Source organism: Mesorhizobium sp. B2-3-6, from assembly GCF_006442305.1.
Taxonomy (GTDB): domain Bacteria; phylum Pseudomonadota; class Alphaproteobacteria; order Rhizobiales; family Rhizobiaceae; genus Mesorhizobium.
Genome location: NZ_VFVW01000002.1, coordinates 284,528 through 396,334 on the forward strand (window position 1 = coordinate 284,528; position 111,807 = coordinate 396,334).

Consider the following 111,807-nt stretch of genomic DNA (forward strand, 5'->3'; position numbering starts at 1 on the left):
TGGGGCTGATCCGCGCCAGCTACCAGGTGTTCAAGGGCGAAGGCGAACTCGTTCTCTATTGCGAGCATCTGCAGACGGTGAAGTACCGCAACCCTGCCGATTTCCTCGGCAAGACGGAGAAGTAGAAATGCCGGCAGCAGCCGAATTGCCGCTTGCCGGTCTCGTCGTCGTCGACATGAGCCAGTTCCTGTCCGGGCCCTACTGCTCGCTCAGGCTGCTGGATCTCGGCGCCCGCGTCATCAAGATCGAGCGTCCGGACGGCGGCGACCTGTCGCGCCGGCTCTATCTCAGCGACACCGAGATCGGCGGTGATTCCACCATCTTCCATGCCATCAACCGGGCCAAGGAAAGCCTCGCCATCGACCTGAAGGACGAGGCGGATCTCAAGGCGCTGCGCGGCCTGCTGGCGAAGGCCGACGTGCTGATCCAGAATTTCAGGCCGGGTGTCATCGAACGGCTCGGCCTCGACTACGAGGCGGTCCGCAAGATCAACCCGCGCCTGGTCTATGCCTCGATCAGCGGCTATGGCGAGGACGGCCCATGGGTCAAGCGGCCCGGCCAGGACCTCCTGGCGCAGGCGCGCTCCGGGGTGATGTGGCTGAACGGCGACGAGGACCAGGGGCCGGTGCCGTTCGGGCTTGCTATCGGCGACATGCTGGCGGGCGCGGCATGCGCGCAAGGCATACTGGCCGCCCTTGTGCGGCGCGGCATCACCGGCCAGGGCAGCCATATCGAAACCAGCCTGCTGGAAGCGCTGGTCGACTTCCAGTTCGAGGTACTGACCACGCATCTCAATGACGGCCGCCGTTTGCCGCGCCGCTCCAGCTTCCGCAGCGCGCATGCCTATCTGTCGGCACCTTACGGCGTCTATCCCGCCAAGGACGGCTATCTCGCCATCGCCATGACGCCAATCCCGAAACTCGCCGACCTGCTGTCGCTGGAGGAACTGGCGCCCTACCGCGACAAGCCGGCATCCTGGTTCACCGCGCGCGACGACATCAAGGCGATCGTCGCGCAGCGGATCGCGACCAGGACGGTCGACGAGTGGCTTGATGTTCTCGAACCCGCCGACATCTGGTGCGCCAAGGTGCTGACCTGGCCGGAAATGCTGGCAAGTGGGGGCTTCCAGTCGCTCGACATGCTGCAGACGGTGACGCGCGAGGACGATGTCTCGATCCTTACCACCAGTTCGCCGCTCAGGGTCGACGGCATCAGGGCCAAGGTCGACCGGGCAGCACCGCGCATCGGCGAGCATAGCGCCGCGATCCGCGAGGAGTTCGGCCTGTGACCACGCGCTTCCTAAAGCCCACGCTCAGGGGCATGACCTGGAACCATCCGCGCGGCTATGATCCGATGGTCGCCTGCTCGTCGCTGTGGAAGCAGAAAACCGGCATTGCCGTCGAATGGGACAAGCGTTCGCTGCAGGACTTCGAGTCCTTCCCGGTCGAGGAACTGGCGCGCGCCTATGATCTGATCGTCATCGACCATCCGCATGTCGGCCAGATCACCGCCGAACGCTGCCTGGAGCCGCTCGATGTCGCCGGCCGCGAGGCGGAGCGCGCGGCACTTTCCTCCGGCAGCGTCGGCCAGTCCTATCCGAGTTACACATGGCAGGGACGGCAGTGGGCGTTTCCCATCGATGCCGCGACGCAGGTCCAGGCATGGCGGCCCGATGCGCTTGGCGCACCGCCATCGCGATGGAGCGAAGTGCTCGATCTCGCCCGGCAGGCACGCGTGCTGCTGCCGTTGCGGCCACCGCATTCGATGATGGTGTTCTTCACGCTCGCAGGCAATCTCGGGCATGCTTGCGCGACCGACCCATCCAACGATCTCATCGACGGCGAGGCCGGCAGCGAAGTCTTCGAGACAATGCGCGAGATTGCCGCGCTGGTCGACCCGGCCTGCTTCGAGATGGATCCGATCGCCGTTTCGGAGCGGATGGCGCAGGCCGGATCCCCGATCGTCTGCGCACCGCTGATCTACGGCTATGTTTCCTACGCGATGGCCGGGTTTCGCCCACATCGCCTGGCATTTGGCGACATCCCTGTTGTCGGATCCAGCGGCCCGATTGGCACGGCGCTTGGCGGCACAGGCATAGCGGTGTCGGCCTTCTCGAAGGCGAAAGAGGCGGCAACCGATTTCGCCTACTGGCTCGCCAGCGGCGAGATCCAGCGTGGCCCCTATGCCGCGGCCGGCGGACAGCCCGGCCATGCCGCGGCCTGGGAGGATCAGGCCGTCAATGCGGCGACCGGCAATTTCTATCGCGATACGCGCGCGACCCTGGAGGGCGCATGGGTGCGGCCTCGCCATGATGGTTACATGGCGTTCCAGCAGGCCGCGTCCGACCGCGTCAATTCCGGCATGACCTCAGGGCATCGTTCCAGCCAGGTCATTGCCGATCTCAATCGCCTGTTTCGGCAGAGCGCCCCGGCGCAGGCGACCGGCACTGCCGGTGGAGGAGCCTGAAGAAATCGAACGGAGGAGACAAATGAAAACCCTGATCCGCGGCCTTGTGGCCGCAACCGCCTTCGCCTCACTCGCAACGACAGCTTTTGCCGAAGACGTACAAGGCGTCATCAGCGGGCTGCCCGATGAACTCAAGGCGCAATATGACGGCGCACCGCAGAAGGTGCTGCCATCGGCCTGGGACAATTTCAACCCGCCGTCCAAGCCATGGAAATGGTGCCATTCGGAATCCTACCAGGGCAACCCCTGGCGGGTCACCGTCACCAAGGAGCTGAAGCGCCTGGTCGACGGGCTGATCGCCGACGGCACCGTCTCCAGCTTCGAAGTGTCGGATTCCAACAACGACGCCAGCCAGCAGATCAACCAGATCCGCGCCTTCATCGACAAGAAGTGCTCGATCATCACCTCGATCCCGGGCTCGGCAACAGCGCTCGACGACGCCATCGATGCGGCCGCCAAGGCAGGCATCCCGTTCATCACCGCCGCCGGTTCGGTGACCAGCCCGAACGCGATCAATGTCGATTCCAACTATGCGCGCTGGGGCTATGACATGATGACCGCGATCGGCAAGGCCAAGCCTGATGGCGCCAGCATCCTTCTGGTCGAAGGCATCGCCGGCCACCCGATCGTGGTTCAGGAGCGCCAGGGCGCCGACAAGGCGCTGGCGGAAAACCCCAAGCTGAAGATCTCGCGCACGGTCAACGGCAATTGGACGGCCAATGTCACCAAGACGGTGGTGCTGCAGGCGATCGCCACCAACCCGGCGCCGATCGATGCGGTGTGGACGACAGGCAGCGAAAGCCGCGTCGTCGCGGAGGCGTTCGCCGAAGCCGGCCGGCCGGCGCCGCTGATCACCGGTTCGATCACCGGCGATGCCCTGGGCTACTGGAAGGCCAATCCCGACAAGTACCGCTTCGAGGGCCATGCCGTGCTGCCGCACTGGACCGCCGAAACGCTGTTTCGCGTCGGCGAACGCATGCTCGACGGCCAGAAGCCGAAGCTGAACACGCTGCTCATTCCGATTCCGCCGGTCCACAATGCCGATCTCGGCGCCTGGTACAAGGACTGCATGACGACGGATGCCGTATCGATCTTCCCGGTGCCGCCCAAGGATCCGATGCCGGAAGAATGGCTCGACGCCTATTTCTCCAACCCGGCGCCGACCAAGGGATGGGACTATTCGAAGGTGCCAGACGCCTGCGCGAAGTGACGCCTGGGCCAGATAAGACCTCGACAAGCCGGCTCCTTTCGGAGGGCCGGCTTGCCAGCTTCGAAACGCGACATGCTTGAAATCAGAAACATATCCAAACGCTATGGCGAGACGGTCGCGCTTGCGGACGCCTCGATCGCGTTCCGGGCAGGAACCATCCACACCATCCTGGGCGAGAATGGTTCGGGCAAGAGCACCATGGTCAAGCTGCTGTCCGGCATCGTTCAGCCCGACAGCGGCACGGTCCTCCTGCAAGGCAGGCCGTTTTCGGGCGGAACCCCCTCGGCCTTCCAGGCGCAAGGCTTCGCCACGGTCTTCCAGGAAGTGCTGATCGCGCCGGACCGCAGCGTGACCGACAATATCCTGCTTGGCCTGGACGGCCTGGTCCGGCGCGCGGTTCCCCGCAACGAGCGGCGCGACAGGGCAGCCGCCGCCCTCAAACGTTTCGCCGTCACCAACGTGCCGCTCGACATGCCCGCCGGGCAGTTGCCGCTCGCAGCACAGCAACTCGTCGTTCTTGCTCGTGCGGTCGTGCGCGATCCAAAGATCCTGATCCTCGACGAAGTGACCGCAGCACTCGACTTCGCCGACCGCGAGTCCGTTTTTTCGCTGATGCGCACGCTTGCCGGCGAAGGCTGCCTGATCCTGTTCATCACCCACCGCATGGATGAGGTGACGTCGCTTTCGGATCGCATCTCGATCCTGCGCGGCGGCAGCGTGGTGCGCACCGAGGAGCGCGGCGCTTCGACGCCGGCGGAGCTTCTCAAGGCGATGGCGCCACGCACCGCCGCGGAGCTGGCGCATGGCTGATCGCGCCGCCCTCACTATCCGCGACCTCGTCATCGCACCGGACGCCAGCCCGATCATGCAGGCGGTCGCCGCCGGCGAGATCGTTGGGCTCGCCGGCCTGGATGGCCACGGCCAGGAGCTTTTCCTCGAGATGCTCGCCGGCCTAGTCGCGCCGCTTGGCGGTTCGATAACCCTCGATCTGCCCGGCGCATCCCGCGCCATCACCGGCTTCCGCAAGGCCGTATCGAGCGGCATCGCCTATCTTCCGCGCGGGCGTGCCAACGGCATTTTCCCGACGCAATCGGTGCTCGACAATTTCGCCGTCTCGACGCTGTCTCGCGATACCCGCCTCGGCCTGATCAGCCCGGCGGCGCGCAAGGCGCGCTACGAGGCCTATCGCGAAAGGCTGTCGATATCGGCGCCTCGGCCCGACGCGCCGATCACCACCCTGTCCGGTGGCAACCAGCAGAAGGTGCTGTTGGCGCGGGCCCTCGCGCTGGACCCCGCAATGTTGCTTCTCAACGATCCGACGCGCGGCGTCGACGTGGCGACCCGGCATGTTCTCTACGACGTCTTTCGCGGGCTGGCTTCCGACGGCATGGGGCTCGTCATCCTGTCCAGCGAGATCGAGGAGATCCTTCTTCTCTGCCATCGCGTGCTGGTGTTCCGCGAAAATGAAGTCGCGGCGGAAATCGCCGGCCAGGCGATGACCACCGGGAACGTGATCGCAGCCATGTTCGGACGCGCAGCATGAGACCCTTCGCACGCATCCTGTCCCTCGGCCGAAGCGTCGGCTTCGCCGCCGTGCTGCTGATCGTCCTGCTGGCGGTCAATCTGATGCTGAGCCCGGCACGGTTCCAGCCGGGCTCCTGGGGTGCGCTGGTTGGGCTGGCGGCGCCGCTGATCGGCGCGGCCATCGCCTCGACCCCGGTGATCCTCGCCGGGCGCGGCGGCATCGATATTTCGGTCGGGCCGCTGATGGGCTTCGTCAACGCCATCGTGATCCAGGTGCTTTTCCTGCGCGCCGGAATATCCTCGCCGCTGGCGCTTGTTCCGGCGGCGCTGCTCATCGGTGCGCTGGTCGGGGCGGCGAACGGTTTCCTGGCGACCATCGTGCGCATCCAACCGATCGTGGCCACGCTCGGCACCTATCTGATCCTGACGGGGGTGACGCTGACCATCCTGCCGGCGCCGATCGGCCCGGCGCCGGCCTGGCTGAAATCCCTGGCAGGCCCGTTCTCGCTTCTGCCGCTGGCCTTGATGTTCCTTTTCTGGTGGCTGGTGCGGCGCAGCCCCTATTACGACCAGCTGATGGCGGTCGGCAGCGACGATCGCGCCGCCTATACCGCCGGCGTCGACGTCACGCTCGTGCGCTTCATCGCCTATGTCATGACCGGCATCCTTGGCGGCTGCGCCGGGCTGATGCTGACTGCGCTGATCGGTTCGGCCGATCCCAATATCGGCCCGACCTACACGCTGATCGCCATTGCGGCTGTAGCTCTTGGCGGTGTCAGTCTTACCGGCGGCCGTGGTGGCGTCGCGGGTGCCGCGATCGGCGCTGTCGACATCTTCCTGCTGCAGAGCGTGCTGACGACGTTCAACGTCTCGACCTTCGTGCTGCAGATCGCCTACGGCGCCGTACTGGTGCTGGCGGTGATGCTGACCGCGCTGCAGGAACGCTTTGCCATCGGGAGGCGCTGACATGGCTGGCCGAAATCTATTCGCGACAACCAATGCCCGTGTCATTGGCGCCTTCTGTGTTGCCGCCCTTCTGCATCTTGCCGGCACCATCCTCATTCCGGGTTACTCCAGCCCGTTTGCGGTGCGCGCCATGCTGGTGCTTGCTTCGCTGCTCGCCGTCGCCTCGATCGGGCAGACGCTGGTCGTCATCATGGGCGGCATCGACCTGTCGATCCCCTTCGTCATCGGCTTTGCCAATGTCGTGGCCGCGCAACTCTACGGCGATGGCTGGAATTTTGTCCTCGTCTGCGGCCTCGTAGGCGTGCTGGCGATCCTTATCGGTGGCGTGAACGGGCTGATCGCGCGCAGCCTCGACATCCAGCCGCTCATCGTCACGCTCGGCATCGGCATGGTCGTGCAAGGGCTTGTGCTTTTGTGGACTGCCGGCTTCCCTTCAGGCTCCGCGCCGCAAGCGGTTTCGAGCTTCGTGTCGATCGGCGGATCGGCCGGGCCACTGCCGGTTCCATGGCTGGTGCCCTGTCTCGTCGTGCTGGTGGCGCTCGTCGTCCTGGTGCTGGAGCGGACGCCCTATGGGCGCCGGCTCTACGCACTCGGCAGCAATCCGGGTGCCGCGCCGCTGGCGCTGATCGACCCCGTCCGAATGTGGGTGATCACCTATGCGGCAAGCGCCTTCTTCGCCGCGGTGGCGGGCGTGCTGCTGCTCGGCTTCACCGGCTCGGCCTATGGCGATGTCGGGCAGCCCTACCTGTTCCAGACCATCGCGGCCGTGGTCGTCGGCGGCGCCGCGCTGGTCGGCGGGCGCGGCAGCTATCTCGGCACTATCGCCGGCGTGCTGGTGCTGACCGAGATCAACACGCTGCTGATCGGGCTCGGATTCCAGCCCTCGGCGGTGCAGGCAACACTCGGCTTCATCATCGTGCTGCTGGTTTCGCTCTACGGGCGCGAACGGCACGTTTCGGCGACGATCTGAAGAAGCGGAGCCGGTCAAAGCCTCCAGAGCTTGCGGGCGTTCGCGGACAAGAGCTTGTCGCGTTCCGCAACGCTGCAGCCGGCAAGCAGCGCATGGGTCGCCGCCACCCAGGTCGACAGACCGCCACCCAGCGTGCAGACCGGCCAATCGCTGCCCCAGACAACACGATCCCATCCGAACGAACCGATCGTGTGTTCGACATAGGGCCGCAGCGTCTCGACCGTCCAACTGCCGGGATCCGCATAGGCGACGACGCCGGAAATCTTGGCCACGACGTTGGGACGCCGCGCGATTTCGCTCATGTGTTCGCGCCACGGATGCTCGCCATTGCCCTTGATGTCGGGGACGCCGCAATGGTCGAGCACGAACTGGACGTCGGGCGCCAGATCGGCGAGCGCGATCGCCTTGGGAATCTGATGCGGTAGCACGACGAGATCGAAGGTGAGCCCGGTGCCGCCAAGCCGCCGGATGCTGTCCCGGAATAGCGCGCCTTCCGAGAGTTCATCGGGCATGACGTGGAGGACGCGGCGAAAACCCTTGACGAACGGCTTTGCTCGCTGGCGCTCGAGATAGGCCGCAAAATTGGCCTCTTCCGGACGGCAGGCGGCGATCGCCCCGGCCAGCATGCTGCCGGCCTGTCTCGACAGGCCTTCGACACGTTCGGTCTCGGCCTCGATATCGGCGGGGTCGACATCGACCTCCATATGCAGCACACGCTCGACGCCGACACGTTGAGCTTCCACGCCGTACTCCTCATAGGAGAAGTCGCGGTTGAGAGCGGGCACGCCGGCAAGCCACGGGTAGCGCAAGGCCGAGCGGTCGATGAGGTGCAGGTGGGTGTCGATGATCATGGCAGGGCTCCTCCCGTATCTTTCACATCATCTCACGGAGGAATTCTTCATTCAAATAAGAATTACGCCGATGAACCGACGGCCGACCCGGCCAGACGCGACAGCTTCTCACATGTGGCCAGCAGCAGTTCGATGGTGCGGGTCATGTCCGGCGCGGACGGTGCGTTGACGACGGTAATGTAAGGAATCGAAAGCGCCGCGATGGCCTTGCCGTCGGAGCCGCGCACCGGTGCCGACAGATTGTAGACGCCGGCAGTCTGCATCGAGGCCATCATCTCATATCCCCGTTCCCTGATCTGGTCGAGACGGGCAAAGAACTCGGGCGGCTGCGCCGTATTGTCGGTGCTGCGGACATGTTCGGAGATCATCATCTGGCGCTCCTCCTGCGAACGGAAAGCGAGCAGCACATGTCCCGAACCGGTGTCGAACAGGCTGATGTGGGCGCCGACCCGGATCGAGATGCCCCAGTAGTTCGGCGCCTCCTGCTGGCCGATGACCACGGCGGAACCGCGATCAAAAACAACGAGTTGGTTGGCCTGCTGCGACGTCTCCGCCAACTCCCGCATCAACGGCGTCGCATAGGAAACCAGCCGCCGCACCGGCGCGTGCAGTTGCGCCAGACCGAACAGCTTGAGCGTCAGTGAATAGCGGTCACCGTCGAGCCGCGTGACATAACCGCGTCGCACCAGCCGGTCCAGCATGCGGTAGAACTCGTTGGGGCTGCGGTCGAGCTTCTTGGCGATTTCCGCCTGCGTCAGGCCGCCGTCGACGCCGGCCAGCAGTTCCAGGATGTCGAGCCCCTTGTCGAGCGCAGGCGCGCGATACCGCTCGTCTTCGCTATCATCCATGGGCTTTCCCTCCAGTGAAATCGATTCTTCATATACGCAGGAATGCTGCCGGCGGAAACAAATTTCGCCTTGACGTATCCATGAATGTTTTGTTTGTATATGAATGTAGCACTTCTTGTCATCAGACGAGTTGCGGTCGCCGCCAAGGCGCACCCAGGGAGGATACCAATGAACAGACTGCTTTCCGGCGTATGCGCTGGCGCATTGTTGCTTGCGTCAGGCGCAGGCGCGGCCCTTGCCGGCGACCTGCCCGGCAAGTTCGAAGGCGTTACCGTCGACGTGAAGCTGATCGGCGGCCAGCAATACGAAAAGCTCTACGAGCGCATCCCCGAATGGGAGAAGGCGACCGGCGCCAAGGTCAACATCCTGACCAAGAAGAACGGCTTCGACATCGACAAGGAGTTGAAGTCCGACATCGCCTCGGGCAGCACCAACTGGTGCGTCGGCTGGAATCATTCCTCCTTCGCGCCGCAGTATACCGGCCTTTATACCGACCTCAGCAAATTGCTGCCCAAGGAAGAGATCGATGCCTTCGTGCCATCGACGATCAAGGCGGCGACCATCGATGGCAAGCTGGAGATGCTGCCGCGCGCGCAGTTCGACGTCTCTGCCCTCTACTACCAGAAGAGCCTCTACGAGAACGCCGACAACAAGGCCAAGTTCAAGGCGAAATACGGCTATGATCTGGTGCCGCCGGACACCTGGAAGGAAGTCACCGACCAGGCCGAGTTCTTCGCCAACCCGCCCAACTTCTACGGCACGCAGTTCGCCGGCAAGGAAGAGGCGATCAACGGCCGCTTCTACGAGATGGTGGTGGCCGAGGGCGGCGAGTATCTCGACAAGGACGGCAAGCCGGTCTTCAACTCCGAAGCCGGCGTGCGTGCGCTCGACTGGTTCGTCAACCTCTACAAGGCCAAGGCCGTGCCGGCCGGAACCACCAACTATCTCTGGGACGATCTCGGCCAGGGTTTTGCCTCCGGCACCGTCGCCATCAACTTGGACTGGCCGGGCTGGGCCGGCTTCTTCAACGATCCGAAGTCGTCGAAGGTCGCCGGCAATGTCGGCGTCAAGGTCGCGCCGAAAGGCTCGTCCGGCAAGCGCACCGGCTGGTCCGGTTTCCATGGCTTCTCGGTGACCGAGAACTGCCCGAACAAGGAGGCCGCGGCATCGCTGGTGTGGTGGCTCACCAATGAGGACAGCCAGAAGCTGGAAGCCGCTGCGGGCCCGCTGCCGACCCGCACCGCGGTCTGGGACTGGGACCTGAAGCAGGCCGAAAACGATCCTTACAAGAAGGAGGTTCTCTCCGCCTTCCAGGAAGAAGCCAAGCACGCTTTCGCGGTGCCGCAGACGCCTGAATGGATCGAGATCTCGAACTCCGTCTATCCCGAATTGCAGGCGGCGATCCTCGGCGACAAGACGTCCAAGCAGGCGCTCGACGAAGCCGCCGCCAAGGCGACGCAAATTCTCGAAGACGCCGGCAAGCTGTAGAACCGCTCCCAAGGCCGCCTCCCCCATCAGGAATGGGGGAGGCGCTCGCGTCTTAAGGCGCGCACTGCCTCGGGTGTTCCCACGATGACGATGCCTGCCCCGCCCGGCTCGACAGGCGGCAATCGAATGCAACTCACAGGGTCCCAATGAAGGGCTTCAAGCCATCCGCGCCATTCCTGCTGCTGCTTCCGGCGATCATCGTGCTGGCGGCGGTCGTCGTGGTGCCGTTGCTTTTGTCGCTCTATTCCAGCTTCACGCCTTTCCGCCTGACCAAGCCCGAAACATTCTTCGTCCTTGTCGGCTTCCGCAATTATCTCTCGATCCTGGCGAACGCCGATTTCTGGTGGGCGTTCGGCCGCACGGTTCTGTTGCTGACCATCGCGCTCAATCTCGAAATGCTGCTGGGCCTCGGCCTCGCCATGCTGGTCGAAAAGGCGACGCGCGGCCAGCGCATCCTGCGCACGCTGATGATGTTTCCGATGATGTTCTCGCCGATCCTCGTCGGCTTCCAGTTCAAGTTCATGTTCAACGACAATATCGGCCTGGTGAACAACGCCCTGCAATCGCTCGGCATCACCAGGGATGCCATTCCGTGGCTGATCGAAGGCCATCTCGCCTTCATCGCCATCTCGATCGCCGAGATCTGGTCGTCGACGGCGATCTTCGCCATCCTGATCCTTGCCGGCCTGCTCGCTATGCCCAAGGAGCCGATCGAGGCGGCGCGGGTCGACGGCTGCACGCCGTGGCAGACGTTCCGCTATGTGACCTGGCCGTTCGTCATGCCTTTCGCCTACATCGCCATGACCATCCGTTCGCTCGACGTGGCGCGCGCCTATGACATCGTCAAGATCATGACCGATGGCGGGCCGGCGGGCCGCACCGAGCTTTTGTGGACGCTGGTGGCGCGCACCGCCTACAGCGACGGGCGCATGGGCATGGCCAACGCCATGGCCTATTTCTCGATCCTGTTGTCGATCGCCTTCACCGTCTACTTCTTCAACAAGCTCGCCGCGGCGCGCACGCAGATCGGTGCGGAGTGGTGATGGACGAGAATTCTTCCGCCCGCCTCAAGCGCCGGCTGCTGGGCATCGCCTATCGCATCGGCCTGTTCCTGGCGATGCTGACCATCTGCCTGCCCGGCCTGTGGATCGTGCTTTCGTCGCTGCGGCCGACTGTGGAGATCATGGCCAAGCCGCCGGTGTGGATCCCGCAGCAGATCTCGTTCGACGCCTATGTCGCGATGTTCTCAGGGATCGGCAAGGGCGGCATCCCGGTCATAGAATATTTCCGCAACTCGCTGATCATCTCGGTGACCTCGACGATGATCGCGGTGGCCATCGGCATGGCCGGCGGCTATGCCTTCGCGCGCTACCGTTTCCGCGGCAAGTCGGGCGTCTTCCTCGGCCTGATGCTGACGCGCACGGTGCCGGGTATCGCGCTCTCGCTGCCGCTGTTCTTCCTTTATGTCAGGCTCGGCATCATCGACACGCATTTCGGACTGATCCTGGCCTATGTCGCGCTCAACGTGCCGTTCACCATTTGGCTGATCGACGGCTTCTTCCGCCAGGTGCCGAAGGACCTCGCGGAAGCCGCCCAGATCGACGGCTGCACCCGCTGGCAGGCCTTCTGGCAGGTCGAGTTCCCGCTTGCCGGGCCCGGCATCGCCTCCGCCGCGATCTTTGCTTTCCTGACCTGCTGGAACGAGTTCGCGCTGGCCTCGCAGCTTACCCGCTCGGTCAGCGCCAAGACCCTGCCGGTCGGCCTGCTCGACTACACGGCCGAATTCACCATCGACTGGCGCGGCATGTGCGCGCTCGCCGTGGTGATGATCATCCCGGCGCTCACCCTCACCTACATCGTCCAGAAACACCTTGTCGGCGGCTTGACCTCCGGCGCGGTGAAAGGCTGATCCCATGGCAACGGTTTCCCTCCAAAAGCTGACCAAGCGCTACGGCAATGTCGGGATCGTGCACGGCATCGACCTCGACATCGCGGACCGCGAATTCATCGCGCTGGTCGGCCCCTCCGGCTGCGGCAAGTCGACGACGCTCAGGATGATCGCAGGGCTGGAAGAGATCAGCGCCGGCTCGATCGAGATCGGCGGCCGCGTCGTCAACGATTTGCCGCCGCGTTCGCGCAACATCTCGATGGTGTTCCAGTCCTACGCGCTTTATCCCCACATGACGGTGCGCGAGAACCTCGGCTTCTCCCTGAAGATTGCCGGGGCCGCCAAGGAGGATATGGAGCGCCGCGTCGCCGAAGCCTCGGCCATCCTCGGCCTCGACACGCTGCTCGACCGTCGCCCGTCGCAACTTTCCGGCGGCCAGCGCCAGCGCGTCGCCATGGGCCGCGCCATCGTACGCGATCCCGACGTGTTCCTGTTCGACGAGCCGCTTTCAAATCTCGACGCCAAACTGCGCACGCAGATGCGGACCGAAATCAAGAAGCTGCACGCCAAGGTGCGGTCGACGGTGATCTATGTCACCCATGACCAGGTCGAGGCGATGACGCTTGCCGACCGCATCGTCATCATGCGCGACGGCCATATCGAACAGGTCGGCACCCCAGACGAGGTGTTCCGACGGCCGGCGACGCGGTTCGTCGCGGGCTTCATCGGCTCGCCGCCGATGAACCTGCACGAGGCGACGATCGATGACGGCCAGCTGGTTTTCGCCAGCGGCGAAAAGCTGCCATTGCCTAGCCAATTCAAAGCCAATGTCGCCAGGGGTAACAAGGTGGTGTTCGGGTTGCGGCCCGACGACATCTACCCGACCGGCCATGGTATCAGTTCCGGTGGTGCCGCAGACGTCCACCAGATCGAATTGCCGATCACGGTCACCGAACCACTCGGCAACGAGACGCTGGTGTTCGTCGAATTCAATGGCGCAGACTGGGTTTCGCGCATGCTGAACCCAAGAGCTTTGAGATCGGGCGAGCGGATGGCCATGAGCCTCGACCTGTCGCAGGCGCACCTGTTTGCCGCCGACACGGGAAAGTCATTGCGGAGCTGACGACATGGCCACGATCGAAAAGATAGAACTGCGGATGGTGGACCTTGTGCCGAAGGTCAAGCGCACGGACGCGATCCAGAGTTTCGTCAGCCAGGAAACGCCTCTCGTCACGATCACCGATTCCGACGGCGCCGTCGGCACCGGCTACAGCTACACGATCGGCACCGGCGGCTCGTCTGTGATGCGGCTCTTGTCCGACCATCTGGCGCCGCGCCTGATCGGCCGCGACCCCGACATGATCGAGGCGATCTGGCACGATCTCGAATTCGCCACACACGCCACCACGATCGGCGCGATCACGGCCATCGCGATCGCGGCGATCGACACCGCGCTTTGGGACCTGCGGGCGAAGAAGCAGGGCCTGCCTCTGTGGAAGCTGGCGGGCGGCGCCAAGGACCGCTGCCCGCTCTACACGACGGAGGGCGGCTGGCTGCACATCGAGACGCAGGCGCTGGTCGATGACGCGCTGGCCGCGAAGGCCAAGGGATTTCGCGGCTCGAAGGTGAAGATCGGCAAACCGCACGGATCGGAAGATCTGGCGCGGCTGGCGGCGGTGCGCAAGGCGGTGGGCGACGGCTACGAGATCATGACCGACGCCAATCAGGGATTCTCCGTCGACGAAGCGATCCGCCGCGCAGCGAGGCTGCGTGAACTCGATCTCGCCTGGATCGAGGAGCCGCTGCCGGCCGACGACATCGATGGCCATGTGCGACTGTCGAATTCGACGCAGACGCCGATTGCCATCGGCGAGTCGCTCTATTCCATCAGGCATTTCCGCGAATACATGCAGAAAGGCGCCTGTTCGATCGTGCAAGTCGACGTCGGCCGCATTGGCGGCATCACGCCCTGGCTAAAGGTGGCGCATGCGGCGGAGGCCTTCGACATCCCGGTCTGCCCGCATTTCCTGATGGAATTGCATGTCAGCCTCACCTGCGCTGTTCAGAACGGCCGGTATGTCGAGTACATTCCGCAGCTTGACCAGTTGACCGGCAAGCGCATGCGCATCGAGGATGGGCACGCGCTGGCACCCGACGAGCCCGGCATCGGCATCGATTGGGACTGGGACGCGGTCAAGGCCATGAGCATCGCCGAATTCACCACGGCGATCACGAAATAGGGGAACGAACATGCAGCGGATGGGAATGGTTCTGGGACTGAAGCCGGAAAAGGTCGAGGAGTATGTGCGCCTCCATGCCGCCGTCTGGCCCGACGTGCTGACCATGATCTCGGCTTGCAACATCGAGAACTATTCGATCTACCTGAAGCGGCCGGAGAACCTGCTGTTTGCCTACTTCGAATACCACGGCACCGACTATGCCGCCGACATGGCCAAGATGGCGGCAGACCCGAAAACACAGGAATGGTGGGCCCTCTGCATGCCTTGCCAGGAGCCGCTGGCGACCCGCAAGGAGGGCGAATGGTGGGCTTCGATGGACGAGGTCTTCCATCATGACTGAAGGCGGTTTCGACCCTGCCTCACTCATCCAGTCCTGGCCTAAGCCTACAAAGCCCCGGCCGATCGTCACCTTCGGCGCAGGTTCGATTGTCGGCGATGCCCATTTTCCCGCCTACCGGAAGGCCGAGTTTCCGGTTGCCGGCCTCTATGATCCGGACCAGGCCAAGGCGCGGACGTTGGCCGAGAAATGGGGTGTCACCGCATTCCGCTCCGTGGAAGAAGCCGCCGGAATCAACGATGCGATCTTTGATCTCGCGACACCGCCCGGTCGGCATGCCGAGATCCTGAAGGCGCTTCCCGAGGGGGCGGTCGCACTGATCCAGAAGCCGATGGGCAACTATCTCGGCGAGGCAACCGAAATCCTCGAGATCTGCCGCGCCAGGAAGCTCAAGGCCGCGGTGAATTTCCAATTGCGTTTCGCGCCGATGATGCTGGCGCTCAAGGATGCCATCGCCAAGGGATGGCTCGGCGAGGTCGTCGACTTCGACGCCTGGCTGGCGCTGGCGACACCTTGGGAGTTGTGGGAATTCCTGCTCAAGGCGCCGCGTGTCGAGATCGCGATGCATTCGATCCACTATCTGGACCTCGTCAGACAATTGCTGGGCGACCCCAAAGGGGTGCACGCCAAGACGCTCGGCCACCCCAACCATACGGTGGCGCAGACGCGCACCAGCGCCATCCTCGACTATGGCGACACCGTGCGCTGCGCGCTGTCGATCAATCATGATCACAAGTTCGGGCGCCGGCACCAGGCCTGCGAATTCCGCATTTGCGGCACCGAGGGCGCGGCCTATCTCAAACTCGGCCTCAATCTTGACTATCCCCGCGGCGAACCGGATGTCCTGGAAATATACCCGAAAGGCGGGACGGATTGGATTGCCGTGCCACTCGCCGGCGAATGGTTCCCCGATGCCTTTGTCGGGCGCATGGCCAATGTCCAGCGCTTTGCTTGCGGGGAAGACGACGAGCTGGTCAGCTCGGTCGAGGACGCCTGGAGCACGATGGCGCTGGTGGAAGCCGCCTATAAATCGAGCGCAGCGCCGGCGACGCCACTGGCCGAAAGGCCGTAAGGCAGGACATGGAACAGATAATTTATTTCGAAGACTACGAGATCGGCTCCTCGCGGCTGACCAGCGGCCGCACCATTACCGAGACCGACTTCATCGTCCATGCCGGACACACCGGCGATTTCTTCCCACACCACATGGACGCCGAGTTCATGAAGACGACGCCGTTCGGTCAGCGCATCGCGCACGGCACGCTGGTGTTCTCGGTCGGCATCGGACTGACGGCAAGCGTCGTCAATCCCGTTGCCTTCTCCTATGGCTATGATCGGCTGCGTTTCATCAAGCCGGTGTTCATCGGCGACACGATCCGCACGCGCACCACCATCGCGGCCAAGGAGGACGATCCGAAGCGGCCGGCCGCGGGCCGGGTGATCGAACGCTGCGAGGTGATCAACCAGCGCGACGAAGTGGTGTTGGCCGCGGATCACATCTACATCGTCGAACGCAAACCCGGCTGAGGCAGCGCTACGATCCCGTGGCGCGGGCGGTGATGCGCTCCAGACCGAGCAGCAGCGCCAGGGTCGCCACCACCAGGATCATGGTGAGCGCTGCTCCCGCAAAGATGTCGCCTCGGTCGGTGAGGCTGAAGATCGACACCGGCAGCGTCACCCAACCCGGCGGATAGACCATCACGGTGGCGCCGAGTTCACCCATCGACAGTGCGAAGCTGAGCCCGAACGCCGCGACCAGATAGGGTGCGAGCAGAGGCAAGGTGACGTGCCAGAGGCGGTAGGCCGGCCGCGCGCCGAGGCTCGATGCCACCTGCTCGAAATCGGGCGAGAGTCGCGCCAGTCCGGCCGACACATTGCCGAAGGTGAAGGCTGAGATCAGCACGAAATGGGCGATCATGACGATCGCGATCGTACCGTTGAGCAGCAGCGGCGGATGGCTGAAGGCGACCAGCAGGCCAAGGCCGACGGAGACCGAAGGCACGGCGCTGGGGATGAAGAACAACAGGCCGAGCAGGCGCCGCAGCGCATGCCCCTGGACCCGCAGCGACAGCGCCGCCCAGGTGCCGCTGACCAGCGCCAGCGCGCTGGCTGCAAAACCGGTGAGAAGGCTCGCCTTGACCGCATCGCCGGCCGCGCCATGCAGGACGTCGCTGTAGTGTTCCGTCGTCAGGCTGCTCGGCAGCACCCCGTTCCACTGGCCGGCAAGGCTGGACAGGAGAATGACCGCAAGCGGCGCCAGGAACAGCACACCGAAGATCAGCGCGAAGAGGAGCCACAGAACGAGGCGACCGGAGCGGGACCAGACCAGCATGGCTAGACCCCCAGCCGGCCGGCTGCGAAACGATAGAGCCCGAACAGGCCGAGCGACAGCGCGATGTTGATCAGGGCGATGATGCAGGCGACCTGATAGGCCGATTCCTGGATCGCCTTGCCATAGATCAGCAGCGGCAGCGTGATGACCCCCTTGGCGCCGATGAACAGCACGATGCCGAACTCGTTGACGGTGAGCAGCAGGCAGAGGCTCCCGCCGGCAATGAGTGCCGGAATGGCGGCCGGCAGGATGATTTGGCGCACGATGCGGAACGACCGCGCGCCGAGCACGCTTGCCGCTTCGATCTGGCCGCGGTCCACCAGCGAGAAGGCGGCAAGCAGCGGCCGCAGGATGAACGGCGTGTAGACAGTGACCTCGGCCAGCACCACGCCCCAGCTCGAATAGAGGAAATCGACGGGCGGCGACGGCAGTGAAAAGGTCTCCATCAGCCCTGCGTTGAGCATGCCTGCGGAGCCGTAGAGAAAGGTGAAGGCGAGCGTCACCAGGAAGGTCGGCAATGCGATGAAGGTGTCGATCAGCCTGGCGATGAAGCCGCTGCCGGGGAACGGAACGAAGGCCAGGATCAGTGCCAGCACGAGACCGACGATCAGGCACCCGGCAGTCGCGGTAACCGAAATCGTCACCGTGTTGATCAGCGCGTTGAGGAAGAAGCGCGAATGCAGGACGCGGATCACTTCGGCGACATTGGCAACGCCGCTGTCGTCCAGGAAGGCCTGCCGGGCGATGAGCGCCAGCGGATAGAAGAACAGCAGGGCCAGGAGTGCGGCCGGCGGCACGATCCAGAATCTGCCAGGCTCTCTCCTGACCGCTGGCGAGGCGATAGCGACAGCCTCAGACACCGGCGTCTTCCGGAACGAGCGAGGTGTCGGTGGGCGCGAAGAACAGCGGCACCTTGGCGCCGGGTTCCGGCAGGGCCATCGGCAGTCTCGTCGCCGAGACGCGCACCGTCGTGCCGTCGACATCGAGCACGAGATGGGTGAGTTCGCCTTGCCAGTGCACCTCCAGGAGCGTGCCGACAATGCGATTGGTATGGTCGCCATCGGCCGTCAGGCTGAGGTGCTGGGGCCTGATACAAAGCAGGCTCTTGTCGCCGACCTTCTCGTCACGGCCGGTGCCCATCAGCACCGCGTCGCCATGCCTTGCCGCGGCAAAACCCTTGGAGCCGGCAGCCTCGGCAATGGTGACCGGCAGTAGATTGGCGCGGCCGAGGAACTCGGCGGTGAAGCGGTTGGGCGGACGGCGGTAGAGCTCGGTCGTCGGTCCATGCGAACAGACCGAGCCGTCGCGCATGATGGCGATCTTGTCGGCGAGGGTGAGCGCCTCTGTCTGGTCGTGAGTGACATAGAGGATCGTCAGACCCGGCAGGCTGCGGTGCAGCCTGGCGATCTCCTCGACCATATTGCGGCGGATCTGTGCGTCCAGCGCCGAAAGCGGCTCGTCAAGCAGCAGCACGCGGGGCCGCACGGCAAGAGCGCGCGCAATCGCGACACGCTGCTGCTGGCCGCCGGAAAGCTCGCGCGGATAACGTCCTGCATAGGCAGCCATGCCGACGGTACCGAGTGCATCCTTGACCCGCTCGGCGATCAGCGCCTTGTCGGCGCCCTGAGCCCTGAGGCCGAAGGCGACGTTGTCCTCGACCCGCATATGCGGAAACAGCGCGTAGTTCTGGACCACCATGCCGAGCCCACGCTCATAAGGCGGCAGATCGGTCACATCCGTCGCGCCAATGCGGATTCGTCCGCTTCTCGGCCGCACGAAGCCGGCCACCGCCCGCAAGGCGGTGGTCTTGCCGGAGCCGGACGGGCCGATCATCGCCAGGATCTCGCCGGGAGCAATATCCAGGGTCAGCGGATGCAGAACGACATGCGCGCCATAGGCGACAACGACCTTGTCGAAATGGACGTTGGAGCCGGCGCCGCGAACCTTCGCGGCGTCGATGTCCATGACACTGGTCCCAGTAAAAGCGGCGGCCGACATGGCATGGTCCTCCGGATTGGCAGGGATCAACTTCCGGTCGCTTCGTTCCACCGCTTGACGTAGTCGGGCAGCTTGGCCAGAGCGTCATCCCAGTTCGGCGACCAGATGGTCAGGCCCTTCATCGCCTCTTGCGCCTTCGCGAAATTGGCGTCGTTCGGCGTCACATCCTTGCGGGCCGGCAGGCCAAGAGCCACGGAACTGACCTTCGACTGAGCTTCCTTTGAGAGCAGGAAGTCGATCAGCTTCTTGCCGTTGTCGGCATTGGGCGCGCCGGTTACCAGGCCGATCTCATAGGGCAGCGCAAAGGTGGAGCGCACGCCGTCAGGCCCCGCCGGCCAGAACACCTTGATGTTGGGATTGTCGGCCATTTGCGACATGTTCATCTGCAAATCGCCGTTGGCGACATGCAGCTCGCCCTTGTTGACCAGCGCCGTCAGCTTGCCGGTCGAAGCGGAGGGGCCGACATTGTTGTCCTGCAATTTCCTCATGAACTCGAAACCTGCATCCTCGCCGCCGAAGGCATGGATGATCTGCAGCATGACAGCGGTGCCGTCGCCGGCCTGGCCGGGCGTCGAGTATTGGATCTTGCCCTTGAATTTCGGGTCCAGCAGATCGTCGTAGCTCTTCGGCGCTTCCGAAAGCACGGCGCTGTTGTAGATGAAGTTCATGTAGTTGTTGACCAGCGGCCGGTATTTGTCGGTGCCGCCGTCGATCTGGTCCGCCCCTTCGGGCTTGTAATCCTGCAGCAGGCCGCCGGCGGCGGCGCGCTGCACGAAGGGCGGCAATGTCACCAGCACGTCCGCTTGCGGGTTCGACTTCTCCTTGGCGACACGCTCAACGACACCGCCCGAACCAGCCTCGATATACTGCACTTTTATGCCGGTGGCCTTGGTGAAGGCGGCGAACTCGGTTTCGAACCAGCTGCCGTTGCCGTCATGCAGGCCATCGGCGGAGTAGATGGTGACGACGCCATCTGCCATCGCCGGTCCGATGAGGGCAGCCGACGCCAGCAACGCGGCGAAAGCCGCGACCATGGTTGCGTTGCGTGATTTCATGTCCAGTTCCCCTTTTTTGATTGATGGCACATTCTGCGATGCACTGTGGCGACCGCGCCGGCTGCTTCTGCTTCGATGGGTGCCGGCAGCGTCGTCGTTAAGTGCAACTCTGGGGATTGGGAATCGATAAGTAAAATCTATTTATTTTATGACAGGCAAACTTCATCTGATAGTTGTCATGGAACCGTCGCAGTCATGTCGCGAACATATTTCGGCCTGCTCAGGGCAGGCCGTCGAAGCGTTTGAGCAGGTGATGATCAGACGAATGAAACGCCAGAAGTCTGCGCCCGCAACCGCGGGTCGGACGAGCGCACGATCACCGGCCGGCCGTCGAGAATCTCAAAGCAGCGCGCGAGCGTGTCGTCCTCGAGCCGGCGCATCGCCTGATGCGTAAAGAAGGTGAGGTGCGGGAACAGGATGACGTCGTCGCGGCCGAAAAGCGCGCCCATCGGATGGCCCGACTTGGCCAGCGGCTCGACCGAATAGACGTCGAGCCCGGCGCCGCCGATGCGCTCGGAAACGATCGCCTCGACAAGGGCCGCCTCGTCGATGAGCGCGCCGCGCGAGACGTTGACGATGATGGCGGAAGGCTTGAGGCAGGCGAGTTCAGCCTTGCCGATCAGGCCGCGCGTGCTGTCGTTCAGCACGCAATGGATTGAGACGAAGTCGCAGGCGCGAAGCATTGCCTGGAGGTCGTCGGCTTTTTCGATGCCGGCGGCGCGCATCGTTTCGGCGTCGACACCGGGATCGAAGCCAAGAAGCCGCGCACGAAATCCCTGGCCGGCCATGCGCGCCATGCTGCGGCCAATTTTGCCACAACCGACGATCCCAAGCGTGGCGCCTGAAATGTCGCGTCCCAGCCAGCGCGGCTCGGGCCAGATCCAGCCATCGCGCGATACCGCCGCGGTGATGGCGGGCAGCCGCTTGGCCAGCGCGACCATCATGGCGAAAGCACCTTCGGCGACGGTTTCCTCGGCATATTCGGGCACGTTGACGACGGGGATACCGCGCCGCATGGCAGCGGGGATATCGATGGCGTCGATACCGACGCCATATTTGATGATGCCCTTCAACCTGGGCGCCGCGTCGATCACCTCCGCAGTGACTGGCGTGTAGCACATCAAGAGCAGATCGGCGTCGGCGACCGCGGCTTTGAGCTCCGCCTCGGAAATGCCGTCCGGCAGCGTCACCAGCTCGACACCCCTTGCCCGCAAGCCGGCATCGATGCCTGGGCATTCGAGCTCGCGGTCGGTGCGGACGGCCTTCACGGTCAGGCCGCCAGCACGGCGCGTTCGACGATATCGAGCGCACGGTCGAGGTCGGCTTTCGAAATCACCAGCGGCGGCGACAGCGTCAGCACGTTGCCGTGGCTGACCTTGAAGCTCAGCCCCCGTTCGAGGCAGGCATAGAAGACGCGTTCGGCAAGATCGCGCGCGGGCTGGCGCGAGGTACGGTCCTCGACAAGTTCGACGCCGACCATCAGTCCCCTGCCCCTGACATCGCCGACATGGGGCGAACGCCCCATCAGATCCTGCATGCGTCCCAGCATATGCCGGCCAAGCTCGGCCGCACGCTCGACCAGTCCTTCTTCCAGGATGATATCGATCGTCGTCAGCGCCGCGCGCGTCGTCACCGGGTTCTTCTCGTGGGTGTAGTGACCGATGGCAAAACCGCCGGTGACGTCGAGATCGCGGCGGGCGATGACAGCGGCGATCGGCAGGATGCCGCCGCCGAGCGACTTGCCGAGAACGACGATGTCCGGCGTCACGCCGTCATGCTCATGGGCGAAGAATTTTCCGGTCTTGCCAAGGCCGGTCGGGATCTCGTCGAAGATCAGCAGCGTGCCGTGCCGGTCGCAGGCCTCGCGCACCCGATTCCAGAAACCGGGCGGCGGCGGGTTGGGCGTTGCCCGCATCGGCTCGGCGACGACCGCAGCCACATCCTGTTCGCGACCGAGCACATAGGCGATCATGTTGGCGCAGGCGAGCCCGGAGGCTTCCAGGGTGCCGTGGCCGTAAGGACAGCGGTAGCCGTCCCAGGGCGCGACATGTTCGGTGCCGGTCATCATCGGGCCGGCGATATGGGAACGGAAGGTCGCTTCGCCGCCGACGCTTGCGGCACCGAAGCCAGCGCCATGAAAGGCATCCCAGAACGAAACCGTCTTGAAGCGGCCGGTCGCGGCGCGCGCGATCTTCAGCGCCACCTCGATGGCGTCGGAACCGCCTGTCGTGAACAGCACCTTGCCGAGATCGCCGGGCGCCAACTCGGCCAATTTCTCGGCCAGTTCGACAGCGGGTTCGCAGGTGAAGCGGCGCGGCGCAAAACAGAGATCGTCGAGCTGTTTCTTGATCGCGGCGACCAGCTTCGGATGGCCATAGCCGAGATGGTGCACGCTGTTGCCGTGGAAATCCATGAAACGGCGGCCGGCGGTGTCCTCGATCCAGATGCCTTCGGCCTTAGCGATCGTCGAAAGACAAGGGCTGGACAGGCTCTGGTGCATGAAGGCCGAAGCGTCGCGGTCAAGCAGCCCGCGGATGCGTGGATCGTCCTGGCCGGAATCCCAGCGGCTGCGGGCCGCCGTGGTGTTGGAATCGCCCTCGGTATGCACAAGCTCTTTGATCGCGGCCATAACCATCTCCGAAACGCGAATGAGGGAGCGTGGAACGCTCCCTCGGTTGTTCTGTCAGCCGAGCCGTCCGGTCAGGACCAGGGCAGCGAAAACGTCTTCACATTGGTATAGCTCTTCATTGCCTCGATGACGCCTTCCTTGTAGCCATTGCCACTGTCCTTGATGCCGCCGAACGGCGACATCTCGATGCGGTAGCCCGGCACTTCCCAGATGTTGACGGTGCCGACCTCAAGGCCGGTGATGTATTTCTGCATGCGCGGAAACGAGTTGGTGCAGACGCCCGAGGACAAGCCGAAGGCGGTCGAGTTGGACAGCCTGATCAGCGCCTCGTCATCGTCCGGTGCGCGCACGATCGGGATGATCGGCCCAAACGTCTCTTCCATCACCAGTTCGGATGTGTGCGGCACGCGATCGACGACGATCGGCGGCAGCAGCGCGCCTTGCCGGCCCGGATTGTAGAGGATTTCGGCGCCCTGCCCGGCGGCCATGTGGACACGAGCTTCGAAGAGTGCCGCCGCCTTCTCGTGCACGACGGTGCCGAGATCGGTCGTGCGGTCCATCGGGTCGCCGAAGCGGATCTTTCGGGCCCGCTCCAGCACCAGCGACACGAAGCGGTCGGCGACGCTTTCCTGGACAAGGATGCGCTTGACCGCCGTGCAGCGCTGGCCGGAGTTCTTCGTGGCGCCGGCGACGGCGAGATCCGCGGCCCTGGCCAGATCGTCGTCCGAGAGATCGTTGAGGACGATCAGCGGATCGTTGCCGCCGAGCTCCAGCACCTGGCGCTTGTAGCCGGCGGTGCGGGCGATCATCTTGCCGACCGGCACGCCGCCGGTAAAGGTGATCAGGTCGATATTGTCGTTGGTGATCATCTCGTTGCCAATGTCGGCCGGCCAGCCGGTCACCACCGAGAGCATTTCCGGCGGCAGGCCGGCTTCGTAGAGGATGTCGGCCAAAAGCAGCGCCGTCATCGGCGTCAGTTCGGTCGGTTTGACCACCACGCAATTGTTGGTGGCGATCGCCGGCGCCACCTTGTGCGAGACCATGTTGAGCGGATGGTTGAACGGGGTGATCGCCGAGATCGCCTTCAGCGGCTCGCGCGTGGTGAAGATCTTGCGCGCCTTGCCGTGCGGGGTGAGATCGCAGGAGAAGATCTGGCCGTCATCCTGGATGCACATCTGCGCCGACAATGTGAACACGTCATAGGCGCGGCCGACCTCATAGAGCGAATCCGCCTTGGAAATGCCGAGCTCGAGCGTGATGAGATCAGATATTTCTTCCCGGCGCGACGCCAGTTTTTCCGCCGTGCGGAACAGGATCTGCTGGCGCTCGTAGCGCGTCAACTTCGACCTGTAGCCGGCGGCGATCTCGAAGGCCTGGCGGGCATGCTCGGCGCGGCCGGCGGGCACGGTGCCGATAACGGCATTGGTATAGGGGTAGTGGACAGGAACGACGCGGTCGGCGTCGACCTTGCGACCAGCTATGCGCATCGGTTCGTGGCGGACTTTGATCGAAGTATCGAGCTTGGTCATCGGTTCCGTTCCAGCAATTCGAAGGAGAAAGTGGTGCAACGGATTGTCGACCCCCACTCCGGCCCTTCGGGCCACCTCTCCCCCGATCGACGGGGGAGAGGAAATCAGGTGAGGTCGGCGCCACCACGTTTCCGGGCTAAGCCGCCGCTAGCCCTGGCGCCTTTCCTCTCCCCCGTCGATCGGGGGAGAGGTGCCGAGCGAAGCTCGGCGGAGTGGGGGGTCGACAATCACGCTCGAGATCAAGCCTGCGCGGCCGCCATCGTCGCGTAGTAGAACGCGTCGAAGTTCCTCAGCACGGGCTCATCAGGCAAATCGGCCAGCACGCGGTTGACGATGAACGGAACCTCCTGCTCGGTCAGCCCGCCATGCGAGCGCAGCGGCTCGTTGAGGGCTGCCAGGTCGTGGCGGTGTTCCGAGGTGCCGACGGTCTTGTTCTGCGTCGAGATCAGCACGATGTCGCCGATGCGGTCGGCCGGCAGTTCGAAACGCTCGCAGGCGGTCGGGCTGTCGACAACCAGCATGATGCCGTCGATCTTCGCCAGCCGCGCCATGATGTCGGCCTGATCGGCGCCGTCAGGAAGGTAGGCGGTGGCGAACGAGCCTAGCGCGCCGTGATGCACGACATAGGGATCTGTGATCGGCAGGATGACGCGCGCGGCATCCTTGCCCAGCCATTCGTCGAGCAGGTCCTGGACATAGACGACGTCAGGCGAACCATCCTGCTTGTGCTTGGGCTTCATGCCGTGGTCGGCGGTCACCACGATTGCCGCGCCCAGCGCATCAAGCTCGGCCAGGTACTTGTCGAACATCTCGTAGAAGGCGTTGGCCTGCGGCACGCCGGGTGCGTATTTGTGCTGCACATAGTCGGTGGTGGTCAGGTACATGATGTCGGGGCGGAATTCCTTCAGCAGTTGGACGCCGGCGGCGAAGACGAATTCCGACAGTTCGGCCGAATAGACTTCCGGCACCGGCAGCCCAAAGTGCTTCGAGGCATTGTTGATGCCGTGCTCGGCCTTGGTGGTGGTGTCGGATTTTTCGGCCGAGAAGCACAGCGCGCGGCCGTCGTCGAAGGCGAGGCCCTTGCCGAGCAGCGCACGCAATTTGTCCTTGGCGGTGACCACCGCGACCTTGGCGCCGGCATCGTAGAAGGCCTGGAAGATGGTCGGCGCGCGCAGGAAACGCGGGTCGTTCATCATCACTTCCTTGCCGGTTTCGCGCTCGTAGAGGTAGTTGCCGCAAATGCCGTGCACCGACGGCGGGCGGCCTGTGGCGATCGACAGATTGTTGGGGTTGGTGAAGCTCGGAATGACAGAATGCGCAAAACGCACCGTGCCTTTCTGCTTGATCTTCTCCAGCGCCGGCATCAGCCCGGCCTTGATGGCTTTGTCGAGATAGGCCGGCTCGCAGCCGTCGAGGCAGATGGCGATGGCCGGCACACGTGGCCAGGCGTAGGTGCGGCCGTTGACCGCGACATTGATGGGAGACATCTGGTTCATCGAAATCCTCAAAAATTCTGCCGCTTCAGGCGGCGAGTTTGGCGCGCTCGGCGATTGCCGCGGCGGGAGGAGCGGCGGTGTCGACGTTCATCTCCTTCAGCGACTGCGCCGCCGCCTCTACGACGCGGCGCATGACATGTTCGTCCATCTGGCCGATGCAGCCGATACGGAAGCTATCGACGACGGTCAGCTTGCCCGGATAGATGATGAAGCCCTTGTCCTTCATCAGCTCGTAGAAGCGGTCGAAGGCGAAGTTGGCGTGGGCCGGGTTGAAGAAGGTGACGATGATCGGCGACAGCCAGCGATCCCTGAGCAAAGTCTCGAAGCCGAGCTCGCGCATGCCGGCCACCATCACGTCGCGGTTCCTGGTGTAGCGGGCGCCGCGGCCGGCAACACCGCCCTCGGCCTCGTGCTGGCGAAGCGCTTCAAGGAAGGCGGCGACGACATGGGTCGGCGGAGTGTAGCGCCACTGCCCGGTCTTGTTCATATGCGCCCACTGCGCATGGACGTCGAGCGACAGCGAATGGCTGCGGCCCTTGGCGGCTTCCAATTCGCTCTTGCGGGCGATGATGAAGCCGAAGCCCGGCACGCCCTCGATGCACTTGTTGGCGGACGAGACCATCGCCTCGTAGCGGATCTCGTTCACGTCGAGCGCGATGGCGCCGAAGGCGCTCATGGAATCGACCAGCAGCTTGCGGCCCTTGGCATGGACGGCTTCGGCAATCTCGGCGACGGGGTTGAGGATGCCGGAACTGGTCTCGCAATGGATGGCGATCACATGCGTGATGGCAGGATCGGCCTCGAGGGCGGCGGCCACCTCGTCGCCGCGCGGCGGCAGGTAGTCGCCCTTGTCGATCAGCGTATAGGCGCGGCCGAGATACTGCATGGTCTGGGCCGCGCGCAGGCCGTAGGCGCCATTGGCCAGGACCAGAACCTTGCCGTCCTTCGGCACGAACGAACCCAGCATCGCCTCGACGCAGAAGGAGCCGCTGCCTTGCATCGGCACACAGTCGAATTCGCCTTTCGCATCGCCGGTCAGCGCCAGCAGGCGGCGGCGCATGTCTGACGTCATGGCGCGGAAATCGCCGTCCCAGGATCCCCAGTCGCGCAGCATCGCCTGCTTGACCGGATAGGAGGTGGTGAGCGGCCCCGGCGTCAGCAGGTACGGCTCGCCCAGCGCCGGACCGGCCAATGGCTCCGCGGCAAATTTCGTCTCGGCGAGCATAGTGTCCTCCGCTGCTTTTTATGTGGAGACATTCTTGGCTGGAACGACGTATTTGTAAAATCGTTATTTTGTATTGATGTATAAGCTCACCCGATGATCTGGCTTGCAGTCGAATTATTGCCCGGCGGGATAATCGCGCCTCCAGCCGAGCGCAGCCTGCGTGGTATCCATGACATGTGCGTGACCGTGGGCGATCATCCCCAGATATAAGAAGAATCGTTCCTTCATGCCTTTTTGCCTGCGAGGCTTATGATAGGGTGGCGGCCGGAACTCGGATCTAGAAAGCTGAGAACATGCGCTACGTTCAATTGCGAGCCTTTCACCAGGTGGCGATATCAGGCGGGTTTTCACGTGCCGCGGAAGCGCTGTTCCTGACGCAGCCGGCAATTTCGGACCAGGTGCGCAAGCTCGAGGAAGAATATGACGTGCTGCTGTTCAACCGGAACAAGAAGCAGGTCACGCTGACCCATTCGGGCCAGAAGCTGCTCGAAATAACCCACCGCATGTTCGACACCGAGCAGCAGGCGCTCGAGCTTCTGACGGAATCGCGCGCCCTGCGCTCCGGCACGCTGCGCATCGTCGCCGACGCCGCGCATCATCTGCTTCACATCCTCGGCAGTTTTCGCGCGCGCTATCCCGGCGTCCAGGTTTCGCTACGCGCCGGCAACACCGAGACGGTAATCAGCAGCCTCTACAGCTATGATGCCGACATCGGCGTGCTGGGCGAGGTGCCGACCGGACGGGACTTCGAGGTGCTGAAACTCAATTCGACGCCGATCATCGCTTTTGCGTCGGTCGATCATCCGCTGTCGGGCAAGAAATCATTGAGCCTCAAGCAACTCGCGCAGGAATCGCTGGTCATGCGGGAGCGCGGCTCCAAGACGCGCCAGAAGCTCGAGGATCTGGCCGCGGCATCGAAGGTCGAACTCAGGCCGGTGATCGAGGCCGAAGGCCGTGAAGCCGTCCGCGAGATCGTCGCCTCGGGTGCCGGCATCGGCTTTGTCTCGGCGGCCGAATTCGGCCAGGATTCGCGGCTGGTAGCGATCGCGCTCGACGCGCCTGAGACGTTGATGGACGAAGCGCTGATCTGCCTGCGCGAACGCAGCGGCGGCAAGCTGGTGCGCGCCTTCCTCGACATGGCGCGTTCGATGTCGGCGGATTAGGCGGCGGCCCTGATCTCCTCCACATCCGCTTTCACCCGTTCCGACTTCGGATCGTAAGGGGTGCGCAAATGTGCCGTGGCCGCGTGGCGAACGCCGGCAAGATCGATCTCGAAACGGCCGCTAGCCAGAAACGCAGCGTCGACGCCCGTCTCGTTCTCGATCAGCCCGAGCGCCACCGAGCGGCCAAGCGTGTGACCGTAGGCGGCCGAGCGGACCTCGCCGACGGGCTTGCCGTCGCGCAGGATCAGCTCGCCGCCCCACAGCATCGGCTCGGCATGGTCGAGCGTGAACAGTACGATGCGTTTTGCTGGCGCTGTCGACGGCTTGGCCTCGACCAGCGCGTCACGGCCGATGAAGCCACCCGGTTTGTCCATGGCGACGGCGAAGCCAAGCCCCGCCTGCCAGGGGGTAATGTCAGGCGTCAACTCACGGCCCCAGGCGCGAAAACCCTTTTCGATGCGCAAGGCATCAAGCGCGTAGTAGCCGGCGTCCAGGAGGCCGAATTCGCCGCCAGCCTCGTGCAGCGCCTCGTAGACGCCGACGGCGAATTCCGTCAGCACGATCAGCTCCCAGCCGAGCTCGCCGACATAGGTCATGCGGTTGGCGTAGGCGGTAGCGTAGCCGATATCGATCTCGCGGATGGTGGCGAAGGGGAAGCCGGCGTTGGAAAGATCGGCCGACGACAATTTGCCCAGGAGATCGCGCGAGCGCGGCCCCATCAGCGCCAGCACCGCGTAGGACGAGGTGACGTCGGTCACGATGGCATGTGCGTCCGGTGGGATGTTCCTGGCGATCCAGTCGGCGTCGTGGACCGCTTGCGCCGAACCGGTGACGATGAGGAATTTTTGCGCACCAAGTCGCATTACGGTGAGATCGCTTTCGTACCCGCCGCGCGCGTTGAGCACGCCCGTGTAAACGGATGTACCGACCGGTACATCGACATTGCCGGCGCAGATGCGGTTGAGCAGGGCACAGGCGTCGCGGCCCTGCACGAGAAGCTTGGCGAAAGAGGTCTGGTCGAATACGGCAACAGCCTCGCGCGTCGCCTTCATTTCGCGCTTGACTGCCTCATGCCAGTTCTGGCGGCCGAAGGCATAATCGTTCCCGGCCCTCTCTCCCGGGGCCGCGAACCAGTTGGCGCGCTCCCAGCCCATCTTGGAACCGAAGCAGGCGCCCCTGGCGGCCAGCCGGTCGTAGAGCGGCGAGCGGCGGAAGGGTCGGGCGGTGTCCAGCTCGCGGTTCGGCCACGGCATGGCGTAATGCAGACCGAGCGTCTCCTTGACGCGATCATGCAGCCAGCGCGGATTGTTGTTGAAGGCGGCGAAGCGCCTGATATCGACAGGCCACAAATCCATGGTCGGCGCGCCGTTGACGATCCACTCGGCCAGCGCCTTGCCGGCACCGCCGGCGCTGGCGATGCCCATCGAGTTAAAGCCGGCGCCAACATAGAAATTCTTCAGCTCCGGCGCCTCGCCGAGGAGAAAATTGTTGTCGGGCGTGAAGCTTTCGGGACCGTTGTAGAACTTCTTGACCTCGGCTTGCGCCAGTTGCGGCACGCGCACCAGCGCGTTTTCCATCAGGATCTCGAACTGGTCCCAATCGTCCGGCAGCAGCGCGAACTCGAAATTCTCGGGGATGCCGTTCATGCCCCACGGCTTGGCATGCGGTTCGAAGCCGCCCATAACCAGCCCGCCAACCTCTTCCTTGAAATAGATGAAGCCGTCCGGATCGCGCATCACGGGCAGGTCCGGATACACACCCTCGATCCGGCCCGTGACGATATACATGTGCTCGGCCGAATGCAGCGGCACCGAGACGCCGCACATCAGCCCGACCTTACGCGCCCACTGGCCGGCGCAGTTGACGACGATCTCGGCGGCGATGTCGCCGCGGTCGGTCTCGACACCGCAGGCGACGCCGTTTCTCACCATGATGCCGGTGACCTTGACCCGCTCGAATATCCTCGCGCCGCGATTGCGCGCGCCCTTGGCGAGCGATTGCGTGAGATCGGTCGGATTGGCCTTGCCGTCGCCAGGCAGCCAGACCGCGCCGACCAGATCGTCCGTCGCCATGACCGGCCACAGATCGCCGGCTTCGCTCGGCGAGATGACGTCGATCTCAACCCCTTGCGCACGCGCCGAGGCAGCCGTGCGCTTCAGCACCGTCATGCGGTCAGCGGTGCGCGCCACCGACAGCGAGCCGCAATTCTTCCAGCCGGTCGCGAGACCGGTCTCGGCCTCCAGTTCGCCATAGAGTTGAGTGGAGTATCTGATCAGGCTGGTCATGTTGGAATGGCTGCGCAATTGCCCGACCAGGCCCGCCGCATGCCAGGTGGTGCCGCCGCTGAGCTGCCCCTGTTCGAGCAGGACGACGTCGGCCCAGCCGAGCTTCGTCAGGTGATAGGCGACGGAGCAGCCGATGATGCCGCCGCCGACGATCACGACGCGTGCCTGCGTGGGAAATTCATGAGCCATGAGCGTTCCGCCATCTTGAGGGTGGCCGGCAAGCTAACACAGGAAAGCCAAATATCAAGTCAAAAACTCACAAAATATCACATCAAGATGCGACGATCAGCTCCGGCCCTTTTTGCAAAAGGGCGTCGGCAAGCGCAGGCTGCGGCCGGGCGTCGACGACAACGCCGGCGGCGCGGTCGAAATTCGGAATCCTGAGCGGCGTCAGCTTGCCGAACTTGCTGCTGTCGAGGACGAAATAGGTCTTGCCGGCGAGCGCGATCATGCGGCCGCGCTGCTCGGCACCGGCCCTGGTGAAATCGGTCACCTCGCCATCGGGGGACAACGCGCCGCCGCCGAGAAAGGCGATGTCGACGCGAAAGCGCGCCATTGCATCGAGCGCATCGATGCCGGAAGCGGCCTCCTCGCCTGGGTCGACTTCACCGCCCAGTATGTGCACACGCATGCCGGGGACATGGCACAGATGCAGTGCAATCTTCAGGCTGGTCGTGCAGATAGTGAGATCGCGCAGGTCGTTCATGGCATGCGCGACGGCCAAGGTGGTGGTGCCGGAATCGAGGAAGACCACCATACCGCTGCTAACGAGGCCGGCCGCCGCCCTGCCGATCGCCGCCTTGCCGTGCGCATTCTCCCGGCTGCGCAGGCCCATCGCCGGCTCGCTCGGCTCGAAGCGAGCGGCGCCGCCATGCACGATGCCGAGCCGTCCCTGGTCAGAAAGCAGCTTCAGGTCGCGGCGGATGGTCTCGCGCGAGACGTCGAAAAAGCCGGCCAGTTCGGCGACGCTGACCGAGCCCTGGGCACCCAGGCGCCTCAGGATCTCGTCATGACGGCGGGGAGCAAGGGCACGTGCCGGCAGACGGCTGTCGGGGGACATGGAGGGCCTCATATCGAACGAATGATGTTGCGATATGTGGCAGTGAACCGCCCGGGAGGCAACCGCGAGGACGGCGTGGCCATGGTCGATCGATAAGGTCTGGCCTGTTCGGGTGCTGACCCGGCGTCAGCGTCCGCGCAGACTTTGCAGATTGTGCACGTGGACGTGGTCGCCGGCCGCCACGGCAGCCGTCAGGCGGCCGATCGCCTCGCCGTATTTGCGTATGGTGGAGCCGGCGGCCAGGTCGTGCAACGCCAGCTTGTGACCGGCTTGCAGCGCGGCGCCGGCCTTGAGGACAACCCCCTCGCGGGCGCCTCGCGTCGTCACTTCGGCGCCTGCCTCGACTGGTTCGACGAGGACGGCCACGTCGTCGTCAGCGTGCAGCACTATGGCTCCAGGCTTGCTCATGCGCCGGCAAGCCGGACCTGGACGCCGGTCGCGTCTTCGCGCAGCTTCAGCACGGCGCCGACATCCTTGCCGGCCATGCCAGCGTCCATCGCCTCCCTGAGCACGGCGAGCGTGGCGCCCCCGACCGGCGTCTCGACGCCGAGCGCGTCGTTCATCGCCAGGGCAAGCCGGCAATCCTTGTGGGCAAGCTTGACCATGAAGCCTGGCTCGAAGTCGCCCTTGAGCGCGCGATTGTGCATCGCCACCGCCAATTGCTGGTTCCAGGCCATCGTCGTCTTCAGCACGTTGATCATGGTGTCGAGCGTCAGGCCCGCCTTGGCGCCGGCGACCAGCGCCTCGGAGCTGGCCGTTATCAGCACGCTGGCCAGCAGGTTGTTGGTGAGCTTCATTGCCTGCCCCATGCCGAGCCCGCCGCAATGGATGAGGTCGGCCCCCATGCTCGACAGGATCGGGCGCGCGCGCTCCAGCACGGCGGCATCGCCGCCGATCATCAGCGTCGAGGTTCCGGCGATGGCGTGCTCCACCGTCTTGCCAACAGGGCTGTCGATCATGTCGACGCCGCGTTGCGCCAGCCATGCGCCGATACGCTGGGTGGTCTGCGGGTCGATCGTGCTCATGTCGATATAGAGGCTGCCGGCCCTGAGGCCATGACCGATGCCGTCGGCACCGAGCACGGCGGCCTCCACATCAGGCGCATCCGGCAGCATGGTGATGACGATTTCCGATTGCTGTGCAACCTCGCGCGGCGACGCCGCCGCCCGAGCGCCGGCCTCGACGAGTTTTTTCACCGCCACGGGATTGAGGTCGAAGACCGTCAGCGCGTGTCCCGCCTTGAGCACGTTGCGGGCCATGGGTGCGCCCATGGTTCCAAGCCCGACAAAACCGACTGACGTCATGGATCAACTTCCTTCCCTGAATTACTCTGAATGCGCGTGCCGCCCGAACTCCTCAGGACGGCACTTTCCACTGGTCGAGCTGCCATGCCGGCAGGCCACGCAGATCCTTGGCATTCTTGTCGGTGAAGCCGCTTTCGTCCGGCACCTTGCCCGTGCCCTCATAGGCTTTCTGAAGCAGCGGCGCCGCCTTGCCGAAGGCGGCCTTGACCTGGTCCCAGCTCAGCGCCTCAGGAATCATCTTGCCGGCAACCATGAACTGGGAGATTTGGCTGATTGCCGCCGCATCGCCTTCGGTCGGCCAGATCCAGCCGCGCTGGAAAAGCACCTCGTCGCCGATGACCTTGGCGCCCAGCGCAGGATCGAGCCCCCAATATTTGACAACCGACTGCGAGATCTCCCGCGGGTCGATCTTCTGGAGATCGGCAAGCGCGCGTTGCGCGGCCGTCAGGAAGGCCTGGCCGAGCGCGGCATCGTCGCCGACGATGCGGTCGCTGCAGATCCAGAAGGAACGGTGCAAATAGTAGCCGTCGGGGTAGAATTTCGACTTCTTGACGCCGGGCAGCATGTGGCCTTCGCCCTCGCCCGCGGGTCCGCTGTAGCCGGCCTCGGTATAGCCGAACGAATTCATGATCCCGGTGAGGCCGGTTTCGGCATTCGCCTTGAGGAAGGCCGGGTAGATCACCACCGACGCGTCCATGCCCTCCGGGAGGGACGCGGCAACGGCCTGGGTCGGCGTGTTGACGATGTTGATGCCGAAGGCGCGCGGGTCGGCGTCGCCCAGTTCCTGCAGCAGCATTTGCGAGAGCGCGTTGTAGGGGTCGCCGCCGACAAGCGCGCCGACGGTCTTGCCCTTGAGGTCGCCGATGTTCTTGATGGCGGAGCCCTTGCGGGTCGCCAGCACCATGCGCATGTGGCCCTCACCGACGGTGAGAATGTTGATCGGCTGCGCCTGCGAAAGCAGCCGCACGATCGGGGTGTTGCCCCACATGCCGATGTCGAGATCGCCGGAGACGAAAGCCTCCACCATCGGCAGCGCGGAAGGATAGTCGCGCCAGTCGACTGTCAGGTCGTAGCCGAGTTCGGCGGCCGCCTTCTCGAGCAGCTTTTCGTTGATCATGCGTTGCGTCAGCGGCGAGTTGCCAGCCGCGTAGGGCTGGCGGCCGATTGAGACCTTGGCCGGCTTGCGGTCCTGCGCCCGCACGATCGATGGCATGGCCAGCGCGGCAGCCGCGGCACCACTCAGGACTGCGCGTCGGTTGAATGCGGTTTCCAGAAGTTTCCTCATGACAATCCTCTCCCTGTTGTCGTTTCAGTTCATCGTTGCGCGGTAAGCCTCTTCGCGGATCAGTTCCCAGATCGATTGGCTGAGCCTGGCGAAATCGCCGGAGCGCCGCGTCTCGTCGCCGCGTGGCCTGGGCAGGTCGATGTCGATGACCTGCTTCAGGCGACCCGGATGGCTGCTTAGCACCGCGACCCGGTCGGCCAGGAACACCGCCTCGTCTATGGCGTGCGTGATGAAGACGACCGTCCGCCGCTCGGCAGCGGGGCGGTCCTGCCCCCAGATGCGCAGCAATTCGTCTTGCAGGATGACGCGGGTCTGCGCGTCCAGCGCCGCTAGCGGTTCGTCCATCAGCAGGATTTCCGGCTCGTTCGCCATCAGGCGCGCCAGTGCCACGCGCTGGCGCATGCCGCCCGATAGCTGGTGCGGGTACTTGTCCTCGGAGCCGGTCAGGCCGACCATTTCGACGGTGCGGTTGACGCGGTCGGCGCGCTGCGCGGGCGAAAGCCCTCGCCCGGCCGGCCCATAGATCAATCCGAACTCGACATTGCCGCGCACGGTGCGCCAGGGAAACAGGGCATAGTCCTGGAACATCACGCCGCGTTCGGCCCCCGGTCCTTCGATCGGCCTGCCGTTCAGGCTCATCGTACCCGACGTCGGCCTGTCGAGGCCGGCGAGCATGTTGAGAACGGTCGTCTTGCCGCATCCGGATGGGCCGACGATAGCCATGAACTCGCCGGCCTTGATGTCCAGCGACAGGCTGTCGACCGCCACCACGGAGGCAGATTCCCCGAAGGATTTGCTGACGCCGTCGAGGCGGATCTTGGCATCGCTCATGGCTGGCTCCACGGCACGGCGAAGGCGAGTGCGGCACGCAGGATGCGGTCGAGCGCGAAGGCCACGATGCCGACCGCGATCATGCAGACCACCATGCCGTTGAGGTTGATCGAATAGGCGTAGAAGACGAACATCATCTGGCCGATGCCGCCGCTGCTGCCGGACTTGGCGCCGACCGCAAGTTCGGCGGCAATGATCGCCGTCCAGGCGATGCCGAGGCCGATGCGCATGCCGACCAGAATGGATGGCAAGGCGGCCGGCAGCAGCACCACCCGCATCCGCGTCAGCGGCGCCAGCCCCATGGTCAGCGCGGCGCGCATCAGACTGGGCTCGATACGCTTCACGCCCGAGATGGTGTTGATCAGGATCGGGAAGAAGGCGGCATAGGCAACGATGGCGACAGCTGCCCCGGAGCCCGAGCCCAACCAGAGGATAACCAGGGGCAGGATGGCAAGTGCCGCTATCGGCCGGAAGGTCTCGACCAGCGGATCGAGATTGCGCTCGACGGCCGGCATGCTGCCCATGGCGATGCCAAGCGGGATCGCCAACAGGGCCGCCGCCGCGAAGCCGGCGAAGACCCGTCCGAGGCTGGTGGCGAGACCGGCCACGAGATCGCCGTCGCGCAGCATGGAAATGGCCGTTTCGGCCACCGTGCTGGGGCGTGGCGCCTGGGCGGAGCCGGACGCGAGAGCTTCCCAGACGACCAGCAGCAGCACCGGAACGATGAGGCGAAGCGCAAACCTGTTCATCGCGCCACCTCCGTCCGCGCCCACGGAGTCAAGACATCAGAGAGCCAGCGCAACCCCTTGTCCGTCAGGAAGCCGAGCAGGCCGATGGCGACGATGAAAGCCATCACCGTCGGCGTCAACAGCATGCTGCGGTAGTATTCGATGGCGTAACCGAGGCCGTTCGGCGCTCCTACCAGTTCGGCAGCGACGACGGCGGTCCACGAGGCCGCCACCGCAAGCCGCGCCGAGACCAGGATCGCCGGCAGCGCCGCCGGAACGATGACGCGCCGCATGATCGCCCGCCCGGACAGGCCCATCGTGCTGGCCGCCGCGACGAGCCGCCTGTCGACGGCGGCGGCGCCCGCGGCGGTGCCGATCAGCAGCGGGAAGAAGGCGGTATAGAACATGATGAACAGCGGCAGCCGATGGCCGATGCCGAACATGTAGAGCGCAAGCGGTATCCATGCGATGCCGGCTATCGGCCGCAGGATCTCCACCGGCAGTTCGAGCAGATCGTTCCAGAGCCGGCTGCGGCCCATCAGCAGCCCGAGCGGCACCGCCACCGCCGCGGCAGCCGCGACGCTTACCAGCAGACGGGCCAGACTGATCCCTGCATTGCCGAGCAGTTCGCCGTTGAGGGCCGTATCGCGCAGCGCAAGCGCAACCGCGACCGGCGACGGCAAGAGCAGCTTCGAAGGCACGAAGAACGAGCCGACATACCAGGCAAGGACGAACAGGCCCATCGTGCGCAAATACACGAACAGGCTGGTCAGGCGCGCAAAGCGCATTGTCCTTTGGCCGGCATCGTTCGAGGAGATAGCCGTCACAACGAGCCCCGCACGCGGGTCGGAACTTCGAGCCCTTCCCCCAAAATCTCGCCGAAGGTGAGGGTGCCGCCGGCGACATCGACGATGGTCGCCAGCAGCCGGTTCGCCGCTTCGGCGACGGTTTCGATCCCCTCCGAAACCGGGCTGGCGTCGAAATCGATCTGCTCAGGCAGCCGGCGAGCCGTCTCGCGCCGCGCCGTGATCTTGATCGTCGGCGCGAGCGCGCTCGCGGTGCTGTTGCCTGGCCCGGTTGTGAACAGCATGATCTGGGCACCGGCCGCGGCGAAGCCTGTCATCGATTCCGGCGAGAAGGACGGGCCGTCCATGAGGTAAAGGCCGCCGGCGGTGACCGGCTCGGCCATGCCGAGCACGCCGTCGATGCGGCAAGTTCCCGTCTTGGCCAGGGCGCCGAGCGACTTCTCCTCGATCGTGCTCAATCCGCCGCGTATATTCTCCTCGCCCGGATTGTTGCCGGTCAGGCTGTGGCCGGAAGCGGCGGCGAAGCCTTCCTTGCGCTCCACGGCCTGCAGGATCTGTCGTGCCACCGTTGCATCGCGAGCGCGCGCCGCGAGTATATGTTCTGCCCCCAGCCACTCGACGGTCTCACCGACAATGACGGTGCCGCCATGCGAAACCAGAAGATCGACCGCGGCCCCCACGACCGGATTGCTGACCAGACCCGACGTCGCGTCGGAATGGCCGCATTCGATGCCGACCACCAGCTGCGCGCCGGGCAAGGTCTCGCGCCGGATCCGAGAAGCCTCGCGCAGCAACGCCGCGCCGCGCCTGATGCCCTCGCCCATGACCGACAGCATGTCCTCATGCTGCTCGGCGAAGGAAACGCTGGCGACCGGCTTGCCGCAAGCCGAAATGCGGGCCGCGACCATCTCGGTCGTCGCCGAATCCACTCCGACCACCAGAACGGCGGCGGCGTTCGGATTGCGGCCGAGACCGACAAGTTGATCAAGGTGCAGGCCGAGGTCCGGCTCGATGTGTCCCCTGCCCGCGCTCGTCGCGGCCAGAAGCGCGCCTTCGAGACCCGCCGCGATTCGCTCGCTGACACGCAGCGCCAAACCATTGATGCACAGGATCAGCACATAATTGCGGATTCCGGCGCGGCCATCGACCCGCCTGTAGCCACTGAATGGCGGCAGGCCGTCGATTTTGTCGGCACCGGAGGCAGGCAGTGGCATTGGCGTTTCCAAACCGTCGCGAGCGTGGCAATCTCTTCAAATCTCAATATTTGATCAAATGTCGCCTTGGCAAGGGCAAAATTGACTTCTTTCGACCGCCGTGCGAGCAATATTTGCTCAAATCAGGGTAGGCTTGAATGCATGGCGCGTATTCCCGACGTTCAGAAGCTTCTTCGTGACGACATCGTTTCCGGAGCCATTCCATTCGGGGCAAGGCTGAGGATCGACGATCTCGCCGGTCGTTATGGCGTAAGCCATATGCCGGTCCGCGAGGCCTTGCGCGCCTTGAGCGGCACGGGATTGGTCGTGCTGGAACCCAATCGCGGCGCCAGCGTCAGAACGGTCCACATGTCGTTTGTGATCGACCTGTTCGATATCCGCAGCGCCGTCGAAACGATGCTGGCGCGGCGTGCCAGCGAGCGGCGTACCGCCGAGCATCTGTGCGATCTGAAGGCCGCGCAGGACATGCTTGAGCAAAGAGTGGCCAGCGACGACTTCCTTGCCGTCCCACATGCCAACAACATCTTTCACGGCGTCATCAACGAGGCGGCCGGCAATCCGGGCGCGCTGTCGATGGTGGATCGCAACTGGCTGCTGGTGGCGGCGATCTGGCAACGCTACGGCTATGACGAGGGGCGCTTCCATGGCGTCATCGACGATCATCGCCACATCATCCGGGCCATAGAGCGCCAGGATGCCGGCTCGGCGGCGACCTTGATGGGCGCGCATATCGAAAAGGCCAAACACGACCTCCTGGCGCGCATCGCCGTCGATCCCAAACCCGATATCGGCCGGCAATGACGGCCGGGTTCGAGGTCGCGGCGTCGACGGGCGACACGCTGGGCGAATCGCCGACATGGCTGGCGCGGGGCGGAGAGCTGTTCTGGGTCGATCTGCGGCGTCCTTGCCTGCACAGGCTGCGGCCCGAGACAGGAGCGGTGACATCGTGGCCGATGCCTGAGGTCATCGGCTCGGTGGTTCCACGAGCATCGGGCGGTGTCGTCGTGGCCTTGCGGCAAGGTCTCCACGCATTTGATCCCGCCAGCGGCGCACTGAGCCTGCTGGCGCGCGTGGAGGATGGGCCGCCCGAGCATCGGCTGAACGACATGAAGTGCGATCCCGGAGGCGGCATAATCTGCGGCAGCATGTGGGACTATGGGCTGCATGCGTCCGGGGCGCTTTACCGGATCAACGCCGCCGGAAGTTCGAGCCGGATTCGCGACGGGATCGCCGTGCCCAATGCGATCGCCTTTGCCCCGGACGGCCGCACTGTCTACTTCACGGATACACGGCAAGGCGACATAGAGCGGGCGGATTTCGACCCGGCGAGCGGACTTGTGGGGCCGTGGTCTCTGTTCGCCGACCGGCACGCGGCGCCTGGAAAGCCCGACGGCGCCACCGTCGATGCGGACGGCTTCCTGTGGAATGCGCGCTACCAGGGCGGCTCGCTGGCGCGGTTCGCGCCCGATGGCCGGCTCGACAGGCTGGTCCCTCTGCCGGTCACTCAGCCGACCTCCTGCGCCTTCGGCGGTCCAGGCCTGAAGACACTGTACGTGACGACCGCAACGCAGAAGCTGACGGAGGATCAACTGGCCAACGAGCCCCTGGCGGGTTGCCTGCTTGCGCTCGACGTCGGCGTGGCGGGACTGCCGGAGCCGGCTTTTGCCGGTTAATCTCGGCTATTGCCAGCCGAGATGGCGGCCACCCGTCGCCTGCAGGTCCGCCCCGGTGATGAAGCTGCCGGCGTCGGAGCAAAGCAGCAACGCCGCTCCCGCCATCTCGCGCGCCTCGCCGGCCCGCTGCATCGGCGCGGACCCCTTCTGGATCTCCGCCCATTTGGCCGCGTCCTCGCGGCGCCAGCGATTGCGCTCGGTAACGACAAGGCCGGGCGACAGGTTGTTGATCGTCACCCCGTGTGGCGCATAATCCTTGGCAAGGTTGAACGACAGATTGTGCTGCGCGCTCTTCAGCGCGGCATAGACGGCGAGATCGGATTCGGGCCGCGTCTGGTTGATGCTGCCGATCGTCAGCACACGGCCCCAGCCATTGTCCTTCATGCCGGGCAAGGCGGCCTGCAGCAATTCGATCGTCGCCTTGAAGTTGATCTGGATCTGGTGCTCGATCTGCTCGGCGGGTAGATCGAGGAAAGGCGTGCGGTACTGGATCGAGGCGCAGACGACAAGCACGTCGACACCACCCAACGCCTCGATCGCCGCCTGGACACAGCGAGCCGCCTCTCCGGCCCGAGCGAAATCAGCATCGATGGCGACGCCGCGCCTGCCCTTCCCGCGAATTTCACGGACAGCTTCGGCGGCCGCATCCGGCTGCCCGAATGCCACGTCGGCGTCGCGAGCGAAATGGACGGCCACATCGGCGCCCGCCTCGGCAAAAACCCGCACGATCTCACGACCGATGCTGACGCTGCCGCCGGTCACCAAGGCGCGCCGGCCAGCCATCGTGAAGCGCTCGGCAAGAGCCAGCGCATTCTGGATGTCGATCTCTTCCTTTTGCACCGTCAATAGCCCAGCCTTTCCAATTTGATCACACTTTTCTTTGGAGTGCTCTTCAAAACGCATTTTCAGGGAGAAATCCAGAACCAATTCTTCCATTTGATCAAATCAGGCAAGCTGAAAAGCAGCGTCCCTGGCGGCAGCGGCTAGACGAAGGCGTATAGCCCGTCACGCGCGCCCATCGGAATTGGACAAAGATTCTAAGATTTTCGCGACAGACCGTCGCCTTCTATGGCGTTGACCAGTGTCTCGCTGCCTTGGCGCAGATGCTGCATCAAAACGCTGACGGCCTCGCCGGCGTCGCGTCGCCGGCAAGCGGCCAGGAGGTCGCGATGCTCCGTCTGCGAGCGGGCGCGGTAGTCGAGGTTCGACAACAGGATACGGACGTAGCGGTCGGCCGCATTATGGTGCGCCTCGATCAGGCCGAGCAATCGGCGATTGCCGCAGGCGTCATAAAGCGCCAGATGAAAGGCCCGGTTCAGCACGCCCCACCTGCCGACATTGCGCTCGGCATCGATCTGATCGAGCACCTGTTCGGCCTCGTCCAGCTTGCCGCCGGGTAGGCCGGGAATGGAGAGCCGCAGTGCCTCGCACTCGAGCAGTTCGCGCACGGCATAGATCTCTCGGATCTCGTCGCCGTCCATTCTGGCGACGTGCGCACCCTTTGTCGGGTGGATGGACACGATGCCTTCGGCCTCGAGCTGACGAAGCGCGTCCCGGATCGGCATCCGGCTGAAGCCAAACTGCTCGGCCAGATCATCCTGGCGCAACGTCGTGCCGGCCTTCAGGGTCCCGCTGGCAATGGCCTCGCGCAAGACATTGGCGACCTGCTCGGCAACCGTTTGCGGCCTCTCGATCAAGCCTTCGCCAAATCCGCGCAATCCATGCTCCCATTTCACGTATCGTCAGCTTAGGGGAAAGCTTCATTCTCGGATATAGGTATCCATGTGTACGAGAAGAGTTGCAAGCCGGCGGCGATGCGCCTGCGAAGTTGCCGCGGCGAACCTTCGGAACGGGAATGGCCAAGACAGCCGAAATCGTCGAGCGGCTGCGTTATCTCGTTGCGATGGAACTGATCTTTGCGGCTACGGGGGTGAAATTGCGCGGTGTCGTCGACGGCATGGGCGACGGACCGCAGCGCACCTTCGCCGCCGTGCGCTCCCTTGTCAGCCCGCTTGACGATGACCGTGAAATGAGCACGGACATGACACGGATCGCACGGATGGTGGCGGGCCCACGCGACTGACGCGCCAAGGCGCTCGGCGAGCCCATGGCCCGCGGGCCTCCTCACGCAGAAAAGGACACGCCTCTGCGGCGCATGCCTGCCTGCACGCCGTGGACGATCAGCCGTGACAGGATTTCCATGTCGGGCGGCATTCGTGGACGCCAGATATCCAAAAGCAGGGCCACGCGAGGCTTGTCGGCGTTGTTTGTCACTTCATGAGGGAACGTGTCGTCCCACAACAGACACTCGCCGTCGGCGATCCGCCTCTCCTGATGATTGATCATCATGACCGTCGCCGGACGACCATCTGCCTGTCGAGGGATCACCAAGCCGAGATGGAACCTCATTATGCCCCTGAAAGGGCCGCGGTGGCTGGGAATGTGCTTGCCCGGAGCCAGGAAAGAGATCGCCGCCGACTTCACCTCAGGGCATTCTGCAAGCAGCCGGTCGAGGACCGGCATTCGCGCGAGGTTTTGCGGAACCGCGACATCGTAGGCCTTGAGCACGAACATACGCCAGTCGCGACCGTCATTGGCCGAGATGTCGGCCTGTTCAGGCATGATGTCGTGGAAGCGGGGCGCCTTGCCCACGGCAAGCGCTTCGTCGCGGATGGCCTGCCAGGCGGCCGTGAACTTGGTGGCGTTTGGAAATTCGCTGGCGGTATCGAGGATCGCCGGCGCGTCGATGCGCTTTTCGTAGATCCGCCGCACCAGACCGGATGCAAGATCGTAAACTTGAGACATTTCATGGCCTCGAGGACATCATGAAACGAATATCCGGCAATTAAGTTGCTGATCTTGCTAGGCGTATGCCTGTCAGCACGAATTCGTGACCGACGAACAGTCCCGCGATACCGCGCTTTGTTGCTGGCGTGCATCAGCGTTCAGGGGCGCGTTCGACCAGACGAAACCTGTAGCGATCCCGTATGAATTCATTGAAGAAGCGTCCCTTGGAAGAGGCGGCTTTGAAGGCAGCGTAGGTCTCGGGCTCCACGTCTTCGTAGTCATAGCGGTTTCCGCTCGGTACGAACCAGACCGAAAGCACCCTGGTGGCGGGATGGTACTGTGTGCTGCGGATGGCCGTAGAAGGCATTGGCGTTCTCCCGGATGGATAATCCGGGGCGCAAACGGAAGTTCCAACTGTGCCGGGCAGCCTTGGCTGGCAGGCCTTCCTATAGTGAGCAGCGCAGCCGGATCGTCCGTCCGCGCCAGAAGACGACGGAGCCGGCCCGGTTCTGCCGAGCCGGCCCCAAGGGATCAGAACGCCGGCTCGACCGCGTTGACATTGTCCTTGGTGACGACCGTCAGCGGGATCGGCAAACGGTCCTTGACCTCCTTGCCGTCCATGATCTCCGCCATGGTGTTGATCGCCAGGCGGCCGTCCTCAACCGGCGACTGCACGATGGTGGAGTACATTTCGTTGGTGCGGATCGATTCGAACGCATCCTTCTGACCATTGATGCCGACGATCGGCGGTGCCGCCTTGGACGGATTGGCCTCCTTCCAGGCGTCGATGAAGCCGCGCGCCATGGTGTCGTCATTGGCGTAGACGCCGCTGATCTCGTCGCCGAAGCGGGTGATCAGGTCGCGGCTGACCACCAGCGCCTTCTGCTGGTCGAAATCGGCATTGACCGTGTCGAGCACCTTGATGTCGGCGTTGGTTTCCTTGAGACGATCGGTGAAGCCGCCGACGCGGCCGATCGTCGTGCCGTTGCCGGCCTGGCCGGCGATGATGACGACGGAACCCTTGCCACCCAACGCCTTGCTGAGCGAGTCGGCCGCAAGCTTGCCTTCCTCGTAGACGTCGGGCCCGGTGAACGACTTGATGAACGGCTTGGCATCGTCGCTCATCGGCGAGTTGATGAGGATCGCGGGAATGTTCGCCTGTTGTGCGCGGGCCAGGCCCGGTATGTAGGCCTGCGGGTCGAGCGGCCACAGGATGATGCCGTCAACCTTGCGCGCGACGCAGGTGTTGAGCTGCTCGGTGCCCTTCTGGACGTCGAAATCCTGGCTGAGGCTCAGGATCTCGATGCCGAGCTCGCCGGCGCGCGCCTGGAGCGCCTTGTTGGCCGGCGTCGCATAGGCATGCGAATCCGCGGCCGTGACGTAGCAGACCGTCTTTGCACTGGCCCAGCCCGTCGAGGCCAATATTACCGCCATGGCGGTAATGTGGAGCATGCTTTTCTTGCCAACCATAGGTTTCCTCCCGATCATGTATTTCCTCCTTGAGTGATTGGATTGTCGCGAATGAGCGCGGGGCCTGTGCCCGGCGCCCTCCCCTTGGTAGTCACGGCCCGATCGAGCACGACGAGCAGGATCAGGATAAGCCCCGACACGACCTGCTGGACGTATGCGGGAACGGATTGGAACTCCATCGCGATGGTCAGCGAGCCGATCGTCAGCACGCCGCCAAGCGTGCCGAGCGCGGATCCCTTGCCGCCTTCGAGGCGGGTTCCGCCGACCACGACCGCGGCAATGACGGCGACCGTCAGTTCCGAGCCGAAGACGGGCGAACCGGTGTTGGTGACGAGGCTCTGGAGAACGCCTGCGAGACCGGCGAGCGTCCCGGCGAAGACGAAGCCCAGAAAAACGATGCGATCGGAAGCGATGCCGCTCTCCTTGGCTGCCGCCGGATTGGACCCCACCGCAAAGACATTTCGGCCCGGTATTGTACGCGTCAGCCAGACATGCAGCAGCACGATCAGAACGATGAACAGCGCACTGCGGATGGTGAAGATTTCGAGATGGATCTTGGCGAACGCCAGTGAAAGCATGATGTCGGTGCCGGTCACCGGCTGGCTGTTGGTGATCCAATGCGCGAGCGAGCGGAAGATCAGCATCGTCGCCAGCGTCAGCACCAGCGAGTTCACCTTCAGCCCGACGACCAGCGCGCCGTTGATGGCGCCTGCCAGCATGCCGACCAGGATACCGACAAGTGCGGCAGGCAGGATGCCGATCTCGCGCTGCAGGATGACCGACATGATCCCCGCCAGCGCGAATACCGCGCCGCCGGAGAGGTCGATCTGGCCGGCGACCAGAAGCACCGTAAGTCCAATGGCGATCAGGCCGATCGTCGCCGCCCGGTCGAGGCCGAGTCCGAGGGTCGATGCGGAGAAATAACCCGGAACCGCCAAGGCGGAAATGATCAGCGTCAGGCCGAGGATGATCACCACCCTGTGCCGCGAGGCAAGCGCCAGGAACCTCATCACGCCACCCCCCTCTTGCGCAATGCCGCGTCCATGCCGACGGCGCCGACGATCAGGATGCCGAGGACAAAACCCTGGATCGGCGTGCGCACGCCGTCGAGCACCATGACGTTGGTCAGAAGCTGCACGAAGATCAGGCCCGCGATCGCCCTCGGCACCGAGCCGAAACCGCCGATAATCGACACGCCGCCGACCACGACCGCGGTGATGGCGCTGAACTCGTAGCCGGCGCCGATCAGCGGCCGCGCGCTTTGCAAGGTCAGGCCCAGCAGGCCGCCGCTGACGCCCGAAGCCAACGCCGTGATCACGAACGCACCGGCCTTCACCGCTCGCACGGGCACCGCGCTCGCCTCGGCGGCGCTGTAATTGCCGCCCGTGGCGAGCGTCCACCTGCCCCAGAAGGAGCGCGAGAGGACGAAATGCCCTATGAGAGCGATCAGCAGGAAAATCAGCACCACGACCGGGACGCCGAAGAGCCGGCCCTTGGCGAATTCGGCCGAAGCGGGATTGTTGCCATAGACGATGACGCCGCCGACAGTGGCCTGCACGATGCCCAGCCCGATGGTGCCGATGCCGAGCGTGGCGATGATGGGATTGATACCGACATAGCCGACCAGCACGCCGTTGAGCAGGCCGATAAGGCCCGCAAGCGCCACCGCCAGGACGAAGGCAGGAACCGGCCCGATCATTGGCTGCAGCCCGAGCGAGAGGATGGCCCCGCAGGCGATGGTGGCCGGCACCGACAGGTCGGCCAAGCCGCCTGCCACAAGCACGAAAGTCATGCCGACAACGACGATGCCGACAATGGACATCGAGGTCAGGACGTTGAGCAGATTGCCTGTGGTGAAGAAGGCGGGGCTGACGAATGAGCCGTAGAGCACCACTGCAAGGATAGCGAAGCCAAGCCCCGCCTTGGACAGGACATCGGCAAGCCTGCTGCCGCGCGTGAAGCGGTCATTGCGGTTCGCCCCGCTGGTCTCCATGGCCGCATCAGTCATGCAGCCTCCCCCGTCGCCAGCGCCATGATGCGCTCCTCGCTCAGTTCGGCGCGGGCGAGCGCCTCCGATGCGCGGCCGTCGCGCATCACAACGATGCGATCGCAGACGCCGAGGATTTCGGGCAGTTCCGACGAGATCATCACCACCGCCATGCCGTCGGCGACAAGCCGGCCGATGATGCTGTGGATCTCGGCCTTGGCGCCGACGTCGACGCCGCGCGTCGGCTCGTCGAGAATGAGCACGGAGGGCTTGGCCGCGAGCCATTTGGCGATGACCGCCTTCTGCTGGTTGCCTCCCGACAACAGGTTGATGCGCCGCTCCCCGTCGGGCGGCGAAATGGAAAACTGCTTCACATAGGTCGTCGCCAGCGAACGGTCGGCGCTGCGCCTGATACGGCCGAAGCTGGTCAGACGCCGCAATATCGACAGGCTGATGTTCTCGCGGACCGACATGCCCGGAATGATGCCGTCGCCCTTGCGGTCCTCGGGGACGTAGGCGATCCCGGCTCGCACCGCCTCGGAAGGAGAGTTGATGGCGACCTTGCGCCCGTAGACGCTGACCGTTCCCTCCACCAGCCGCGACAGGCCGAAGATGGCGCGTGCTACCTCGGTGCGACCCGCCCCGACCAGTCCGGTCAAGCCCAGTATCTCCCCAGCGCGCACATCGAAGCTGACATCACTGAAATGCGCCCCGTCGCCGATGCGTTCGACACGCAGCACGGACTTGCCGATCGCGGCCGGGCTTTTCGGGAACACGTTGGCGACCTCGCGGCCAACCATCAGCCTGATCATCTCGGCCGCGGTTATGCCGTCGATCGGACGGGTCTCGATCATTGAGCCGTCGCGCAGCACGGTCACCTCGTCGGCGATCTCGAGAACCTCCTTCAGCCTATGGCTGATGTAGACGATGGCGATGCCGTCATCGCGCATCTTGCGAAGGATCCGGAACAGCGCCGCGGTTTCGTGCTCGCTCAGGCTCGATGTCGGCTCGTCCAGCACGATGATCCTGGGCTGCGCCGCATAGGCCTTGGCGATCTCGACCAGTTGCTGCTGGCTGATCGACAGGTCGCCGAGCCGCGCGCGCGGGTTGATGGCCGCGCCCAGCTCGTGGAGGACGGCGGCGGCCTTCCTGACCATTTCGCCCTTGTGCAGCCAGCTCCATTTGCCGGGCATGCGGCCGAGATAGACGTTCTCCGCGACGGTCAGGTCGGGAACAAGATTGATCTCCTGGTGCACCATGCGAATGCCGAGCGCCTGGGCGTCGGCGGGACGCCGCATGGGCACTTCGGCGCCGCCGACGAGGATCGTGCCGGCGGTCGGAGCGTAGGATCCGTTGAGCACCTTCATCAGCGTCGACTTGCCGGCGCCATTCTCGCCGACGACCGCATGGACGGTGCCGAACCGGACGGCGAAATTGACGTTCGACAGGGCCTTCACGCCGGGAAAAGTCTTGGAGATGCCTCTCATGTCCAGGGCACAATCGGCGGCGGCACTCATCTAGGCTTGGTCCTTCCTGGTAGCATGCAGGCAGCGTTATGTTAGTATAATGCACTTCCAGGCACGGTTCGGCCCACCTCGAGCCGGCCCGAAGGCCCCTTTCAGCGCATCCGCACCAGGCACTTCACCATAGGCTGAAAATCACGCAACGGGCGGCACTATTGCACTAATATAATAGTTCTGGCAAGCTGGATCTGACCGCTCCCGTCACTGGCGTCGGATCGCAACGAACCCGGCGTCGCAAGCAGGTGCATTCCGTTTGACATTCGAATAATTTTGCCATTTCAGGCGGACGAACGATGGGATTTTCCATGGATCTAGATCCTTCGACCCTCAATCGAGCCCTCCCGCTGCGCGACCAGATCTACAACAAGATCCGCAACATGATCGTCGTCGGACGGCTGAAACCGGGTGAGGTCATCAATGAGATCGCCATTGCCGAAGCGCTGGGCGTCTCGCGCACGCCCGTGCGCGAAGCGGTCAAACGCATCAGCGACGAAGGGCTCGTCAAGATCCTGGCGCAGACCGGCACCTACGTTGCTCCCATCAGCCGGGCCGACCTCGAGGAAGCCTATGTCATCCGGCGTGCATTGGAGATGGAGAGCGCCAGGCGCGCCGCCGCCAAGCTGACGCCGGCTGCCTGTGAATTGCTGGAAGACAACATGGCCGCGCATAAGCTCGCCATTGCGCGCGGCAGGTACGCCACAGCGATTCAGCTCGACGACGTCTTTCACCGCACCATTGCTGAAATATGCGGCTTGCCGATGATCTGGCGCGCCGTCGACATCTCAAAGGCGCAGATGGATCGCGGCCGCTATCTCGCCATTCCGAAGCCCGGCTATGGCGAGCAGACGATCGAGCAGCACGAGGCCATTCTGGACGCGCTGAAGCGTCACGACGCCGAGGGCGCCGCACAGGCAATGGAGCATCACCTCGAGACGTCATTTCGCAACACGCTCGAAGTCGCCGCCGAGCTTCTCGACTGACGACCTCGACTGAGCGCTGAGACGGGCGGCGCAGGTTTGAGGTCCCGAACCTGGCATCCGATCGGCTTGCCGATGCCTGGTGAGCCGTGTTCGCAGCTTGACCGTTGACAATCTATTATATTAGTATTCCGATCCATTCGGCGGCATTGTGCCGACGGGGGCTTTTTCAGAGTTTGTAATGGCGCGGTTCATCCAGCTTTCGCATGCCGACAACATCCTTCTGGCGATCGATCCGTTGATGATCGGCGACAAGGCAGGCGACATGCCCGCGAAGGCGCGCATACCGCGCGGCCACAAGATGGCGATCCGCGACATCGCTTCGGACGAGCCGGTCGTGAAATATGGGCAGACCATCGGATTCGCCCGCGGACCGATCGCCGCCGGCGATTGGGTTCACGAGCACAATGTATATCTGCGCAATTTCGAACGCGACTATCTGTTCGGCACCAACGCCAGGCAAACGCCTGTCGTCCCTGAAGCCGAGCGCGCGAGCTTCATGGGTTACCGCAGGCCGAGCGGCAAGGTCGGGACGCGCAACTTCATCGCTGTCCTGACCTCGGTAAATTGTTCGGCCAGCGTCGCCCGCTTCATCGTAGAAGAGGTCAACCGCTGCGGCATCCTGCGCGACTATCCCAATGTCGACGGCGTGATCTCGCTCGTCCATGGCACCGGCTGCGGCATTGACACCAAAGGCCCCGCTTACGACCTCTTGAAGCGCACGCAGTGGGGTTTTGCCACGAACCCCAATGTCGGCGGCGTGCTGATGGTTGGGCTCGGCTGCGAGGCGTTCCAGATTCCGCGCTGGATGCAGTCCTACAATATCGAGGAGAGCACGACCTTCCGCACGATGACGATCCAGGAGACTGGCGGCACACGCAAGACGGTCGAGGCCGGGGTCAAGGCGATCGTCGATATGCTGCCCATGGTCAACGCCGCGCAAAGGACGCCACAACCGGCCTCCGAACTGGTGCTCGCGCTGCAATGCGGCGGGTCGGACGGCTATTCCGGCATCAGCGCCAATCCGGCGCTTGGCGCCGCCGTGGACCTGCTTGTGGCGCAAGGCGGCACGGCGGTGCTGTCCGAGACGCCGGAGATCTACGGCGCCGAACATCTGCTCACCATGCGTGCGGAAAACCGCGCGGTCGGCGAGAAGCTGATCGAGCGTATCCGCTGGTGGGAGGACTACACCGCCAGGCACGACATGGAGATGAACAACAACCCGTCTCCCGGCAACAAGCTCGGCGGGTTGACGACGATCCTGGAGAAGTCGCTCGGCGCGTCCGCCAAGGGCGGGACGACCAATCTGCGCGCGGTGCTGGAATATGCCGAACCGATCAACGAACGCGGCCTCGTCTTCATGGACACGCCCGGCTACGATCCGGTTTCGGCAACCGGCCAGGTCGCCGGCGGCGCGAACATATTGTGCTTCACCACCGGGCGCGGTTCGGCCTTCGGCTGCAAGCCGACGCCCTCGATCAAGCTTGCCTCCAATTCCTTCATTTTCGAGCAGATGCGCGAGGACATGGACATCAATTGCGGGGACATCCTCGACGGCGTCACGCTGGACGACAAAGGCCAGGAGATCTTCGCAGAGATCCTGCGCGTGGCATCGGGCGCGCGTACCAAATCGGAATCGCTGGGCTACGGCGACAATGAGTTCGTGCCTTGGAACCTCGGCGCTACCATGTAGCGACATCGCCCGCCCGCAACAGGCAACCTCAATTCACTCAACCAGAAAGAACGCCCGGCATGAACAGGATCGATCTTGACGGCCAACACGCCGTGATCACTGGAGGCGCGCAAGGCCTCGGCTTCGCGATGGCCAAACGTTTCGTCGCCTCCGGCGCGACGGTCACCTTATGGGACGTCGACGAGGCGCGCCTCGAAACGGCCAAGCGCGACCTTGGCAAGGCCGCCACGACGCTGGTCGTCGACATTGCGAATTGGGAGACGGTGGACGCCGCGCGGGCGAAAACCGAGGAGAGCGCCGGCAAAATCTCCATCCTGGTCAATTCTGCCGGCATTGCCGGTCCCGCCGCCCCGCTCGACAGCTACGACATAGAGACGTGGAAGAAGATCATCGACATCAACGTCAACGGCACCTTCTACGTCAACCGCGCCGTGGTGCCCGGGATGAAGGCGCGCAATTACGGGCGGATCGTCAACATCGCTTCCGTCGCTGGCAAGGAAGGCAATCCCAACGCCGCCGCCTATTCCGCTTCGAAGGCGGCGGTCATCGGCATGACCAAATCGCTCGGCAAGGAGCTCGCGCAGTATGACATTGCGGTCAACTGCATCTCGCCGGCCACCGCGCAGACCCGAATCCTCGAACAGCTCACGCCCGAGCACATCGAATACATGCGCTCGCGCATTCCACGCGGCCGTCTGCTGGAGGTCGACGAGGCCGCCGCCATGGTCGCTTGGCTCGTCTCAAAGGAAAACAGCTTCACCACCGCCTCGACCTTCGACCTGTCGGGCGGGCGCACGACCTATTAGTCGAATACCCGCGCGCCGCGAAGCGTCTGCGCCGCGGCGCGCCGGTACACCGGCACTTGCTGCCTCACGGAGATGCGGCCGCGTCGCCTGCGAAGACTCGAGCTGCCTGGATCTGGGGGCGCACCATCAGGTAGAACGCGACGACGTGCGTGATCATCAGCAGTGGGACATAGATTACGGGGATCGCGTATGCAGCGCCCAACTGCCCCGCCAGCTCAGGAAGACCGGCTTGGCTGCCGTGATAGTAGTCGACGGCGATATCGATCGTCCCCACGAGATTGAACGCGACGACGGACAACCAGAACAGCGGACGTATCCTCGTCGTCAAAAGCGCCAGCATGGCCAACACTCCGGTTGCGAAGTCGCCATAGGCGGCGAAGGTGGCGAAATCAGCCGGCAAATCGCGCCCGACGACGCCTGGAACGATGAAGACAAGCCCGAAGAAGCGGAAGCTGTGCAGCGTGGCGATGGCACGTTGCGCCTCGACCAGGTTGACGGATCTGAGCCGGGGCAAGACATACACGCCGACGCAGAGCAGCCAAGGCACGTAGCCTAGAGCGAGATGTAACAGGAAAATGGTTGCAGGCGACATATGGCCTCCCGAGAGATGCAAGGCGCAATTTACGCCCGCTTCCAGCGGTCGACTATTCGCGATAATGTTGACGGGGCATGAAGCAGAACTTCACAATCCGGAAAGGTGCGCTCGACGGCGTGGAGGCGTTCCTCGGCGTCGCGCAACACCGCAGCTTCCGAAAAGCGGCCGCGGAGCTCGGCGTCACGCCATCGGCGATCAGCCAGGCGGTGCGCGCGCTCGAGGTGCGCGTCGGTGCGGCGCTCTTCATGCGCACGACGCGCAGCGTCGGCCTGACCGAAGCCGGCGAACGGTTCCTTTCGCGCGCAAAGCCCGCTTTCGAGGAACTGGTCGCCGCAAGCGAAGTCGCACGTGAACTTGGGCAGCGGCCGACTGGGCTGTTGCGCCTCTCTGTGCCGCGCGCCGTGGTGCCGATCCTGCTGGAGCCGCTGGTGGCATCCTTTTGCCAGGCCTATCCCGAAGTAGAGGTGGAGATCGCCGCAAGCGGTGAACTGGTCGACCTGGCGGCCGAGGGGTTCGACGCCGGCATCCGGCTCGGCCAGTTCATCGCCGCCGACATGGTCGCGGTTCGGCTGACGCCGCCGTTCCCGCTCGTGGTCGTCGGCAGCCCTGGCTATCTGCGCCGGCAGAAGCGGCCGGAGCGCATCGACGATCTGCGCGGCCATGCCTGCCTGCGCATGCGCCGCTCCAACGGATCGATCGCGCCCTGGCCCTTCATCGACGGCAACAAGACGGTCGAGGCAATCGTCTCCGGGCCGCTGGTCGCGCATGATTACCCGACACTGCTTGGCGCGGCGATCCAAGGTGTCGGACTTGCACAGGTGCCCGGCCCTCTCACCGAAGCCCCGATTGCCGATGGCCGGTTGCAAGCGTTGCTCACGCCCTTCGCCGTCACGACGCCGGGCGTTTTTCTGTATTATCCCGACAGACGCCAGGTCCTGCCCAAGCTGCGCGCGTTCATAGAGCATGTTAAATATCGGGGAACGGACGCCGAAGGCGCGCGAACTTCCTGAGGCCACGCCCTCGATGACATGCTTGCCTGTTCGTGCCGCGCTATCTCTTTGTTTTTGTCGCAATTCCCAAGGGAAAGCGCTACGCGCTTTTCCCGGGAAAACCGTACACGCTTTTCCTGGAATTACTCTAATTGGCGCGAAGGGCCGCGATCATCGCGGCGGTAACCTCGGCGGTGCTCGCGGTGCCGCCGAGATCGGGGCTGAGATATTCCGCCCGGTCCGTGACAAGCTCGATCGCAACCATGAGGCGCCGCGCGGCGGCCTGCTCGCCGAGATGCTCAAGCATCAGGCTCGCCGTCCAGAACGATCCGAGCGGATTGGCGACGCCCTTGCCGGTAATGTCGAAGGCCGAACCGTGGATGGGTTCGAACATGGACGGCCGGCTGCGCGAGGGATCGATGTTCGACGTCGAGCCGATGCCGAGTGATCCACCCAGCGCGGCGGCCAGGTCGGAGAGGATGTCGGCATGCAGGTTGGTCGCCAAAACCGTGTCGATGCTGCCGGGCTTGTTGACCATGCGCTGGGTCATGGCGTCCACCAGCATCCAGTCGACGCTGAGACCGGGATAGTCGCGAAGCACGCCGCGCACGACTTCGTCCCACAGAACCATGCCGTGACGCTGCGCATTCGACTTGGTGACAACCGTCAGAAGCTTGCGGGGGCGCGACAGCGCAAGCTCGCAGGCGAAACGTGCGATGCGTTCTATCCCGGCGCGGGTAAAGACGGCGACATCCATGCCGACCTCGATAGGCAGTCCGCGATGGGCGCGACCACCGACGCCGGCATATTCGCCTTCGCTGTTTTCGCGCACGATCACCCAGTCAATCTGCTTGCCGAGATCGGGCCGCAACGGGCCGGTCAGCCCGGGCAAGAGGCGCGTCGGCCGCACGTTGGCGTATTGGTCGAACCCCTGGCAGATGGCCAGGCGCAGCCCCCAGAGGGTGACGTCGTCGGGAAGGTCCGGATCGCCGACCGAGCCGAAATAGATCGCATCGAAACCCTCCAATTGCCCGAGGCCGTCCTGCGGCATCATGCGGCCGTTGCGGCGGTAATAATCGGAACCCCAGTCGAAGCGCTTGAAGTCGAAGGCCAGACCCGGCTCGACAGCGGTCAGGGCTTCCAGCACCTTCACGCCGGCTTCGACGACCTCCGGCCCGATACCGTCACCGCCGATGACGGCGATCCTATGCGAGGACATTTTCAGTTTCCTTCTCGATGGCAGCGACGATGGCGCCGCGGTTGTGGCCAAGTCATTGCAGCAGCATGCGGGTGGATTCGATCATCGCATAGGGATTGACGATGCCCTTGCCGGCGATATCGGGCGCGGACCCGTGCGCCGCCTGCGCCGTGGCTATGTCGCCTTCGCCGATGCACAGACCCTACCGCTGATGATGCCCGGCGGTTCTTCAGCCTAGCCGAGCGGCATGCCACTTCAGGTGATCGTCCATGAAGGTCGAGATGAAGTTGTAGGAATGATCGTAGCCTTCCTGCATGCGCAAGGTGAGGTCGATGCCGGCCTTCTTGCAGGCTTCATCGAGCAGCCACGGACGGAGGCCTTCGTCAAGGAACCCATCGGCCGTGCCCTGGTCAACCAGGAACTCGCCAAAACGGCGGCCGTCCTCGATAAGCAGCGTGGCGTCATAGGCGCGCCAGTCCCTGTCGTCGGCGCCGAGATATTTCTCGAGCGCAGGCCGCGACCAGCCAGCAGTCGTTGGCTGAACGATCGGCGCGAAGGCCGAGCAACTCCTGAAGCGGTCGGGGTTCTTCAGCGCGATCGTCAACGCGCCGTGTCCGCCCATCGAATGCCCCGATATGCCCTGGCGCGCCATGTCGGCAGGGAAGTTCGCGGCGATCAATCCCGGCAGCTCGTCGAGGACGTAGGAATACATACGGTAGTTCCTGGCGTAAGGCTGCTGCGTCGCATCGACATAGAAACCGGCGCCGCAGCCGAACTGCCAATTATCCTTCTCGTCCGGCACATCGGCACCGCGCGGGCTGGTGTCGGGGCAGACCACGATGAGACCAAGCTCGGCCGCCAGGCGCCGGTACTCGCCCTTGTCCATGACATTGGCATGAGTGCAGGTGAGACCCGAAAGATACCACAGCACCGGCACCGGCCCATCCTTGGCCTGCGGCGGCACGAAGACGGCAAAGGTCATGTCGCAGGCGCAGACCTCTGAAGCGTGCGAATAAACACCCTGGACGCCGCCATGCGACTTGGACGTGGAAACGACTTTCATCAACTCTGCCTTTTCGTCATGACCTTTCCGTCCGACATAGCTGCCGGCCGCCGCACCCGCAACCTTCAGCCCTGCAAACAGCACCGGCGGCGTAACCGAGGTGCACCTTGGTCACGCCGCCGGTCGACGCCGGACTTTGGGAACACGCCGACCTGGCCGGGAGGCTGGAGGTAGCGAAAAGTCCGGGCATTTCTGTGGCCCGCCTTCTCAAGCCGACAGGGCTCCTGTCGGTCCAAGCGGGGATGTCCTCGTGCCCGCGGCGTGTGGCCGCCCTCAATAAACCACGACACTCCTGATCGACTTGCCCTCATGCATGAGGTCGAAACCCTTGTTGATGTCCTCGAGCTTGAGCGTGTGGGTGATCATCGGATCGATCTCGATCTTGCCGTCCATGTACCAGTCGACGATCCTGGGCACGTCGGTGCGGCCGCGCGCGCCGCCGAAGGCGGTGCCCATCCAGGTCCGCCCGGTGACCAGCTGGAAGGGCCGCGTCGAGATCTCCTGGCCGGCGCCCGCCACACCGATGACCACCGACTTGCCCCAGCCGCGATGCGAAGCCTCCAGCGCCTGGCGCATCACCTTGGTGTTGCCGGTGCAGTCGAACGTGTAGTCGGCGCCGCCGATCTGGTCGGCGCCGCGCTTGGTCATGTTGACGAGATGGGGAACGATGTCGCCGTCGATCTCCTTCGGATTGACGAAATGCGTCATGCCGAAGCGCTCGCCCCAGGCTCGTCTGTCGTTGTTGAGATCGACGCCGATGATCATGTCGGCGCCGGCAAGTTTCAGGCCCTGGATGACGTTGAGCCCGATGCCGCCGAGGCCGAAGACCACCGCGGTCGCGCCTTGCTCGACCTTGGCGGTGTTGATGACCGCGCCCACGCCGGTGGTCACCCCGCAGCCGATGTAGCAGATCTTGTCGAAGGGCGCGTCGGGATTGACTTTGGCCACGGCGATCTCCGGCAGCACCGTAAAGTTGGAGAAGGTCGAGCAGCCCATATAGTGAAACAGTTTTTCGCCCCCGATCGAGAAGCGCGAGGTGCCGTCCGGCATCAGGCCCTGGCCCTGCGTGGCGCGGATGGCGGTGCACAGATTGGTCTTGCGCGACAAACACGACGGGCACTGGCGGCATTCGGGCGTATAGAGCGGGATGACGTGGTCGCCCTTTTTGACCGAGGTGACGCCCTTGCCGACATCGACTACCACGCCGGCGCCCTCATGGCCGAGAATGGCCGGAAACAGGCCCTCGGGATCGGCGCCCGACAGCGTGAACTCGTCGGTGTGGCAGATGCCGGTCGCCTTGATCTCGACCAGCACCTCGCCCTCGCGCGGGCCGTCGAGGTCGACCTCCATGATCTCAAGCGGCTTTCCGGCAGCAACGGCAACAGCGGCGCGGGTTTTCATTTCTTTCTCCCAAACTTGCTTGCCGGAACGATCGATCGCCCGGCGTTGCGATAGAAATCATGCGGCCTTGGCCGGCCCCGCCGGGAACACGCCCGACATCACGGTAAAGCCTTTGATGCGTTTGACACGATCGCACCAACGCCGGATGGCGGGATAGTCCTGGCGCGTAATGCCGCCCTCCTCCGACAGCATGATGTAGGGAAAGCAGGCAATATCGGCGATGGTCGGATGATCGGCCGAGCAGATCCAGCCGCGGCCCTGCTGCTCGCCGAACCACAGATGCTCGTCGAGGATACGGAACAGCCGGTGCGCGCCGGCGCGTGCGGCATCGATGTCGAAATCGTAGAACAGCGCGTCGTGCAGGCGGGCGGCCGACGCCGTCGAAGTGATGCCGTCGGCGAAGGCCAGCCACTGGCTGATCTCGCCGAGCAGGGCCGGTCTGTTCCGGGGATACCATGTGCCCGACGGATCGTATTTCGACGCGAGGTAGACCAGGATCGCCTGGGCGTCGCGCAGGATCAGCCCTTCATCCTCGATGACCGGCAGCTGGCCAAGCGGATTGAGCTTCAGGAACCATTCCGACTTGTGTTCGCGGCCGGGGTAGAAGTCGACCGGCACTGTCTTGTAGTCGATGCCGAGAAAACTCATCAGCAGCCGCAGCTTGTAGCAATTGCCCGAAAGTTCGTAATCGTAAAGCGTGATCATCGGGAGTTCCTAAACGTCGAGCACGAGGCGTGCCGATTTGGCGCGCGAGACGCAGGTCATGATCCTGGTTCCGGCCTTGCGCTCGGCATCGTTGAGGTAGACGTCCTGATGGTCCGGCTCGCCTTCGATCACGGTGGCGACGCAGGTGCCGCATGCGCCCTGCTCGCAGGACGACGGAACATCGATGCCATTCTCGCGCATGACCTGCATGATCGTCTTGCCGGCCGGCACCTGCAGCGTGACGCAGGAGCGCGCCAGCGCTACTTCGAAGCTCGAACTGTCGTCGATCTTGTTGGTGTTCTTGAAATATTCGAAATGGATGGCGGTATCCGGCCAGCCCTGCTCGGCGGCGATCTTGCGCGCGGCTTCCAGCATCGGTCCGGGACCGCAGATATAGAGATGCATGCCGTCCCGGTAACCGGCGAGAATCCCTCGAAGCTCGGCGCCGGTCGCGTCCGGCGACAGCCCGAGATGCGGCTTCAGCGCATCGCCGAGATGCTTCAGCCGATCGGCGAAAGCGAGGTGTTCCTGCCCTTGCGCAAAATAGTGCAGTTCGTGCGCCAGTTCCTGGTTCTTCAGCGCCTGCGCCATTGCGAGCAGCGGCGTGATGCCGATGCCGCCGGCGACGAACAGCGTCTTGATCGCGTCACGGCGCAGCGGGAAATTGTTACGCGGCTCGGAAATCGCCAGCACGTCCCCCTCGCGCACAGTCTCGTGCATGCATTTCGAACCGCCCTTGGAATCGCGCTCCAGCTTGACGCCGATGATGAAGCTGTCGGTTTCACCAGGGCCGTTGGTGATCGAATACTGCCTGATCTCGCTATTGGGCATATAGACGTCGATATGGGCTCCAGGCTGGAACGTCGGCAGGATGCCCTTGATCGGGCGGAGCTCGAAACCGGCAACGCCGTCGGCCGCCTGCCATTTCCTGGCCACGCTGACGCGCAGCGCCGCCTTGCGGCCATGCGCGGTCACTTCGGGCATTTCGGCGAGTTCGGCCGACACCCTTTCGTAGACCGGCTCGATCGGTGCGGGCGCCGGTGCGTTCGCGACGTCGCGCTCGACCTTGTCGCGCAGCTTGGAAAGCCGCTCATTGTGGTGGCGCAGGATGGCGATGCGGGTGGCCCCTTCGGCCTCCTGATCGAGCACGCCACGGATCACCGAACGGTTTGAATCAACCGGCTGCACGAAGAACACGCCGCGCGTCTCGGCACCACCATCGTGCGAGTGCAGCGCCACGGCAAAATCCCGCGCGGCCTCGATGATGGTTTCCGCGCCCTCGCCTTCGATCGCTGCGTTGGGCTGAAAGCGATAGGCCTTCAGCCTTTCGACGACCTTGTCGGCCGGCGCGTTGACCGCGATGCCGCGCAAGGCGAGCAGCTTGCCTTCGGTCAGCGCGGCAACATCCGGCACCTCGCCACGAGGCTCCTCGGACGACCAGACAAGACCGTAGCGCTCGACCGCCGGGAAGGTGCGGTTGGTGATGGTGCGGGCCGGCGCGTCGGCAGGATGCGCGGGAATGTAGGTGCAGCCGGCGGTGCGGTTCGAATAACGCCAGCCGTGATACTGGCACTTCAGCTCGCGCCCGTCATTGATGCCTATCGACAGCCTGACGCCGCGATGCAGGCAGCGGTTTTCCCAGATGTTGACGTAGCCGTCATCGGCACGCCAGACGGCGAATTCCCGGCCGAGCAATTGACCATGGAAAACGTGGCGGTACGGCAAATCATGGGAAGCGGCGATCGGATGCCACTGGCTTCTGGCTTCTTCCAACATCAATCGTCTCCAAGAATCTCGTCAGGCCGCAACCGGAATGACACCGTAGGTCACGCCCTTCTGGCTGAGCCAGCGCCGGTAGGCGATGGCCGACTTATCGGCCCGGATGGGCGTTTCGGCGCGCGGATCGAGCGGCAGGCGTTTGGGCACCTGGTTTTCCAGGATCGGCTTGTCCTGGCCGAAGATCGTCTGCTGGAAGCGCTTGATCACCTTGTCTTCATTGTCTTCGTCGAGCACGCAAAGCAGCATGTGGGCGCGCACATGCTCCTGGTCGACCGGCTGCAGGAAGATGGCGATGACGTCGCGCCGTGCCTCGTCGACCGGGCTCGATTTATAGAGCACGGAGCAATAGGGGTGCGGCACGCGATAGACATAGTCCACGTCGGCGCCGCCACCGGAAGCGGTCGAAGCCATCGGCTGGAAGAAGCGGCAGCGCGTGGCCAGGATCTCGTCACGGTCGAGGGATATCTCGACGTCGTATTCCTTGACTTCGGTATGCGGCTCGACGCCGAGTATGTCGGTATGCACATAGGGAAAGTGGCCCATGTCGAGAAAGTTCTCGATGGCGCGCGGTGCCGAGACGTTGACGCCAAACGTGGCCGCGTTGAGCTTGCGGCGGTCCGGCTCTTCATATTCCGGGATCGGGAACAGCTCGGCCGGTGGCGAGCCGAGCGAAGTCCAGACATAGCCGTAGGCGCTTCTTGCCGGCAGTCTGTCGGCGCCTGGAACACGATCCACCCGTTCTACATCGGGACGTGAGCGCCAGACGACGGGCTCACCATCCATATCGACCGCAAAACTGAGGCGCTCCTCGAGCAGAACGGTGTCCTGGACAGCGCCGGGAATGGTCTCGGTGATCGCCCCTACGGGATGCCAGAGATTGAGGATCACAGGATCCGAGCATTTTGTCATCGTTTTATCCTCTGGAAGCCCTCAGACGTCATCAGGCTTGTGCCCGTATCGCGCCATAGGTGACGGCCCGATCACGCAACCAGCGCCGGTAGGAAACCGACACGGCATCGGCACGGATCGGGGTCTCGGCACGTGGATCGAGCGGCAGGCGCTTGGGTACCTGGTTCTCCAGGATCGGTTTGTCCTGGGCGAAGATCAATTGCATGAAGCTGCGCACCGTTGCCGCCTCCATGCCTTCCTTAAGATAGCAGAGGTAAGGATGCGCGATGCAGTTTTCCTCGTCCACCGGCTGCACGAACAGGGTAATGACGTCGAGCCGGTCCTTCTGGATCGGGTTGCTCTTGTAGAGAGCCACCGTGTAGGGCCGAATCACCCTGTAGATGTAGTCGACGACAAAGCCTTCCTTGGCGGTCGGCGAAGCCACCGGCTGATAGAATTTGCATTCGGTCGCCAGCACCTCGTCCTGCGCTGTGATCTCAACCTTGTAGGGCGCGACCTCGGTATGCGGCTCCTCGCCGAGCCAGCCGGCATGAATGAAGGGGAAATGCCCCATATCGAGAAAATTCTCGACCGCGCGGAGGCCCGACACCTTGACCGCGATCGAACCGCCGCTGACCAGATGCCGGTCTGCCTCATTGGCCTCAGGGATATAGATGATGTCGCGCCAGGGCTTGTCCAGGCAGGTCCAGATGAAGCCATAACGCTGGGCGCTTTTCAGCGTGGCGCCCGTATCGCTGCGAACGACTTCGATCTTGTTTGAACACTTGTAAACGGAGAGAGCGACCCCAAGCAGGCATGTGGCAAACCGCGTATCCTGGCTTAGCGATTCCTGATCCGCGACGATGTGCCAGTCGTTCAAAAGCTCGCGGTCAACGCAACGGGTTGCCATCGGCTTCCCTCCCAACTCGGCTAGCCCTTCACCATGAACCTAGCCCGACGTTTCGGGATGACGAAACCACAAGATTGGATACCAATCAACATTTTTTTGTCGTCCAAAATCCTTTTTTGTGTTGACAGATTATGATGATTGAATTCCGATATGAGAAAGCTGAACTTGGGATATGTCGTGTCCTGACAAGGCATGTCGCCATCACGAAAGCCCGCTGATCATGACGTCGAAATGGCGGAGAACCATGCCTTGAGCAGCCGTTCCCAGACCATCGCGGATACGCTGACCCGCGCCATCATCGACCATCGCCTCGTGCCCGGCTGCAAGCTCGGCGAACGCGAACTCTCCGAAATATTCAACGTGAGCCGCATCGTGGTGCGCCAGGCCCTGATCCGGCTCGCCGATGACGGGCTGGCCCAGATCGAACGCAACCGCGGTGCCTTCGTCGCCAAGCCGAGCATGCAGGAGGCGATGGAGATCTACGACGCGTTGACGCTCGTCGAACAGGGCGTCGCAGCACAGCTCAGCGATCGCCTCGGGCCGGCCGGCTGGGCTGAGCTGCGCCAGCATGTCGAGCGCCAGCGCCAAGCTGTTGCGGCGGGCAACGATGCGCTGGCCGACGTGCTTGGCCAAGAGTTCCATACCGTATTCGTACGCCTCAGCCGCAACAAGGTCATGCAGGAAATCCACGCGCAGCTGGTGCGCCGCACGACGCTGCTGCGCTCCCTCATTTCAGCCGATTTCGACTATTGCAATCTGCTGGACGACCACTCGCGGGTCGTCGACCTGCTGGAGAAGGGCCGGCTGAAACCGGCCATGGACCTGATCGACACCCACCACCGCGCGGTGGTGCGCGGCTACATCATGGATCGCGCAGTGTTTCCAGAGATGACGCCTGCCGAAGCGCTAGCGCCCTATCTCGACGGCAAGGCCGACGGCGCGACTGTGCCGCTGCGAAGATTGTCGAATGCATCCGGCGGCGGCGACGCGGCAACGCATCTCCACCTCCATATCCCCAGAACAGACCGGGCACCGACAAGCCGGGCATCAACAAAAAAGACCAACAGAGGGCTACCATCATGAAGAAACTGACGAGACGTGAATTCCTGAAACACAGCGGCGCGGCCGGCGCGGCTCTTGGCGCGGGAGCGCTGAGCACCATCGCACAGGCGCAGGAGGTGCTGAAGATCGGTGCCGTCTACGTCTCGCCGGTCGCCGAGATCGGCTGGACCAAGCAGCACAGCCTCGGCGTCGAGGCCATCAAGGCCGAATTCGGCGACAAGGTCGAGCTCACCGTCATCGACAACATCTTCATGCCGCAGGACGCCGAGCGTGTCTTCCGCGAACTGGCCAGCGCCGGCAACAGGCTGATCTTCGGCACAAGCTTTTCGCATGGAACGCCGATGCAGAAGGTGGCGCCGCGCTTTCCCAAGGTGGCGTTCGAACACTGCTCAGGCATCGTCCACCTAGCCAATCTGGGAACCTTCGAAGCGAAATATTACGAAGGCACCTTCGTCGCCGGCGCGGCGGGCGGCTACATGTCCAAATCGGGCAAGATCGGTTTCATCGGCGGCTTTCCGATCCCCGACATCGTCGGTCCGGCAAATGCGCTGCTGCTTGGCGCGCAGAGCGTCAATCCAAACGCGACCTGCAACACCATCTTCCTGAATTCCTGGTTCGACCCGGGCAAGGAGAAGGAGGCGGCCAAGACGCTGATCTCTCAAGGCTGCGACGTGGTCTGCTCGATGACGGACACCGCGACCGGCGTACAGGTCGCCGGCGAAGGTGGCGCCTGGTCGATCGGCTATGCCAGCGACATGTCGAAATTCGCCTCGGGCAAGCAGCTGACCTCTTTCGTTCTCGATTGGACCAGCGACTATGTCGGCGCAGCCAAGGCCGTGGCCGCCGGTACCTGGAAGCCGGAAGTCCGCTGGGACGGATTGGCGGCCGGGGTGGTGAAAATGGCCCCCTACAATGAGGGTATCCCCGCCGATGCGCGCGCCAAGCTCAAGCAGCTCGAGGCCGACATCGGCAGCGGCAAGCTTCATCCCTACGCCGGGGAGCTGAAGGATCAGGACGGCAACGTCAAGGTTGCCGCCGGTTCGGTTCTGGCCGATGACGACATTCGCGGCATGAACTGGTTCGTGAAGGGGATGATCGGCAGGCTGAGCTGATCGCCGTAAAAGTGCCGGGAGACGCCCAAGTCCATATCTTCGGCGTCTCCTTGCCTGGTTCCCGTCCAACCTCGCTTCACGCCACGGCAGGACCCGCCATGCATCCGCGACTAGAACTGCGCAACATCTGCAAGCGCTATCCCGGCGTCGTCGCCAATGACGATGTGTCGCTGTCGATTCAACCCGGCGAGATCCATGCCGTGCTGGGCGAAAACGGCGCCGGCAAATCCACCCTGATGAAAATCATCTATGGGGCGACGCAAGCCGATTCCGGCGAGATCTTTTGCGACGGCAATCCGATCGCCACGCACACCCCGGCGATGTCGCGCGCACTCGGCATCGAAATGGTCTATCAGCATTTCGCGCTGTTCGAATCCGTTTCGGTGGTCGAGAACATAGCGCTCTCGGCAAGCAGCGCATACGACCTGCCTTCGCTCGCCGACAAGATCCGCGATCTGTCGCGCCGCTACGGCATGCCCATCGACCCGCATCGCCAGGTGCACGACCTGTCGGTCGGCGAGCGCCAGCGCGTCGAGATCGTGCGCTGCCTGCTGCAGGCGCCGAAACTGCTGATCCTCGACGAGCCGACCTCGGTACTGACGCCGCAGGCGGTGGTGAAGCTGTTCGAGACGCTCCGCCAACTTGCCGCCGAGGGCTGCAGCATCGTCTATATCAGCCACAAGCTCGACGAGGTCCAGGAGCTCTGCGACACCGCCACCGTGCTGCGCAACGGCAAGGTCACCGGTACCGCGCGTCCGAAGGAGACGACGTCGCTGGAGCTTGCCCGCATGATGGTGGGTTCGAAGCTGCCTGAAATGCATGTCGGCCCGCCGACGCCAAGCGACAGACCGGTGCTCGAGGTCAACAGACTTACGGTGAAGTCCCGGGATCATTTCGGCGTCGACCTGAAGGACATTTCTTTCAAGGTGCATGGCGGCGAGATTGTCGGCCTGGCCGGGGTTTCCGGCAATGGCCAGGCCGAGCTGATCGCCTTGCTCAGCGGCGAGCGCACGCATGAGCGCAGCGACGCCATCCGGATTTGCGGAACCGGCGCAGCCCGCCTTCGCCCGCACGAGCGCCGCAAGCTCGGCGTCGCCTTCGTTCCCGAAGAGCGGCTCGGGCGCGGCGCCGTGCCCTCGCACACGCTGTGGGAGAATGCGGTGCTGACCGCGCACCGCTTCGGCACGGTGCGCAACGGGCTGGTCGACCGGCGCCGGGCCAAGGCGTTCGCCGCCGGCATAATCGATAGGTTCAAGGTCAAGGCCAACGGGCCGCAGGCGACGGCGCAAAGCCTGTCCGGCGGCAATCTGCAGAAATTCATCGTCGGGCGTGAGATCGCGCTCCAGCCGAAGCTCCTCCTGGTGTCTCAGCCGACCTGGGGGGTTGACGTCGGCGCGAGCGCCTTCATCCGGCAGACCATCGTCGATCTCAGCCGCGCCGGCGCGGCGGTGCTCGTCGTCTCCGAGGAACTCGACGAGTTGTTCGAGATCTGCGACCGGCTGCTGGTCATTTGCCAAGGGAAGGTTTCCCCACCGCTGGCGCGCAAGACGACCGATCGCGAGGAGATCGGACTTCTGATGACGGGCCGCGGCATGAGCGACGGCGCATTGGCCAATGGGGGTGGCAACAATGCGCTTCAGGATTGAACAAAGGCCGGAGCCCTCCTCGCTGATGCGCGTTGCCGCGCCGGCACTGGCGACCCTGTTGACTGTCGTCGTCGGATCGATTTTCTTCGCCTCCCTCGGACATGATCCGCTGGCGACCCTCCATGCCTTCTTCATCGAGCCGCTCTCTTCCATGAACGGCCTGTCCGAATGGCTGCTCAAGGCCTCGCCGCTGATCCTCATTGCTTGCGGGCTGGCGGTCGGCTTCCGCGCCAATGTCTGGAATATCGGCGCCGAGGGCCAGTTCACCATGGGGGCAATCGCGGCCAGCGGCGTGGGGCTTTTCTGGCCGAACCCCGAAAGCGTGCTGCTGTTGCCGCTGATGTTCATCGCCGGCATGGGCGCCGGCATGGCCTGGGCGGCAATCCCCGCCTTTCTGCGCGCCCGCATGAACACCAACGAGATCCTCGTCACGCTGATGATGACCTATATCGCGACGCTGTTCCTGTCCTATCTCGTGCACGGACCGTGGCGCGATCCGGCCGGCTTCAACTATCCGCAGACGGCACTTCTGCCGACGGCGGCCCTGTTCGAATCCTTTGACCCCGCCTATCGCCTCAACCCGTCGATCTTCATCACGGTCGTCGCCGTGCTCCTGATGTGGCTGTTCACCGACCGCAGCTTCCTCGGCTACAAGATGTCGGTGAGCGGGGCTGCACCGCTTGCCGCCCGTTATGCCGGCTTTCGCGAATCGGCTGCGGTCTGGATCGGACTGCTGGCGGGAGGTGCCGCGGCCGGCATCGCCGGCATGGCGGAAGCCGCCGGGCCGCTCGGGCAGCTCTCGCCTCAGATTTCGCCAGGCTACGGCTTCGCGGCCATCATCGTTGCCTTCGTCGGACGGCTGAACGCCTTCGGTATCGTGCTTGGCGGGCTGTTGATGTCGCTGCTTTTCCTCGGCGGCGAAGGTGTGCAGATGACGCTCGGCCTGCCTTCGGCCCTGACGCGGATCTTCCAGGGCATCCTGCTGTTCTTCCTGCTCGCCGCCGACTTCTTCATCTTCTATCGCGTTCGACTGGTGCGACCCGTCCGGGACACGCATGCGCTGGAGACGGCACGATGAGCGGATTTCGGATCGTGCGGGAGACAGCCTGATGGATCTATTCATCGCCATCTTCACCGGCACCGTCATTGCCGCCACACCGCTGATATTCGCCGCGCTCGGCGAGCTCGTGGTGGAGAAGTCGGGTGTCCTCAATCTCGGAATCGAAGGCATGATGCTGATGGGCGCCGCATTGGCATTCTGGGCCGTCACCGCGGGCTATCCGATGCCTGTGGCGATCCTGGCCGGCGCGTTGGCGGGTGCGGCCGCCTCGCTGCTGTTCGGCGTTCTGGCGCTGACGTTCCTGACCAACCAATATGCAGCCGGCCTGGCGCTGGCGATCTTCGGTTCGGGCGTCTCCGCCTTCCTCGGGCGCGGCTTCGGCAGCGAGCCGATCGAGGCACTGCGCCGCCTCGACATCCCCGTTCTGTCCGATCTGCCGCTGATCGGTCCGCTACTGTTCCGCTTCGATCCGATGGTCTATCTGGCCCTGCTGATGTTCGTCGCCATCAGTTGGTTTCTCTACCGCACGAAAGCTGGCCTGGTGCTGCGCACGATCGGCGAGTCGCCGCAGACGTCGCATGCGATCGGCTATCCCGTGATCAGGATCCGCTACATGGCCGTGCTGTTCGGCGGGCTGATGGCAGGCCTGGCAGGCGCCTATTTGTCGGTCGCCTACACGCCGCTCTGGGTCGAGAACATGACTGCCGGCAAGGGTTGGATCGCGCTTGCGCTGGTGGTCTTCGCCACCTGGCGGCCGCTGCGCATCCTGCTTGGCGCGTGGCTGTTCGGCGGGATGACGATCCTTCAGTTGCAAGGTCAGGCGCTGGGGCTGGACGTGCCATCCGAACTGCTCTCGGCCCTGCCTTATCTCGCCACCATCATCGTTCTGGTGCTGATCTCACGAAACCGCCAGATGCTGGCCCTGCACTTCCCGGCCTCGCTGGCAAAACCCTTTCGCCCGACGAGTTGACCTTCTGCGAAATGCTACTTCCCTTGCTGGAGAAGGCTCAAGTCGATCTCGGTAATATGCCAGCGACCCAGATTGGCGGTATAGAGCTTGTCGCCCTTGAAGGCGATGTTGGTGGGGTGCGCCAGCGTGGTTGCGGCGGGATCCTCGATCAGCACTTCGAGACCTTTGTCCTTTTGCCAGCGATAAATACGGCTGGGCTCATAACATGAGATGAACAATGAGCCGTCAGGCGCAAAGGCCACTCCGTCCGGAACATTGTGCACGCCCTCGACGACGATCTCACGAGCCCCCGCCGATCCGTCAGCAAGGATCGGCACATAGCTGATGCAGGGTGCGTCGCTTTCCACGACATAGAGGCCGTTGCCGTCCGGCGCCATCGCCATGCCGTTGGCGAACGACATCGCCTCCCGGCACCACAGGCCGCCCTCGCCCGTCTTGAGATCGTAGCGGAAGATGCCCGAGCGATTGTCCTGGCCAACGCTGTCCGAAACGAAGAGCCAACCCCTCGCCTCGTCGACGATCGGGTAGTTCGGCACGCGAATGCCGGCCGACGCGAAGCGCTCCATGCGCGCTGTCGCGGCATCCCAGCGGAAAATCGCGGCATGCCTGAGGTCGCAGGCAAAGCAGTTTCCCGCGCTGTCGAAAGCGATGCCGAGCAGAAAACCGTCGGTGCCGCCCATGCGCCCGACCGAGCCGCCATCGGCGGCCAGCCGCAGCAGGTCGCCGGTTTCGGTGCCACACCAGATCGAGCCATCGCGGTGAACGGCCACGCCCTCCGGATGCGCGACGCGCGGGCTGGTGAAGATGCCGTCGAAGAAAACGCGCGCGGCTGACATGTCGAGCAACGGCTTGGCCATGGGATCTCAGCTTTCGACAAGCGCCGTCTGCGCGGCGATGCAGCGTTCGACCATCGCGCGGTCGGCTTCAAGAATCTCGGCGATCAGCGCGCCGCGCTCCTTGGCGCGGACGAACTCCAGACGGCGCAGACCGAGCGGATCGATGCGGTTTCGCAAGGTGGCGAGCATGTCGTCGGAAGGCAGCGAGACCTCCCGGCAGTCGGGATCGAACGACACCGCAAATCCGGTGGCGTCACGGATTTGCTGCTGCGTAACGCCCGGCATGGTTTCGATGACGATCAATTCCCTCGAAGTCTCGTCGAGCCGGAAGACGCAGAGATCAGTGAAGACCAGCGCCCTGCCGGTGCGATAGCCCATCGGCTCGCGTTCGGCCGCCGTCAGCAACCCCCGGGCGGAACTGACGATCTCGACCTCGTCCACCAGCGACTGGATCGAGTGGCGGGGGATGTAGAGCAGGTAATCGCGGTGCATGTTGGCGACATCGGCCATGCCGCCTTGCCCCGGCAACCGGATGAGGCCGCCGCTTGGTTTGCGCAGTGCGATCGTGTTGACGCGGCCGCGCCGGTCGACCTGTGCCGCGCCGACGATCTCGTGCGTCACCGCGCCGGCCTGGTAATAGGTCGAGTAGGTATCGTCGCCGCCGGCATGCGCGACGGCCGTTTCGCAATCGAGGCTTTCGATCAGCGACAGGATCATCGGGCTCGGCGCGATGTCGAGATGGCCGCAGCTCATCGTCGCGATGATCATATCCGGCGCGTGCGTCGCCTTGGCCAGGCGATAGGCGACATTGGCCAGCGGCGAGACGGCACCCGCGCTGGCGAAGCTCTCATTGGTGAGTTCGGCGGCGATGCGGGCGGCGATGATCTCGTCGACGGATGCTTTCTCTTCGGCGCGCGCAAGCGCCGGCATGGCAAGCACTGTGTCAGCTCGAACCTTCGCAGCTCTTTGCAACGGCTTCGGCACGCCCTCGGAAGGCGGGCGCAGATTGTCCGCCAAAGGCGTTTGCCGGTCGGCGAACGCCTCCGACAATCGCTGATAATCCGTGACGTAAAACGGCAGGCACGAGGCCGGATAGGCGCCGGCCGGCGCCAGCGCAATCGCCGAAACCTGGTTGCGGGTCAGCACGCTCTGGCGGCCGTCCTGGCGCAGCGTCCCGCCCGGCACGATTTCCTCGACCGTGACCAGCACCTTGCGCGCCGCACCCGCCATGGCGAAGTCCAGCGCGCGGGGCCCGATGATCTGCACATTGCCGCTTTCATCGGCGCGCTGGGCATGGACGACGAATGTGTCGAGCCGCAGCGGCGGGACGAATCCGTTTTCGGTACCGGCAATCGGATCAGGTCTGGCGCTCGCACCCGGCACGCGCGCCAGCATGCCCGATCCCAGCGGAAGCTGGAACGGCATCGAGGGCAGGTTCTGCTGCGCCGCCCGCAGCGCCTGGATCATGGCCAGCGCCGTCCAATCGCGAACCGGTATCGCGCCGCTTTCGGCGGCTGCGCGGAATTTTGGCGGCAAGCCGAAAATGTCGAGGCTGGAGAAACAGAGGTCGATCTCAGCCACGGCATGCGCTTCGAGCAGCAGTTCGAGGGGCAAGCCGCCGGCCCAGCAGATGTAATGCAGATCCTTGACGCCCGACCGGGCTATCGCACGCAGCAATGCGATCGGCAGCCGGGCGAAATGGTGGCCGCCGACACCAAACGATTCGCCATGGCCGACCATCGCGGCCAGTCCTTCGACATCCGTGAAGCGCGGCCGGTTCGGCTTGACCAGGGACATTGCGGCACGGTTCGTCACAGCGCGGATGCCTCGATGCGATAGCGGGTCACGAACTGTTTTTCAGGCGAGAATTCCTGCGCCGTCGCAATGCCGGATTGCGCGATCGGATTGTCGGCCAACGCTGTCGCCGGGCCGAGCCCGAAGGGCGAGCAGATCGGCTCGATGCCGATGGCGACATGGCGCCCGTTCCAGGGTGCTGCTTCGCGGCCACGATTGGAGTACCAGAGCAAAAGGCTCGGGAAATGCTCCTTCTGCCAGGAAAGTTTCACGCGGTACCCGTCCGCATGATTGGCGAGCGCCACCGTGCCATCCAGGCCCTCGATCTGCAACAATTCCTCCGTGTCGGCCACCAGCGGCGGTCGCGAAGCATCAGCCATGCCGCCCGCGCGGGCCGGTACGCTCGACAAGTCAGTGAAGGACGCGTTCCGGGCGAACAGTTCAGCGCTAGTTTCGACATCGTGTGGATAGGTGCGACCGTGATCGAAGGAACCAAGTTCCAGCGCGGCGGCGCCGATCTCCGCTGGCAGCCGGAACACCGGATGCAAGCCGATCGGCAATCGGCAGGCATGGCGAACGACGATCTTGAATTCAACGTCGACGGCTGGCATCGACGGATCGGGCGTCACCGTCCGCTCGACACGCCCGACCGGGCTTCCGGCTGGATAGGCGAGTGTCAGTGACAACGATCCTTTGGCGCTCTCGCGCCATCGCCAGTCATGGTTGGAGCTATGGCCATGGGCTTCCTCGCCCTCCTCCGGCGAGCCCATCACCCGAGCCCAGTCCTCGGGCCATCCATCGGCCGGCACCGAATAGCCGAAGGGCACGCAGGGCAATTCGCCGCGCAACTTGCGCAGGATGCCTGGCAGCGCTTGCGCCTGCGGCTCGTTCGACCACGGCGCAATGTGCATCGGCGAAACCTGCCGACCGTCCTCCAGAATGAACGTAACCGGCGCCAGCATCGCGCCAAGCCGCTGGACAGTCAGCGCGCCATGCGCCCAGCCCAATCCGCGATAATCGTCGCCCGCGTTCACGGCCCGCCCTTCTTTGCCTTTGTCGTGCTCCGCTCGGCGAACTCCCTGACGCGCTGCTGGCCGATCTCGCTGCGATAGAGCTCACCCAATATGTCGCGCTCCATGGTGAGCCCATCGTCCAGATCACCGGACACGGCATGCGCCGTCAGCGCCTTCAGTCCCTCGATTGCGGCAGCAGGCTCGGCGGCGATCATTTCGGCCAGTTCCAGCGCGCGCGGCATCAGCCGGTCGACCTCGACGATCTCATTGACCAGACCGGCAGCGACGAATTCCGAGGCCGGGACGATGGCGCCGGTCATCAGCAGGAAATTGGCGCGGCTGCGGCCGAGCTTGGCCACGCTGCGTTGCGTGCCACCGCCGCCGGGGATCAGCCCGAGCTTGATTTCCGGCAGACCGAGCTTGGCGAATTGGTTGGCGATGACGAGGTCGCAGCACAGCACCAGCTCCATGCCGCCGCCCAGCGCGAAGCCGTTGACCGCCGCGATCACCGGTTTGCGGTTGTTCTCGATGGCCGCGTACATGCGCATGCCGGCAGCCTGGAAAATGTCGAATTCCGGTCCGGTCTGGGCGGCGTATTCCTTGATGTCGGCGCCGGCCATGAAGCCGCGCCCTTCCCCTGTCACCACGATCGCCCCGATGCTTGCATCGCCGGATAGCGACTCGAAGCTTTCAGTGATCTCGCCTTGCATCAGCCGGTTCATGGCGTTGAGCTGATCGGCGCGGCGGAAGGTGACGATCGCGACGCGGCCCGCGGTTTCGACCGTGAGTGTCTGGTAGGTGCGCATCGTCAGGCGGCGTCCACGGTCATGTCACCGGACGCCTCCAATGCGGCGATCTCGTCCTTGGAGAGGCCGAATTCGGCCAGGATCTCGCGGCCGTGCTGGCCGACCAGCGGCGCCGGCCGTTCTATGGTCGCGGGCGTCTCGCTCATCTTGACCGCCGGGGCGACCACCCGCACCTTGCCGCCGCGCGGATGGTCGTAGCTGGTGATCATGCCCATGTGCTTGACCTGCGGGTCCTCAGCGGCGCGGCGGATATCCTTCACCTCGGCGCACCAGATGTCAGCTGCCAGCAGCCGCGCCAACAAATCCTGCGTGGCGAATTTCCTGGTCTCGGCATTCACCTTCTCGAAGACTTCATCGCGCTTGTCGAACAAAGTCTTGAGATCGTCGTAGACGGCAAGCTGCGGCGCCTCCAGCACCTCGTAGAGCGTCTTGAACGGGCTCATGGCGATCGACACGTAGCCGCCGTCGCTGGTCTCGTATATGCCAAACGGCGCCTGCATGCCGGGATGGCCGATCCCGGAATTCGGCCGCACGAAGTCCTCACCAAGGTTGAGCACCGCGACATATTCCTGGTTGAGGTGCGCCAAGAGGCCGGCCAGCAGGTTGACCTCGATCTTCTGGCCCTTGCCGGTCTTCTCGCGATAATAGAGCGCCGACAGGATGCCGTAGACCATGTTCATGGCGCCGATCTGGTCGGCGAGGCCGGCGCCGGCGGGAACCGGGGCTTGATCGCCGCGGCCGGTGTTGGCGATCAGCCCTGCGAGCCCCTGGATCAGCATGTCCTGGCCGGGGCGTTCGACATAAGGCCCTTCCTCGCCATAGCCCGAGCCCGAGCAATAGATGATGCGCGGATTGACAGTCTTGAAATCCTCATAACCATAGCCGAGCTTGGCCAGCACGCCTGGGCGGAAGTTCTGCACCACCACGTCGGCGCTTTTCGCCATTTCCATGATGATGGCATGCACCTTGCGGCTCTTCAGGTTGAGCGCGATCGAACGCTTGTTGCGGTTCCAGGCGAGGAAGTTCGGGCTCTCCGAGCCGCCGACCCATTTGGCGAAGAAGGTCATGCCACGGAACATGTCGCCGGCGCCGGCGCGCTCGATCTTGATGACATCGGCGCCCATGTCGCCGAGCAGCTGGGTAGCGAACGGCCCCTGCAGCAGATGGCTGAAATCGAGGATGCGGACGCCTTCGAGGGCCTTGTTCATGTCATGTCTCGTTTCAAAATTTTCAAAGCAGTTCGGGAACGTAGCGCGGCGCCGCCGTCAGCCCGCCATCGACGCGCAGGTCGGTGCCGGTGGTGAAGCCGGCGGCATCGGAGGCAAGATAGACGGCGGCCTCGGCCACTTCCGAAGGCTCGCCGATACGGCCGAGCGGATGCATCTTGACCCAGGCCTTGGCAAGATTGCCGCCGATCTCCTTGATGAGTTTGTCGTTCATCGGCGTGTTGATGGTGCCCGGCGAGATCGAATTGACGCGGATGTTCAGCGGCCCGAATTCAACCGCCATCTGGCGTGTCATCGCCATGACCGCGCCCTTGGCGCCGGCATAGGCGGTCCAGCCATCAAGCCCGATGTGGCCTTGCGCGGAGGCCATGTTGATGATCGAGCCCGATTTCTGCGCGATCATGTGCGGCAGCGCGTATTTACAGGCGCGAAACACGCTGGTCAGGTTGACTGCTATCAGCCGGTGCCACTGCTCGTCGGTCATCTCGTGCACCGGCATGCCGCCAATGGCAATGGCCGCGTTGTTGACGAGGATGTCGAGGCGTCCCGTCTTTTTGACGGCACTGTCGATGAGGCCTGAAATGTCGGCCTCCTGCGAAACGTCGCAATGCAGATAGTCGGCGCGGTGGCCGGCGGCGCGAAGTGCGGCCGCGAAATCCTCACCAGCGCTGTCGGCGATGTCGCCCAGGAAGACATGCGCCCCTTCGCGCGCCATCGCTTGCGTGATCGCGTGGCCGATCCCGTCGGCCGCACCAGTGATGACGGCGATTTTTGCTTCAAGACGAGCCATCTTCAGCCTCCATTCGCACGCCGGCGTTTCGCTTCATCAAGGGCGACCGCGGCAATGATGATCATGCCGGTGATGACCAACTGCCACTCGGTCGGCAGGCCAAGTCCGCGCAGGCCGTTGGACAGGAATTGCAGGATCAGCACGCCCAGCGCCATGCCGGTCAGGCTGCCGATGCCCCCCGCAAGGCTGACCCCGCCGAGCACGGTGGCGGCAACCACCTGGAATTCGAAATTGAGCCCCGCCGTATGCTGTGCCGAGCCGACCCGCGCGGCCAGGATGATGCCGGCGACCGTCGCCAGCAGCGCGCTGATGATGAAGCAGATGAACTTGACCCGCCGCACGTCGTAGCCTGCAAGACGGGCCACTTCCTGATTGCCGCCGACGGCATAGATTTGCCGTCCGAACGGCCGGTGCTGCATCATGTAGGCGAAGGCGGCGAGCAGGACGATGGCGATGACGGCCGAATAGGGGATGACGTTGAACAGGCGGCCATCCGACAGCGCGATGAAGCTGTCGAGGCTGGCATCGTCAGGGATCGCGCGCTGACCAGTGTAGAGATAGACGCCGCCGCGCATGATGAACATCGTGCCCAGCGTCACGATCAGCGAGTTGATGCCGGCATAGGCGGTGAGATAGCCGTTGACGACACCGATGATCAGCCCGAACAACAGCGCGCCGCCGACGCCGAGCAGCAGCGAATTGGTGTCGTTCATGATGATGATCAGCGGCAGTGCAATGGTCGCCAGCAGCGATCCGATCGAAATATCGACCTCGCCGGAAATGAAGACGATGGCGCAGCCAATGCCGGCGGTGAGCGCGAGCGAGGCCTGGCCGAGCACATTGGTCATGTTGCGCACGGAGAAGAAATTCTCGACGGTAACGGAGAAGAAAGCCAGCACCAGCACGAGGCAGACCAGCAGCGCAAGTTCCTGCCGGGCAAAGAGCCGCGCCAGCATGGACGGCCGGGCTTTCGCGGAGACTGTATTCACAACGCTCATGTCTTATCCGATCGCCGCATTGAGGATCTTCTCCTGCGTGGCTTCGTCGCGCGGCATGATCGCGGTCAGGCGGCCTTCGCACATCACCGCGACCCTGTCGGCAAGACCGAGTAGCTCCGGCATTTCCGACGTCATCATGATGACCGCCAGGCCTTCGCCGGCGAGCCGGTCGATCAAGGCGAATATCTCCGACTTGGCGCCGACATCGATGCCGCGGGTCGGCTCGTCGACGACGATGACCTTGAGGCCACGCATCAGCCAGCGCGAGATCAGCACCTTCTGCTGGTTACCGCCTGAGAGGTTTTTCACCTCTTGGAACAGGCTGGGCGTCTTGATGCGGAAGCGGTCGACGTAATCCTGCACCGCTTTGTGTTCCCTGGCCCTATCGACGAAGCCCATGCGGGCGAAGGCGCCGAGCGAGGCGAGGCTGGCATTCTGGTAGACAGGCAGCTCGCCCATCAGCCCTTCGCTCTTGCGATCCTCGGTGAGCAGACCGATACCTAACCTGACGCCGGTGCGCGTATCGTGCGGCGAGAGGCGCTGGCCGTCGACGGTGATCGTGCCCGAAGTGATCGGATCGTAACCGACGATCGCCTTGGCGAGTTCGGTGCGACCGGCGCCCATCAGCCCGAAGAAGCCGAGCACCTCGCCGGCGCGCGCCTCGAAGGACACGCCGTTGAGCTTCTTCGCCGTGCTGAGCTTGTCCACTGACAGGGCTACCTTGCTAGCCGGTGCGCCACGCTTGCGGGGAAACAGATTTTCGATGCGCCGGCCGATCATGTCCTGGATCAGCGTGTCGTTGGTGTGCTCGCCGATCGGCTTGGTCGAGATGTGGCGCCCGTCGCGCAGCACCGTCACCGTGTCGGCGATCTCGAACACTTCGTCGAGCTTGTGGCTGACATAGACCACCGCGATGCCAAGGCCGGCAAGCCGGCGGATGACGGTGAACAGCAGCGAAACCTCGTTCGGCGTCAGCGAGGATGTCGGCTCGTCCATCACCACCACTCGGGCTTCATGAGCGAGCGCGCGGGCGATCTCGACCATTTGCTGCTGGCTGACCGGCAACGAGCCGGTGCGCGCCGCCGGATCGACGTTGAAGCCGATGCGGTCGAAGAGCGCGGCTGAATCGGCGCGGATCTTCTTCCAGTCGATGGAGCCCGTCCTGCCGGTCGGATAGCCTTCCAGGAAGATGTTCTCGGCAACGGTGAATTCGGAGATCAGCGCGATCTCCTGGAACACGACCTTGATGCCTTGCTTCAAGCTGTCGCGCGGCGACTTGATGTCGACCTCGCGTCCGTGCATGCGGATGGAGCCGGCATCCTTGCCGTAGACGCCGGCCATGATCTTGATCAGCGTCGACTTGCCGGCGCCGTTCTCGCCCATCAGCGCATGGATCTTGCCGGGCTCCAGGGTGAAGTCGACATTGTCGAGCGCCACGACGCCGGGAAAGCGCTTGCCGATGCCGCGCAGTTCCAGCGCCGGCACATCGGTATCGATGGCCGCGCCTTCGCCAGGATGCAGGAAATCAACGGACATTGGCTCTGTTCCGGATGATGTCGAGATAGGTTGCCAGGATGATGACGATGCCCGGCACCACCATCTGCAAATCCTGGTTCCAGCCGAGGATGATGATGCCGTTGTCGATCACCTTCAGCACCAGAACGCCAAGCAAGGTACCGAACAGCGAACCGCGGCCACCAAGCAGGCTGGTGCCGCCGAGGATGACGGCGGCAATCACCGTCAGCTCGAAGCCACGGCCGGCGGTAGGCTGGCCGGCATTCATCAGCGACGACAGGATCATGCCGGCAACACCGACGCACAGGCCGGTGACGACGAAGGCCAACAGCTTGAGCCGTTCCGAGCGAATGCCTGACAGGCGCACCGCCTTTTCGTTGGCGCCGACCGCGTAGAGGTAGCGGCCGAGCGTGGTGAAGCGCAGCGTCACATAGGCAACCACGAAGATCAGCGCCGCCAGGATGACGGGAACCGGCACGGGGCCGACATAACCGGCGCCGAGATCGGTGAAGTTTGCCAATTGGTTGTGGTTCTGCACCGCCTCGCGCGTGAAGAGATAGACGCCGCCCTGCAGCATCATCATCGTGCCGATGGTGGCGATCAGCGAATTCACCCTGAGCCTGGTGACGACCAGCCCGTTGAACAGGCCGACCCCGCCGGCAAAGGCGAGCGCCGCCAGCATGCCGAGCGTAAGACTATGGGTGGAATTGAGCACTGCCATGCCGATGCAGCCGACGAAGGCGAGCGACGCGCCGACCGACAAGTCGACCTCGGCGGTGATGATGAGCATGGTCATGCCCGAGGCGACGATCAGCACCAGAGCGCATTGGCGCAGGATGGCGATGATGTTGGCCTCCGAATAGAATTGCGGCGCCGCGATCGAGATGGCGATGCACAGCACGGCCAGGATTGCGCCCAGCACGAGCTGGCTGCTGCCCAGAAGGTTGCCGCCGATGAAACGCTTCGACGCGGAGGCCTGTGTAAGCTCGCTCATTTCAGTCCATTCCCGGCCGTTTGCCTGGTCCCTCTGGAACCTGTCGTGTCGAACCCGGCATTTGTCTTGCCCACCGAAAGGTCCTGGCCGCCTGCCCTTCCCGCAACACGGGAAGGGCGATATCGGCCGGCCTTATTTCTTCAGGTCGGCGGAGGTCTTCATGCACTTTGCCGGCGGCTGCAGCGCGTTGACGGCATCCCATTTGATGGTGCGGGTGGTGCCGTCATAGTCATAGAACTTCTTCCAATCGTCGCCGTTCATCGGCGCGGTCGGGCTGACGATGTGCTCCGGCACTTCCTCATTGTTGAAAAGCTTCACCGCGGCATCGATGGCGGTAAAGCCTTCCTTCTCGGGGAACATCGCGGCTTCGATGCGGTAGGAAGGCTCGTTCTGCATCGCGTTGATGAAGGCAAGCCCTTCGCCGCCCGTGCCGACCGTCAACAGGCCATCCTGCGACTTGCCCGCCGCTTTCCAGGCCTGCAGGCCACCCAACGAAGACGAATCATTGATGCCGTAGATGATGTTGATATCGGCGTTCTTGGCCAGTGCCGCGGAGGACACTTCGAGAGCGCGGTCCGGATTGCCGCCGCCGTCGAGATCGTGGACCATGACCGCATCGGGGATGATGGTCTTCAGCCCGTCCATGAAGCCGTGCGAGCGCAGCACGGTGGCGGAAAGCAGCGGCAGGCCGACATTCATCACCTTGGCAACGCCGCCGAGCTTTTCCTTCGCGTATTTGCCGGCCTCGACGCCGGAGAAATAGCCGGTGTCGTAGTCGCAGATGGCGACCATGGTCGTCATGCCCTTGACCGGATTGCCTTCCAGCACGACCGGCACGTTGGCGGCCTTGGCCTGGCGCAGCAGCGGCACCACGCCTTCTTCGTTCACCGGGGTGATGATCAGCACGTCGACGCCCTTGGCGATGAAGTCTTCGGCCGCGGCGACCTGCTTGGCTATGTCGAGATTGGCATCCTGCACCTCGACCTCGATGCCGAGTTCCTTGCCGTGAGCCTTCATGCCCTTGATGACGTTCTGATACCACTCATGGGTGGCGTAGTTGGTGACGTAGCCGATGCGCTTGGGCATGTTCTCGGCATGCGCGGCGGCGGCGCCGAGCGCCAGCACGGCGGCGGACGCAAACAGGATTGACTTGGACCAGAGCATTTTCTTCTCCCAGATTTATCGCTTTTGTTAGTCGCTGAACGGATAGTCCCGCCGTTCCGGGTCGGCACGTAAGGAGTTGGTGGCTTCGCCCCAGCCGAGTGCCGCCGATATCTTCTCGGCGGCGGCGCGGGTGCGTTCGAAGACGGTTTCGCTGTCGAACCGCGCCGCCTTCTGCGGCAGCAGCGGCACGGTTAGCGCGGCGATGACGGCACCGGTGTGATCGTGCACAGGCATGGAGATGTTGGTGCAGGCCGCAACGGCCAAGGAAGCGCGCATCTCGTAGCCGAGCCTGGCGACCTCGTTCAGCCGCGCCTCGATTTCGGCCCGCGTGCCCTGGCCCTCACCGGCGGCCACGATGCGCTCGACGATGCGGTCGCGCTCGGCCCGGTTCGAATGGGCGAGCAGCACGGCACCCGAACTTGTTTCGAGGATCGGGAAATGCGACCCAAGTGCTACCGAGTAGCGCATCGGCAGCGGCGAATCGATCTGCAAAACCACCAGTGCGTTCTGGCCCTCGCGCACCACGAGATGGCAGCTCTGGTCGGCATTGGCGGTCAATTCGCGCATCACCGGCAGAGCGCATTCCACCAGCCGGTTTACCGGCGGATGCATGTGCGCCAATTCGAACAGCTTCAGCGACAGCCGGAAACGGTCCGATTGCGTGCGAAAGATATAGCCCCGTTTCTCCAGCAGAAGCAGGATGCGGTAGATCTCGTGAATGGAGCGGCCGAGGCCGGTCGCGATCTCGGTCTGGGTCAGCGTTTCGGCGCTGGAGGCCATGAATTCCAGAACGTCGAGCGCCTTCTCCACCGCCGGCACGCGATAGCCGTTGCGGCCGCTTTCGCCCTCGTCGAGCGTCTCGGCAACGCTGGCGGCCATCAGGCGACGCTCCGTTCCGGCTGGACTTGCCTGGTTTCGCGGTAGAGGCTGTTGACGTGGCCTGCGAGTTCGGTCGCCGACATGTCACCGGCTATGGCTGCGGCGGCATGCGGCGCGCATTCGCGGAAGAAGGCGATGAAGCCCGGATGGGTCGGACGCAGATAGGACGAGGCGATCGTCCGCAGCGTCGAGCCGAAGAAATCGCCGGAAAGACCATTGACCCCGGCATCCTTCCAGGCAGCCAGCGAACCCGGTTGTCCGCCAGATTTCACATAGTCGCCGCGCTGGTATTCGGGCGAGCACAGGAACAGTGCGTAGTCGATCGCGGCCTGCTTGTGCTTCGATTGGGCGCTGACGCCGATGCCGGCACCGCCGAGCAAGGCGCCGGCGGCTTGCGGGGTGGGCACTTCGGCGAAGCGCAGATGGGGCCTGTCGGGTTTCGAGGCGTAATTCACATAGCCGAAGGCGAACGGCACGTAGACAACGTCGTCATGCGCGATCATGTGGTCGTAGCAGCGGATCGGATTCCACTTCGACGAGTCCGGGTGCGAAAGCGCGACAAGCTCGCGCAATTGCGCAATCGCCTGCTCGACCATTTCCTTCGCGATGAATTGCTCGCCATCTTCCTGGGGACGGCCAAGCGTCAGAAGCAGACACATGGCGTCGGTCGGCACGAAGGGCAGGCCGAGCCACTTGCCGTCGCTGCGCGCGCGCCGGCCAAGCTCCAGCACTTCCTGGTGCGTGCTAGGCACCGGCCCGTAGCGCTCCAGCAAATCCGGCCGATAGGAGGCGACCTGGCAGGCGGCATCGATCGGCAGCGCCCACTGACGGCTGTTCTTCTGGTAAGAGCGCCAGGACGCCCCGACTGAGTCACGTTCGAAGAAACGGATCTGTTCGGCCGACAGATAAGCGTCGAACGGGACCATCAGTTCATCCTGGGCGATATCGCCGATGAAGGGATGGTCGAACACGACCAGATCGTAAGTGCCGAGCACCGGACCGAGGGCGCCCTCACCGAATTCATAGAGGCTGCGGCGGTCCCATTGGATCTCCAGGCCGGGATGCGCGGCGCAATAGGACTCGATGCTGGCGTCCAGCGGACCCCAGCATCGTCTATGATCCCACGCCAGTCCGCGCAGCTTCGTCATGCCACTCAAATCCTCCCGGCACCGGCAATAGCCGGCTCGCCATCGACACTAGCACCATTTTTCATATGCGCAACTTGTTTTCATTTGCGCAAAAAGCGCACACATCCTCCCGACTGGCCGATGCAGGGTTCAAGCCAGATCGAAACGCTCCACGGCGCGCATGATGCCGCGCAGTTCAGCCAACCCCTTGAGCCGTCCGATAAGCGAATAGCCGGGGTTGATCTTTTTCTTGCCGATGTCGTCGGCAAGCAGATGCCCATGGTCCGGCCGCATCGGGATTTGCCAGTCGGCCCGGCCTTGCTCGCGACGGCGCTTTTCTTCCTGCATCAGAGCGAGGATGACGTGCGCCATGTCGGTGCCGCCTTCGAGATGCTCGGCTTCATAGAACGAGCCGTCCTCCTCGATGGTGATGTTGCGCAGGTGGACGAAATGGATGCGGTCGGCGAATTCCTTGACCATGGCGACGATGTCGTTGTCGGCGCGCGTGCCATAGGAGCCGGTGCAGAAGGTCAGTCCATTGGCGGGACTGTCGACGGCGTTGAGGATGAAACGCGCGTCCTGTGCCGTCGAAACCACGCGCGGCAGGCCGTAGAGCGAGAATGGCGGGTCGTCGGGATGGATGCACATGCGCACCCCCTCCTCTTCGGCCGCCGGAATGATCTCGCGCAGGAACCAGGCGAGGTTGTCGCGCAACTCCTTCGGCCCGATCGAATCGTATTCAGCCAGGGCTTCGCGAAAACTGTCCCTGTTATAGCTGCGTTCGGTCGCCGGCAGGCCGGCAATGAGGTTGCGCTCGATGCGGTCGATCTGCTCTGGCGTCAGCATCTTCAGCCGCTTCTCGGCCTCGGCGATACGCGCCGGCGTATAGCTTGCCGCACCGTTCTTGCGCTGCAGCACGAAAAGATCGTAGGCCGCGAAATCGATCGCATCGAAGCGCAGCGCATAGCCGGTTGTCGGCAGGCGATACATCAGGTCGGTGCGGGTCCAGTCCACCACCGGCATGAAATTGTAGCAGATCGTCTCGATGCCGGCCTTGGCGAGCGCCCGGATGCTGTCGCGGTAGTAGCCGGCATAGCGCTCGCGCTCGGGCGCGCCGATCTTGAAGGAATTGTGCACCGGAATGCTCTCGACGACCGACCATTTCAGGCCAGCCGCCTCGATGATCCGCTTGCGCTCGAGCACATCGGCCTCAGGCCAGGCGCGGCCGTCATAGATCTGGTGCAACGCGGAGACAACGCCGGTGGCGCCGGCCTGCCTGACATGTTCAAGCGTCACCGGATCATCGGGACCATACCAGCGCCAGCACTGTTCCATGAAGCCTCCTCAGGGTTGGCGGCGACCATATTGTCGGACCACAAGCCTGTCAACAGAACCTTTCCGTCGCCATACAGTTGATTTCCTGTGGATCGAGCCCTAGGGTGGTCCAACAAATAGCAAGGAGTTCTGCGGTGGAACAGGCGAGCCACGATTCGATGGAGGCGGCAGACGAAGCCGGGATCAGCAGTTCCGCCGTCGACCAGACCGTGCGGCAGATCCTCGACCTCATCCGCAATCGCGCCATGTCCATCGGCGATGTGCTGCCCACCGAACGGGAGCTTGGCGAACTGTTCGGCGCCAGCCGCAACACGATACGCGAGGCGCTGCGCACCATCCGAACCTATGGGCTGATCGATCCCAAGCCGCGCGTCGGCGCGGTGCTCGCCGATCGCCAGAATGTCGCGATCCAGAATTTTTTCGCCGCGCAAATGGACATATCGAAAACGTCCTTTCACGACATACAAGGATTTCGCCGCATCATCGAAGTGAGCGTCGGCGACCACATCATCCTCAATGCCAGCGCCGCCGAACTTGAAGCCCTGGACGAGGTCAATGGCCTGATCGAGACCAGCAAGGATGTCCAGGAAGCCGCGCAACGCGATTTCGATTTCCATCTGGCGCTGATGAAGCTCGCCGGCAACCGCATGCTGGTGCAGACTTATCAGTTCCTGTCGCCGGTCATCCTGCACATCATGACCGTCGGCAAATCCATCCGGCCGGTGCTGAGCGAAACACGCCACGCGCATGGCGAGATCATCGCGGCGCTGCGCGCGCGCGACCGCATTGCCTACTGCTACCTGATGAGCCGGCATCTCGATTTCGGCTTGCGCTTCGTTCCCGACGACCTCGAAAACGCCCGTATGTCGGCGGCAAACCCGGTGCATCCGGGTCCGGCATCTTCCAAGGATTTGCATCATGTCTGATTTTGAGAACAAGGTGGCGCTGATCACCGGCACGACCGGCATCGCGCTCGCCACTGCGAGTCGCCTGGCGCAAGGCGGCGCTGCGATCATCGCCTGCGGCATCGACCGGGCGGCCAATGCCGCCATGCAGGAGAGCCTCGCCAAGGCCGGAGCGAATGCGCTGGTGCAAACGGTGGATGTCTCCGTTTCCGACCAGGTGCGCGACGCGGTCGCAGCGGGCGTCGCGAGGTTCGGCGGCATCGACATCATCGTCAATTCGGCGGCGGTCCACCCCTACGGCACGGCGACCACCACCGACTGGGAAACCTGGAACCAGGCGATGACGGTCAATGTCGGGTCGATCTACCTGACCGCGCATTTCGGCATTCCCGAAATGATCCGCCGAGGCGGCGGTGCCATCGTCAATGTCGCCTCGGTGCAGGGGTTCGCCTGCCAGCAGAACGTCGCCGCCTATGCCACGACCAAGGGCGCCATCCACACGCTGACGCGTTCGCTGGCGCTCGACTATGCCGCGGCCGGCATCCGGGTCAATTCGGTCAGCCCGGGCTCGATCCGCACGCCAATCCTCGAGAAGGCAGCGCGTGGCGACAATGGAAGCGACGCCGATGTCGAAGAAGCCTACAGACGCTTCGGCGCCGCCCATCCGCTCGGCCGCATCGGCGAGCCGGAGGAAGTGGCGGAGCTCATCGCTTTCCTGTGTTCATCGAAAGCCGGCTTCTGCACCGGCGCTGACTACAAGATCGATGGCGGCCTCACCGCCGGCATCGGCGTCAAGTAGGGTAACGCGGATGAAGATCGGACTTGGCCTCTATCGCGATTCGCTGACGCCGGAGAATTTCCGCTTTGCCCGGCAGGCCGGCGCAACGCATGTCGTTGCGCATCTGACCAACTATTTTCGCGGCCGCGATCCCTCGCTGTCGGCCGGCACCGAAACGGATGGCTGGGGCGATTGTTCAACGGATGGATTGTGGAGCTACGAGGATTTCACCGGACTGGTGAAAACCGTACGCGACAACGGCCTGGAGATCGCCGGCATCGAAAACCTGTCGCCGCGCTTCTGGTCCGACGTGCTGCTCGGCGGCCCCGATCGGTCGAGGCAGCTCGACGGCCTCAAGCGCCTGGTGCGTGACGCCGGCCGGGCCGGCATTCCCTGCATAGGCTACAACTTCTCGATCGCGGGCGTGTGGGGCTGGCAGCGCGGGCCATTCGCGCGCGGCGACGCCATGTCCGTGGGGCTCGATTTGTCCAATATCGATCCCGACCTGCCGCTGCCCGACGGAGTGGTCTGGAATATGCGCTACCGGCCGGGCCGAGCCGGCGCCGCGCCTGTCAGGGTCTCGCAAGAAGAACTGTGGGAACGGCTTGGCGTCTTTCTGCGCGAAATCGTACCGGTGGCCGAAGAGGCCGGCGTCGTGATGGCTGCGCATCCGGACGATCCACCCGCCGAGGCGCTGCGCGGCACGGCGCGCCTCGTCAACCGGCCGCAGAAATATGATCGGCTGATGGATATCGTCGACTCGCCCGCCAACGGGCTGGAGCTCTGCCTCGGCTCGCTGCAGGAGATGCCGCAGACCGAGGAGATCTACAGCCATGTGCGCCGTTTCGCGCGGCGTGGCCGCATCGGCTATATCCATTTCCGCAATGTGCGGGGCAAAGTGCCGAAATATCACGAAACCTTCGTCGACGACGGCGACATCGACATGGCCGAGATCGTGCGCATTCTGCGCGACGAGAATTATCAAGGCGTCATGATACCCGATCACACGCCTGAGATGGCCTGCGACGCGCCATGGCACGCCGGCAAGGCCTTCGCATTGGGCTACATGCGCGCACTGGTGCAGAACGCCGACGCGCTAGGCCCGGTACGAAGCCGGGCACCCGACATGGCAGCGGAGTGAATAGGGGACGCACGACTGACATTTTTCGAGCCCGAAGGCGCCGCAAAAGCCCGCTTTCGATGGAGAGCGGGCTTTTGTTAGTCGGCTCGGTTCCTAACTCAGGATAGCGACGATCTCATATGAGTTCGGATCGACAATAACAATCCTGCCATCGGCCAGGAGGAAATATTCATAGCTCTCATAGGCAGGGACGATTTCGACGATCCGGTGCGGAAGTCGATGCAGCCGCACCTTCTGCTTCGGCACTTTCACGCCGACCGAAATGTCCACGTCGAGGTTCGAGACCGGTTCCACCTTCGTCTCGCGGATGACGTTGGTGATTTCGGTCTTCTGCTCGACGGATATATTGTTGATTGAAGCGGTTGAACTCTGGTCGGTAGTCGTACCGGCCTTGCCCTGCGCTTGCTGATCGGTAGTCGTACCGGCCTTGCCCTGCGCCTGCTGGTCGGTCGTCATACCGGCCTTGCCCTGCGCTTGCTGATCGGTAGTCGTACCGGCCTTGCCCTGCGCTTGCTGACCGGTAGTCGTACCGGCCTTGCCCTGCGCCTGCTCGTCGGTCTTCGCTCCGGCTTTGCCTTGCGCCTGCTCGTCGGTCTTCATGCCGGCCTTGCCTTGCGCCTGCTCGTCGGTCTTCATGCCGGCCTTGCCTTGCGCCTGCTCATCGGTCTTCATGCCGGCCTTACCTTGCGCCTGCTCGTCGGTCTTTACGCCCGCCTTGCCCTGCGCCTGCTCATCGGTCTTCGCTCCGGCTTTGCCTTGCGCCTGCTCGTCGGTCTTCATGCCGGCCTTGCCTTGCGTCTGCTGCTCGGTGCTGCCGCCCTTCTGGCAATTGGCCGAGCCGGCTGCGCAAGTGTCTGCCCCACCCGATTGGGCCGCTTCGCCCGACTGCTGCTGGGTCTGCGCGATTGCCGCCCCACATCCGAGGGTAAGCGCTAACATGCTGGTGATCAGAGTGGTTCTCATGGGAAATCTCCTAGGATGGCAGTCCCTTCGCGGCAAAACTTTGCCACCCCGTGATTGTTCCACCGAAGGCTAATATATTCCGGAGCGGATGGAACTGCCGGCATTTTGCGAAGTTCGGCGCATGGGGCGCACCTGCCGAAACGCCGGTGGCGTCGTCGGCTTGGCGCCCTGCCCAACATCTGATGGAGACAGAAGTGGAAAAATATCTACTGGGAACGGCAGTGGGCATCCTGTTTCTTGCGGGGGCCGGAGCGGCCGCGGCGCAAGATGTGGTCATCCAGCCGGAGCAAGAAACCGTTATCAAGGAGTATGTGAAGAAGCAGCCGCTGGCCTCGGTCCAACTGCCCGGCGTGGAACTCAATGTCGGATCCACCGTGCCTGATACGGTCGAACTTCATGAAGTTCCCGATGTGAAATACCGCTACGTCGTGGTCGACAATCGAACAGTTCTGGTCGACCCGGAAACCCGGAAAATCGTCCAGGTCCTTCAATGACCGCATGTTCCAAAGCGCCCGCCCCGGCATGCGTCGAGGCGGGCGACCTGTGTCAGGTTTCTGTTTTCATGCATGTCTTTGTTCCAAACCGAGACGTTTTGGGCGACATGCATGAGCATGGCTACGACTGCAGGTCAAATGCGATGTTGCGATGCTTTTGAATTGCTGAGCTGGCAACAATGTCCGCCAGTTCTTTGTCGGAGAGAGTGCATTCTGGCAGTTCGTAACGGATGGCTGACACCGCCTGCGCCGTGGAAATTGGCCATTCGAGATTTCTGCGGGAATTGATGTAGTGATCGATGGCCCGGATCAGTTCCTTCGAGGTCATATCGATCACAGGCATCGGTTCCTCCTCCTTATTTCCCCGTTTTTCTCACTGTGTTGACGGACACCGAAACCTGCCATCACAATTGTTAAAACGGCAGACGAAAAAGATGTCGATTCAGGAAAATAGGGGCTGGCGGTGGCTTTGGAGTTCACCTCCGCTGCATCGGTGGAAATATAACTGGGAGTGCAGCGGGTTGCGGTGTAGTGTCCCAAGTGATGGCCGCTGCAAAGGGAGAGCTCTTGCACCATGGACGGGGAAGCGGCGAAATCAGCCTTTCTGGGCGGGATTCGCGTTTTGATCGTGGAAGACGAATATTTTCTCGCCGATGACCTGCGTAAGGCTCTCGTCACACAAGGGGCGATAGTGCTCGGCCCGGTCGCCACGGTCGAGCCCGCAATCGAATTGCTGAACAGCGGTCAATGCGATTTTGCGATTCTCGATATCAACTTGCGCGGCGAGCAGACATTCGAGATTGCCCGCGAGTCGTTGGCGAAAGGCGTTCCGATCGCCTTCGCCACCGGCTATGATCAGACGGCCATACCAGCAGAGCTCGGCGGGATCAGGCGATTTGAAAAGCCTCTGGAATTCGGCAGCATTGTCGAGTTCGTTGCCGCGACGGCACACGATACGCGATGAACGAGAGAAGCGAGCCGGCGGTTGGCCTGAGAGCGAAGACCGCGCGGCACCCGCTTATCCGCAAGCTGTCCAATTTCACGGTCCTGTCCGTGGAAGAATGCGACGCCATCGAGAGCGCGACAACAAAGGTCGCCGAATTCGCCGCCGGCGATGACGTCATCCAAAGGGGCGACAGGACAGGCGGGGTCAACCTGCTGCTCGAAGGATTTGCCTGCCGCTACAAGATTCTCGAAGACGGTCGGCGACAGATCCTTGCCTATTTGGTGCCGGGCGACCTTTGCGATCTTCACGTGTTCCTGCTGCGGCGCATGGACCACTCGATCGGTGCTCTCAGCCGCTCCAAGGTTGCGGCGATCCCGCAGAGCGCCATCCTCGGCTTCACCAACAGCTATCCCAATCTTACGCGTGCGCTCTGGTGGACCACGCTGCTCGACGAGGCGATCACCCGCGAATGGGTCGTCAACATCGGCCAGCGGACTGCTTATGAGCGGATGGCTCACCTTTTTTGCGAGCTGTTCCACAGGCTTCACGCAATTGGTGAAACGGCCGGCAAGAGCTATCCCCTACCGGTAACCCAGGCGACCCTGGGCGATACGCTCGGTCTTTCGAACGTGCACATCAACCGTACGCTTCAGGATCTCAGGCGCGACGGCCTCATTTCGTTCAACAACGGCACTGTAACGATCAAGAACCTGGCGAAACTGGAGGCGGCGGCCTTTTTCAATCCTGATTACCTTCATCTGTTGGACGTCAGGGAGCCTTTTGCATGATCAGGCACGGCCTCATCGAGTGGAGCGCAAAAATGAAACATCATAGGGAACCTGGCCTGCTTCTGCCGGTTCGGCGTGACCGGAGGCGGTAGCGAGCGATGGCCAAGCGCGATTTGATCGGCGGATCGGCAGGTACGATCGATCCGCTGGGCCGCTGCGATCGCCCTCCATATTTCCGCCGACAGCGGCGGCATTAATGCTCCTGCCGGCTCGACGGTATCATTTTCGCCGGCTGAAAACCGCGCGCGGCGGCACGAAAGCCAATCCTGGGCGCGTGAACGCGAGCCAAAGGCCGACGAGACGATGCGCTTGGCACCGCGCATGATCGATGAACGGTTGAAAGACTGACAGGTGGCTGGAAAAAGACCTCCCAAGAAAGACGTCACGGGTACATTCTCCCGTCCGCAAAGTGTGTCCGCCGAAGAACGCGATGCTTCCGCGTCGATGCGGCTCAGCCATGTCGATGAACAGATGGACGAACGTGACGATCATATCGCCCGGCTCGAAGCCGAACTCCAGGTCACACGCGACCGCCTCCAGGCGACGAAGGCATTTGCCGCCGAATTGCAGCACCGCGTTCGCAACACGTTGAGCATTGTCCGTTCGATCGCTCGCCGGTCGGTTGAAAACAGCAACAATGTCGAGGACTATGCCTTTCACCTCGAGGGCCGCATCAATGCGCTTGCACGCACGCACAATGTGCTGATGCGATCGGCCTCGGCCACCGTGCAGCTTGACATGCTTGTCCTTGACGAGCTTGCGTCCCAAGGCGGCCGGACGGAAGATCAGTTCACCATAGATGGCCCGGATATTTCCTTGTCCGGAAAGACGGCGGAGACCTTGGGCCTGGCGTTCCACGAACTCGCCACCAACTCGATGAAATATGGCGCGCTGTCGGCAGCCGACAAATCAATCAGCGTAAGCTGGAAAGTGGGTGGCACGCCCGCCAGACAGGAGCTGAAGATCCGCTGGATCGAGGACCTGCATGGTCCGGCAGCAATACCTGCGCGACGCGGCTTCGGATCCGAGCTGATCGAAAAGGTGGTGCCCTATGAGATCGGCGGAGCTGGCTCGCTGCGCTTCACCGATGCCGAGGTGATCTGCACGATGGATATCCCCCTCTCGAACGAAATTCACCCCAGCAGGAGCCTGGAGGACCCGCCCGACGATCTCCAGCATTGAACACCGACACTCCTGCGCCGAAAGGCGGCCGGGGCCAGGAGCGTGGAGTTGGAAGGGGCTGACCCAGCACCGACCGAGGTGGCGCAACGGCCCTGGGGTTTGCCGAGTTGCCGCCGCACCAGCCTTCAAATTCTCAAAATGATGGAACTTCAGCGACAACAAAGAGTTCGGAGCGCGGCGACGGCGAGCGCGCTGTCGTGATCTCGCGACTCACCTTGAAGCGGGAGGAACCTGGATCAACAGGAGCTGACCATGAAGTCCCATACACTCGAACAACTACACGCAATCGCGGAAGTTGATACGGTGTGCCCGACAATGACGCGGAACCAACGCCTGGAGCGCTGGGCAAGTCTTCTTGAGCGTCATCCTGAACGGCGCCTCGGAGCGCTTCCGGGCACCGAATATATGAGCCCCGACATGCGCGAAAACGCCTACTGCGTGCAATCCCCCATCAGCGTCGCGTTCGAAGATCCGATACTGCGGGCGCAGGGTCTGGAAGGCGACACCTATGGCGAGGCAAAGCGCTTTTTCGAACTGTCCAACTGGCAGTTGCACAACATCGTCTGCGATTGCCACGTCGGTGCGACCATGAAAGCCGGGTGGGTCGCCGTTCGCGTGCGCGCCGCCATGGGCGAAGGTTTCAATATCTTCGCCAGGCTCAGGGCGCTGCTCGGACGTTGACCGAGACGCCATCTCGAATGCGTCGACGGAATGAACAGTCGGTCGACGCATTTTTCCTCCTTGGCGGCAAGTGACGTCGCTTCAGGAGCTTCGAGGCTCCGACCCGCTGCCGATGGTCGGATCGGGCACCACCGGACCGCGCTCGGCTTCCGATCCTTCCGCCTCTATTTCCTGCACGGCCTGGTCCCAATGCTCCTGCTCTCGGCCCGGCGGGCGGCCTTCGCGCTCCCAGATCTCGTAGGCTCGTCGCTTTATGAGTTCTTCCTTGTCCATTGGAAACTCCTCCTGCGTGCCCCAATCTCCGGCAGGCCGCTTTGTTCCCTCCGGAAACAAAGGCAACGCTTTTGGAGCGATCCGGACTAGCCGCACCGGAGCGACACGGAACCCTTGGGGGATTAGGCCGTTTCCGAGCATCGGCGCAGTGGGGGATGGCTTGGGAATGCCCGCCGCTCGAACTCTTGGCGACGAACACGCCAATGATGTGCCTGCGCCACGCCTTGCCGCCCCGTGTGGCCTCGGCCAATCAAAGCCTTGCAGCGGGACTCCAAAGGGTGGGCGCGACGCAAATATTGGGCTTGAGATCATGACTATTGTCTTTTCGGATCGTCGCGAGGCAGGACGCGTTCTCGCTGATAAGCTCGGCCACTTCGCAGCGCGCGATGATGTCACCGTGCTGGCGCTGCCGCGCGGCGGCGTGCCTGTCGCCTACGAAGTCGCACAGGCATTGAAGGCACCGCTCGACGTTTTCGTCGTACGCAAGCTCGGCGTTCCCGGTTACGAAGAGTTGGCCATGGGCGCAATCGCGACCTCCGGCGTACGCGTCCTGAACGACGAGATCGTGGAAGGCCTCGCTGTGCCGGCCCACGTCATCGATGCGGTCACTGCCAGCGAGGAGAGGGAGCTTTTACGCCGCGAGCACCTCTATCGCGGCGAGCGGGTACCGCTCCTTGTGGAGGATCGAATCGTCATTCTCGTGGACGATGGGCTCGCCACTGGGTCGACCATGCGCGCGGCGGTCAGGGCGCTGCGCGGAAAGCGGCCTGCCCGTATCGTTGCGGCCGTTCCGGTCGGCAGTCCCGACACCTGCGAGGCGATGGAGAGCGAGGCCGACGAGGTCGTCTGTGCGACGACGCCGCAGCCGCTCATCGGCGTCGGGCGCTGGTATGAAGATTTCTCCCAAACCAGCGACGACGAGGTCCGCGCCCTTCTCGCCAAGGCGGGGCGACCAACCGCACCGTCCGGCCGCGATGCGCCGCAGAATACGGCAAACCGATTGCACAAGCACGTCGTTCGGCTCTCCGGAGACGCGCGAGACTACGACGAGCTCTTGGCGGCGATCGGCGAGGCGCGCTTCGTGTTGCTCGGTGAAGCTTCGCACGGCACACACGAGTTCTATGAGGAGCGCGCGCGGATCACGCGGCGGCTAATCGAGGAGCAGGATTTTGCCGCCGTTGCTGTCGAAGCCGACTGGCCCGACACATACCGGGTCAACCGCTATGTTCAGGGAACAGGCGAGGATATCGACGCGGAAGAGGCGCTCGCCGATTTCCGACGCTTCCCCACCTGGATGTGGCGGAACAGGGTCGTCGTCGATTTTGTCGAATGGCTGCGCCGGCACAATGAAGCGCCCGGCAAGGGCAATCCGAAAGCCGGGTTCTACGGGCTCGACCTCTATGCCTTGCATGGCGCGATGAAGGCGGTGCTACGCTATCTCGAAAAGGCCGACCCGGCCGCGGCGGAGATCGCGCGTCGCCGCTATGCCTGTTTCGACCATTTCGGCCCTGACCCGCAGGCTTATGGCTTCATAGCCGGCAATGAGGTCGACAAATCCTGCCAGGAGGCTGTGGTCGCACAGCTGGTCGAGATGCTGAAGCGGCGCCCGGCGAAGGCCGAGCCGCGCGAAGGCGCCGTCGCGGACGAACTCTTCGCGGCGCAGCAAAACGCCCGCCTCGTAAAAAATGCGGAGGCCTATTATCGGGCCATGTTCCTGGCGCCTGAATCGACCTGGAACCTGCGTGACCGGCACATGGCCGAGACGTTCGAAGCTCTCACCGCTCATCTCGGCCGGCTCGGGCGATCGCCGAAGATCGTGGTTTGGGCGCATAACTCCCATCTTGGCGACGCCAGGGCGACAGACAGGAGCCTGCATGGCGAAATCAACCTCGGACAGCTTATCCGCGAAAAGCATGAGCGCGAGGCCTTCCTCGTCGGCTTCACGACGTATCAAGGAACGGTGACGGCCGCGTCGAACTGGGACGGTCCGGCGGAGCGCAAGGCTGTCCGGCCTGCCCTGGCGCGCAGCTATGAGGCGCTGCTGCATGCTGTCCCGTCCGATCGCTTCCAGCTGGATCTGCGCGGCGACGGCGAAGCCCTGCCGCGACGGCTCCTGGAGCGCGCGATCGGCGTCATCTACCGGCCTGAGACCGAACGGGCCAGCCACTACTTCCATGCCAACCTTGCCGCGCAATTCGACATGCTGCTGCATTTCGACGAGACGCGGGCGGTTGAGCCGCTGGAGCGCAGCTCGCAATGGGACGCCGGCGAGCTCGCGGAGACCTATCCGTTCGGGGTTTAGGGACCGATCCAGTTGAGATGGAGATCGCCATGGTCTCAGTCCTGAAGACAAACGAGAAGGCCGTGCAGGTTCCCGCCGGCGGCGCAATGCTCGCGGGCAACCTGTCGCTGCCGCAGGAAGCCCGTGGGCTCGTCCTCTTCGCTCACGGCAGCGGCAGCAGCCGGCACAGCCCGCGCAACCGCTATGTGGCCGGACGGTTGAACGAGGCGGAACTCGCCACGTTACTCATCGACCTGTTGACGACCGAAGAGGAGCGTATCGACCAGATTACCGCCGAGTTGCGGTTCGACATCCGCTTGCTCGCCGATCGACTGGTTCAGGTTACCGACTGGCTGCACATGTCCGAGGAAACGTCGGCGCTGCGCGTCGGTTATTTCGGCGCGAGCACAGGGGCTGCCGCGGCGCTGATGGCTGCGGCAGAGCGCCCGGATCGAGCGGCCGCCGTCGTCTCGCGCGGCGGGCGTCCGGATCTTGCGGCACCTGCCCTGCCCCGCGTCCGGGCACCAACGCTGCTCGTGGTCGGCGGCGCAGACACGCAGGTGATTGCGCTCAACCGTTCGGCGTTCGCGGCGCTGCGGTGTGAAAAGGAGCTGGCCATCGTTCCGGCTGCGACGCACCTGTTCGAGGAGCCCGGCGCGATGGAAGAAGTGGCGGACCTCGCGATCCAATGGTTCCTGCGCCAACTGCCCGCGTGACGCCGGCGCCAACGCCTCATCAGAGAGCCAGATCGATTGGGTCGTCGGCGCGTTAAAAATCATTCCGCGGAGAAGCTTCCATGACAGTCAGGGTTCTGCAATTTCTCGCCATTGTCATTTCGGCCCTCGCGCTCATCCCGGCAGGGGCCCATCTCGCAGCTCTCCCCAACAAGATATCTCTGCCGCAGCCGGAATATTTCACCGTCCAAGGCATCTATTACGGATGGGCGATCCTTGGATTGCTCTGGCCTGCCGCGCTGATCGTGAACGCATTGTTGGCGATCTCCGTGCGCTCACAGGCTTGGCCCTTTTGGCTCGCCCTGCTTGCGGCGCTGTGTTTCGCGATCATGCTCGCGATCTTCGTTGTCTGGACGCTCCCTGCCAACCAGGCGACGCAGAACTGGACGACAATTCCCGCAAACTGGGAAGCGCTCAGGCAGCAATGGGAATATTCTCATGCGGTAAATACCGCGATTGTATTTGCAGCACTCTGTCTCGCGACGCTGTCGGCGCTCTCGTGGCGTCCGGCCGATCTGTAGATTGTCGCCGGAGAAAGTCTCTTTTCCTCCGGATCATTCGCGCCATCGATGCGTTAGGTTTTCTGGAGGTCGCGACGTCGCACCGCCATCTGTCCCGCTGTATCCAACGAGGAGAAAGCGAGTGCGATCGTGTGAGATACGGCCGTCCTTGTCTTTGTCTCGATCCGGCGGGAACAACGGCCCGTGTTCAAGGTTATGGAAAGCTACACCGGTGGTGGAGCTTTCATGACAACCTTAGGGAGACGAAGACATGGCGACTGCGAAGAAGGCGGCGACGAAAGGGCTGGAAGCCCTGTTCCTCGACGGGCTGAAGGATATTTATTACGCCGAAAAGAAAATACTAAAGGCGCTGCCCAAGATGGCCAAGGGTGCCGAGTCCGAGGAGGTCGCGGCGGCGTTCGAGAAACATCGCGTGGAAACCGAAGGCCAGGTCGACCGCCTCGAACAGGTGTTCGACCTGATGGACAAGCCAGCCCGCGGCAAGACCTGTCCGGCAATCGACGGCATTCTCGAAGAGGGTTCGGAGATTCTCGACGACTATAAGGGCGACCCAGCATTGGATGCAGGACTGGTCGGAGCGGCACAGGCGGTCGAGCACTATGAAATCGCACGCTACGGCACGTTGATCGCGTGGGCTGAACAGCTTGGCAAGAGCGACGCGGTCAAGCTCCTCAACGAGACGCTCAAAGAGGAAGTGGCAACCGATGAAGCGCTTACAGGCTTAGGCGAAGGCGGGGTCAATGAGCGGGCTCTTGAGAAAGCCGCTTAGCCGCGGGGCAGCCCGGCGCTAAGCGCCCGGCAGCCTTCCTGTCCAGAGCGGGGTGCGTTCGAGTTGAACTGCGGGTCCTGCTCTGGATTTGGCTGCCGGGACCTCGACAAAACAGGTTGTTAAAATCATCGAACCTTACAGGAGGATCCGCGCAATGCCGGAAGACCTGTCTCGCGAGGAAGAGCAACGCGGTACCGGAAAGCTCATCACCTGGGGTGTCGTGATCGCCGCCGTGTTTTTTATTGGCCTCTTGGCCATATTCGTCCTCAAGCCGCTTATGACGGGATCTTAGAATCCTTTCGAGCCGCAGCGCGCTTGAGCCGCGCCGGAACGTGCTCGCAAGCAATTCGATGACCGCAACAATTCCGGCACGCTTTGCGACGCGGCGGTGATGCGATCGAATGTTCCCTCAAAGGAGTGCCAACCATGCCCCTGACGCTCAGCAGCCCCGCCTTTGCCGACGGCGGAGAGATCCCCGAAGCCTATACTCGTGACGGCAAGAACGTATCTCCGCCTCTGAAGTGGGCCGGGGTACCGGACGGCACAAAGAGCCTCGTCCTTGTCGTCCAGGATCCCGACGCGCCGAGCGGAATGTTCGGCCATTGGGGGGTGTTCAACATATCGCCGGAGGTGCAGGAGTTGCCCGAAGCGGAAAGCGGCAGACCGGGTCCACAGGCCCTCAGGCAAGCGCGGAACGATTTCGGTAACGCCTATTACGACGGCCCTGAACCGCCTGTGGGCCACGGTGTCCATCACTACCACTTCCGGCTGGCGGCGCTCGACACGCCGAACCTTGCTATCCCCGCAAGCACGGGCGTGGAGCGTATCTGGCAGGAGGCGCAAAAACATTTGCTGGAGCAGGCGGAACTCGTCGGAACCTACGAACGTGGCCGGCAATTGAAGGCAGATTGATCCAGGTGCCGTCGTCCACGCGCGGAACGGTTCTTCTCCTTGCCGGTTGTGAGGGAAAGGAGACCTCCCATGTTTGAAAGCGTCATGTGGTTGATCGTCGTCGCCGGCGGGCCATTGCTACTGCTCGTATTGCTGGCCTACGTCATTGTCACTCGACGTCGCCGCGGTCCCGCAGAACGCAGAGAAAGCGATCGAGCCACCGATCGGCTCTATCATCAGGACAAGGATTGATTGTAGCTACTGTGGCCCACAGCAAACTCGATCAGCGGTCCAAACATCCCTCGCACATGTCCCGAAGATCAAATTTCGGGCGAGGCACCCACGCCGGCCTGGCTGCAAAGTGCCCCGCCGCCCTGGCAGGCTTGTTCTTCAGGGCCGGTTTATTGCCCTGCCGCCGTCGCGCTCAGGGACATAGTCGCCCGCGTTGACGTCAAAGCCGGTCCAGCCATCCGCCTCGTAAGCCCTGCGGCGTTCCATCACGTCAACCGAGCTGGACTGACCCAGAATGTCCTCGGCTTCCGGAACAAGCCCATCGTCCACCTTGGCCGTCACCAGCGTACCGCCACGACGTACGCCCTCTGCATAGACATTTGCATCGTTTTCGGAAACGCCCGAATCCGTCAGAGCGCCAATGATACCGCCCGCCGCACCACCAGCCACCGCGCCGGCAACCGCCCCGGTGGCGGTAGCGGCAAGCCATCCGGCCGCAACCACAGGTCCGACGCCCGGAACGGCCATGACGCCCAACCCTGTCAGCAAACCGCCGGCGCCACCGACCACGGCCCCTATCCCTGCGCCGCTCGCGGCATCTTCAGCGGTTTCGGAACGATCTCTCTCGTACCAGCCATCCGAGTTGTTGGCGATGATGCTGATATCGGAATGTGGCACTCCGGACGCTTCCAGTTCGCCGACCGCGTCGGCTGCGTCGTCATAGTTGTCGAACAGTGCAGTTACGGTTTTCATTTTGATATCTCCTGATCGTGCTCATTTGCTGTCGGCGACGACGTTGCCCTGATAGTCGAGCCCGACGGCGACACTTTGGCCTGACTTGGTCGCCTGCCCGCGCCAGATGCCTTGATCGTCCTTGGCAAGCTTCGACACATTGGAATAGCCGGCATCCTCGATGCGGCTCTTTGCCTGGGGCTCGGTGAAACTGTTTGCGCCGGGCACCAGGGCCGCGGCATTGGGTGTGTTCGTGGTTTTCACCGCGGGCGTTGTCGCTCCCGTGATGGAGTCCTGGGCGGAGGCGATCTTTTCGATCATCTGCCGATGCATCTTCAAGGTGCCGACCGTTTGCTGGGCGAACGTCTTGAGGGCCGCGTTGTCGCCGTCGCGGGCGTAGCTTTCAAACAGATTGACGGCATCGGCGTGCGCCTTGCGCTGCATGTCCACATAGGCCGGATCGATTGGCGGCTGTGCGTTCTGGAGCTTATCCAGATCGGCCTGATGCTGCGCATCGAGCGCCGTCGGCACCTTCAACTTCTGTTCGCCGGCAATTGTTTCCAGCTTGGCGTTGGCCGCGCCATGGTCCCGGATCATCGTCTGCGCGAAATTCTTGATGCTTTGATCCTGGGCCTTGTCCTGGGCAATCTTGCTCGAATCGACCTCGAACTTGCCGCCGACGGCGGCCTTGTCGACGAAATCCTGAGCGCTGTCGGAAGCAGCCAAAGCAGGCATTGCGATAAGCATGGAAGCAGCGGCGAGCGAGGCAAGAAGGTGTCGCGTTTTCATTGGCTTTGTCCTTGTCGATGCGCGAACTTACGATGCGCCCTAACAAGCCAGGATGGGCTTTGTTCCGGCGCCGTGCGATGCGCTGCAAGCGCCTTCGGACAGGCCCCACGACCGGCCAGGAGACCTTCAACATCGGGACCGCGGCGCGGAACAAATCGGCGGCTGCGAGATTTGATTTTAAATGCGACCCATGAGCGTCAATCTGTCGACCGAGCGAACTTGCCGAATTGGGTTCCGAGGAGAGTTCATGGCCAAGATTTCAAATTCCACACCTGCCGCAGCCAGGGGAGAAGTTCAGGCTGGAGCCACACGGGACAAAACGCCCGGATTCGATCCTGCAGTTGCCCCGTTCGAGACCGACGCCGAGGCGGCGGACACGCAGAACCCGGTCACTGAAGCAGGTCCGCAGCGTTCTCTCCGGCCAAAATTCGAAAACGATGCCAGCTTCGCCAACGCGATGCGGCCGGTGGAGAACGAGCCCCAACTGCAGCCCCGCAGCAACTGGCCGCTAATGATGATTGCGGCCGTCGTGCTGATAGCGGCCGCGGTGTTCCTGGCAGCCAGCCTGCTGCGGTAAGGCGCATCATCCTGAGTGCAGACAGCATCAGACAACCCTTGGCTGAGTTCGAGCACTTTCGCGCGGCCGTCCGCCTGGGTCGTCATCGATCCTGCCTCCCTCGTGGATGAAATTCGGGGGCGCCCTTCATGCCGGAAAGTTCCGTTGTCGAACACAGCAGCCGCGGCCGTGCAGGATCGGAGATGTCGAGCTTGTCCCAGGGAATACGGTACAGGCCGTCGCGACGGCGCAGCCGGAAGAAATCCAGCACCGCCGTGCCGATGGTCGAGGCCGAGAGACGCTCGAAAGCGGCGTAGATACCGACATGGAATTCGGTAACGACGAAGTCGTCGCCGGCCGGTTCGGCTCGTATCTCCTCGATATAGCCGATGCTTTCGCCTTGCCGCGAGAGAACGCGTCGTCCGGCCAGATGCTCGAGGTTGACGGTGGACATCATCAAGCTCCCGGAATGCGTCCGATGACATGGTCGCGCAGCCAGTCCTGCCAGGCGAAGATCGAGGTTTCGCGCACATCGATATCGAACTGGATGTCGACGCCTATGTCCTGGACCTTCTTCCAGGCGATCCGGTGCGGCTTGCGATGGCGTTTGCCGCCCCACGCTGCCGCGAGTTGCGTCATCCAACGCCCTGGCCGTACGCCCAGGCGACGCGCCAAGGTGACGGAGCCGAGCTCGACCGCGATGATCCTCGGCGGCTTGCCCGGCCGCAACTCCGCCACCAGCCCGTCGATCTTGCCGATCTTGACCTGTTCGCGGTCGACGATCTGCTTGTCGAGGATGTCGCGCAGCAAATCCATCAAGTGCCTCCGAATATCTGCAGGGGAATGGTCACCACGGCGAGCACGAAACCAAGCCCGATGATGAAGATCACCGCGGCATTCGAGACAATGCCGTTGCGGTGCTCGCCGACATAGCGCTTGTCGTTCAGCAGGAAAAGGAAAGGAATTACCGTCAGCGGCAGGCTGGCGGCGGTCAGCGCCATGGAAAAAATGGTGAGCTTCAGCGGATCGAGCCCAAGCATGATGGGGATGGCGGCCAGAAACAATGATACCGTGTAGACGGCACTGAAGCCAGGATCGTCGCGTGGCTTGAGGTTTTCGCCCCAGTTCCATCCAAACCCTTGCGCCACCAGATAAGCCTGTTGCAGCCCAACCTCGAGTGCGGCGCCGAAGCAAGCGATGGCGAGCGAGGCAACGAACAGGACGAACCCCCAGAAGCCGAATATCGGGATCAGCATCAACGGTAATTGATGATAGTCGTCGACCTGATCGATGCCGTGCGTTGCAAGCACGAGCGCGGCCACCATCAAGACGCCGATCGAAATGGTGCCGCCAAAGGCCATGCCCAGTCCGGCGATGGCCCGATTGGTTCCGAGATAGCTTCTGTCCCACTGGTCCTCGATCGCCCCCGAGGAATAGAACATGAACAGGTAAGGCGATATCGAAGCGCCAAGGATGCTGACCGCCATGAACCAGTAACTCGCCGCATCATGGGTCGGCAGTGTAGGCACCGCGCCGGACGCGACAGCTGTCCAATCGGGCTTCAGCATCATCGCTGCGACCACGAAGCACAGCGTCACGAGGCCGAGTATCGACACGCCTTTCTCGATCAGCCCGAACGTGCCTTTCCACAGCAACAGCCATGCCATCAAAGCCACGGGTAAAGCCCACCATTGAAAGCCAATGCCGGTGGCAAGTTCGAGCGCGATGGCAACACCACCGATCTCGGCGGACAGCACCATGAAATTGACCAGCAGGGCGGCAAGCAATGGCCATAGCGAAACGTTGAAGCCAAATCGTTCCCGGATCCCGTCGGAGATGGTGTGATGGCTCACGGCGGCAAACCGGCCGGCCATCTCGACCAGAAAAATGATGCAGATGGTGCCGAGAACCACCGCCCAGATCAGCTGGAACCCGAAGGTCGCACCTGCCTGGGCTGCCGTCGCCATCGATCCGACTTCCAGGAAACCGCCAACACTGGTGACGATGCCCAGCGATATTTCCAGGAGCTTCTTCATGGCTTCGGCGCGAAATATCTGAAGTGAGCGGCGGCCAGGGAGCGCGTGGCCGTCCGAATATCTTCTTGAGCCTCCTGCACTTGCGGGCGGCGGTCCGCTTGCAGTCCCGCACGGGCGCGGTCCACCGCGATCGACAGGTCCTTGACCGCCGCCGCCAAAGCAGCCTGCTCGGCAGGTTCAGCCGTAGTGGCCGATCGGATCTTCGCGTCGATGTCGGCCAGCGTCGTGCCGGCCGAGTGCAGCGTGCCCGAAGCATATTTGGAAGGGGCAGCTCCCGCCGCCCAGGCATCAAGCGTCATTGATACGGTCTGCGCCGTCGAGGCGGCAGTTCGGGATTGCTGTTCGATCTGGTCCGAGGACGAGCACGCGGTCGACATGGCCATGAGCAACAGCAGGCATGCGCTGTTGCGGCCAAGGCGACGACCGCTAAGAATTAGATCCGGCGTTGGACCCGCCACACGAATGACCTCCCCCACCAACGAAAACCATGTTCGGCGTAAGTTTTGATCTAGCGCGCCCGCCCTCCCCGTCAACCGACGGCCACGATCGAGCCCAGCACGGAGTGCAAGCCTGTCGGCCGCGGCAGGTGCCAAGCGGCAGCGACGGGGACCAGCTCGAGCGGAACAAAGGATCGGCAATCGGATTAACGAGGAGGCGGGCGGTTCGACTTCCATCCTGATCGCCGCGCCGCCCGAACGATCGACTGGCAGGGAAGGACCCCTCGATGCCCCGTCTGATTGCCTGGATAGCCATCGTGGTGATTGTGCTTGTCGCGGCTTGGATATGGTTCGGGCGCGATACATCGGGCAGCGGGGGCGGCAGCCAGCCGGCGCCTCACGCGATAGACCAGAACGGGTAGTTCAGCCTGGATGATCCTGCTCGGCGGCGCTCCGGGTGCGCTCGGCTTTGTACTCGTGGATCAGGCCCAGAATCTGAGCCTTGACCGTCTCGCGCGCCTCAGGTTGGACGAAAGGCATCAGCCGTTCGACAATTTCGCCGACCGTCTGCGGGAGATCCGCGGCGGAATCGGTGAGCTGGCTGCCATGTTCGTAGACATTGTCCGTCAATTTCTTGTCGAGGTCGGATAGAAATCCCATCGTCGCACTCCCCATCGCTGCCGTGCCCGCTGTCTCAATGGCTCGCCCGACAGAAATGTTCCGCATAACGATCCTAGGCATTGCAGACCGGCTGGATATCCGATGCCAGTGGCCGGAGGAGTGTCGCTGCGCGATCACGTCAACGCAATGTCGTCTGGCCCGGATCCCCTCGCCTGGCCTTCGACGGGATCAGTTTCCCGGCATTGGCCCGCAATCCCCTGACGAGCTCTTCCAGATAGGGAAGCAGTTCGAAAATCAGGATCACGGCCATCACGCAGGCAATGTAGGTCACCGGCAGCTGCTGCGATTTCCAGACAAGTTCGAAGCGCGCGGTTTCCGTCCCCGCCCCGAACAAGGCGAGGAACTGTCCCCAGTGGAGGGAAATGACGCTGACCAGCCCCATCAGCGGGATCATCTCCAGGAAGCTGTGAACGTGCTGCTCGATCGGCGTGACGGTGCGGGCGGTGGTGGCGTAGCTGACGTCCCACATCGCTGTCGCCTCGTGGACGAAGAAGGTGACGATCATGATGAGAATGATGAGAGCATTCACGTCAACAAACATGGCGGCCAGCAAAGGTATTCCGACCTCGGCGAACATCAGAAGGTGGATCAACGACTCCTTGGCGCCTGTCGTCGATTCGATGTGAGACGCGCGATGGCAGAGCCAGTCGGCAAATCCGGCGGCCAACCAGACCGGCAGCAGGAAATACATCAAGATCAGCACGGTAGGATCTGACAGCATGACATCCTTTCGCGCGGAATCCCGTTCGAGGTCGCTACTGCTGCCCCGGCATTTCGGTGTTTTCCTGGGGACTTTTCCGGACGCCCGCGGCTGGCGAAGTATCCGTCGGCGCGTTACCGCCCCGGTTCTGTTCAGGCGCCCGCTTCAGTGGCGAGGTATGCCAGCCCATGTCGGCATAGAGAAAGCCTATGAGGAAGCCGATGATGATGATGGCGGCTATCACGAGCGAAAGCACTGCATTGCGTCGCACCATTGCCAGGCTCCCTTCCCAAGCCGAACAGCCGATCACGAAAATAGTTCCACGACCGGCCGCGATCGCTCCTCGGCCGCGTCGGCTTCGACACGCAAGATTCGACGCCAATACTGCACGGAGCCGCGGGAACAATCGGTGACGGGCGAGGTTCGGTATCGGTTCTTCAAGGACGATCTCGATGAAACCTGCCGTAACCGACCGTATTGAAACAAAAAAATACAACCATCCCACAGGCGGATGGGGATCCCTGAGGTCATTGGTCCGCAAGGCATACGGCGAAGGCCTGCTGATGTCGGGCATATGGAGCACGCTGCTCAAGCAGAACAAAGCCGATGGCTACATGTGCGTTTCCTGTTCATGGGCCAAGCCGGCCGATCCGCGGCCCTTCGAGTTCTGCGAAAATGGCGCGAAGGCGACCATGTGGGATCAGACGAAGCTGCGTTGCGGCCCCGATTTCTTCGCGCGACATACGGTCACCGAACTGCTCGACTGGCCGGATCGTGACCTCGAAAAACAAGGCAGGCTTACGGATCCCCTGCGCTACAATGCCGTCACTGACCGCTATGAACCGGTTTCCTGGGATGACGCATTCCTCGAGATCGGCATGGAGCTCCGGCGGCTCGATCCGAAATCGGTCGTCTTCTACACATCCGGCCGGGCCTCGCTGGAGGCTTCGTTCATGTATCAGCTCTTTGCGCGTATCTATGGCTCATCGAACCTGCCCGATTCTTCCAACATGTGCCACGAATCGACATCGGTCGGGCTGCCCGAATCGATCGGCTCGCCGGTTGGAACCGTGCAGCTCGAGGACTTCTCCCAGTGCGACATGATGTTCTTTTTTGGCCACAACACCGGGGTGACGGCGCCGCGGCTGCTGCATCCGCTGCAAGAGGCTCGTCAACGCGGGGTGCCGGTGTTCACCTTCAATCCCTTGCCGGAAAGGGGGCTGAAGCGCTTCAAGAATCCGCAAGATCCGCTTGAGATGCTGTCGCCGGGCCCCGGCACGAAGATGTCCAGCGACTTCTTCCAGGTCCGCAGCGGCGGCGATATCGCCGCCATGACCGGCATCGCCAAGGCGGTGCTGGCGCTCGACGACGCGGCACGGGAACACGGGGATCCGCGTGTCCTCGACGGCGATTTCATTGCCGAGCACACGGATGGTTTTGCCGAATTCGAGGCTTACCTGCGGGCCGCCAGGTGGGAGGACATCGTCAGGCGCTCGGGAATTGCGCAGGCGGATCTCGAACATGTTGCCGAGGTCTACAGCCGCTCCAACGCGGTGATCGGCAATTACGGCATGGGTTTGACACAGCACCGGCACGGTACCGAGAACGTCCAGATGCTATGCAATCTGCTGCTCATGCGCGGCAACATGGGAAAGCCCGGCGCCGGCATTTCACCGCTGCGCGGCCATTCCAATGTACAGGGCCAGCGCACTGTCGGCATATCCGAAAAACCCGAGCTCGTTCCGCTCGACAAGTTCGCCCGGTTCTATGATTTCGAGCCGCCACGCGAGAAGGGTCTCGACACGGTCGAGGCCTGCGAGGGCGTCATCGCCGGCTCGGTGAAAGGCTTCATCGGACTCGGCGGCAATTTCGTTCGCGCCGTGCCCGAAACCGGCCTGATCGAGAAAGCATGGCGTCGGCTTGGGCTGCATGTCGAAGTCGCCACCAAGCTCAACCGCAGTCATCTCCTGCCGGGGGCGGTGACCTATCTGCTGCCCTGCCTGTCGCGGCTGGAAAGGGACCATCAGGCGAGCGGCGACCAGACCGTTTCGATGGAGGACTCCACCGCCTGTATCCACGGCTCCTTCGGTTCGCGTCCGCCGGCTTCACCGCATCTGCTTTCCGAACCGAAGATCGTGGCGGAACTGGCCAAGGCCACCGTATCGGGGGTGAGTTCGATCCCGTGGGATAAATGGGTCGCCGATTATTCCCTTATCCGCGATGAGATCGAGCGTTTTTACCCGCAGCATTTTCGTGAGTTCAACAAGCGGTTCCTGACGCCGGGAGGCTTTCACCGCGATATCAAGGCCTCGAAACGGGTCTGGGAGACGCCGAACAAGAAAGCCAATTTCAAGCTGCCGACGACGCTTGAAACAGACCCGGACATCGATGTTTCGGGTCACAATGTGCTGACGCTCATAACGGTGCGCTCCAATGACCAGTTCAATACCACCGTCTATGGGTACAATGACAGACTGCGCGGCATACACGGCACACGCATGGTCCTGTTGATGAACGAGGCCGACATTCAGCGGTTCGGATTGAGCGCCGGGCAGGAAATCGATCTGGAAACCCATGCCGACGATGGCGTGGAGCGGCGGGTTCGAGGTTTGCGCATCACCCCCTACTCCGTGCCCGAAGGCAACTGCGCCGGTTATTATCCGGAACTCAATCCCCTGGTTCCTCTGTGGCACCGGGCCAAGAAGGCTCACGTCCCCGCCGTAAAGTCGGTTCCCGTCAGAATTGTTGCCAGGGAACCCAAAACGAGAAGCTCGGCGCGCCACTAAAGCAATCCAGGAAAAGTGTGTACGGCTTTCCAGGGAAAAGCGCGGTGCGCTTTCCCTTAGGAATTGCGCAAAAACAACAACACAGAGTGGTTAGCCGTTTCCGCAGACGATGAACTGCTCTATGGCGGTCCCAGTCTGGTGGGCCAGGCCGTAGCTAGCCGCCAGCCGGCTTAGGGGATGCCGGCTGGGCCGGTTGGGTGCCTTGCTGATCTCCGCCGGTGGTGGTTTGTGGGGTGGGGTTCGTGTCGGTTGTGGGGTTTTTGTCGACCGGCTGACTGTTCGTATCCGCTTTGGATTTGTCGGGATCGGGATTGTTGCACCCGGCCAGACAGACCAGTGCCAGCATCAGCAACACGGCTCTCATATCGATACTCCTTCGGTGGGAGATGGCGAAGCAGCCTGCCAAGCTTCCATCCGGTCGAATCGCACCGAAAGCCCCTGCCTGGCCGCGCTTCTGGCCAACATGCGATCCAGTTCGGCATCTTCGATCGGGCTGCGCATCACCTCACGAATGGCCCTGCAAGCCAACTCCGTCGACACGAAATCATATCGCCTGCTCCTGGTCAGCACATATTGCTCGACCAGCATTTTCACACGCCGGAGCGCGATCTTATCAGCATGTTGCATCATGTTCCTCCTGCACGCGCCGAACTGCGGGACCATCCGGTTGTTCCCGCCCGAATTCCGAAAATCCATCGCCCGGCCAAGAGCAGAAGTCAGACTCCCGACAGGCGCCGACCGGACGATACCGATCCACGGAACAATCATCTCCTCTGCTGGTTCGGCCGGCACGACGGAGGAAATCATGACGGATGCAAAACTCGCAGTGGTCACCGGCGCCTCGAGCGGCATAGGCAAGGAACTTGCGAAACTCTGCGCGAAGGATGGCTACAATCTCGTCGTTGCGGCTGATGAACCGGCAATCCAGCAGGCCGCCGAGGCACTCGGCTCACATAATATCGCAGTCGAAGCCGTCGAGGCCGATCTCGCGACCGTCGAAGGCGTGGATCGGCTGATCTCCCGAATTGGCGAGCGTGACATCGACCTGCTGTTTCTCAACGCTGGACGCGGGCTCGGCAATGGCTTCGTCGACCAGGACTGGGGGAAGATCCGGCGCATCATCGACACCAATATCACCGGAACGGTGTATCTCGCGCATGAACTCGGCGCCAAGATGGCTCGCCGCGGGCGCGGGCGCATTCTTTTCACCGGGTCGATCGCCGGTTTCATGCCCGGGACTTTCCAAGCCGTCTACAACGGCACCAAGGCATTCATCGATTCCTTCGCGATCGCCTTGCGTCACGAATTGCAGGACACCGGCGTCACGGTGACCGTGTTGATGCCCGGCGCCACGCAGACACGCTTCTTCGAACGCGCCGAGATGATGGACACCAAGGTCGGCACCGACGAGAAGGACAATCCGGCCGACGTTGCCAAGGCCGGCTACGAAGCGATGATCACTGGCGAAGAACAGGTGGTCAGCGGCTGGAAGAACAAGCTGCAGGTCGCCGCTGCGCATGTCACGCCAGCGGGTACGCTGGCCGAACAGCACCGCGAGATGGCTGCGCCGGGCTCGGCGTCCCAGGACTGACCGGCGGCATCTCCGGCGCCACGCACGAGAAACGCGCGTCTCACCAATGAAACGCACCCTCGAAACTCAGGAGCAACATCGTGAAAGCCCTTACATGGCACGGCAAAGGCGACATACGCTGCGACCAAGTGGCCGATCCCGTCATCGAGGATGACCGCGACGTGATCATCAAGGTTACCTGCTGCGCCATATGCGGCTCCGACCTCCACCTGATGAACGGTTACATGCCGACGATGAAATCGGGCGACGTGCTTGGCCACGAGACGATGGGCGAAGTGGTGGAGGTTGGTCAGGGCCATTCGAAATTCAAGAAGGGTGACCGGGTGGTGGTGCCGTTCAACATTTCCTGCGGCGAGTGCTGGTTTTGCCAGAACGGGCTGTTTTCGCTTTGCGACCGCTCGAATCCCAACGCAAAACAGGCCGCCGAAGCGATGGGTCAATCGCCGGCCGGCCTTTTCGGATATTCGCATCTTGTCGGCGGCTATTGGGGCGGACAAGCGGAATATCTGCGGGTTCCGTTCGCCGATGTCGGTCCGATCAAGGTGCCGGAGGGAATGGAAGATGAACAGGTGCTGTTTCTCTCCGACATCTTCCCGACCGGCTACATGGCGGCAGAGAACGCCGGCATCGAGCCGGGCGATACGGTCGCGATATGGGGTTGCGGCCCGGTTGGCCAATTCGCCATCCAGAGCGCGTGGATGCTCGGCGCCGGCCGCGTCATCGCCATCGACAAGGTGCCGGAGCGGCTGGCCATGGCGCGTGAACACGGCAAAGCAGAGACGCTCGACTTCAGCAATTCCAATATCTACGACGCACTGATGGCGATGACCGACGGCCGCGGCCCGGATCGCTGCATCGACTGCGTCGGCACTGAATCCGACCCCGGCGCCAGCGCCGACGCCATGCTCGACAAGGTGAAGGCCGCCGTCTATCTCGGCACCGATCGGCCGCATGTGCTGCGAGAGGCGATCTATTGCTGCCGCAAGGGCGGCACCATCTCGGTTCCCGGCGTCTATATCGGCCTGGTCGATCACATCCCGTTCGGCGCCGCGATGAACAAGGGGCTGACCTTCCGAATGGGCCAAACCCATACCCAGCGCTATCTCGAACCACTTCTGGCCAAGGTCCAGAATGGCGAGATCGACCCGTCTTTCGTCATCACCCACAGAGCCGAGCTCGAAGCCGGGCCGGACCTCTACAAGACCTTCCGAGACAAGCAGGATGGTTGCATCAAGGTGGTTATGCGGCCGCATGGCTGAGATGTCGCAATTCCAGAGGCAAGAGCTGTCTCATTCCCGGCATCCGTTGGACGCCCGCCCGATCGGCATTGGCAGTTCGGAACTTTCTGTTGTGTCGGCGATTGACCCGCTGAGTTCGGTTCGGAAGAAGGGGGCCGCCATGGCCAACGAGAATTCTCGCTCGAAACCCGTTATTCGGTCTCCGAACACCGATGGTTTGCCACACCCGAGGCGAGACGCCGGTGATACGGACGCAGGGGCGAAATCGCCGACGCCGAAGACTGCCGGAGGATCTCAGCCTTCAGCCCCTCCCCTGGACAATCCCACAGCCAATCGAAATGCCGGTCGTCCCCGTCAACCCAGCACGACTCCGCGACCGACGGACAAGCCCTTGGACTGATCCTGTGGCGCCCTTCGAGTGCCCGTCAACGCGAAACGTCGCGCAGCGACCCCAGGTCGGCCAGCGCAGCCAGGATAGCTGCTTCAGTCGCCGGCTTGGGCACGAATTTGCAGTCGCGAAAGGATGCCGGTAGGTCGCGCGCGCCAAATCCCGTCATGAGGGCGAAGGGAACACCCTGCGCCTGCAATGTCTCCGCGAGGGGCAGGCTCGTTTCACCGTTCAACTGAATGTCCAGCAACGCCATGTCGATCTTGTCCGAGCCGACGAGACGAAGCGCCGCGGCTACCGAAGGCGCGGGACCGACCACTTGGTAACCGGCGCTACGCAGGACTAACGCGGTGTCTTCCGCGATCAGCCATTCATCCTCGACAACCAGGACGCGCGGTCCGTCGTTCACGACCCCTCCTTCCGGTTAACGGGAAATGCGATCTGAACGTTGAGGCCTTCCTTGCGAAAAACGGTTTCGACATGGCCGCCAAGCCTGTAGCCGATCTCTCCCTGCAGCAGCGTGAGGCCAAAGCCGCTGCCGACGGGTTCATTGACAGGGGGACCGTCCTTCTCGCGCCAGGTAAGCGTAAACATGTCGTCAGCGATCGACCACATCACCACCACCTTGCCACGAGGTTTGGAAAGAGCGCCATATTTGGCCGCGTTGGTGGCCAGTTCGTGGACGGCCATGCTAAGGGAAAGGCCCTGTTGCGGTCCAAGTTCTATCTCTTGGCCGTTCAGTTCGAACCGTTCAATGCCAAACGGTTCGAGTTCCTGGTGAAGCAGTTCGCTGACCGAAGCTTCCTTCCAGCTTTTCCGGCTCAACAATCCATAGGCCCGCGACATCGCATGCAAGCGTCCGATCAAGGCTTCCGCGAATTCATCCTTCGACACGGATTTCTCCCGCGTGCGGCTCGCAATGCTGACGATCACCGCCAACATGTTCTTGACCCGGTGGTTGAGCTCAGAGATGAGAACCTGCTGATGTTCTTCCGCCTGAGCCAGAGTGGTGACGTCGACCAGTGTCACGACCACACCCTGAACGCGGTTGCTCTTGTCCCGATAGGGATTGATATGGACCATGTGAAACCGCCCGGCGCTGTCGCGCGCAAGGTGGTGGTTCAGGGTCTCGCCTGTCTCGAACACCTCGGCGATATGCTGCTTCAACTCGGGATACTCCAACTGGCTCGACAGGTCCGTCAGCGGCCGGCCGACGTCGGAGGGTCGCAGACTGAAGAACGACGAAGCCGCGGGCGTGAAGGTCCGCACCACTAGATTGCGATCGAGGAAAATGGTCGCGATCTCCGTGCTTTCGAACAGGTTGCGCAGATCGCTGTTGGCGTGATCGAGTTCCTCGATCTTGTTCGTCAACTCGGCATTGATAGTGTTCAGTTCCTCATTGAGCGACTGCATTTCCTCCTTCGAGGCCTCAAGTTCCTCATTGGTCGACTGGGCCTCCTCGTTGACAGAGACGAGTTCCTCGTTGGACGATTTCACCTCTTCCAGTGCGGTCTCATATTCCTCGATCGTCGATTGCAGGCGCTCCCTCGCATCGCGCAGTTCTCGCTCCAGATCGGCGGTGCTGTCGGTGTCATGGCTGCCGCCTTGGTCTGTGCGGATCTGCGTAGGTCCCGACGGTTCGAACAGGACGAGATAGAGCGGCTCGCCATTGTCGCGTTCCGCCAGCGGCTCAATGGTGAGCTTGATCGGCTGGATCCGCTCATCATCCTCCTCGACCGTGAGATTTTCCCGTATGACGGTCCGGCGCGTCGACGTCGCTTCCCGCAGCGCGGCGCGCAGGTCAAGTCGCAGCCCACGGCGCGCCATTGTCAACAGTTGCCGGCTGGGAATGCCTTGCGGCGCTTCGAGATATTTGCCGGTGCGAGCTGAGTAGTAGACGACATCGCCCTCGGCGTTGACCAGCACATGCGGGGGGGCGAAGCGCTCCAGCACCTGCGCCTCGACCGCCTGGCGTAGGGGATAACCGGCGGCTCCCTTCCTCAAGCCAGTGCTCTCGGACGGGAATGCGCCTGAACGGCCATCGCCGATGAGGGCCGGCAGCCTGACATGCGGCGAGGCATGCTCCCGCGCCTGGAAGATGCGATGTTTCTTGTCGACGGTGGCGAACAGATCGTCGTTCTGTCCGACGCTCTCCGAGGTGCCGAGGAAAAGGTAACCGCCAGGCTTCAGGGCGTAATGAAAAATAGGAATGACCCGGCTCTGAATGGCTGGGCCGAAATAGATCAGCAGGTTGCGGCACGAGACCAGGTCCATGCGTGAGAAAGGCGGGTCGCGAACGACGCTGTGCGGCGAGAAGATGCACAGCTCCCGTATCTCGTTGCTGATGACATAGGTGTCGCCGTCGCCATTGAAAAACCGTTGGCGGCGTTCGGGGGAAAGTCCCTGCAGCAAGGCTTCGGGATAGCGCCCTGCCCGCGCCACCGCCAGCGCCGGTTCGTCGATATCGGTCGCGAATATCTGGATTCGCGGAACGACCGGGAGCTTTTCCACATGTTCGCGTAGCAGGATGCCGATGGAGAACACCTCTTCGCCTGTGGCGCAGCCGGGAATCCACACCCTGATGATGTCGTTGGCGGTCTTGCCTTCGAAGAGTTGCGGTACGATCTTTCGCTCGAGCAGTTCGAAGGCCTCGGGATCGCGAAAGAAGTTGGTGACGTTGATCAGCAGGTCGCGAAAAAGGTTCATCACCTCGCGAGGGTCCTTCTGCAGCCATTCCACGTATGCGCCAATGGATTGCATCTGCGCGATCTGCATGCGCCGCTTGATGCGTCGCAGGAACGTCTTGGTCTTGTAGCCCGAGAAATCATGGCCTGAGTGGCTGCGCAGGATGCCGTAGATCTGAGACAGGACCTTTTCCATACCCGCCGTGCGGACGCTATCCTCCTCCGCCAACCCATTCAACGCGTCGAAGCCGCGCGTGAAGGCTTCCAGTTTCGTGCCGATCTCCTCGGCGGGCGCGGCTATATCGATAAGTCCGCTGGTGATGGCGCTCTGCGGCATATCGGGGTTGCGCGGGCCGTAGCCGTCGGAGATCTGCGCAACGGTGAGCCCGCCATGCTCCTTGATCGCCTTGGCGCCCAAGGTTCCATCGGAATCTCCGCCCGACAGGATGACGCCGACGGCATGCTCGCCCTGGTCTTCGGCCAGTGCGCTGAAGAAGATGTCTATGGGTTTGCGCTCCTGGCTGAACCCATTGGGCCGGCGCAGGCGCAGCATTCCCTTGTCGATGGTCATGGTCACGTTCTGCGGCATGACATAGACGTGGTTCGGTTGAACGATCATGCCGTCCGCCGCGATTTCGACCGCCATTTCGGTGTAGCGGCCGACGACCTCGTGCAACAGGCTCTCTCGCTTAGGGCTGAGATGAGTGATGACGACGAACGCCATGCCGGGCTGATCGGCCATGCCCTTGAACAGCCCTTCCATCGCCGGAATCCCGCCGGCGGACGCGCCGACGCCCACGATGGGAAATCTTTTTGCCTGGGCTGTCACTGGAAGTTCCCCTTTCGGCACCTGTGTGCGAAATCACTTATGAAGCAGGCGGACAGCAGGTAAGCATAGGCGCGGCGGAGATACGGAACAAGTCGCGACGGATGGCGTTGAATTTGGAGTTCACGTGTTCAATGACCAAACGTCCATTCTGAAACAAAGCTCCCGACGCACATGGAGTCAGCGGCGTGGAATTGCTCGACGATTTCGGCCGGGCTCGTGCCGAAACGCCAGCAGGCTCGGCCAGGGAGACTGTTTCCACGAGATACCGGTCGAGAAAGGATGACGAGGTGCGCGATCTGCAAGGGGTGCATCTTCTGATCGTCGAAGACGAATGGATGGTAGCCGGAGATCTCGCCCGTTATTTCAGCAATATGGGTGCGATCATTCTGGGACCGGCAGCGACGGTCGAACAAGCATCATTGCACACTGAATCGGCCGAGGCTGCCATCCTCGACGTCAACCTCAACGGGCGACGCGTCTTTCCGATCGCGGATGAACTGATGCGCCGCGGCGTTCCGTTCGTGTTTTTCAGCGGTGACAGCGATATCGCCATTCCCGAACATCTCCGGCATGCCAGCAACCTGCGAAAATCCTCGGGCAGCGGGGCTGTATTCAATGCCCTTTTCCCGCCGCAAAGCCCGGCTGCGGCGAGCGGCTTTGTGCCAAGTTCGCCGGACGACGTGTTTTCGCTCCTGCCCAAACTCAGGCTTGCGGCACGTCTGTTGCTGGGGGATGTGGAAGCCTCCGACCGGCTTGTCGAAAGGACGCTTGAGCGAGCGATCCGTGACATCGACCAAAGGCGGATCGGCCAGTCCACCGAAGACTGGCTTAACGCCATCATGCGCGATTTGGCAAAGTCCAGCGGCGCAAGGCTTCTGAACTGAGCCGAACCAGGTTTCCGATTGATCGCCGGCCGGGCCTCGGTCAGCCCTTTTGGTCACGCTCGACGAACTTGTTGAAACGGCTGGTCTGCCCGCCGCCGGTGTTGGCCTGGTAAAGAAAAGCCAGACGGTTCTCATCGAATATCCGAAAGAACTCATCCCATTCGACTGGTTCGAATGCCTCCTCGGGCTCGCCGAAATCGATCCGCAGGATGCCGCCCTCGCCCTTGGTTCGCACCACTGCCGGCCGGCCGTTCCGCTCCTCGGCCCATTTGCGAATCTCCTCGTGATTGGTGGTCGTCTGCGATTGCGACATCGAAATCTCCTTTGGACCTGCTCTCTCGCCGCGCACGCACCGCGGCAACTGTTGAGCGTCCTAACAGCACACGGCAGGCAATGTTCCAGCACCCGTCGCGCGGTGCGATGCGCCTGCTGTCGAATGAAACCGCCAGGAGAACTTTGTTGATGCCCAGGGAACAAAGCTTTTGCCGAGAAGTTGGGGACGCCGAGGTCACCAGTCCGAGGAGTTGTCGTGAAACGTATACTGGTCACAGGGGGCTGTGGTTTCATTGGTCGCCACGTCGCACAAGAATTCGCCGATCACGGTTATTCGGTTTGCATCCTAGATGCATTGCTGGATCAGGTGCATGCCGGCGAAGCGGTCAACCTTCCCGCTGGAGCCGAACTGATCAAGGGCGACGTGCGCGATCGCGAAGCCGTCACCAAGGCGCTGAACGGCGTCGACGGGGTGATTCACCTGGCTGCGGAAGTCGGCGTCGGCCAATCCATGTACGAGATCGCCCGCTATGTCGGCGCCAACGATCTCGGCACTGCAACACTGCTCGAGGTGTTGATCAAGCACCCGGTCGAGCGGATCGTCGTCGCGTCCTCGATGAGCGTCTACGGCGAAGGTCTATACGCCACGCCCGACGGCCGGCGCGTCGGCAACGCCCGGCGCAAGGCCAACGACCTCAAAGGCGGACAATGGAATCCCTTGTCTGCGGACGGTGAACCTCTCTCGCCATTGCCGACAGACGAAGAAAAGCCGATCGATCTCGCCTCCATCTATGCATTGACGAAATATGCCCAGGAACGCGCCGTGCTGATCTTCGGCGAAGCCTATGGCGTCGATGCGGTGGCGCTGCGCCTGTTCAACGTTTTCGGCGCCGGACAGGCGCTTTCAAACCCCTATACCGGCGTGCTGGCTAACTTCGCCTCGCGTCTGGCCAACGGCAAGCGGCCGATGATCTTCGAAGATGGCCAGCAGAAGCGCGATTTCGTTCATGTACGTGACGTCGCCCGCGCTTTTCGCCTGGCGCTGGAGCAACGCCAGGCAAAAGGCCACGTCATCAACATCGGAAGCGGCCGGGCTTATGCGATCCGCGATGTCGCGCGCCTGCTG

At 63.2% G+C, this 111,807-nt stretch carries 115 protein-coding genes and 1 pseudogene (2 of these 116 only partly in view); 50 read left to right on the plus strand and 66 right to left on the minus strand.

Features of this window, described 5'->3' with window-relative positions; translation table 11 throughout:
- The 8 genes from FJ953_RS07060 to FJ953_RS07095 form a co-directional block, all read left to right on the plus strand.
- Window positions 1-125 carry the 3' portion of a MaoC family dehydratase gene (locus FJ953_RS07060; protein WP_140623716.1) on the plus strand. It extends 427 nt beyond the left edge of the window, so only the last 125 of its 552 coding nucleotides appear in the window; its start codon lies beyond the left edge, outside the window; its stop codon occupies window positions 123-125.
- A 2-nt stretch (window positions 126-127) separates the two neighbouring features.
- A complete protein-coding gene (locus FJ953_RS07065) occupies window positions 128-1,288 on the plus strand; it encodes a CaiB/BaiF CoA-transferase family protein (protein ID WP_140497632.1) in 1,161 nt (386 codons plus the stop codon).
- 32 nt (window positions 1,289-1,320) lie between these two features.
- Entirely contained in the window at window positions 1,321-2,466 is a 1,146-nt protein-coding gene (locus FJ953_RS07070) for an extracellular solute-binding protein (RefSeq protein ID WP_140624033.1), read from the plus strand.
- A gap of 22 nt (window positions 2,467-2,488) precedes the next feature.
- A complete protein-coding gene (locus FJ953_RS07075; RefSeq protein ID WP_140623718.1) occupies window positions 2,489-3,676 on the plus strand; it encodes an ABC transporter substrate-binding protein in 1,188 nt (395 codons plus the stop codon).
- Between the two features lie 72 nt (window positions 3,677-3,748).
- Complete coding sequence (locus tag FJ953_RS07080) at window positions 3,749-4,486, plus strand: ATP-binding cassette domain-containing protein (RefSeq protein WP_140497628.1); 738 nt, start codon at window positions 3,749-3,751, stop codon at window positions 4,484-4,486.
- Window positions 4,479-5,219, plus strand: a complete 741-nt coding sequence (locus FJ953_RS07085) for an ATP-binding cassette domain-containing protein (protein ID WP_140623720.1) — start codon at window positions 4,479-4,481, stop codon at window positions 5,217-5,219. Before FJ953_RS07080 ends, FJ953_RS07085 begins: the two co-directional genes overlap by 8 nt.
- Entirely contained in the window at window positions 5,216-6,166 is a 951-nt protein-coding gene (locus FJ953_RS07090) for an ABC transporter permease (RefSeq protein ID WP_140623722.1), read from the plus strand. Before FJ953_RS07085 ends, FJ953_RS07090 begins: the two co-directional genes overlap by 4 nt.
- A gap of 1 nt (window position 6,167) precedes the next feature.
- Window positions 6,168-7,136, plus strand: coding sequence for an ABC transporter permease (locus FJ953_RS07095; protein ID WP_140623724.1), 969 nt, complete (start codon window positions 6,168-6,170; stop codon window positions 7,134-7,136).
- A gap of 14 nt (window positions 7,137-7,150) precedes the next feature.
- Here FJ953_RS07095 and FJ953_RS07100 read toward each other — a convergent pair whose 3' ends face one another.
- Together FJ953_RS07100 and FJ953_RS07105 are read right to left on the minus strand one after the other, a co-directional pair.
- Window positions 7,151-7,987: an amidohydrolase gene (locus FJ953_RS07100; protein WP_140520947.1), complete on the minus strand. Its 837-nt coding sequence runs from the start codon at window positions 7,985-7,987 to the stop codon at window positions 7,151-7,153.
- A 62-nt stretch (window positions 7,988-8,049) separates the two neighbouring features.
- A complete protein-coding gene (locus FJ953_RS07105; RefSeq protein ID WP_140497617.1) occupies window positions 8,050-8,835 on the minus strand; it encodes an IclR family transcriptional regulator in 786 nt (261 codons plus the stop codon).
- 168 nt (window positions 8,836-9,003) lie between these two features.
- Here FJ953_RS07105 and FJ953_RS07110 point away from each other — a divergent pair, with 168 nt between their 5' ends.
- From FJ953_RS07110 to FJ953_RS07145, 8 genes are all read left to right on the plus strand, one after another.
- Entirely contained in the window at window positions 9,004-10,323 is a 1,320-nt protein-coding gene (locus FJ953_RS07110; protein WP_140555590.1) for a sugar ABC transporter substrate-binding protein, read from the plus strand.
- A gap of 146 nt (window positions 10,324-10,469) precedes the next feature.
- Entirely contained in the window at window positions 10,470-11,366 is an 897-nt protein-coding gene (locus FJ953_RS07115) for a sugar ABC transporter permease (RefSeq protein ID WP_140555592.1), read from the plus strand.
- Window positions 11,366-12,232, plus strand: a complete 867-nt coding sequence (locus FJ953_RS07120; RefSeq protein WP_140497611.1) for a carbohydrate ABC transporter permease — start codon at window positions 11,366-11,368, stop codon at window positions 12,230-12,232. Before FJ953_RS07115 ends, FJ953_RS07120 begins: the two co-directional genes overlap by 1 nt.
- 4 nt (window positions 12,233-12,236) lie before the next feature.
- Entirely contained in the window at window positions 12,237-13,334 is a 1,098-nt protein-coding gene (gene ugpC / locus FJ953_RS07125) for a sn-glycerol-3-phosphate ABC transporter ATP-binding protein UgpC (RefSeq protein WP_140562477.1), read from the plus strand.
- Window positions 13,335-13,338: 4 nt separating this feature from the next.
- A complete protein-coding gene (locus FJ953_RS07130) occupies window positions 13,339-14,451 on the plus strand; it encodes a mandelate racemase/muconate lactonizing enzyme family protein (RefSeq protein WP_140623726.1) in 1,113 nt (370 codons plus the stop codon).
- A 10-nt stretch (window positions 14,452-14,461) separates the two neighbouring features.
- Entirely contained in the window at window positions 14,462-14,791 is a 330-nt protein-coding gene (locus FJ953_RS07135) for an L-rhamnose mutarotase (protein WP_140497605.1), read from the plus strand.
- Window positions 14,784-15,860: a Gfo/Idh/MocA family oxidoreductase gene (locus FJ953_RS07140; protein WP_140623728.1), complete on the plus strand. Its 1,077-nt coding sequence runs from the start codon at window positions 14,784-14,786 to the stop codon at window positions 15,858-15,860. Before FJ953_RS07135 ends, FJ953_RS07140 begins: the two co-directional genes overlap by 8 nt.
- A gap of 8 nt (window positions 15,861-15,868) precedes the next feature.
- Window positions 15,869-16,315, plus strand: a complete 447-nt coding sequence (locus FJ953_RS07145) for a MaoC/PaaZ C-terminal domain-containing protein (RefSeq protein ID WP_140551264.1) — start codon at window positions 15,869-15,871, stop codon at window positions 16,313-16,315.
- A gap of 7 nt (window positions 16,316-16,322) precedes the next feature.
- Here the strand turns inward: FJ953_RS07145 and FJ953_RS07150 are convergent, their stop codons facing one another.
- The 9 genes from FJ953_RS07150 to FJ953_RS07190 form a co-directional block, all read right to left on the minus strand.
- Window positions 16,323-17,120 carry an ABC transporter permease subunit gene (locus FJ953_RS07150; RefSeq protein ID WP_140514512.1) on the minus strand — a complete coding sequence of 266 codons (798 nt, stop codon included), beginning with the start codon at window positions 17,118-17,120 and terminating at the stop codon, window positions 16,323-16,325.
- A 2-nt stretch (window positions 17,121-17,122) separates the two neighbouring features.
- Entirely contained in the window at window positions 17,123-17,980 is an 858-nt protein-coding gene (locus tag FJ953_RS07155) for a 2-aminoethylphosphonate ABC transporter permease subunit (RefSeq protein ID WP_140497597.1), read from the minus strand.
- The gene (locus tag FJ953_RS07160; RefSeq protein ID WP_224680228.1) at window positions 17,973-19,085 is read right to left on the minus strand and encodes an ATP-binding cassette domain-containing protein; all 1,113 of its coding nucleotides are present in this window, start codon (window positions 19,083-19,085) and stop codon (window positions 17,973-17,975) included. Before FJ953_RS07160 ends, FJ953_RS07155 begins: the two co-directional genes overlap by 8 nt.
- A gap of 59 nt (window positions 19,086-19,144) precedes the next feature.
- A complete protein-coding gene (locus tag FJ953_RS07165; protein ID WP_140623730.1) occupies window positions 19,145-20,173 on the minus strand; it encodes a 2-aminoethylphosphonate ABC transporter substrate-binding protein in 1,029 nt (342 codons plus the stop codon).
- Between the two features lie 257 nt (window positions 20,174-20,430).
- Window positions 20,431-21,441 carry an NAD(P)-dependent oxidoreductase gene (locus tag FJ953_RS07170; RefSeq protein WP_140623732.1) on the minus strand — a complete coding sequence of 337 codons (1,011 nt, stop codon included), beginning with the start codon at window positions 21,439-21,441 and terminating at the stop codon, window positions 20,431-20,433.
- Window positions 21,442-21,443: 2 nt separating this feature from the next.
- Complete coding sequence (locus FJ953_RS07175; protein ID WP_140555608.1) at window positions 21,444-22,802, minus strand: aspartate aminotransferase family protein; 1,359 nt, start codon at window positions 22,800-22,802, stop codon at window positions 21,444-21,446.
- Between the two features lie 71 nt (window positions 22,803-22,873).
- Window positions 22,874-24,331, minus strand: a complete 1,458-nt coding sequence (phnY, locus tag FJ953_RS07180; RefSeq protein ID WP_140623734.1) for a phosphonoacetaldehyde dehydrogenase — start codon at window positions 24,329-24,331, stop codon at window positions 22,874-22,876.
- A 239-nt stretch (window positions 24,332-24,570) separates the two neighbouring features.
- A complete protein-coding gene (gene phnA / locus FJ953_RS07185; protein WP_140623736.1) occupies window positions 24,571-25,827 on the minus strand; it encodes a phosphonoacetate hydrolase in 1,257 nt (418 codons plus the stop codon).
- Window positions 25,828-25,852: 25 nt separating this feature from the next.
- The gene (locus tag FJ953_RS07190; protein ID WP_140583903.1) at window positions 25,853-27,052 is read right to left on the minus strand and encodes a 2-aminoethylphosphonate--pyruvate transaminase; all 1,200 of its coding nucleotides are present in this window, start codon (window positions 27,050-27,052) and stop codon (window positions 25,853-25,855) included.
- A 293-nt stretch (window positions 27,053-27,345) separates the two neighbouring features.
- Here FJ953_RS07190 and FJ953_RS07195 point away from each other — a divergent pair, with 293 nt between their 5' ends.
- Window positions 27,346-28,215 (plus strand): LysR substrate-binding domain-containing protein, encoded by an 870-nt coding sequence (locus tag FJ953_RS07195; protein WP_140497582.1) that lies wholly within the window; start codon window positions 27,346-27,348, stop codon window positions 28,213-28,215.
- On the opposite strand, the gene FJ953_RS07200 is transcribed toward FJ953_RS07195, so the two are convergent.
- The 9 genes from FJ953_RS07200 to FJ953_RS07240 all read right to left on the minus strand — a co-directional run bounded on the left by FJ953_RS07200 (window position 28,212) and on the right by FJ953_RS07240 (window position 37,728).
- Window positions 28,212-30,689: an FAD-dependent oxidoreductase gene (locus tag FJ953_RS07200; RefSeq protein ID WP_140623738.1), complete on the minus strand. Its 2,478-nt coding sequence runs from the start codon at window positions 30,687-30,689 to the stop codon at window positions 28,212-28,214. The genes FJ953_RS07195 and FJ953_RS07200 overlap by 4 nt on opposite strands.
- Before the next feature lie 82 nt (window positions 30,690-30,771).
- A complete protein-coding gene (locus FJ953_RS07205) occupies window positions 30,772-31,560 on the minus strand; it encodes a DeoR/GlpR family DNA-binding transcription regulator (protein ID WP_140623740.1) in 789 nt (262 codons plus the stop codon).
- A 126-nt stretch (window positions 31,561-31,686) separates the two neighbouring features.
- The gene (locus FJ953_RS07210; RefSeq protein WP_140623742.1) at window positions 31,687-31,968 is read right to left on the minus strand and encodes a UxaA family hydrolase; all 282 of its coding nucleotides are present in this window, start codon (window positions 31,966-31,968) and stop codon (window positions 31,687-31,689) included.
- Window positions 31,965-32,864, minus strand: coding sequence for an NAD(P)-dependent oxidoreductase (locus FJ953_RS07215; protein ID WP_140497574.1), 900 nt, complete (start codon window positions 32,862-32,864; stop codon window positions 31,965-31,967). The genes FJ953_RS07210 and FJ953_RS07215 overlap by 4 nt, the downstream gene beginning before the upstream one ends.
- Before the next feature lie 52 nt (window positions 32,865-32,916).
- Window positions 32,917-34,149 carry a PhnD/SsuA/transferrin family substrate-binding protein gene (locus tag FJ953_RS07220; RefSeq protein ID WP_140497572.1) on the minus strand — a complete coding sequence of 411 codons (1,233 nt, stop codon included), beginning with the start codon at window positions 34,147-34,149 and terminating at the stop codon, window positions 32,917-32,919.
- Window positions 34,150-34,173: 24 nt separating this feature from the next.
- A complete protein-coding gene (locus tag FJ953_RS07225) occupies window positions 34,174-34,980 on the minus strand; it encodes an ABC transporter ATP-binding protein (RefSeq protein ID WP_140547458.1) in 807 nt (268 codons plus the stop codon).
- A complete protein-coding gene (locus FJ953_RS07230; RefSeq protein ID WP_140583911.1) occupies window positions 34,977-35,729 on the minus strand; it encodes an ABC transporter permease in 753 nt (250 codons plus the stop codon). The genes FJ953_RS07225 and FJ953_RS07230 overlap by 4 nt, the downstream gene beginning before the upstream one ends.
- Window positions 35,726-36,496: an ABC transporter permease gene (locus FJ953_RS07235; RefSeq protein ID WP_140547332.1), complete on the minus strand. Its 771-nt coding sequence runs from the start codon at window positions 36,494-36,496 to the stop codon at window positions 35,726-35,728. The genes FJ953_RS07230 and FJ953_RS07235 overlap by 4 nt, the downstream gene beginning before the upstream one ends.
- Window positions 36,497-36,531: 35 nt before the next feature.
- Entirely contained in the window at window positions 36,532-37,728 is a 1,197-nt protein-coding gene (locus tag FJ953_RS07240; protein WP_140623744.1) for a UxaA family hydrolase, read from the minus strand.
- A 141-nt stretch (window positions 37,729-37,869) separates the two neighbouring features.
- Here FJ953_RS07240 and FJ953_RS07245 point away from each other — a divergent pair, with 141 nt between their 5' ends.
- The gene (locus tag FJ953_RS07245; RefSeq protein ID WP_140623746.1) at window positions 37,870-38,529 is read left to right on the plus strand and encodes a GntR family transcriptional regulator; all 660 of its coding nucleotides are present in this window, start codon (window positions 37,870-37,872) and stop codon (window positions 38,527-38,529) included.
- Window positions 38,526-39,401, plus strand: coding sequence for an SMP-30/gluconolactonase/LRE family protein (locus tag FJ953_RS07250; RefSeq protein WP_140623748.1), 876 nt, complete (start codon window positions 38,526-38,528; stop codon window positions 39,399-39,401). The genes FJ953_RS07245 and FJ953_RS07250 overlap by 4 nt, the downstream gene beginning before the upstream one ends.
- Before the next feature lie 6 nt (window positions 39,402-39,407).
- On the opposite strand, the gene FJ953_RS07255 is transcribed toward FJ953_RS07250, so the two are convergent.
- Window positions 39,408-40,241, minus strand: coding sequence for an SDR family oxidoreductase (locus FJ953_RS07255; protein ID WP_224519090.1), 834 nt, complete (start codon window positions 40,239-40,241; stop codon window positions 39,408-39,410).
- A 197-nt stretch (window positions 40,242-40,438) separates the two neighbouring features.
- A complete protein-coding gene (locus tag FJ953_RS07260; RefSeq protein ID WP_246674735.1) occupies window positions 40,439-41,119 on the minus strand; it encodes a GntR family transcriptional regulator in 681 nt (226 codons plus the stop codon).
- A 137-nt stretch (window positions 41,120-41,256) separates the two neighbouring features.
- On the opposite strand from FJ953_RS07260, the gene FJ953_RS07265 reads away from it, so the two are divergent.
- The gene (locus FJ953_RS07265) at window positions 41,257-41,484 is read left to right on the plus strand and encodes a hypothetical protein (RefSeq protein ID WP_246674737.1); all 228 of its coding nucleotides are present in this window, start codon (window positions 41,257-41,259) and stop codon (window positions 41,482-41,484) included.
- Between the two features lie 41 nt (window positions 41,485-41,525).
- On the opposite strand, the gene FJ953_RS07270 is transcribed toward FJ953_RS07265, so the two are convergent.
- The 6 genes from FJ953_RS07270 to FJ953_RS07295 all read right to left on the minus strand — a co-directional run bounded on the left by FJ953_RS07270 (window position 41,526) and on the right by FJ953_RS07295 (window position 47,162).
- Complete coding sequence (locus FJ953_RS07270) at window positions 41,526-42,206, minus strand: aspartyl/asparaginyl beta-hydroxylase domain-containing protein (RefSeq protein WP_140514473.1); 681 nt, start codon at window positions 42,204-42,206, stop codon at window positions 41,526-41,528.
- 133 nt (window positions 42,207-42,339) lie between these two features.
- Window positions 42,340-42,555 carry a KTSC domain-containing protein gene (locus tag FJ953_RS07275; RefSeq protein WP_140525095.1) on the minus strand — a complete coding sequence of 72 codons (216 nt, stop codon included), beginning with the start codon at window positions 42,553-42,555 and terminating at the stop codon, window positions 42,340-42,342.
- A 164-nt stretch (window positions 42,556-42,719) separates the two neighbouring features.
- The gene (locus FJ953_RS07280) at window positions 42,720-43,658 is read right to left on the minus strand and encodes a sugar ABC transporter substrate-binding protein (protein ID WP_140623752.1); all 939 of its coding nucleotides are present in this window, start codon (window positions 43,656-43,658) and stop codon (window positions 42,720-42,722) included.
- Window positions 43,659-43,672: 14 nt separating this feature from the next.
- Window positions 43,673-44,668: an ABC transporter permease gene (locus tag FJ953_RS07285; RefSeq protein ID WP_140498090.1), complete on the minus strand. Its 996-nt coding sequence runs from the start codon at window positions 44,666-44,668 to the stop codon at window positions 43,673-43,675.
- Complete coding sequence (locus FJ953_RS07290; RefSeq protein ID WP_224617804.1) at window positions 44,668-45,666, minus strand: ABC transporter permease; 999 nt, start codon at window positions 45,664-45,666, stop codon at window positions 44,668-44,670. Before FJ953_RS07290 ends, FJ953_RS07285 begins: the two co-directional genes overlap by 1 nt.
- Window positions 45,663-47,162, minus strand: a complete 1,500-nt coding sequence (locus FJ953_RS07295) for a sugar ABC transporter ATP-binding protein (RefSeq protein WP_140623754.1) — start codon at window positions 47,160-47,162, stop codon at window positions 45,663-45,665. The genes FJ953_RS07290 and FJ953_RS07295 overlap by 4 nt, the downstream gene beginning before the upstream one ends.
- 311 nt (window positions 47,163-47,473) lie before the next feature.
- Between FJ953_RS07295 and FJ953_RS07300 the strand changes: the two genes are divergently transcribed.
- From FJ953_RS07300 to FJ953_RS07310, 3 genes are all read left to right on the plus strand, one after another.
- Entirely contained in the window at window positions 47,474-48,148 is a 675-nt protein-coding gene (locus tag FJ953_RS07300; protein ID WP_140497544.1) for a GntR family transcriptional regulator, read from the plus strand.
- Between the two features lie 178 nt (window positions 48,149-48,326).
- Window positions 48,327-49,838 carry an altronate dehydratase family protein gene (locus tag FJ953_RS07305; RefSeq protein ID WP_140623756.1) on the plus strand — a complete coding sequence of 504 codons (1,512 nt, stop codon included), beginning with the start codon at window positions 48,327-48,329 and terminating at the stop codon, window positions 49,836-49,838.
- A gap of 59 nt (window positions 49,839-49,897) precedes the next feature.
- The gene (locus tag FJ953_RS07310) at window positions 49,898-50,644 is read left to right on the plus strand and encodes an SDR family NAD(P)-dependent oxidoreductase (RefSeq protein ID WP_140525098.1); all 747 of its coding nucleotides are present in this window, start codon (window positions 49,898-49,900) and stop codon (window positions 50,642-50,644) included.
- A gap of 64 nt (window positions 50,645-50,708) precedes the next feature.
- Here the strand turns inward: FJ953_RS07310 and FJ953_RS07315 are convergent, their stop codons facing one another.
- Complete coding sequence (locus FJ953_RS07315; protein ID WP_140514462.1) at window positions 50,709-51,236, minus strand: hypothetical protein; 528 nt, start codon at window positions 51,234-51,236, stop codon at window positions 50,709-50,711.
- A 77-nt stretch (window positions 51,237-51,313) separates the two neighbouring features.
- On the opposite strand from FJ953_RS07315, the gene FJ953_RS07320 reads away from it, so the two are divergent.
- Entirely contained in the window at window positions 51,314-52,249 is a 936-nt protein-coding gene (locus FJ953_RS07320; RefSeq protein WP_140623758.1) for a LysR family transcriptional regulator, read from the plus strand.
- 127 nt (window positions 52,250-52,376) lie between these two features.
- Here the strand turns inward: FJ953_RS07320 and FJ953_RS07325 are convergent, their stop codons facing one another.
- The 8 genes and pseudogenes from FJ953_RS07325 to FJ953_RS07360 all read right to left on the minus strand — a co-directional run bounded on the left by FJ953_RS07325 (window position 52,377) and on the right by FJ953_RS07360 (window position 60,172).
- Window positions 52,377-53,447 carry a tartrate dehydrogenase gene (locus FJ953_RS07325; RefSeq protein ID WP_140525099.1) on the minus strand — a complete coding sequence of 357 codons (1,071 nt, stop codon included), beginning with the start codon at window positions 53,445-53,447 and terminating at the stop codon, window positions 52,377-52,379.
- 55 nt (window positions 53,448-53,502) lie between these two features.
- Window positions 53,503-53,628, minus strand: a pseudogene (locus tag FJ953_RS07330) (isocitrate/isopropylmalate family dehydrogenase); the annotation flags it as partial.
- 27 nt (window positions 53,629-53,655) lie between these two features.
- Entirely contained in the window at window positions 53,656-54,489 is an 834-nt protein-coding gene (fghA, locus tag FJ953_RS07335) for an S-formylglutathione hydrolase (protein ID WP_140497531.1), read from the minus strand.
- Window positions 54,490-54,762: 273 nt separating this feature from the next.
- A complete protein-coding gene (locus tag FJ953_RS07340; protein ID WP_140497529.1) occupies window positions 54,763-55,890 on the minus strand; it encodes an S-(hydroxymethyl)glutathione dehydrogenase/class III alcohol dehydrogenase in 1,128 nt (375 codons plus the stop codon).
- Between the two features lie 57 nt (window positions 55,891-55,947).
- Window positions 55,948-56,595 carry a glutathione S-transferase gene (locus tag FJ953_RS07345; RefSeq protein ID WP_140497527.1) on the minus strand — a complete coding sequence of 216 codons (648 nt, stop codon included), beginning with the start codon at window positions 56,593-56,595 and terminating at the stop codon, window positions 55,948-55,950.
- A 9-nt stretch (window positions 56,596-56,604) separates the two neighbouring features.
- A complete protein-coding gene (locus tag FJ953_RS07350) occupies window positions 56,605-58,371 on the minus strand; it encodes a Rieske 2Fe-2S domain-containing protein (protein WP_140623760.1) in 1,767 nt (588 codons plus the stop codon).
- Window positions 58,372-58,392: 21 nt separating this feature from the next.
- Entirely contained in the window at window positions 58,393-59,283 is an 891-nt protein-coding gene (locus FJ953_RS07355; RefSeq protein WP_140623762.1) for an aromatic ring-hydroxylating dioxygenase subunit alpha, read from the minus strand.
- Window positions 59,284-59,314: 31 nt separating this feature from the next.
- The gene (locus FJ953_RS07360) at window positions 59,315-60,172 is read right to left on the minus strand and encodes an aromatic ring-hydroxylating dioxygenase subunit alpha (RefSeq protein ID WP_140623764.1); all 858 of its coding nucleotides are present in this window, start codon (window positions 60,170-60,172) and stop codon (window positions 59,315-59,317) included.
- A 249-nt stretch (window positions 60,173-60,421) separates the two neighbouring features.
- Between FJ953_RS07360 and FJ953_RS07365 the strand changes: the two genes are divergently transcribed.
- The 5 genes from FJ953_RS07365 (at window position 60,422) to FJ953_RS07385 (ending at window position 66,022) form a co-directional block, all read left to right on the plus strand.
- A complete protein-coding gene (locus FJ953_RS07365) occupies window positions 60,422-61,255 on the plus strand; it encodes a GntR family transcriptional regulator (protein ID WP_140497518.1) in 834 nt (277 codons plus the stop codon).
- Window positions 61,252-62,346, plus strand: a complete 1,095-nt coding sequence (locus FJ953_RS07370; RefSeq protein WP_140555643.1) for a BMP family ABC transporter substrate-binding protein — start codon at window positions 61,252-61,254, stop codon at window positions 62,344-62,346. The genes FJ953_RS07365 and FJ953_RS07370 overlap by 4 nt, the downstream gene beginning before the upstream one ends.
- Before the next feature lie 98 nt (window positions 62,347-62,444).
- Window positions 62,445-63,992: an ABC transporter ATP-binding protein gene (locus FJ953_RS07375; protein WP_140623765.1), complete on the plus strand. Its 1,548-nt coding sequence runs from the start codon at window positions 62,445-62,447 to the stop codon at window positions 63,990-63,992.
- The gene (locus FJ953_RS07380) at window positions 63,976-65,070 is read left to right on the plus strand and encodes an ABC transporter permease (protein WP_140561639.1); all 1,095 of its coding nucleotides are present in this window, start codon (window positions 63,976-63,978) and stop codon (window positions 65,068-65,070) included. Before FJ953_RS07375 ends, FJ953_RS07380 begins: the two co-directional genes overlap by 17 nt.
- 31 nt (window positions 65,071-65,101) lie before the next feature.
- Window positions 65,102-66,022 (plus strand): ABC transporter permease, encoded by a 921-nt coding sequence (locus FJ953_RS07385; protein WP_140515241.1) that lies wholly within the window; start codon window positions 65,102-65,104, stop codon window positions 66,020-66,022.
- 14 nt (window positions 66,023-66,036) lie between these two features.
- On the opposite strand, the gene FJ953_RS07390 is transcribed toward FJ953_RS07385, so the two are convergent.
- The 13 genes from FJ953_RS07390 to uxuA all read right to left on the minus strand — a co-directional run bounded on the left by FJ953_RS07390 (window position 66,037) and on the right by uxuA (window position 80,499).
- Window positions 66,037-66,879 (minus strand): SMP-30/gluconolactonase/LRE family protein, encoded by an 843-nt coding sequence (locus FJ953_RS07390; protein WP_140497508.1) that lies wholly within the window; start codon window positions 66,877-66,879, stop codon window positions 66,037-66,039.
- 6 nt (window positions 66,880-66,885) lie between these two features.
- Entirely contained in the window at window positions 66,886-68,655 is a 1,770-nt protein-coding gene (locus FJ953_RS07395; protein ID WP_140623767.1) for a CoA-transferase, read from the minus strand.
- A 14-nt stretch (window positions 68,656-68,669) separates the two neighbouring features.
- Window positions 68,670-69,686, minus strand: coding sequence for a hypothetical protein (locus FJ953_RS07400; protein WP_140623769.1), 1,017 nt, complete (start codon window positions 69,684-69,686; stop codon window positions 68,670-68,672).
- The gene (locus FJ953_RS07405; RefSeq protein ID WP_140623771.1) at window positions 69,683-70,471 is read right to left on the minus strand and encodes an enoyl-CoA hydratase/isomerase family protein; all 789 of its coding nucleotides are present in this window, start codon (window positions 70,469-70,471) and stop codon (window positions 69,683-69,685) included. The genes FJ953_RS07400 and FJ953_RS07405 overlap by 4 nt, the downstream gene beginning before the upstream one ends.
- Before the next feature lie 2 nt (window positions 70,472-70,473).
- Window positions 70,474-71,679, minus strand: coding sequence for a CaiB/BaiF CoA-transferase family protein (locus FJ953_RS07410; protein ID WP_140525109.1), 1,206 nt, complete (start codon window positions 71,677-71,679; stop codon window positions 70,474-70,476).
- A gap of 22 nt (window positions 71,680-71,701) precedes the next feature.
- On the minus strand, window positions 71,702-72,487 hold the full coding sequence (locus FJ953_RS07415) for an SDR family oxidoreductase (protein ID WP_140515237.1): 786 nt from the start codon (window positions 72,485-72,487) through the stop codon (window positions 71,702-71,704).
- Window positions 72,488-72,489: 2 nt separating this feature from the next.
- Entirely contained in the window at window positions 72,490-73,485 is a 996-nt protein-coding gene (locus FJ953_RS07420; protein ID WP_140515236.1) for an ABC transporter permease, read from the minus strand.
- Window positions 73,486-73,488: 3 nt separating this feature from the next.
- Window positions 73,489-75,021, minus strand: coding sequence for a sugar ABC transporter ATP-binding protein (locus tag FJ953_RS07425; RefSeq protein ID WP_140623773.1), 1,533 nt, complete (start codon window positions 75,019-75,021; stop codon window positions 73,489-73,491).
- Window positions 75,011-75,994 (minus strand): ABC transporter permease, encoded by a 984-nt coding sequence (locus tag FJ953_RS07430; RefSeq protein WP_140515234.1) that lies wholly within the window; start codon window positions 75,992-75,994, stop codon window positions 75,011-75,013. Before FJ953_RS07430 ends, FJ953_RS07425 begins: the two co-directional genes overlap by 11 nt.
- 132 nt (window positions 75,995-76,126) lie before the next feature.
- Complete coding sequence (locus FJ953_RS07435) at window positions 76,127-77,158, minus strand: sugar ABC transporter substrate-binding protein (protein WP_027027652.1); 1,032 nt, start codon at window positions 77,156-77,158, stop codon at window positions 76,127-76,129.
- 27 nt (window positions 77,159-77,185) lie between these two features.
- Complete coding sequence (locus FJ953_RS07440; protein ID WP_140515233.1) at window positions 77,186-78,037, minus strand: IclR family transcriptional regulator; 852 nt, start codon at window positions 78,035-78,037, stop codon at window positions 77,186-77,188.
- Window positions 78,037-79,185, minus strand: coding sequence for an extracellular solute-binding protein (locus FJ953_RS07445; RefSeq protein ID WP_140525112.1), 1,149 nt, complete (start codon window positions 79,183-79,185; stop codon window positions 78,037-78,039). Before FJ953_RS07445 ends, FJ953_RS07440 begins: the two co-directional genes overlap by 1 nt.
- A 129-nt stretch (window positions 79,186-79,314) precedes the next feature.
- Window positions 79,315-80,499 carry a mannonate dehydratase gene (gene uxuA, locus FJ953_RS07450; protein WP_140525113.1) on the minus strand — a complete coding sequence of 395 codons (1,185 nt, stop codon included), beginning with the start codon at window positions 80,497-80,499 and terminating at the stop codon, window positions 79,315-79,317.
- 134 nt (window positions 80,500-80,633) lie between these two features.
- Between uxuA and FJ953_RS07455 the strand changes: the two genes are divergently transcribed.
- Genes FJ953_RS07455 through FJ953_RS07465 form a run of 3 tightly spaced genes read left to right on the plus strand, consistent with a single transcriptional unit; the run spans window position 80,634 to window position 83,323 of the window.
- Window positions 80,634-81,425 carry a FadR/GntR family transcriptional regulator gene (locus FJ953_RS07455; protein ID WP_224671760.1) on the plus strand — a complete coding sequence of 264 codons (792 nt, stop codon included), beginning with the start codon at window positions 80,634-80,636 and terminating at the stop codon, window positions 81,423-81,425.
- On the plus strand, window positions 81,418-82,203 hold the full coding sequence (locus FJ953_RS07460; protein ID WP_140623775.1) for an SDR family oxidoreductase: 786 nt from the start codon (window positions 81,418-81,420) through the stop codon (window positions 82,201-82,203). Before FJ953_RS07455 ends, FJ953_RS07460 begins: the two co-directional genes overlap by 8 nt.
- A 10-nt stretch (window positions 82,204-82,213) precedes the next feature.
- Entirely contained in the window at window positions 82,214-83,323 is a 1,110-nt protein-coding gene (locus FJ953_RS07465) for a mannonate dehydratase (RefSeq protein WP_140515229.1), read from the plus strand.
- Between the two features lie 93 nt (window positions 83,324-83,416).
- Here the strand turns inward: FJ953_RS07465 and FJ953_RS07470 are convergent, their stop codons facing one another.
- Window positions 83,417-84,286: a DUF1236 domain-containing protein gene (locus FJ953_RS07470; protein WP_140623777.1), complete on the minus strand. Its 870-nt coding sequence runs from the start codon at window positions 84,284-84,286 to the stop codon at window positions 83,417-83,419.
- Between the two features lie 194 nt (window positions 84,287-84,480).
- On the opposite strand from FJ953_RS07470, the gene FJ953_RS07475 reads away from it, so the two are divergent.
- Window positions 84,481-84,780: a DUF1236 domain-containing protein gene (locus FJ953_RS07475; protein ID WP_224519082.1), complete on the plus strand. Its 300-nt coding sequence runs from the start codon at window positions 84,481-84,483 to the stop codon at window positions 84,778-84,780.
- A 121-nt stretch (window positions 84,781-84,901) separates the two neighbouring features.
- Here the strand turns inward: FJ953_RS07475 and FJ953_RS07480 are convergent, their stop codons facing one another.
- Window positions 84,902-85,123, minus strand: coding sequence for a hypothetical protein (locus tag FJ953_RS07480; protein ID WP_140497477.1), 222 nt, complete (start codon window positions 85,121-85,123; stop codon window positions 84,902-84,904).
- Between the two features lie 231 nt (window positions 85,124-85,354).
- Between FJ953_RS07480 and FJ953_RS07485 the strand changes: the two genes are divergently transcribed.
- Together FJ953_RS07485 and FJ953_RS07490 are read left to right on the plus strand one after the other, a co-directional pair.
- Window positions 85,355-85,744 carry a response regulator gene (locus tag FJ953_RS07485; protein ID WP_140497475.1) on the plus strand — a complete coding sequence of 130 codons (390 nt, stop codon included), beginning with the start codon at window positions 85,355-85,357 and terminating at the stop codon, window positions 85,742-85,744.
- On the plus strand, window positions 85,741-86,514 hold the full coding sequence (locus FJ953_RS07490) for a Crp/Fnr family transcriptional regulator (protein ID WP_140497473.1): 774 nt from the start codon (window positions 85,741-85,743) through the stop codon (window positions 86,512-86,514). The genes FJ953_RS07485 and FJ953_RS07490 overlap by 4 nt, the downstream gene beginning before the upstream one ends.
- A gap of 219 nt (window positions 86,515-86,733) precedes the next feature.
- On the opposite strand, the gene FJ953_RS30765 is transcribed toward FJ953_RS07490, so the two are convergent.
- A complete protein-coding gene (locus tag FJ953_RS30765) occupies window positions 86,734-87,372 on the minus strand; it encodes a hypothetical protein (protein WP_246670975.1) in 639 nt (212 codons plus the stop codon).
- On the opposite strand from FJ953_RS30765, the gene FJ953_RS30770 reads away from it, so the two are divergent.
- Window positions 87,355-87,696 carry a sensor histidine kinase gene (locus tag FJ953_RS30770; protein WP_224519092.1) on the plus strand — a complete coding sequence of 114 codons (342 nt, stop codon included), beginning with the start codon at window positions 87,355-87,357 and terminating at the stop codon, window positions 87,694-87,696. The two genes, FJ953_RS30765 and FJ953_RS30770, sit on opposite strands and share 18 nt — an antisense overlap.
- A gap of 252 nt (window positions 87,697-87,948) precedes the next feature.
- A complete protein-coding gene (locus FJ953_RS07500) occupies window positions 87,949-88,377 on the plus strand; it encodes a hypothetical protein (RefSeq protein WP_140515225.1) in 429 nt (142 codons plus the stop codon).
- 81 nt (window positions 88,378-88,458) lie between these two features.
- Here FJ953_RS07500 and FJ953_RS07505 read toward each other — a convergent pair whose 3' ends face one another.
- On the minus strand, window positions 88,459-88,650 hold the full coding sequence (locus FJ953_RS07505) for a DUF2934 domain-containing protein (RefSeq protein ID WP_140497466.1): 192 nt from the start codon (window positions 88,648-88,650) through the stop codon (window positions 88,459-88,461).
- Between the two features lie 310 nt (window positions 88,651-88,960).
- On the opposite strand from FJ953_RS07505, the gene FJ953_RS07510 reads away from it, so the two are divergent.
- The 7 genes from FJ953_RS07510 (at window position 88,961) to FJ953_RS07535 (ending at window position 94,098) form a co-directional block, all read left to right on the plus strand.
- The gene (locus FJ953_RS07510; protein WP_224671758.1) at window positions 88,961-90,952 is read left to right on the plus strand and encodes an erythromycin esterase family protein; all 1,992 of its coding nucleotides are present in this window, start codon (window positions 88,961-88,963) and stop codon (window positions 90,950-90,952) included.
- A 29-nt stretch (window positions 90,953-90,981) separates the two neighbouring features.
- Window positions 90,982-91,647: a dienelactone hydrolase family protein gene (locus tag FJ953_RS07515; protein ID WP_140515223.1), complete on the plus strand. Its 666-nt coding sequence runs from the start codon at window positions 90,982-90,984 to the stop codon at window positions 91,645-91,647.
- Between the two features lie 80 nt (window positions 91,648-91,727).
- On the plus strand, window positions 91,728-92,186 hold the full coding sequence (locus FJ953_RS07520; protein ID WP_140515222.1) for a DUF1772 domain-containing protein: 459 nt from the start codon (window positions 91,728-91,730) through the stop codon (window positions 92,184-92,186).
- A 250-nt stretch (window positions 92,187-92,436) separates the two neighbouring features.
- A complete protein-coding gene (locus FJ953_RS07525) occupies window positions 92,437-92,955 on the plus strand; it encodes a ferritin-like domain-containing protein (protein WP_140497458.1) in 519 nt (172 codons plus the stop codon).
- A gap of 154 nt (window positions 92,956-93,109) precedes the next feature.
- A complete protein-coding gene (locus tag FJ953_RS30380; RefSeq protein WP_181167175.1) occupies window positions 93,110-93,247 on the plus strand; it encodes a hypothetical protein in 138 nt (45 codons plus the stop codon).
- Between the two features lie 134 nt (window positions 93,248-93,381).
- Window positions 93,382-93,867, plus strand: a complete 486-nt coding sequence (locus FJ953_RS07530; protein ID WP_140525118.1) for a YbhB/YbcL family Raf kinase inhibitor-like protein — start codon at window positions 93,382-93,384, stop codon at window positions 93,865-93,867.
- A 69-nt stretch (window positions 93,868-93,936) separates the two neighbouring features.
- On the plus strand, window positions 93,937-94,098 hold the full coding sequence (locus tag FJ953_RS07535) for a hypothetical protein (protein WP_140497454.1): 162 nt from the start codon (window positions 93,937-93,939) through the stop codon (window positions 94,096-94,098).
- A 138-nt stretch (window positions 94,099-94,236) separates the two neighbouring features.
- Here FJ953_RS07535 and FJ953_RS07540 read toward each other — a convergent pair whose 3' ends face one another.
- Both FJ953_RS07540 and FJ953_RS07545 read right to left on the minus strand, forming a co-directional pair.
- The gene (locus FJ953_RS07540; RefSeq protein WP_140623781.1) at window positions 94,237-94,830 is read right to left on the minus strand and encodes a general stress protein; all 594 of its coding nucleotides are present in this window, start codon (window positions 94,828-94,830) and stop codon (window positions 94,237-94,239) included.
- Between the two features lie 21 nt (window positions 94,831-94,851).
- A complete protein-coding gene (locus FJ953_RS07545; RefSeq protein WP_140623783.1) occupies window positions 94,852-95,598 on the minus strand; it encodes a DUF4142 domain-containing protein in 747 nt (248 codons plus the stop codon).
- Window positions 95,599-95,845: 247 nt separating this feature from the next.
- Between FJ953_RS07545 and FJ953_RS07550 the strand changes: the two genes are divergently transcribed.
- The gene (locus tag FJ953_RS07550) at window positions 95,846-96,175 is read left to right on the plus strand and encodes a hypothetical protein (protein ID WP_140555667.1); all 330 of its coding nucleotides are present in this window, start codon (window positions 95,846-95,848) and stop codon (window positions 96,173-96,175) included.
- Between the two features lie 82 nt (window positions 96,176-96,257).
- Here the strand turns inward: FJ953_RS07550 and FJ953_RS07555 are convergent, their stop codons facing one another.
- From FJ953_RS07555 to FJ953_RS07585, 7 genes are all read right to left on the minus strand, one after another.
- Window positions 96,258-96,608 (minus strand): hypothetical protein, encoded by a 351-nt coding sequence (locus FJ953_RS07555; RefSeq protein ID WP_140497446.1) that lies wholly within the window; start codon window positions 96,606-96,608, stop codon window positions 96,258-96,260.
- A gap of 2 nt (window positions 96,609-96,610) precedes the next feature.
- Complete coding sequence (locus FJ953_RS07560) at window positions 96,611-96,970, minus strand: hypothetical protein (protein WP_140515218.1); 360 nt, start codon at window positions 96,968-96,970, stop codon at window positions 96,611-96,613.
- Entirely contained in the window at window positions 96,970-98,190 is a 1,221-nt protein-coding gene (locus tag FJ953_RS07565; RefSeq protein WP_140525122.1) for an Nramp family divalent metal transporter, read from the minus strand. The genes FJ953_RS07560 and FJ953_RS07565 overlap by 1 nt, the downstream gene beginning before the upstream one ends.
- A complete protein-coding gene (locus tag FJ953_RS07570; RefSeq protein ID WP_246673050.1) occupies window positions 98,187-98,573 on the minus strand; it encodes a hypothetical protein in 387 nt (128 codons plus the stop codon). The genes FJ953_RS07565 and FJ953_RS07570 overlap by 4 nt, the downstream gene beginning before the upstream one ends.
- 477 nt (window positions 98,574-99,050) lie before the next feature.
- Window positions 99,051-99,287, minus strand: coding sequence for a hypothetical protein (locus FJ953_RS07575; protein ID WP_140555670.1), 237 nt, complete (start codon window positions 99,285-99,287; stop codon window positions 99,051-99,053).
- Window positions 99,288-99,426: 139 nt separating this feature from the next.
- Window positions 99,427-100,029, minus strand: coding sequence for a diguanylate cyclase (locus FJ953_RS07580; protein WP_140623785.1), 603 nt, complete (start codon window positions 100,027-100,029; stop codon window positions 99,427-99,429).
- A gap of 34 nt (window positions 100,030-100,063) precedes the next feature.
- Entirely contained in the window at window positions 100,064-100,282 is a 219-nt protein-coding gene (locus FJ953_RS07585) for a hypothetical protein (RefSeq protein ID WP_140555671.1), read from the minus strand.
- 178 nt (window positions 100,283-100,460) lie between these two features.
- Between FJ953_RS07585 and FJ953_RS07590 the strand changes: the two genes are divergently transcribed.
- From FJ953_RS07590 to FJ953_RS07610, 3 genes are all read left to right on the plus strand, one after another.
- The gene (locus FJ953_RS07590; RefSeq protein WP_140623787.1) at window positions 100,461-102,794 is read left to right on the plus strand and encodes an FdhF/YdeP family oxidoreductase; all 2,334 of its coding nucleotides are present in this window, start codon (window positions 100,461-100,463) and stop codon (window positions 102,792-102,794) included.
- A gap of 805 nt (window positions 102,795-103,599) precedes the next feature.
- Complete coding sequence (locus FJ953_RS07605; RefSeq protein ID WP_140623789.1) at window positions 103,600-104,385, plus strand: SDR family NAD(P)-dependent oxidoreductase; 786 nt, start codon at window positions 103,600-103,602, stop codon at window positions 104,383-104,385.
- An 80-nt stretch (window positions 104,386-104,465) separates the two neighbouring features.
- The gene (locus FJ953_RS07610) at window positions 104,466-105,644 is read left to right on the plus strand and encodes a zinc-dependent alcohol dehydrogenase (RefSeq protein ID WP_140497428.1); all 1,179 of its coding nucleotides are present in this window, start codon (window positions 104,466-104,468) and stop codon (window positions 105,642-105,644) included.
- 404 nt (window positions 105,645-106,048) lie between these two features.
- Here the strand turns inward: FJ953_RS07610 and FJ953_RS07615 are convergent, their stop codons facing one another.
- Window positions 106,049-106,420: a response regulator gene (locus FJ953_RS07615; protein ID WP_140515210.1), complete on the minus strand. Its 372-nt coding sequence runs from the start codon at window positions 106,418-106,420 to the stop codon at window positions 106,049-106,051.
- Window positions 106,417-109,524 carry a CheR family methyltransferase gene (locus FJ953_RS07620; RefSeq protein WP_140623791.1) on the minus strand — a complete coding sequence of 1,036 codons (3,108 nt, stop codon included), beginning with the start codon at window positions 109,522-109,524 and terminating at the stop codon, window positions 106,417-106,419. Before FJ953_RS07620 ends, FJ953_RS07615 begins: the two co-directional genes overlap by 4 nt.
- A gap of 185 nt (window positions 109,525-109,709) precedes the next feature.
- Here FJ953_RS07620 and FJ953_RS07625 point away from each other — a divergent pair, with 185 nt between their 5' ends.
- On the plus strand, window positions 109,710-110,408 hold the full coding sequence (locus FJ953_RS07625; protein WP_246674740.1) for a response regulator: 699 nt from the start codon (window positions 109,710-109,712) through the stop codon (window positions 110,406-110,408).
- Between the two features lie 40 nt (window positions 110,409-110,448).
- On the opposite strand, the gene FJ953_RS07630 is transcribed toward FJ953_RS07625, so the two are convergent.
- A complete protein-coding gene (locus tag FJ953_RS07630; protein ID WP_140497420.1) occupies window positions 110,449-110,721 on the minus strand; it encodes a hypothetical protein in 273 nt (90 codons plus the stop codon).
- Window positions 110,722-110,937: 216 nt separating this feature from the next.
- Between FJ953_RS07630 and FJ953_RS07635 the strand changes: the two genes are divergently transcribed.
- Window positions 110,938-111,807 carry the 5' portion of an SDR family NAD(P)-dependent oxidoreductase gene (locus FJ953_RS07635; protein ID WP_140561676.1) on the plus strand. The gene runs 237 nt beyond the window's last position, so 870 of the gene's 1,107 nt are visible here — the first part of the coding sequence; it begins with the start codon at window positions 110,938-110,940; its stop codon lies off the right edge, out of view.

Coding starts and splice junctions, on each gene's coding strand:
- FJ953_RS07065 (WP_140497632.1), top strand. CDS start 128: ATGCCGGCAGCAGCCGAATTGCCGCTTGCCGGTCTCGTCGTCGTCGAC.
- FJ953_RS07070 (WP_140624033.1), top strand. CDS start 1,321: ATGACCTGGAACCATCCGCGCGGCTATGATCCGATGGTCGCCTGCTCG.
- FJ953_RS07075 (WP_140623718.1), top strand. CDS start 2,489: ATGAAAACCCTGATCCGCGGCCTTGTGGCCGCAACCGCCTTCGCCTCA.
- FJ953_RS07080 (WP_140497628.1), top strand. CDS start 3,749: ATGCTTGAAATCAGAAACATATCCAAACGCTATGGCGAGACGGTCGCG.
- FJ953_RS07085 (WP_140623720.1), top strand. CDS start 4,479: ATGGCTGATCGCGCCGCCCTCACTATCCGCGACCTCGTCATCGCACCG.
- FJ953_RS07090 (WP_140623722.1), top strand. CDS start 5,216: ATGAGACCCTTCGCACGCATCCTGTCCCTCGGCCGAAGCGTCGGCTTC.
- FJ953_RS07095 (WP_140623724.1), top strand. CDS start 6,168: ATGGCTGGCCGAAATCTATTCGCGACAACCAATGCCCGTGTCATTGGC.
- FJ953_RS07100 (WP_140520947.1), bottom strand. CDS start 7,987: ATGATCATCGACACCCACCTGCACCTCATCGACCGCTCGGCCTTGCGC.
- FJ953_RS07105 (WP_140497617.1), bottom strand. CDS start 8,835: ATGGATGATAGCGAAGACGAGCGGTATCGCGCGCCTGCGCTCGACAAG.
- FJ953_RS07110 (WP_140555590.1), top strand. CDS start 9,004: ATGAACAGACTGCTTTCCGGCGTATGCGCTGGCGCATTGTTGCTTGCG.
- FJ953_RS07115 (WP_140555592.1), top strand. CDS start 10,470: ATGAAGGGCTTCAAGCCATCCGCGCCATTCCTGCTGCTGCTTCCGGCG.
- FJ953_RS07120 (WP_140497611.1), top strand. CDS start 11,366: ATGGACGAGAATTCTTCCGCCCGCCTCAAGCGCCGGCTGCTGGGCATC.
- ugpC (WP_140562477.1), top strand. CDS start 12,237: ATGGCAACGGTTTCCCTCCAAAAGCTGACCAAGCGCTACGGCAATGTC.
- FJ953_RS07130 (WP_140623726.1), top strand. CDS start 13,339: ATGGCCACGATCGAAAAGATAGAACTGCGGATGGTGGACCTTGTGCCG.
- FJ953_RS07135 (WP_140497605.1), top strand. CDS start 14,462: ATGCAGCGGATGGGAATGGTTCTGGGACTGAAGCCGGAAAAGGTCGAG.
- FJ953_RS07140 (WP_140623728.1), top strand. CDS start 14,784: ATGACTGAAGGCGGTTTCGACCCTGCCTCACTCATCCAGTCCTGGCCT.
- FJ953_RS07145 (WP_140551264.1), top strand. CDS start 15,869: ATGGAACAGATAATTTATTTCGAAGACTACGAGATCGGCTCCTCGCGG.
- FJ953_RS07150 (WP_140514512.1), bottom strand. CDS start 17,120: ATGCTGGTCTGGTCCCGCTCCGGTCGCCTCGTTCTGTGGCTCCTCTTC.
- FJ953_RS07160 (WP_224680228.1), bottom strand. CDS start 19,085: ATGGACATCGACGCCGCGAAGGTTCGCGGCGCCGGCTCCAACGTCCAT.
- FJ953_RS07165 (WP_140623730.1), bottom strand. CDS start 20,173: ATGAAATCACGCAACGCAACCATGGTCGCGGCTTTCGCCGCGTTGCTG.
- FJ953_RS07175 (WP_140555608.1), bottom strand. CDS start 22,802: ATGGCCGCGATCAAAGAGCTTGTGCATACCGAGGGCGATTCCAACACC.
- phnY (WP_140623734.1), bottom strand. CDS start 24,331: ATGACCAAGCTCGATACTTCGATCAAAGTCCGCCACGAACCGATGCGC.
- phnA (WP_140623736.1), bottom strand. CDS start 25,827: ATGAACCAGATGTCTCCCATCAATGTCGCGGTCAACGGCCGCACCTAC.
- FJ953_RS07190 (WP_140583903.1), bottom strand. CDS start 27,052: ATGCTCGCCGAGACGAAATTTGCCGCGGAGCCATTGGCCGGTCCGGCG.
- FJ953_RS07195 (WP_140497582.1), top strand. CDS start 27,346: ATGCGCTACGTTCAATTGCGAGCCTTTCACCAGGTGGCGATATCAGGC.
- FJ953_RS07200 (WP_140623738.1), bottom strand. CDS start 30,689: ATGGCTCATGAATTTCCCACGCAGGCACGCGTCGTGATCGTCGGCGGC.
- FJ953_RS07205 (WP_140623740.1), bottom strand. CDS start 31,560: ATGTCCCCCGACAGCCGTCTGCCGGCACGTGCCCTTGCTCCCCGCCGT.
- FJ953_RS07210 (WP_140623742.1), bottom strand. CDS start 31,968: ATGAGCAAGCCTGGAGCCATAGTGCTGCACGCTGACGACGACGTGGCC.
- FJ953_RS07215 (WP_140497574.1), bottom strand. CDS start 32,864: ATGACGTCAGTCGGTTTTGTCGGGCTTGGAACCATGGGCGCACCCATG.
- FJ953_RS07220 (WP_140497572.1), bottom strand. CDS start 34,149: ATGAGGAAACTTCTGGAAACCGCATTCAACCGACGCGCAGTCCTGAGT.
- FJ953_RS07225 (WP_140547458.1), bottom strand. CDS start 34,980: ATGAGCGATGCCAAGATCCGCCTCGACGGCGTCAGCAAATCCTTCGGG.
- FJ953_RS07230 (WP_140583911.1), bottom strand. CDS start 35,729: ATGAACAGGTTTGCGCTTCGCCTCATCGTTCCGGTGCTGCTGCTGGTC.
- FJ953_RS07235 (WP_140547332.1), bottom strand. CDS start 36,496: ATGCGCTTTGCGCGCCTGACCAGCCTGTTCGTGTATTTGCGCACGATG.
- FJ953_RS07240 (WP_140623744.1), bottom strand. CDS start 37,728: ATGCCACTGCCTGCCTCCGGTGCCGACAAAATCGACGGCCTGCCGCCA.
- FJ953_RS07245 (WP_140623746.1), top strand. CDS start 37,870: ATGGCGCGTATTCCCGACGTTCAGAAGCTTCTTCGTGACGACATCGTT.
- FJ953_RS07250 (WP_140623748.1), top strand. CDS start 38,526: ATGACGGCCGGGTTCGAGGTCGCGGCGTCGACGGGCGACACGCTGGGC.
- FJ953_RS07265 (WP_246674737.1), top strand. CDS start 41,257: ATGGCCAAGACAGCCGAAATCGTCGAGCGGCTGCGTTATCTCGTTGCG.
- FJ953_RS07270 (WP_140514473.1), bottom strand. CDS start 42,206: ATGTCTCAAGTTTACGATCTTGCATCCGGTCTGGTGCGGCGGATCTAC.
- FJ953_RS07275 (WP_140525095.1), bottom strand. CDS start 42,555: ATGCCTTCTACGGCCATCCGCAGCACACAGTACCATCCCGCCACCAGG.
- FJ953_RS07280 (WP_140623752.1), bottom strand. CDS start 43,658: ATGGTTGGCAAGAAAAGCATGCTCCACATTACCGCCATGGCGGTAATA.
- FJ953_RS07285 (WP_140498090.1), bottom strand. CDS start 44,668: ATGAGGTTCCTGGCGCTTGCCTCGCGGCACAGGGTGGTGATCATCCTC.
- FJ953_RS07290 (WP_224617804.1), bottom strand. CDS start 45,666: ATGACTGATGCGGCCATGGAGACCAGCGGGGCGAACCGCAATGACCGC.
- FJ953_RS07295 (WP_140623754.1), bottom strand. CDS start 47,162: ATGAGTGCCGCCGCCGATTGTGCCCTGGACATGAGAGGCATCTCCAAG.
- FJ953_RS07300 (WP_140497544.1), top strand. CDS start 47,474: ATGGATCTAGATCCTTCGACCCTCAATCGAGCCCTCCCGCTGCGCGAC.
- FJ953_RS07305 (WP_140623756.1), top strand. CDS start 48,327: ATGGCGCGGTTCATCCAGCTTTCGCATGCCGACAACATCCTTCTGGCG.
- FJ953_RS07310 (WP_140525098.1), top strand. CDS start 49,898: ATGAACAGGATCGATCTTGACGGCCAACACGCCGTGATCACTGGAGGC.
- FJ953_RS07315 (WP_140514462.1), bottom strand. CDS start 51,236: ATGTCGCCTGCAACCATTTTCCTGTTACATCTCGCTCTAGGCTACGTG.
- FJ953_RS07320 (WP_140623758.1), top strand. CDS start 51,314: ATGAAGCAGAACTTCACAATCCGGAAAGGTGCGCTCGACGGCGTGGAG.
- FJ953_RS07325 (WP_140525099.1), bottom strand. CDS start 53,447: ATGTCCTCGCATAGGATCGCCGTCATCGGCGGTGACGGTATCGGGCCG.
- fghA (WP_140497531.1), bottom strand. CDS start 54,489: ATGAAAGTCGTTTCCACGTCCAAGTCGCATGGCGGCGTCCAGGGTGTT.
- FJ953_RS07340 (WP_140497529.1), bottom strand. CDS start 55,890: ATGAAAACCCGCGCCGCTGTTGCCGTTGCTGCCGGAAAGCCGCTTGAG.
- FJ953_RS07345 (WP_140497527.1), bottom strand. CDS start 56,595: ATGATCACGCTTTACGATTACGAACTTTCGGGCAATTGCTACAAGCTG.
- FJ953_RS07350 (WP_140623760.1), bottom strand. CDS start 58,371: ATGTTGGAAGAAGCCAGAAGCCAGTGGCATCCGATCGCCGCTTCCCAT.
- FJ953_RS07355 (WP_140623762.1), bottom strand. CDS start 59,283: ATGACAAAATGCTCGGATCCTGTGATCCTCAATCTCTGGCATCCCGTA.
- FJ953_RS07360 (WP_140623764.1), bottom strand. CDS start 60,172: ATGGCAACCCGTTGCGTTGACCGCGAGCTTTTGAACGACTGGCACATC.
- FJ953_RS07370 (WP_140555643.1), top strand. CDS start 61,252: ATGAAGAAACTGACGAGACGTGAATTCCTGAAACACAGCGGCGCGGCC.
- FJ953_RS07375 (WP_140623765.1), top strand. CDS start 62,445: ATGCATCCGCGACTAGAACTGCGCAACATCTGCAAGCGCTATCCCGGC.
- FJ953_RS07380 (WP_140561639.1), top strand. CDS start 63,976: ATGCGCTTCAGGATTGAACAAAGGCCGGAGCCCTCCTCGCTGATGCGC.
- FJ953_RS07385 (WP_140515241.1), top strand. CDS start 65,102: ATGGATCTATTCATCGCCATCTTCACCGGCACCGTCATTGCCGCCACA.
- FJ953_RS07390 (WP_140497508.1), bottom strand. CDS start 66,879: ATGGCCAAGCCGTTGCTCGACATGTCAGCCGCGCGCGTTTTCTTCGAC.
- FJ953_RS07395 (WP_140623767.1), bottom strand. CDS start 68,655: ATGTCCCTGGTCAAGCCGAACCGGCCGCGCTTCACGGATGTCGAAGGA.
- FJ953_RS07405 (WP_140623771.1), bottom strand. CDS start 70,471: ATGCGCACCTACCAGACACTCACGGTCGAAACCGCGGGCCGCGTCGCG.
- FJ953_RS07410 (WP_140525109.1), bottom strand. CDS start 71,679: ATGAACAAGGCCCTCGAAGGCGTCCGCATCCTCGATTTCAGCCATCTG.
- FJ953_RS07415 (WP_140515237.1), bottom strand. CDS start 72,487: ATGGCTCGTCTTGAAGCAAAAATCGCCGTCATCACTGGTGCGGCCGAC.
- FJ953_RS07420 (WP_140515236.1), bottom strand. CDS start 73,485: ATGAGCGTTGTGAATACAGTCTCCGCGAAAGCCCGGCCGTCCATGCTG.
- FJ953_RS07425 (WP_140623773.1), bottom strand. CDS start 75,021: ATGTCCGTTGATTTCCTGCATCCTGGCGAAGGCGCGGCCATCGATACC.
- FJ953_RS07430 (WP_140515234.1), bottom strand. CDS start 75,994: ATGAGCGAGCTTACACAGGCCTCCGCGTCGAAGCGTTTCATCGGCGGC.
- FJ953_RS07435 (WP_027027652.1), bottom strand. CDS start 77,158: ATGCTCTGGTCCAAGTCAATCCTGTTTGCGTCCGCCGCCGTGCTGGCG.
- FJ953_RS07440 (WP_140515233.1), bottom strand. CDS start 78,037: ATGGCCGCCAGCGTTGCCGAGACGCTCGACGAGGGCGAAAGCGGCCGC.
- FJ953_RS07445 (WP_140525112.1), bottom strand. CDS start 79,185: ATGACGAAGCTGCGCGGACTGGCGTGGGATCATAGACGATGCTGGGGT.
- uxuA (WP_140525113.1), bottom strand. CDS start 80,499: ATGGAACAGTGCTGGCGCTGGTATGGTCCCGATGATCCGGTGACGCTT.
- FJ953_RS07460 (WP_140623775.1), top strand. CDS start 81,418: ATGTCTGATTTTGAGAACAAGGTGGCGCTGATCACCGGCACGACCGGC.
- FJ953_RS07465 (WP_140515229.1), top strand. CDS start 82,214: ATGAAGATCGGACTTGGCCTCTATCGCGATTCGCTGACGCCGGAGAAT.
- FJ953_RS07470 (WP_140623777.1), bottom strand. CDS start 84,286: ATGAGAACCACTCTGATCACCAGCATGTTAGCGCTTACCCTCGGATGT.
- FJ953_RS07480 (WP_140497477.1), bottom strand. CDS start 85,123: ATGCCTGTGATCGATATGACCTCGAAGGAACTGATCCGGGCCATCGAT.
- FJ953_RS07485 (WP_140497475.1), top strand. CDS start 85,355: ATGGACGGGGAAGCGGCGAAATCAGCCTTTCTGGGCGGGATTCGCGTT.
- FJ953_RS07490 (WP_140497473.1), top strand. CDS start 85,741: ATGAACGAGAGAAGCGAGCCGGCGGTTGGCCTGAGAGCGAAGACCGCG.
- FJ953_RS07500 (WP_140515225.1), top strand. CDS start 87,949: ATGAAGTCCCATACACTCGAACAACTACACGCAATCGCGGAAGTTGAT.
- FJ953_RS07505 (WP_140497466.1), bottom strand. CDS start 88,650: ATGGACAAGGAAGAACTCATAAAGCGACGAGCCTACGAGATCTGGGAG.
- FJ953_RS07510 (WP_224671758.1), top strand. CDS start 88,961: ATGACTATTGTCTTTTCGGATCGTCGCGAGGCAGGACGCGTTCTCGCT.
- FJ953_RS07515 (WP_140515223.1), top strand. CDS start 90,982: ATGGTCTCAGTCCTGAAGACAAACGAGAAGGCCGTGCAGGTTCCCGCC.
- FJ953_RS07520 (WP_140515222.1), top strand. CDS start 91,728: ATGACAGTCAGGGTTCTGCAATTTCTCGCCATTGTCATTTCGGCCCTC.
- FJ953_RS07525 (WP_140497458.1), top strand. CDS start 92,437: ATGGCGACTGCGAAGAAGGCGGCGACGAAAGGGCTGGAAGCCCTGTTC.
- FJ953_RS30380 (WP_181167175.1), top strand. CDS start 93,110: ATGCCGGAAGACCTGTCTCGCGAGGAAGAGCAACGCGGTACCGGAAAG.
- FJ953_RS07530 (WP_140525118.1), top strand. CDS start 93,382: ATGCCCCTGACGCTCAGCAGCCCCGCCTTTGCCGACGGCGGAGAGATC.
- FJ953_RS07535 (WP_140497454.1), top strand. CDS start 93,937: ATGTTTGAAAGCGTCATGTGGTTGATCGTCGTCGCCGGCGGGCCATTG.
- FJ953_RS07540 (WP_140623781.1), bottom strand. CDS start 94,830: ATGAAAACCGTAACTGCACTGTTCGACAACTATGACGACGCAGCCGAC.
- FJ953_RS07545 (WP_140623783.1), bottom strand. CDS start 95,598: ATGAAAACGCGACACCTTCTTGCCTCGCTCGCCGCTGCTTCCATGCTT.
- FJ953_RS07550 (WP_140555667.1), top strand. CDS start 95,846: ATGGCCAAGATTTCAAATTCCACACCTGCCGCAGCCAGGGGAGAAGTT.
- FJ953_RS07555 (WP_140497446.1), bottom strand. CDS start 96,608: ATGTCCACCGTCAACCTCGAGCATCTGGCCGGACGACGCGTTCTCTCG.
- FJ953_RS07560 (WP_140515218.1), bottom strand. CDS start 96,970: ATGGATTTGCTGCGCGACATCCTCGACAAGCAGATCGTCGACCGCGAA.
- FJ953_RS07565 (WP_140525122.1), bottom strand. CDS start 98,190: ATGAAGAAGCTCCTGGAAATATCGCTGGGCATCGTCACCAGTGTTGGC.
- FJ953_RS07570 (WP_246673050.1), bottom strand. CDS start 98,573: ATGGCCATGTCGACCGCGTGCTCGTCCTCGGACCAGATCGAACAGCAA.
- FJ953_RS07575 (WP_140555670.1), bottom strand. CDS start 99,287: ATGGGATTTCTATCCGACCTCGACAAGAAATTGACGGACAATGTCTAC.
- FJ953_RS07580 (WP_140623785.1), bottom strand. CDS start 100,029: ATGCTGTCAGATCCTACCGTGCTGATCTTGATGTATTTCCTGCTGCCG.
- FJ953_RS07585 (WP_140555671.1), bottom strand. CDS start 100,282: ATGGTGCGACGCAATGCAGTGCTTTCGCTCGTGATAGCCGCCATCATC.
- FJ953_RS07590 (WP_140623787.1), top strand. CDS start 100,461: ATGAAACCTGCCGTAACCGACCGTATTGAAACAAAAAAATACAACCAT.
- FJ953_RS07605 (WP_140623789.1), top strand. CDS start 103,600: ATGACGGATGCAAAACTCGCAGTGGTCACCGGCGCCTCGAGCGGCATA.
- FJ953_RS07630 (WP_140497420.1), bottom strand. CDS start 110,721: ATGTCGCAATCGCAGACGACCACCAATCACGAGGAGATTCGCAAATGG.